General features: G+C 67.9%; 105 protein-coding genes, 1 other RNA gene and 1 pseudogene (2 of these 107 only partly in view). 65 read left to right on the top strand and 42 right to left on the bottom strand.

The features are described 5' to 3' along the window. Together AB0876_RS24565 and AB0876_RS24560 are read left to right on the top strand one after the other, a co-directional pair. Positions 1-1,317, top strand: partial view of an FAD-dependent oxidoreductase gene (locus tag AB0876_RS24565; protein WP_491840541.1) — the 3' portion only. It extends 237 nt beyond the left edge of the window; the window shows 1,317 of its 1,554 coding nt (coding positions 238-1,554); its start codon lies beyond the left edge, outside the window; its stop codon occupies positions 1,315-1,317. Positions 1,318-1,353: 36 nt separating this feature from the next. Next, positions 1,354-2,643, top strand: a complete 1,290-nt coding sequence (locus AB0876_RS24560; protein ID WP_526043149.1) for an HNH endonuclease — start codon at positions 1,354-1,356, stop codon at positions 2,641-2,643. A 10-nt stretch (positions 2,644-2,653) separates the two neighbouring features. Here the strand turns inward: AB0876_RS24560 and AB0876_RS24555 are convergent, their stop codons facing one another. Both AB0876_RS24555 and AB0876_RS24550 read right to left on the bottom strand, forming a co-directional pair. After that, positions 2,654-3,073 carry a VOC family protein gene (locus AB0876_RS24555; RefSeq protein ID WP_491840543.1) on the bottom strand — a complete coding sequence of 140 codons (420 nt, stop codon included), beginning with the start codon at positions 3,071-3,073 and terminating at the stop codon, positions 2,654-2,656. Between the two features lie 9 nt (positions 3,074-3,082). Then, entirely contained in the window at positions 3,083-3,535 is a 453-nt protein-coding gene (locus tag AB0876_RS24550) for a helix-turn-helix transcriptional regulator (RefSeq protein ID WP_526043148.1), read from the bottom strand. 29 nt (positions 3,536-3,564) lie between these two features. Between AB0876_RS24550 and rnpB the strand changes: the two genes are divergently transcribed. After that, positions 3,565-3,967, top strand: an RNA gene (gene rnpB, locus AB0876_RS24545) — RNase P RNA component class A. Positions 3,968-3,978: 11 nt separating this feature from the next. On the opposite strand, the gene AB0876_RS24540 is transcribed toward rnpB, so the two are convergent. Beyond that, a complete protein-coding gene (locus tag AB0876_RS24540) occupies positions 3,979-5,469 on the bottom strand; it encodes a CYTH and CHAD domain-containing protein (protein WP_526043147.1) in 1,491 nt (496 codons plus the stop codon). A gap of 162 nt (positions 5,470-5,631) precedes the next feature. Here AB0876_RS24540 and AB0876_RS24535 point away from each other — a divergent pair, with 162 nt between their 5' ends. Next, positions 5,632-6,330, top strand: coding sequence for a TetR/AcrR family transcriptional regulator (locus AB0876_RS24535; protein ID WP_526043146.1), 699 nt, complete (start codon positions 5,632-5,634; stop codon positions 6,328-6,330). 10 nt (positions 6,331-6,340) lie between these two features. After that, a complete protein-coding gene (locus tag AB0876_RS24530; protein WP_526043145.1) occupies positions 6,341-7,126 on the top strand; it encodes an enoyl-CoA hydratase/isomerase family protein in 786 nt (261 codons plus the stop codon). 19 nt (positions 7,127-7,145) lie between these two features. On the opposite strand, the gene AB0876_RS24525 is transcribed toward AB0876_RS24530, so the two are convergent. Further along, complete coding sequence (locus tag AB0876_RS24525) at positions 7,146-8,975, bottom strand: BamB-related PQQ repeat family beta-propellar protein (RefSeq protein WP_526043144.1); 1,830 nt, start codon at positions 8,973-8,975, stop codon at positions 7,146-7,148. 100 nt (positions 8,976-9,075) lie between these two features. Then, on the bottom strand, positions 9,076-9,921 hold the full coding sequence (gene panB / locus AB0876_RS24520; protein ID WP_055115148.1) for a 3-methyl-2-oxobutanoate hydroxymethyltransferase: 846 nt from the start codon (positions 9,919-9,921) through the stop codon (positions 9,076-9,078). Positions 9,922-9,935: 14 nt separating this feature from the next. On the opposite strand from panB, the gene AB0876_RS24515 reads away from it, so the two are divergent. The 7 genes from AB0876_RS24515 to AB0876_RS24485 all read left to right on the top strand — a co-directional run bounded on the left by AB0876_RS24515 (position 9,936) and on the right by AB0876_RS24485 (position 20,642). Further along, complete coding sequence (locus AB0876_RS24515) at positions 9,936-11,471, top strand: WS/DGAT/MGAT family O-acyltransferase (protein WP_526043281.1); 1,536 nt, start codon at positions 9,936-9,938, stop codon at positions 11,469-11,471. Positions 11,472-11,536: 65 nt separating this feature from the next. After that, a complete protein-coding gene (locus AB0876_RS24510) occupies positions 11,537-13,054 on the top strand; it encodes an alpha/beta hydrolase (RefSeq protein WP_491840549.1) in 1,518 nt (505 codons plus the stop codon). A gap of 88 nt (positions 13,055-13,142) precedes the next feature. Beyond that, on the top strand, positions 13,143-14,669 hold the full coding sequence (locus AB0876_RS24505; protein WP_526043143.1) for an alpha/beta fold hydrolase: 1,527 nt from the start codon (positions 13,143-13,145) through the stop codon (positions 14,667-14,669). Between the two features lie 52 nt (positions 14,670-14,721). After that, complete coding sequence (glnA, locus tag AB0876_RS24500; protein WP_526043142.1) at positions 14,722-16,062, top strand: type I glutamate--ammonia ligase; 1,341 nt, start codon at positions 14,722-14,724, stop codon at positions 16,060-16,062. A 9-nt stretch (positions 16,063-16,071) separates the two neighbouring features. Beyond that, entirely contained in the window at positions 16,072-19,071 is a 3,000-nt protein-coding gene (locus AB0876_RS24495; protein ID WP_526043141.1) for a bifunctional [glutamine synthetase] adenylyltransferase/[glutamine synthetase]-adenylyl-L-tyrosine phosphorylase, read from the top strand. An 87-nt stretch (positions 19,072-19,158) separates the two neighbouring features. After that, the gene (locus AB0876_RS24490; RefSeq protein WP_491840552.1) at positions 19,159-19,788 is read left to right on the top strand and encodes a PaaI family thioesterase; all 630 of its coding nucleotides are present in this window, start codon (positions 19,159-19,161) and stop codon (positions 19,786-19,788) included. After that, positions 19,785-20,642, top strand: a complete 858-nt coding sequence (locus tag AB0876_RS24485) for a TIGR03619 family F420-dependent LLM class oxidoreductase (protein WP_526043140.1) — start codon at positions 19,785-19,787, stop codon at positions 20,640-20,642. The genes AB0876_RS24490 and AB0876_RS24485 overlap by 4 nt, the downstream gene beginning before the upstream one ends. On the opposite strand, the gene AB0876_RS24480 is transcribed toward AB0876_RS24485, so the two are convergent. From AB0876_RS24480 to glnA (AB0876_RS24470), 3 genes are all read right to left on the bottom strand, one after another. Next, positions 20,639-21,058 (bottom strand): DoxX family protein, encoded by a 420-nt coding sequence (locus AB0876_RS24480; protein ID WP_491840554.1) that lies wholly within the window; start codon positions 21,056-21,058, stop codon positions 20,639-20,641. The two genes, AB0876_RS24485 and AB0876_RS24480, sit on opposite strands and share 4 nt — an antisense overlap. A 32-nt stretch (positions 21,059-21,090) precedes the next feature. Further along, positions 21,091-21,522, bottom strand: coding sequence for a D-aminoacyl-tRNA deacylase (gene dtd, locus AB0876_RS24475; protein ID WP_491840555.1), 432 nt, complete (start codon positions 21,520-21,522; stop codon positions 21,091-21,093). 218 nt (positions 21,523-21,740) lie between these two features. Beyond that, on the bottom strand, positions 21,741-23,177 hold the full coding sequence (gene glnA / locus AB0876_RS24470) for a type I glutamate--ammonia ligase (RefSeq protein WP_491840556.1): 1,437 nt from the start codon (positions 23,175-23,177) through the stop codon (positions 21,741-21,743). A gap of 156 nt (positions 23,178-23,333) precedes the next feature. Between glnA (AB0876_RS24470) and AB0876_RS24465 the strand changes: the two genes are divergently transcribed. Continuing rightward, entirely contained in the window at positions 23,334-23,810 is a 477-nt protein-coding gene (locus AB0876_RS24465) for an RDD family protein (protein ID WP_491840557.1), read from the top strand. Between the two features lie 2 nt (positions 23,811-23,812). Here AB0876_RS24465 and AB0876_RS24460 read toward each other — a convergent pair whose 3' ends face one another. The 3 genes from AB0876_RS24460 to lipB are packed head-to-tail and all read right to left on the bottom strand — an operon-like array spanning position 23,813 to position 26,196. Next, positions 23,813-24,565, bottom strand: coding sequence for a DUF4191 domain-containing protein (locus AB0876_RS24460; RefSeq protein WP_491840558.1), 753 nt, complete (start codon positions 24,563-24,565; stop codon positions 23,813-23,815). Positions 24,566-24,569: 4 nt separating this feature from the next. Beyond that, positions 24,570-25,514 (bottom strand): lipoyl synthase, encoded by a 945-nt coding sequence (gene lipA / locus AB0876_RS24455; RefSeq protein ID WP_526043139.1) that lies wholly within the window; start codon positions 25,512-25,514, stop codon positions 24,570-24,572. 4 nt (positions 25,515-25,518) lie between these two features. Further along, positions 25,519-26,196: a lipoyl(octanoyl) transferase LipB gene (lipB, locus tag AB0876_RS24450; protein ID WP_491840560.1), complete on the bottom strand. Its 678-nt coding sequence runs from the start codon at positions 26,194-26,196 to the stop codon at positions 25,519-25,521. A 69-nt stretch (positions 26,197-26,265) separates the two neighbouring features. Between lipB and AB0876_RS24445 the strand changes: the two genes are divergently transcribed. Further along, the gene (locus tag AB0876_RS24445; RefSeq protein WP_491840561.1) at positions 26,266-26,757 is read left to right on the top strand and encodes an STM3941 family protein; all 492 of its coding nucleotides are present in this window, start codon (positions 26,266-26,268) and stop codon (positions 26,755-26,757) included. On the opposite strand, the gene AB0876_RS24440 is transcribed toward AB0876_RS24445, so the two are convergent. Together AB0876_RS24440 and sucB are read right to left on the bottom strand one after the other, a co-directional pair. Next, a complete protein-coding gene (locus tag AB0876_RS24440; RefSeq protein ID WP_491840562.1) occupies positions 26,754-27,659 on the bottom strand; it encodes a TIGR01777 family oxidoreductase in 906 nt (301 codons plus the stop codon). The two genes, AB0876_RS24445 and AB0876_RS24440, sit on opposite strands and share 4 nt — an antisense overlap. Positions 27,660-27,684: 25 nt before the next feature. Next, on the bottom strand, positions 27,685-29,454 hold the full coding sequence (gene sucB / locus AB0876_RS24435; protein ID WP_526043138.1) for a 2-oxoglutarate dehydrogenase, E2 component, dihydrolipoamide succinyltransferase: 1,770 nt from the start codon (positions 29,452-29,454) through the stop codon (positions 27,685-27,687). A gap of 213 nt (positions 29,455-29,667) precedes the next feature. Here sucB and AB0876_RS24430 point away from each other — a divergent pair, with 213 nt between their 5' ends. Together AB0876_RS24430 and AB0876_RS24425 are read left to right on the top strand one after the other, a co-directional pair. Continuing rightward, positions 29,668-30,021 (top strand): oxidoreductase, encoded by a 354-nt coding sequence (locus tag AB0876_RS24430; protein ID WP_526043137.1) that lies wholly within the window; start codon positions 29,668-29,670, stop codon positions 30,019-30,021. A gap of 67 nt (positions 30,022-30,088) precedes the next feature. Continuing rightward, positions 30,089-31,825 carry an SDR family oxidoreductase gene (locus tag AB0876_RS24425; protein ID WP_526043136.1) on the top strand — a complete coding sequence of 579 codons (1,737 nt, stop codon included), beginning with the start codon at positions 30,089-30,091 and terminating at the stop codon, positions 31,823-31,825. 4 nt (positions 31,826-31,829) lie between these two features. Here AB0876_RS24425 and AB0876_RS24420 read toward each other — a convergent pair whose 3' ends face one another. From AB0876_RS24420 to AB0876_RS24410, 3 genes are read right to left on the bottom strand one after another with little or no spacing between them, the layout of a single operon-like run. Continuing rightward, positions 31,830-32,747 carry a lytic transglycosylase domain-containing protein gene (locus tag AB0876_RS24420; RefSeq protein ID WP_491840566.1) on the bottom strand — a complete coding sequence of 306 codons (918 nt, stop codon included), beginning with the start codon at positions 32,745-32,747 and terminating at the stop codon, positions 31,830-31,832. A gap of 25 nt (positions 32,748-32,772) precedes the next feature. Next, complete coding sequence (locus AB0876_RS24415) at positions 32,773-34,296, bottom strand: leucyl aminopeptidase (RefSeq protein WP_526043135.1); 1,524 nt, start codon at positions 34,294-34,296, stop codon at positions 32,773-32,775. Next, positions 34,293-35,384: an adenylate/guanylate cyclase domain-containing protein gene (locus AB0876_RS24410; protein WP_526043134.1), complete on the bottom strand. Its 1,092-nt coding sequence runs from the start codon at positions 35,382-35,384 to the stop codon at positions 34,293-34,295. Before AB0876_RS24410 ends, AB0876_RS24415 begins: the two co-directional genes overlap by 4 nt. A 54-nt stretch (positions 35,385-35,438) precedes the next feature. Here AB0876_RS24410 and gcvT point away from each other — a divergent pair, with 54 nt between their 5' ends. Next, on the top strand, positions 35,439-36,536 hold the full coding sequence (gene gcvT, locus AB0876_RS24405; protein ID WP_526043133.1) for a glycine cleavage system aminomethyltransferase GcvT: 1,098 nt from the start codon (positions 35,439-35,441) through the stop codon (positions 36,534-36,536). Between the two features lie 22 nt (positions 36,537-36,558). Continuing rightward, positions 36,559-37,665 carry a branched-chain amino acid aminotransferase gene (locus AB0876_RS24400; protein WP_491840570.1) on the top strand — a complete coding sequence of 369 codons (1,107 nt, stop codon included), beginning with the start codon at positions 36,559-36,561 and terminating at the stop codon, positions 37,663-37,665. Here the strand turns inward: AB0876_RS24400 and AB0876_RS24395 are convergent. The 4 genes from AB0876_RS24395 to AB0876_RS24380 are packed head-to-tail and all read right to left on the bottom strand — an operon-like array spanning position 37,662 to position 40,712. Continuing rightward, entirely contained in the window at positions 37,662-38,387 is a 726-nt protein-coding gene (locus AB0876_RS24395) for an adenosylcobinamide-GDP ribazoletransferase (RefSeq protein ID WP_491840571.1), read from the bottom strand. The genes AB0876_RS24400 and AB0876_RS24395 overlap by 4 nt on opposite strands. Then, positions 38,384-39,454 carry a nicotinate-nucleotide--dimethylbenzimidazole phosphoribosyltransferase gene (cobT, locus tag AB0876_RS24390; protein ID WP_526043132.1) on the bottom strand — a complete coding sequence of 357 codons (1,071 nt, stop codon included), beginning with the start codon at positions 39,452-39,454 and terminating at the stop codon, positions 38,384-38,386. Before cobT ends, AB0876_RS24395 begins: the two co-directional genes overlap by 4 nt. After that, positions 39,451-39,993, bottom strand: a complete 543-nt coding sequence (locus tag AB0876_RS24385) for a bifunctional adenosylcobinamide kinase/adenosylcobinamide-phosphate guanylyltransferase (protein ID WP_526043131.1) — start codon at positions 39,991-39,993, stop codon at positions 39,451-39,453. The genes cobT and AB0876_RS24385 overlap by 4 nt, the downstream gene beginning before the upstream one ends. A 23-nt stretch (positions 39,994-40,016) precedes the next feature. Further along, positions 40,017-40,712 carry a DUF3043 domain-containing protein gene (locus AB0876_RS24380; protein WP_491840574.1) on the bottom strand — a complete coding sequence of 232 codons (696 nt, stop codon included), beginning with the start codon at positions 40,710-40,712 and terminating at the stop codon, positions 40,017-40,019. A gap of 154 nt (positions 40,713-40,866) precedes the next feature. Here AB0876_RS24380 and AB0876_RS24375 point away from each other — a divergent pair, with 154 nt between their 5' ends. Then, positions 40,867-41,223 (top strand): HesB/IscA family protein, encoded by a 357-nt coding sequence (locus AB0876_RS24375; RefSeq protein ID WP_055115090.1) that lies wholly within the window; start codon positions 40,867-40,869, stop codon positions 41,221-41,223. Positions 41,224-41,243: 20 nt separating this feature from the next. Here the strand turns inward: AB0876_RS24375 and AB0876_RS24370 are convergent, their stop codons facing one another. Continuing rightward, complete coding sequence (locus AB0876_RS24370; RefSeq protein ID WP_491840575.1) at positions 41,244-41,870, bottom strand: Rv0361 family membrane protein; 627 nt, start codon at positions 41,868-41,870, stop codon at positions 41,244-41,246. Positions 41,871-42,043: 173 nt separating this feature from the next. Between AB0876_RS24370 and AB0876_RS24365 the strand changes: the two genes are divergently transcribed. Next, entirely contained in the window at positions 42,044-43,021 is a 978-nt protein-coding gene (locus AB0876_RS24365) for a carbohydrate kinase family protein (RefSeq protein ID WP_491840576.1), read from the top strand. A gap of 35 nt (positions 43,022-43,056) precedes the next feature. Here the strand turns inward: AB0876_RS24365 and asnB are convergent, their stop codons facing one another. Beyond that, positions 43,057-45,024 (bottom strand): asparagine synthase (glutamine-hydrolyzing), encoded by a 1,968-nt coding sequence (gene asnB / locus AB0876_RS24360; protein ID WP_491840577.1) that lies wholly within the window; start codon positions 45,022-45,024, stop codon positions 43,057-43,059. Positions 45,025-45,214: 190 nt separating this feature from the next. On the opposite strand from asnB, the gene ctaC reads away from it, so the two are divergent. From ctaC to AB0876_RS24330, 6 genes are all read left to right on the top strand, one after another. Then, entirely contained in the window at positions 45,215-46,252 is a 1,038-nt protein-coding gene (gene ctaC, locus AB0876_RS24355) for an aa3-type cytochrome oxidase subunit II (RefSeq protein ID WP_491840578.1), read from the top strand. 12 nt (positions 46,253-46,264) lie between these two features. Further along, the gene (gene ctaF / locus AB0876_RS24350) at positions 46,265-46,684 is read left to right on the top strand and encodes a cytochrome c oxidase subunit 4 (RefSeq protein ID WP_491840579.1); all 420 of its coding nucleotides are present in this window, start codon (positions 46,265-46,267) and stop codon (positions 46,682-46,684) included. Between the two features lie 183 nt (positions 46,685-46,867). After that, complete coding sequence (locus tag AB0876_RS24345) at positions 46,868-47,749, top strand: MmpS family transport accessory protein (RefSeq protein ID WP_526043130.1); 882 nt, start codon at positions 46,868-46,870, stop codon at positions 47,747-47,749. After that, complete coding sequence (locus AB0876_RS24340; protein WP_526043129.1) at positions 47,749-48,327, top strand: DUF2561 family protein; 579 nt, start codon at positions 47,749-47,751, stop codon at positions 48,325-48,327. The genes AB0876_RS24345 and AB0876_RS24340 overlap by 1 nt, the downstream gene beginning before the upstream one ends. A gap of 114 nt (positions 48,328-48,441) precedes the next feature. Continuing rightward, a complete protein-coding gene (gene lpqN, locus AB0876_RS24335) occupies positions 48,442-49,119 on the top strand; it encodes an envelope biogenesis lipoprotein LpqN (protein WP_491840582.1) in 678 nt (225 codons plus the stop codon). Positions 49,120-49,132: 13 nt separating this feature from the next. Next, positions 49,133-49,462, top strand: a complete 330-nt coding sequence (locus AB0876_RS24330) for a hypothetical protein (protein ID WP_131812934.1) — start codon at positions 49,133-49,135, stop codon at positions 49,460-49,462. A gap of 94 nt (positions 49,463-49,556) precedes the next feature. On the opposite strand, the gene qcrB is transcribed toward AB0876_RS24330, so the two are convergent. From qcrB to ctaE, 4 genes are read right to left on the bottom strand one after another with little or no spacing between them, the layout of a single operon-like run. Then, positions 49,557-51,194 (bottom strand): cytochrome bc1 complex cytochrome b subunit, encoded by a 1,638-nt coding sequence (gene qcrB, locus AB0876_RS24325; protein WP_044523629.1) that lies wholly within the window; start codon positions 51,192-51,194, stop codon positions 49,557-49,559. Next, the gene (qcrA, locus tag AB0876_RS24320; RefSeq protein WP_491840583.1) at positions 51,191-52,357 is read right to left on the bottom strand and encodes a cytochrome bc1 complex Rieske iron-sulfur subunit; all 1,167 of its coding nucleotides are present in this window, start codon (positions 52,355-52,357) and stop codon (positions 51,191-51,193) included. The genes qcrB and qcrA overlap by 4 nt, the downstream gene beginning before the upstream one ends. Continuing rightward, on the bottom strand, positions 52,354-53,187 hold the full coding sequence (gene qcrC / locus AB0876_RS24315; protein ID WP_064883137.1) for a cytochrome bc1 complex diheme cytochrome c subunit: 834 nt from the start codon (positions 53,185-53,187) through the stop codon (positions 52,354-52,356). The genes qcrA and qcrC overlap by 4 nt, the downstream gene beginning before the upstream one ends. A gap of 11 nt (positions 53,188-53,198) precedes the next feature. Continuing rightward, complete coding sequence (ctaE, locus tag AB0876_RS24310; protein ID WP_003885537.1) at positions 53,199-53,810, bottom strand: aa3-type cytochrome oxidase subunit III; 612 nt, start codon at positions 53,808-53,810, stop codon at positions 53,199-53,201. A gap of 124 nt (positions 53,811-53,934) precedes the next feature. Here ctaE and trpD point away from each other — a divergent pair, with 124 nt between their 5' ends. Then, on the top strand, positions 53,935-55,029 hold the full coding sequence (gene trpD / locus AB0876_RS24305; RefSeq protein WP_491840584.1) for an anthranilate phosphoribosyltransferase: 1,095 nt from the start codon (positions 53,935-53,937) through the stop codon (positions 55,027-55,029). Here trpD and AB0876_RS24300 read toward each other — a convergent pair. After that, positions 54,967-56,718, bottom strand: a pseudogene (locus AB0876_RS24300) (DEDD exonuclease domain-containing protein); the annotation flags it as partial. The gene trpD and the pseudogene AB0876_RS24300 sit on opposite strands and share 63 nt — an antisense overlap. Before the next feature lie 194 nt (positions 56,719-56,912). Between AB0876_RS24300 and AB0876_RS24295 the strand changes: the two are divergent. The 4 genes from AB0876_RS24295 (at position 56,913) to pimB (ending at position 60,494) form a co-directional block, all read left to right on the top strand. Further along, entirely contained in the window at positions 56,913-57,179 is a 267-nt protein-coding gene (locus tag AB0876_RS24295) for a hypothetical protein (protein WP_491840585.1), read from the top strand. Between the two features lie 152 nt (positions 57,180-57,331). Further along, positions 57,332-58,468, top strand: a complete 1,137-nt coding sequence (ripC, locus tag AB0876_RS24290) for a peptidoglycan hydrolase RipC (RefSeq protein WP_526043128.1) — start codon at positions 57,332-57,334, stop codon at positions 58,466-58,468. Then, positions 58,437-59,321: a peptidase gene (locus AB0876_RS24285; protein ID WP_526043127.1), complete on the top strand. Its 885-nt coding sequence runs from the start codon at positions 58,437-58,439 to the stop codon at positions 59,319-59,321. The genes ripC and AB0876_RS24285 overlap by 32 nt, the downstream gene beginning before the upstream one ends. Before the next feature lie 39 nt (positions 59,322-59,360). Then, positions 59,361-60,494: a GDP-mannose-dependent alpha-(1-6)-phosphatidylinositol monomannoside mannosyltransferase gene (pimB, locus tag AB0876_RS24280; RefSeq protein ID WP_526043126.1), complete on the top strand. Its 1,134-nt coding sequence runs from the start codon at positions 59,361-59,363 to the stop codon at positions 60,492-60,494. Positions 60,495-60,517: 23 nt separating this feature from the next. On the opposite strand, the gene AB0876_RS24275 is transcribed toward pimB, so the two are convergent. Continuing rightward, positions 60,518-62,314: an AMP-dependent synthetase/ligase gene (locus tag AB0876_RS24275; protein ID WP_526043280.1), complete on the bottom strand. Its 1,797-nt coding sequence runs from the start codon at positions 62,312-62,314 to the stop codon at positions 60,518-60,520. Between the two features lie 106 nt (positions 62,315-62,420). Between AB0876_RS24275 and AB0876_RS24270 the strand changes: the two genes are divergently transcribed. From AB0876_RS24270 to AB0876_RS24250, 5 genes are all read left to right on the top strand, one after another. Beyond that, entirely contained in the window at positions 62,421-62,810 is a 390-nt protein-coding gene (locus AB0876_RS24270; RefSeq protein WP_055115060.1) for a polyketide cyclase / dehydrase and lipid transport, read from the top strand. A gap of 120 nt (positions 62,811-62,930) precedes the next feature. Next, positions 62,931-63,368: an SRPBCC family protein gene (locus AB0876_RS24265; protein WP_064883117.1), complete on the top strand. Its 438-nt coding sequence runs from the start codon at positions 62,931-62,933 to the stop codon at positions 63,366-63,368. Next, entirely contained in the window at positions 63,365-64,639 is a 1,275-nt protein-coding gene (locus AB0876_RS24260; RefSeq protein ID WP_491840589.1) for an ArsA family ATPase, read from the top strand. Before AB0876_RS24265 ends, AB0876_RS24260 begins: the two co-directional genes overlap by 4 nt. Beyond that, positions 64,636-65,028, top strand: coding sequence for a hypothetical protein (locus AB0876_RS24255; RefSeq protein ID WP_526043125.1), 393 nt, complete (start codon positions 64,636-64,638; stop codon positions 65,026-65,028). The genes AB0876_RS24260 and AB0876_RS24255 overlap by 4 nt, the downstream gene beginning before the upstream one ends. 117 nt (positions 65,029-65,145) lie before the next feature. Further along, on the top strand, positions 65,146-65,889 hold the full coding sequence (locus AB0876_RS24250; protein ID WP_491840591.1) for a lysophospholipid acyltransferase family protein: 744 nt from the start codon (positions 65,146-65,148) through the stop codon (positions 65,887-65,889). Here the strand turns inward: AB0876_RS24250 and AB0876_RS24245 are convergent. Then, positions 65,886-67,199 (bottom strand): glycosyltransferase 87 family protein, encoded by a 1,314-nt coding sequence (locus AB0876_RS24245; protein ID WP_526043124.1) that lies wholly within the window; start codon positions 67,197-67,199, stop codon positions 65,886-65,888. The two genes, AB0876_RS24250 and AB0876_RS24245, sit on opposite strands and share 4 nt — an antisense overlap. A gap of 83 nt (positions 67,200-67,282) precedes the next feature. Between AB0876_RS24245 and AB0876_RS24240 the strand changes: the two genes are divergently transcribed. From AB0876_RS24240 to AB0876_RS24230, 3 genes are read left to right on the top strand one after another with little or no spacing between them, the layout of a single operon-like run. Further along, positions 67,283-68,170 carry a hypothetical protein gene (locus tag AB0876_RS24240; protein ID WP_491840593.1) on the top strand — a complete coding sequence of 296 codons (888 nt, stop codon included), beginning with the start codon at positions 67,283-67,285 and terminating at the stop codon, positions 68,168-68,170. Then, on the top strand, positions 68,170-68,676 hold the full coding sequence (locus AB0876_RS24235; RefSeq protein WP_055115050.1) for a polyadenylate-specific 3'-exoribonuclease AS: 507 nt from the start codon (positions 68,170-68,172) through the stop codon (positions 68,674-68,676). Before AB0876_RS24240 ends, AB0876_RS24235 begins: the two co-directional genes overlap by 1 nt. A 44-nt stretch (positions 68,677-68,720) precedes the next feature. Beyond that, complete coding sequence (locus AB0876_RS24230; RefSeq protein WP_491840594.1) at positions 68,721-70,118, top strand: class II 3-deoxy-7-phosphoheptulonate synthase; 1,398 nt, start codon at positions 68,721-68,723, stop codon at positions 70,116-70,118. Between the two features lie 9 nt (positions 70,119-70,127). On the opposite strand, the gene AB0876_RS24225 is transcribed toward AB0876_RS24230, so the two are convergent. Beyond that, a complete protein-coding gene (locus AB0876_RS24225) occupies positions 70,128-71,405 on the bottom strand; it encodes a protein kinase domain-containing protein (RefSeq protein ID WP_526043123.1) in 1,278 nt (425 codons plus the stop codon). A 36-nt stretch (positions 71,406-71,441) separates the two neighbouring features. Between AB0876_RS24225 and AB0876_RS24220 the strand changes: the two genes are divergently transcribed. Next, entirely contained in the window at positions 71,442-71,846 is a 405-nt protein-coding gene (locus AB0876_RS24220; RefSeq protein WP_491840596.1) for an Rv2175c family DNA-binding protein, read from the top strand. On the opposite strand, the gene AB0876_RS24215 is transcribed toward AB0876_RS24220, so the two are convergent. The 4 genes from AB0876_RS24215 to AB0876_RS24200 form a co-directional block, all read right to left on the bottom strand. Continuing rightward, on the bottom strand, positions 71,835-73,373 hold the full coding sequence (locus AB0876_RS24215; RefSeq protein WP_491840597.1) for an alpha-(1->6)-mannopyranosyltransferase A: 1,539 nt from the start codon (positions 73,371-73,373) through the stop codon (positions 71,835-71,837). The two genes, AB0876_RS24220 and AB0876_RS24215, sit on opposite strands and share 12 nt — an antisense overlap. 31 nt (positions 73,374-73,404) lie before the next feature. Beyond that, positions 73,405-74,493 (bottom strand): bifunctional (2E,6E)-farnesyl/geranyl diphosphate synthase, encoded by a 1,089-nt coding sequence (idsA2, locus tag AB0876_RS24210; RefSeq protein ID WP_491840598.1) that lies wholly within the window; start codon positions 74,491-74,493, stop codon positions 73,405-73,407. 121 nt (positions 74,494-74,614) lie between these two features. Continuing rightward, entirely contained in the window at positions 74,615-75,331 is a 717-nt protein-coding gene (locus tag AB0876_RS24205; protein ID WP_491840599.1) for an LppM family (lipo)protein, read from the bottom strand. Between the two features lie 11 nt (positions 75,332-75,342). Then, a complete protein-coding gene (locus AB0876_RS24200; RefSeq protein WP_526043122.1) occupies positions 75,343-75,936 on the bottom strand; it encodes a GNAT family N-acetyltransferase in 594 nt (197 codons plus the stop codon). Positions 75,937-76,165: 229 nt separating this feature from the next. On the opposite strand from AB0876_RS24200, the gene AB0876_RS24195 reads away from it, so the two are divergent. The 20 genes from AB0876_RS24195 to AB0876_RS24100 all read left to right on the top strand — a co-directional run bounded on the left by AB0876_RS24195 (position 76,166) and on the right by AB0876_RS24100 (position 98,358). After that, the gene (locus AB0876_RS24195; RefSeq protein WP_055120335.1) at positions 76,166-76,570 is read left to right on the top strand and encodes an SCO2097 family morphological protein; all 405 of its coding nucleotides are present in this window, start codon (positions 76,166-76,168) and stop codon (positions 76,568-76,570) included. A gap of 443 nt (positions 76,571-77,013) precedes the next feature. Then, positions 77,014-77,442 (top strand): division/cell wall cluster transcriptional repressor MraZ, encoded by a 429-nt coding sequence (gene mraZ, locus AB0876_RS24190; protein ID WP_055115035.1) that lies wholly within the window; start codon positions 77,014-77,016, stop codon positions 77,440-77,442. A gap of 37 nt (positions 77,443-77,479) precedes the next feature. Beyond that, positions 77,480-78,607, top strand: coding sequence for a 16S rRNA (cytosine(1402)-N(4))-methyltransferase RsmH (gene rsmH, locus AB0876_RS24185; RefSeq protein ID WP_526043279.1), 1,128 nt, complete (start codon positions 77,480-77,482; stop codon positions 78,605-78,607). Beyond that, positions 78,604-79,764, top strand: a complete 1,161-nt coding sequence (gene ftsL / locus AB0876_RS24180; protein ID WP_526043121.1) for a cell division protein FtsL — start codon at positions 78,604-78,606, stop codon at positions 79,762-79,764. The genes rsmH and ftsL overlap by 4 nt, the downstream gene beginning before the upstream one ends. After that, positions 79,761-81,689, top strand: coding sequence for a peptidoglycan D,D-transpeptidase FtsI family protein (locus tag AB0876_RS24175; RefSeq protein WP_491840602.1), 1,929 nt, complete (start codon positions 79,761-79,763; stop codon positions 81,687-81,689). Before ftsL ends, AB0876_RS24175 begins: the two co-directional genes overlap by 4 nt. A 52-nt stretch (positions 81,690-81,741) precedes the next feature. After that, positions 81,742-83,316: a UDP-N-acetylmuramoyl-L-alanyl-D-glutamate--2,6-diaminopimelate ligase gene (locus AB0876_RS24170; protein WP_526043120.1), complete on the top strand. Its 1,575-nt coding sequence runs from the start codon at positions 81,742-81,744 to the stop codon at positions 83,314-83,316. Further along, entirely contained in the window at positions 83,313-84,875 is a 1,563-nt protein-coding gene (locus AB0876_RS24165; RefSeq protein ID WP_526043119.1) for a UDP-N-acetylmuramoyl-tripeptide--D-alanyl-D-alanine ligase, read from the top strand. The genes AB0876_RS24170 and AB0876_RS24165 overlap by 4 nt, the downstream gene beginning before the upstream one ends. Then, positions 84,872-85,951, top strand: a complete 1,080-nt coding sequence (gene mraY / locus AB0876_RS24160; RefSeq protein WP_491840605.1) for a phospho-N-acetylmuramoyl-pentapeptide-transferase — start codon at positions 84,872-84,874, stop codon at positions 85,949-85,951. Before AB0876_RS24165 ends, mraY begins: the two co-directional genes overlap by 4 nt. Further along, on the top strand, positions 85,951-87,444 hold the full coding sequence (murD, locus tag AB0876_RS24155; protein WP_526043278.1) for a UDP-N-acetylmuramoyl-L-alanine--D-glutamate ligase: 1,494 nt from the start codon (positions 85,951-85,953) through the stop codon (positions 87,442-87,444). Before mraY ends, murD begins: the two co-directional genes overlap by 1 nt. A gap of 4 nt (positions 87,445-87,448) precedes the next feature. Next, on the top strand, positions 87,449-89,116 hold the full coding sequence (ftsW, locus tag AB0876_RS24150; protein WP_526043118.1) for a putative lipid II flippase FtsW: 1,668 nt from the start codon (positions 87,449-87,451) through the stop codon (positions 89,114-89,116). A 23-nt stretch (positions 89,117-89,139) separates the two neighbouring features. Next, positions 89,140-90,342: an undecaprenyldiphospho-muramoylpentapeptide beta-N-acetylglucosaminyltransferase gene (gene murG / locus AB0876_RS24145; protein WP_526043277.1), complete on the top strand. Its 1,203-nt coding sequence runs from the start codon at positions 89,140-89,142 to the stop codon at positions 90,340-90,342. Between the two features lie 38 nt (positions 90,343-90,380). Next, positions 90,381-91,799 (top strand): UDP-N-acetylmuramate--L-alanine ligase, encoded by a 1,419-nt coding sequence (gene murC / locus AB0876_RS24140; protein ID WP_526043276.1) that lies wholly within the window; start codon positions 90,381-90,383, stop codon positions 91,797-91,799. After that, a complete protein-coding gene (locus AB0876_RS24135) occupies positions 91,796-92,806 on the top strand; it encodes a cell division protein FtsQ/DivIB (protein ID WP_526043117.1) in 1,011 nt (336 codons plus the stop codon). Before murC ends, AB0876_RS24135 begins: the two co-directional genes overlap by 4 nt. A 189-nt stretch (positions 92,807-92,995) precedes the next feature. Next, positions 92,996-94,156, top strand: a complete 1,161-nt coding sequence (gene ftsZ, locus AB0876_RS24130) for a cell division protein FtsZ (RefSeq protein ID WP_055115017.1) — start codon at positions 92,996-92,998, stop codon at positions 94,154-94,156. A 34-nt stretch (positions 94,157-94,190) separates the two neighbouring features. Further along, positions 94,191-94,904 (top strand): peptidoglycan editing factor PgeF, encoded by a 714-nt coding sequence (pgeF, locus tag AB0876_RS24125; protein ID WP_491840609.1) that lies wholly within the window; start codon positions 94,191-94,193, stop codon positions 94,902-94,904. Positions 94,905-94,945: 41 nt separating this feature from the next. Further along, complete coding sequence (locus AB0876_RS24120) at positions 94,946-95,779, top strand: YggS family pyridoxal phosphate-dependent enzyme (RefSeq protein WP_526043116.1); 834 nt, start codon at positions 94,946-94,948, stop codon at positions 95,777-95,779. Further along, on the top strand, positions 95,776-96,414 hold the full coding sequence (locus tag AB0876_RS24115; protein ID WP_491840611.1) for a cell division protein SepF: 639 nt from the start codon (positions 95,776-95,778) through the stop codon (positions 96,412-96,414). Before AB0876_RS24120 ends, AB0876_RS24115 begins: the two co-directional genes overlap by 4 nt. Before the next feature lie 178 nt (positions 96,415-96,592). Then, positions 96,593-96,883, top strand: coding sequence for a YggT family protein (locus tag AB0876_RS24110; RefSeq protein WP_055115011.1), 291 nt, complete (start codon positions 96,593-96,595; stop codon positions 96,881-96,883). Positions 96,884-97,090: 207 nt separating this feature from the next. Then, positions 97,091-97,915, top strand: coding sequence for a DivIVA-like cell division protein Wag31 (wag31, locus tag AB0876_RS24105; RefSeq protein ID WP_064932637.1), 825 nt, complete (start codon positions 97,091-97,093; stop codon positions 97,913-97,915). Positions 97,916-97,986: 71 nt separating this feature from the next. After that, on the top strand, positions 97,987-98,358 hold the full coding sequence (locus tag AB0876_RS24100) for a hypothetical protein (protein ID WP_526043115.1): 372 nt from the start codon (positions 97,987-97,989) through the stop codon (positions 98,356-98,358). Here the strand turns inward: AB0876_RS24100 and AB0876_RS24095 are convergent. The 5 genes from AB0876_RS24095 to AB0876_RS24075 all read right to left on the bottom strand — a co-directional run bounded on the left by AB0876_RS24095 (position 98,355) and on the right by AB0876_RS24075 (position 103,370). After that, entirely contained in the window at positions 98,355-99,035 is a 681-nt protein-coding gene (locus AB0876_RS24095) for a phosphoribosyltransferase (RefSeq protein ID WP_526043275.1), read from the bottom strand. The genes AB0876_RS24100 and AB0876_RS24095 overlap by 4 nt on opposite strands. A 47-nt stretch (positions 99,036-99,082) precedes the next feature. After that, a complete protein-coding gene (locus tag AB0876_RS24090; RefSeq protein ID WP_526043114.1) occupies positions 99,083-99,805 on the bottom strand; it encodes a type 1 glutamine amidotransferase in 723 nt (240 codons plus the stop codon). A gap of 49 nt (positions 99,806-99,854) precedes the next feature. After that, positions 99,855-101,063 (bottom strand): cytochrome P450, encoded by a 1,209-nt coding sequence (locus AB0876_RS24085; RefSeq protein ID WP_526043113.1) that lies wholly within the window; start codon positions 101,061-101,063, stop codon positions 99,855-99,857. Positions 101,064-101,149: 86 nt separating this feature from the next. Next, positions 101,150-101,800 carry a response regulator gene (locus tag AB0876_RS24080; RefSeq protein ID WP_526043112.1) on the bottom strand — a complete coding sequence of 217 codons (651 nt, stop codon included), beginning with the start codon at positions 101,798-101,800 and terminating at the stop codon, positions 101,150-101,152. Then, positions 101,793-103,370, bottom strand: coding sequence for a sensor histidine kinase (locus AB0876_RS24075; RefSeq protein ID WP_526043111.1), 1,578 nt, complete (start codon positions 103,368-103,370; stop codon positions 101,793-101,795). Before AB0876_RS24075 ends, AB0876_RS24080 begins: the two co-directional genes overlap by 8 nt. 112 nt (positions 103,371-103,482) lie before the next feature. Here AB0876_RS24075 and AB0876_RS24070 point away from each other — a divergent pair, with 112 nt between their 5' ends. The 5 genes from AB0876_RS24070 (at position 103,483) to AB0876_RS24050 (ending at position 111,060) form a co-directional block, all read left to right on the top strand. Then, positions 103,483-104,466 (top strand): Bug family tripartite tricarboxylate transporter substrate binding protein, encoded by a 984-nt coding sequence (locus tag AB0876_RS24070; RefSeq protein WP_491840617.1) that lies wholly within the window; start codon positions 103,483-103,485, stop codon positions 104,464-104,466. After that, the gene (locus AB0876_RS24065; RefSeq protein WP_526043110.1) at positions 104,463-104,948 is read left to right on the top strand and encodes a tripartite tricarboxylate transporter TctB family protein; all 486 of its coding nucleotides are present in this window, start codon (positions 104,463-104,465) and stop codon (positions 104,946-104,948) included. The genes AB0876_RS24070 and AB0876_RS24065 overlap by 4 nt, the downstream gene beginning before the upstream one ends. After that, complete coding sequence (locus AB0876_RS24060; RefSeq protein WP_491840619.1) at positions 104,949-106,490, top strand: tripartite tricarboxylate transporter permease; 1,542 nt, start codon at positions 104,949-104,951, stop codon at positions 106,488-106,490. Beyond that, positions 106,487-106,879: a universal stress protein gene (locus AB0876_RS24055; protein ID WP_526043109.1), complete on the top strand. Its 393-nt coding sequence runs from the start codon at positions 106,487-106,489 to the stop codon at positions 106,877-106,879. The genes AB0876_RS24060 and AB0876_RS24055 overlap by 4 nt, the downstream gene beginning before the upstream one ends. Positions 106,880-106,998: 119 nt before the next feature. Further along, positions 106,999-111,060, top strand: coding sequence for a bifunctional nitrate reductase/sulfite reductase flavoprotein subunit alpha (locus tag AB0876_RS24050; protein ID WP_526043108.1), 4,062 nt, complete (start codon positions 106,999-107,001; stop codon positions 111,058-111,060). A 20-nt stretch (positions 111,061-111,080) separates the two neighbouring features. Here AB0876_RS24050 and AB0876_RS24045 read toward each other — a convergent pair whose 3' ends face one another. The 3 genes from AB0876_RS24045 to AB0876_RS24035 all read right to left on the bottom strand — a co-directional run. Beyond that, entirely contained in the window at positions 111,081-113,681 is a 2,601-nt protein-coding gene (locus AB0876_RS24045; protein WP_526043107.1) for a LuxR C-terminal-related transcriptional regulator, read from the bottom strand. 122 nt (positions 113,682-113,803) lie between these two features. Then, positions 113,804-114,919 (bottom strand): catalase family protein, encoded by a 1,116-nt coding sequence (locus AB0876_RS24040; protein ID WP_491840763.1) that lies wholly within the window; start codon positions 114,917-114,919, stop codon positions 113,804-113,806. Positions 114,920-114,927: 8 nt separating this feature from the next. Next, on the bottom strand, positions 114,928-115,343 hold the end of the coding sequence (locus AB0876_RS24035) for a peroxidase family protein (RefSeq protein WP_491840623.1). 1,447 nt of this gene lie beyond the right edge of the window; only the last 416 of its 1,863 coding nucleotides appear in the window; its start codon lies off the right edge, out of view; its stop codon occupies positions 114,928-114,930.

Raw genomic sequence — 115,343 nt, 5'->3', positions numbered from 1 at the left:
GAAGTCGTACGTGGTGAGCCCGGATTCGCCCTCGAGCTGGCCGACGGAACCCGCGAGCAGGCGAGGACGATGCTGTTGGCCACCGGCATGGAGTACCGCGCGCCGAACATCGCGGGGCTCGAAGGCCTCTGGGGCGGCTCGGTTTTCCACTGCCCGTTCTGCCACGGCTGGGAGATGCGCGACGCGCCGGTCGCCGTGATTGCCCAGGGCGACCGTGCGGTGCACTCGGCGCTGATGATGCGCGGCTGGACCGAGGATCTGGTCGTATTGACGAACGGGGACAGTGGGCTGGACGACGCACAGGTCAAGCAGCTGGACGCGGCCGGAATCAGTGTCGACGACCGTTCGATCGCCGGCTTCGTCGCCCGCGACGGTGAACTCGAAGCGGTCGAATTCGCCGATGGCACCCGGCTGGCCAGGCGCGGTGCGCTCGTCGCCGCCACACTGCACCAGCGCTCGCCGCTGGCCGCGCAACTCGGGGCGGTCTCGGCGCCCGGGCCGATCGCCGCCGATGCGCTGCTCGTTGACGGGTTCGCACGCACCTCGGTGCCGGGCTTGTTCGCCGCGGGTGACCTGAGTGCCCAGATGCCCCAGGTGGCCGCGGCTGTCGCATCGGGCAGCCAGGCCGGCGCCGCCGTCGTGCAGCACCTGCTCGGCGAAGACGTCGGACTGCCGGTGCCGCCGTGGCCCGCGCAGACGGCCGTCACTGCCCAGTACTGGGAACGGCATTACGGGCAGCGCGGCCGCATCTGGAGCGGCCGGGTCAATGCTCAGCTGGCGAAGATCGCCGAGGGCCTGCCCGCGGGCCGGGCTCTCGATCTGGGCTGCGGTGAGGGGGGCGACGCCGTCTGGCTGGCCGAACACGGCTGGGAGGTCACGGGAGTCGACGTCTCCGAAACCGCGCTCGCCCGGGCCGCGGCCGAGGCGCGGGAACGTGGTGTGGCGGAACGGATCACGTTCGAACGCCACGACCTGTCCGAGAGCCTTCCGGACGGTCGCTTCGACCTCGTCTCCGCCCAGTTCCTGCAGTCGCCGATCGGCATGGACCGTGCCGCGATGCTGCGTCGCGCCGCCGGTACTGTGGCCGACGGCGGCCTGCTGGTCGTTGTCGATCACGGGGCTGCGCCGCCCTGGGCTCCCGAGCATGTCCGGAAATTTCCGTTCCCCAGCGCCGACGAGGTGGTCGACTCGCTGAGCCTCGACGACGCGCAATGGGAACGGGTTCGGGTGGGTGCCGACGAGCGGGAGGCGACCGGTCCCGATGGGCAACCCGGCACCTTGATCGACAACGTGATGGTGTTGCGTCGTTTGGGCTGAATCGACTTGTCGTACCCGTGTGGCATAGTCGAATGTATGTTCGATATTGCGGGTTTGGCGCAGGTCAACCCACATGCCGATGAGGCCGAGTTGCATCGGCGCATCGAGGAACTCGAACGGGCCAAGTCGGCTGCGGCCGCCGGCCAGGCCCGGTGCGCGGCCTTGTTGGACGAGAAGCGCCGGGCCGACGAGGCGGCGGCGCGGGTGCCGAGGGCCAAACGAGGTCGTGGGGTGGCCTCGGAGATCGCGCTGGCCCGCCATGATTCGCCGACGTGTGGCAGTCGGCATCTCGGGTTCGCCAAGGCGTTGGTGTACGAGATGCCGCACACGTTGGCGGCGCTGGAGTCCGGTGTGCTGTCGGAATGGCGGGCGACTTTGATCGTGCGGGAGTCGGCATGCCTGACGGTCGAGGATCGCCGGGCGCTGGATGCCGAGATGTGTGGCGATGTCACCAAGCTTGACGGTCTGGGAAACGGGCGGATCGAGGCGGAAGCCAGGAAGATCGCCTACCGGCTGGATCCTCAGGCATTCGTCGACCGGATGGCGAAGGCAGCGGAGGATCGAGATGTCTGGATCCGGCCCGCGCCGGACTGCATGGCGCGGCTGACGGTGTTGTTGCCGGTGCAGAAGGGCGTGGGCGTGTATGCGGCGCTCAAACGCAGCGCTGATACGACGTTCGACGGCCGGACGCGCGGCCAGGTGATGGCCGACACCGTGGCGGAGCGGGTGACCGGCCGCCCCGCCACGGTGCCCGAGCCGGTGGCGGTGAATCTGTTGCTCTCCGACCAGACTCTGGTCGGGGAAGACGAGAATCCGGCCGTGGTCGAGGGATACGGACCGGTGCCGGCGTCGGTGGCCCGTTCCCTCGTGAGTGACGCGGTGGCCGACGAGCGGTCGCGGGCCACCCTGCGGCGGCTCTACCGACACCCGAAATCCGGGGCGCTGGTGGCGATGGAGTCACGGTCGCGGCTGTTTCCCAAGGCGCTGGCCCAATTCATCGGATTGCGGGACCAGACCTGCAGAACCCCCTACTGCGACGCCCCGATCCGCCATTACGACCACGCCCAGCCGCATGCCCGGGGTGGTCCCACCAGTGCACGCAACGCTCTCGGCGAGTGTGAACGGTGCAACTACGTCAAAGAATCACCCGGGTGGAGAGTGACGACCAGTGACGAGAACGGTGTGCACACAGCCGAATTCGTCACCCCGACCGGCGCGGTCTACCGGTCCACCGCCCCGCCGCCACCCGGGCCCATCGAGAGGTACGACAGCGTGACCGAGCTGCGGGTCGCGATCGAGTTCGCGCGCTGCGCGCCCGCGGCTTAGTCACTGCGGTTCAGTCCGTGCGTTGGGTCAGTCGGATGCTGTTGCCCGACGGGTCACGGAATCCGGAGTCGATGCCGTAGGGCATCTGATTGGGCGGCTCGGTGAACTCGACGCCGCGGGCAGTGAGCTCCTCGTAGCTCTTCTGGCAGTCGTCGGTGGTCAGAAACACCGTGCCGGCGAAGCCCTTTGCGGTCAGCTCCTGGACTTGCTTGCGGGTCGTTTCATCCATCACGGGCTCGCCGGGCACAGCCATCAGCACGATGCCGACGTCCTCCTGTCCCGGCGGGCCGACCGTGACCCACCGGAAGTTGCCCATCTCCTCCGGAAACGAAACATCTTCGCGCACTTCCATTCCCACCTTCTCGGTCCAGAACTTCAACGCGACTTCCTGATCGTGAACCCACAGATGCGTGTAAGCGATTTTCATCATGAGCAGACGCTACGTCCGCTCCGGCCCGGCCGTCTTCTCCGTTTGTGCTGTCTTGGCCCGTCCGGTGTGCGCGCGCCGGGTATCGCGCGCCAGAATGCAACTGGGCACCGGGGCGCGCAGCATCGCAGGCGGCAGGCCGGCGCGATAGGCCGCCGGAGGCTTGCCGTACACGCGAGCGAAACTTGTGGTGAACGACCCCACGCTGTGCAGGCCGACCATCACGCAGATGTCCGCCACCGAGCGGTCGGTGTTGCGCAGCAGTGCCGCAGCCCGCTCCAGGCGCCGGCTCTGCAGATGGGCGCGCGGAGACTCGCCGAAGGTGCGGGTGAACATGCGGCTGAAATGCGCACGGGACAAGCCGGCCGCCGCGGCAAGGTCGTCGACGGTGATCGGATCCGCGTAGCGGGCGTCCGCCAGATCCTTCGCGCGGAGCAAATATCGTGCCGGTGGCACCTGAGCCATGATTTTGAGGGTAGTCTGACCAGCGCGAACGAGTTGGCTGGGCGGCCGCGGCACCTTCGGGTGTCGAGGAAAGTCCGGACTTCACAGAGCAGGGTGATTGCTAACGGCAATCCGAGGCGACTCGCGGGAAAGTGCCACAGAAAACAGACCGCCACCTGAGCCCTTGCGGCCAGGGGTAAGGGTGAAACGGTGCGGTAAGAGCGCACCAGCACCCCGGGTGACCGGGGTGGCTAGGCAAACCCCACCCGAAGCAAGGCCAAGAAGGCCGCAACCTGGTTGCGGCCGCGCAGGCGTTCGAGGGCTGCTCGCCCGAGCCTGCGGGTAGGCCGCTCGAGGCACCCGGCAACGGTGTGTCCAGATGGATGGTCGCCACTGACCCTCCTGGCAACGGGAGGGCCAGCACAGAATCCGGCTTACAGGCCAACTCGTTCGCCCCCAGCCCCCTAGTGGGCCTTGCGCACCGCCTTGGCCAGCTTCTTCAGCGCGTCGTCCAACAACGCCCGGGACTGCTGGGCGGCGTCGTGCTCCTGTTGATAGAGCAGCCCGTAGGTGAAGGTGTCCTCACCGGCGGCATGTGCGGCATCGGCTTGGGTGCTCAGATGTGCCTTGCTCACCACGCTGTCCTGGTGGTCGCCCAGCAGGGTCTGGATGCTCTTCGCCCGATCGGACACCTTGTCCGCCCCGGTCGCAGCCGCGGTGTAACGAAGCCGCTTGGCGCCCTTGCGGATCCGGTGTAGCGCCTCATCCTTCTCCTCAGCGCTGGCATCTTCGGCAGCCACCGCCGCAGCGGTCTTGGCCGCCTTGCGTACCCGCTTGTACGCGGCGTCGATACTCACCGAAGACTTTGCAGAGTCCGCGGATTCCGCCTGCTCGGCACTGACCAACTCTTCCAGTGAGTCCAGCAGCCGGAAGTAGCGCTGCGACCGCATCGCCAACAGGGAACGTCGCCAGCCGGCGGTGTAGCGGCGGTTGGCACCCTCGACCAGACGCTGGCGCACCGGGCCGCGGACCAGCTCGGCGGGCATCTCGTCCAGCGCGCGCTGATAGCGCTCGCCCAGCACCTCGGCATCACGGGCCACACCCAGGACGGCGGCCAGCGCCCGCAGCTCGTCGAGCACCCAGCCGTCGTCATCGAGTCCGAAGGAGTCCTTGGACTCCTGCAGCAGACTGCGGATCTTGCGGGTCGTCACCCGCATCTGATGCACCGAGTCGTAGGCGTCCGCACGTACCGCGCGGTCCCACTCCAGCAGTGCGTCGATCTGCTCCGCGATGGCCCGGTGTACCGGATCGGCCGGGGGAGTCGGGGCCGGGACCTGGTCGGTACCGAGGACTTTGGCCAGCTTCGAACCGTGCCCGGCCGGTTCCGCGCCGGCATCCGCCAGCCGGTTCGACAGCCGATCCATCAGGTCGTCGGGCACATCGGCGGTGAGCAGCTCCAGCTCCCACTCCCGCCAGCTCTGTTCTTCGCCCTCAACGGCCGAAGCGGTCACCCGGTCATCACAGAATTCGACGAGTGCGACGCCGTCCGTCCCGTGCAGTACCTCGACGCTGCGTTCGGTGCTGATCCGGGCCACCGGGGCCAGCGGACGATCCCGGACGATCGCCAGCACGATGTCGCGCAGATCCTCGGGCACCGTGTCGGTCCCCGCGCCCAGCGGGGTGCGGACCTCGGTGCGGGTGTCGACCCCGGCCGGGAGCTTCAGGTGCCAGCCCGCGTCGCTGCCGCCGGTGCGGCGCCGCAACGTGATGCGGTGCGCGGCCAGGTCGCGATCGGGGGTGTCGAAGTACACCGCATCCAGATGTTGGGTCGGGGTGTGCTCCACCTCGGTCACGGCCGACAAACCCTCGAACGAGGGCGAGACGGTGTCCTCGGTGACGGCGAACTTCCGCTCGATTTCGGTGTATCTCGCGGTCTTGGATTTGCCGGGAGCCATAGTCACCTTCGCTGTGCACCGGAGGCGGGAGATCGGATGGCACCAGCGTGCCATATCTGGGTGGGTGCCACGACCGGTGTCCGGTCACAGCAACATCAAGACTTGGCGCTGTCCCGACCGCGCTGTCGGTCAGGTCCGCAGACGTCTCTTACTGTTGCTGGCATGGGGGCTGAGACGACACCGGCGAACGCCAGTGCCGGGCGCGGACGCCCGCGGCTGGAGCGGCCGCGGCGACCGGGCACGACTGCCCGCGAACAGATCCTCGACGCCGCCGCCGAGCTGTTCACCAACCACGGCTACGCCAGCACGTCGACCCGGCGGATCGCCGACGAGGTCGGGGTGCGACAGGCCTCGCTGTACCACCATTTCGCCACCAAGGACGACATCCTCGACGCCCTGCTGGCAGGCACCGTCGACGAGGCCTTGCGCCTGGGTGCCGAACTGCTCGACGGCGCAGGTACGGCGACACAACGCCTGCACATCCTCGCCGTCGCCGATGCACGCCAGTTGTGTGCGGGACGGTGGAATCTGGGTGCCCTCTATCTGCTTCCCGAGCTCCGGACCGACCGGTTCGCGCCGTTCCGGCAACGGCGCGCCGAGCTTCGCGAGGTGTATCGCAGGTTGTCAGAGGCGGTGATCGCCGAGTGCGAGGGTCCACCCGCGGCCGCCGACCTGCCGTTCCGGTTGGTCGAATCGGTCGTCAACACCCGCTCCGACGAGGTCGAGGGCACGCCCGCGCAGCCCTGGGTGATTGCGGAGGCGGCGCTTCGGATCCTCGGGTTCGACGGCGACTTCAGTCCGCTGGTGACTGCCACCGCGGCCCGACTGGGGGTGCGACCGCCGCAAACCCCGGCCCGCTAGAGTTCGGGCCGTGACCGAGCCCACCTATGAAGCCATCTCGTTCGAACAGTCCGGAGCCGTCGCGTACATCACGCTGAACCGCCCGGACGCCGCGAATGGCATGAACGACACCATGACTCGCGAACTGGCCGACGCCGCGCGGCGCTGCGACACGCCCGCCACCAAGGTCGTGGTGCTGACCGGTGCGGGCCGGTTCTTCTGCGCGGGTGGCGACCTCAAATCGTTCGCCACCGCGCCCGACCGGGGCCGCTTCATCAAGGGCGTCGCCGACGACCTGCACCAGGCCATCTCATCGTTCGCCCGGATGGATGCCGTGCTGATCACCGCGGTCAACGGCACCGCGGCCGGCGCCGGGTTCAGCCTCGCGGTGACCGGCGACCTGGTCCTGGCCGCCGAATCCGCCACCTTCACCATGGCCTACACGAAGGTGGGCCTGAGCCCCGACGGCAGCGCGTCCTATCACCTGCCGCGGCTCGTCGGCCTGCGCCGGGCACAGGAACTCATCCTCACCAACCGCACGCTCACGGCCGCCGAGGCACAGGAGTGGGGACTGGTCACCGAGGTGGTCGCGGGCGACGAACTGGCCGCGCGTGCCGCCAAACTTGCCGAGCAGGTGGCCGCCGGGTCCGGCGGATCCAACGGTGCGGTCAAGTCGCTGCTGGTGTCCTCGTTCAAGAACAGCCTCGAAGAGCAGATGGCTGCTGAAGGGCGCTTCATCGCCGAGCGGGCCAACTCCGCCGACGGCCGCGAGGGCGTCGACGCGTTCCTGGCCAAGCGCAAGCCCGACTTCGCCTAGAAGCTCTGGCCGTGAAAGCTCAGGCGTAGCCCTCGATCACCACGGTCTCCATGTCGGGAACGTCCTGGCGTAGTGCCAACAAGACGCCGGGCGCGGCCACCAGTCCGAGGATCGCGTCGAAGGGGACTTCGGACACCGGCTGACACGTTGTGTTGCTGAACATCCGCAAGAACGAATGTTCGTCGTACCTGAAGTCCGGGCCGTAGTCGTAGACCACGAAGCCATCGCGCAACGCCACATAGCCCACGTCGGTCTGCCGGCGGTCCGGCAGTAGCGAGCCCGCGGCTTCTAGCGGGGTCGTAGTGGTGCATTTCGGTGTTCCGTCGCTGCCGTACACCGACAGCACGTCCCATGTGCGTTTGTATGCGAGGTGACTGACCAGAAAGTCCTCAGCCGGAGCCGGTGTCGGTTGTGCCGCCAGAGGCGGTTGCAGCGGCACGATGAGTTTCCTGCCCGGATCGACGTAGAAATCGTTAGCGCGGTGTGGGTCGTTCGCATCGACCCTTAGGTAGAGCCCAGCCGAGCCGGTCGGGTACGGGTACACCGAATAGTCGCGCCAGGAATCGTCATCGAGGGATACGTCTGGCAAGTACGTGTGCTCCCAGAACTTCTCACCGTTCTGCGGATCGACCGCGAGGATTTTCTGGTCCACCACGCGATGGCCGTCCTTCTCGCGCTCGCACCACAGCAGTGAGGCGAGCCGGTTGCCGGTATCGGCCGTGCGTTGCTCCTTACAGTCGCCACTGGGATTGGCCACTGACCACATTGGTCGACTGGTGCGGGCATCGAACCGGGTCCAGGTCTCTTCGGTGCGGTAGATGAGGAACGGACTGGGGTCATACAGTCCCGATTTGCTGAGGAATGCCGACGTCAATCGCGCATTTCGTCGCGTCCACAGGCGGTGCCCGGTGGTCGCGTCGAGGCCCACGAGAACGTATTCGGGATGTCGGGAGTCAGACGGTGCTGCACCGAGATCCGCGACCACTACGGTGGCGCCCTCGTCGTAGATTCGCGCCGACATGGCAGCTGGCCCCGGGCCGGTTCGGCGGTAATGCCAACGCTCTTGGCCGTCTGCACCGTACGCGGTGACGGCTCCGGCGTGAGTGAGCACGAAACCCGCTCCCGCAGGCCAGATTTGGTACTGGGGTGCAGCGGAGGTGCTGAGCGCCCCAGGTAATTTCACGCTGAATCTGTGCTGACCGAGCGCGGTCGGGTACGGCGGAATGTCGACTCGATCCGCTGTGGTCGCGTCGATGAATCTGGAGTCGTTACCGGCGAACCCCGCGGCGACGGTCACCGCGCCGGACAGCACGACCGCGACGACGACACCGACCACCAGCGCCGACTTCACGCGTCGAGTCCACCAGGGCAGCCCGAAGCCCGCGAACACCGTGGCGACTGCACCGGCGATGGCAAGCACCCAGGCGCCCACCGCCGCCGGCAGCGCCACCGTGATGGGGCCTTCACTCATGACATCGCGGAAGTGGCCAGGCACGCCGGTGCTGAACGCGGCGAGGAACACGAGCGCGCAGATCGCCACCACACCCACGGAACCCCAACGGGGTGGCGTGGCGGCTGTCCGCGGCCGCAGAGTGCGCTGGAGCGGGATCAGAAGCACTACGGCGACGACGGCTGCCGACACAGAAAGGAATGTGGCCGAGTTCCACGGATGCTCGTCGACGCCCGAAGGGGGCGCGGCATCGCCGACTACACCGAACTTGGCGTCGAGGCGACTCCAGACTGCCAGTGCAATCGCCGACAACAGCAGGACAATGGCGGCGCCGGCGGAGAATGACGCAATTCGACTCGGTGCGGTCCGGTCAGAGGGCTTGTCCTGGTCGCTGTTCACACACCCAATCGTCACACGGATCAACGCACCGCCAGATCAACAAAAACGTCGCTGAATCCGTTCTCCAGCGACGCTTTCGTTGATCTCGGCGGGGGAGAGATCAGTAAGAGTGCTCTTCGGCCGGGAACACCCCGGACGCCACGTCGTGGGCGTACTGCGTTGCGGCCCGGTGCAGTTCGCCGCCTACGTCACCGAAGCGCTTCACGAACTTGGCGGTCTTGCCACTGGTGAGCCCGGCCATGTCCTGCCAGACGAGCACCTGGGCATCGCAGTTGGGGCCGGCCCCGATGCCGACGGTGGGGATGGTCAACTTGCCGGTGATCTGCGTGGCCAACTCGGCGGGCACCATCTCCAGCACGACCGCGATGGCACCGGCTTCCTGCACGGCGATCGCGTCGTGAATGGTCTGCTCGGCGGCGTCGCCGCGACCCTGCACGCGGAACCCGCCCAGCCCGTTGACACTCTGCGGCGTGAAGCCGATGTGCGCGACCACCGGGATGCCCGCGGCGGACAGAGTTGCGATCTGATCGGCCATCCGCTCACCACCCTCGAGCTTGATGGCCTGCGCGCCGGTCTCCTTCATGAAGCGGGTGGCGGTCGCCAGGGCCTGGGTGGGGCTGCTCTCGTAGCTGCCGAACGGCAGGTCGGCGATCACCAGGGCGTGCGGGGCGCCCTTGACGACCGCGCGGGCCAACGGGATCAGCTCATCGATCGAGATCGGCACGGTGGTGTCGTAGCCGTAGACCACGTTTGCGGCGGAGTCGCCGACCAGCAGTACCGGAATCTCGGCCTCGTCGAATACCCGTGCGCTGGAGTAGTCGTAACACGTGAGCATCGCCCACTTGTGGCCTTCGGACTTCCACTTCTGCAGTGTGAGCGTGCGGACCTTGGTGCGCGGCTTGGCTTCGACAGAATCGGAAGCACCATAAACAGACTGTTCAGACATCGTCGTCCCTTGTGATGGTCGGTTCGATCCTCGAGGCCGCTCTGCGGTCCCCGGGTTCGGCTGACAAATGCAAGTCTGCCACTGCACGTAATGAAGGCCAAAGCGACGTTCGAGTGGATTTCCTCACAGTTTGTGCGCGGAGCCCTAACATCAGCGGCATGCAACGGCTCAGCGGACTCGACGCCAGCTTCCTGTACCTCGAAACTGCCGCGCAGCCCATGCACGTGTGCTCGGTGCTCGAACTCGACAGCTCGACCATGCCGGGCGGCTACACCTTCGACCGGATGCGTGACGCGCTTTCCCTCACGATCAAGGCGATGCCGCAATTCCGGGAGAAGCTGGCCGACAGCCGGTTCAATCTCGACCACCCGGTGCGGGTGGAAGACAAGGACTTTGACGTCAACCGGCACCTGCACCGGATCGGCCTGCCCGGGCCCGGTGGGCGGGCCGAGCTGTCCGAGATCTGCGGACACATCGCGTCGCTTCCGTTGGACCGGACCCGGCCATTGTGGGAGATGTGGGTGATCGAGAACGTCGCGGGCACCGACGCCCAGGCCGGAGGCCGATTGGCGCTGATGACGAAGGTGCATCACTCCGGCGTCGACGGGGTGACCGGCGCCAACCTGATGTCGCAGCTGTGCACCACCGTGGCGGACGCACCGCCTCCGGATCCGGTCGACGGCGTAGGCGACGCCACTGGCGCCGAGATCGCCATCAGCGGTGCACTCAGGTTTGTGACCCGGCCACTGAAGCTGGCCAACGTGCTGCCCACCACCGCGAGCACGGTCATCGACACGGTGCGCCGGGCAATCAACGGGCAGGCGATGGCGGCCCCGTTCAACGCGCCGAAGACCGCGTTCAACACCAACATCACCGGTCAGCGCAGCGTGGCGTTCGCCCAGTTGGACCTTGAGGACATCAAGACCGTCAAGAACCACTTCGACGTCAAGGTCAACGACGTCGTGATGGCGCTGGTGTCCGGCGTGCTGCGCACCTTCCTGCACGACCGCGGTGAACTGCCGGAAAGCTCGCTGGTCGCGATGGTGCCGGTATCGGTGCACGACCGCTCCGACCGGCCCGGCCGCAATCAGGTGTCGGGGATGTTCTCCAAACTCGAAACCAACATCGAGGATCCGGCTGAGCGGCTGCGCGCCATCTCGGCATCGAATTCGGTTGCCAAGCAACACAGTTCCGCGATCGGCGCGACGCTGCTCCAGGACTGGACCCAGTTCGCGGCACCGGCGGTGTTCGGTGCCGCGATGCGGGTGTACGCGGCCAGCCGGCTGTCGGGAGCCAAACCCGTCCACAACCTCGTCATCTCGAACGTGCCCGGGCCGCAGGACCCGCTTTACCTACTGGGGTGTGAGGTCAAGGCCATGTACCCGCTGGGCCCGATCTTCCACGGATCCGGTCTCAACATCACCGTGATGTCGCTGACCGGCAAGCTCGACGTCGGCATCATGTCCTGCCCGGATCTGCTGCCTGACCTGTGGGATATGGCCGACGACTTCCACGTCGCGCTCGACGAACTCCTTGCCGCTACCCGATAGCGTCGGGGCACCTCGTGACCAGGCCCGGCCTGCGGCGATGTCGTGTCATGGCAGCATGGTCAGCCATGAAGTTCAGGATGAGGTTCGGCGCGCTGCTGGCGATGACGGCGGTGGCCGCGGCGGGCTGCACCCAGGTGGTCGACGGCCAGGCCAAGATCGCCGTTCCGCGGCCCGGCACGCCGGTGCAATGGCTGCCGTGCAACGCCGGCTCCGGGGACCACGTGCAGATCCCCGACAACGCCGAATGCGGGATGCTGTCGGTGCCGGTCGACTATTCGAAACCTGACGGCGACGTCGCCCGCCTGGCGATGATCCGATTCCCTGCCGCGGGCCAGAAGATCGGCTCGCTGGTGATCAACCCCGGCGGCCCTGGCGAATCCGGCGTGGAATCGGCCGTCTCCCTGCTGTCGGGCCTGCCGCAGTCGGTCAAGGACCGCTTCGACATCGTCGGGTTCGATCCGCGCGGTGTCGGATCCTCCACACCTGCGGTGTGGTGCAACTCCGACGAGGACAACGACCGGTTGCGTGCCGATCCGACGGTGGAATACACCCCCGAGGGCGTCGAGCACCTGGAGAACGAGACCAAGAAGTTCGTTCAGCGCTGCGTCGACAAGATGGGCAAGGAGTTCCTGGAGAACGTCGGCACCGAGAACGTCGCCAAGGATCTGGATGCCATCCGCGCGGCCCTCGGTGACGACAAGCTGACCTACCTCGGCTACTCGTACGGCACCCGCATCGGCGCCACCTACGCCGAGCAGTTCCCGCAGAAGGTCCGCGCGATGATCCTCGACGGTGCCGTCGACCCCAATGCCGATCCGGTGGAAGAGGACATCCGCCAGGCCGCGGCGTTCCAGAAGGCCTTCGACAACTACGCCACGGACTGCACCACCAAGAACCCCGACTGCCCGCTGGGCACCGATCCGGCCAAGGCCGTCGAGGTGTACAAGAGCCTGATCGACCCGCTGGTGGAGCACCCCGCCAAGACCCGCGATCAGCGCGGGCTGGGCTACAGCGACGCCACCGTCGGCACCATCCTGCCGCTGTACTCGCCGAATCTGTGGCGGCACCTCACCGAGGGCCTGACCGGACTCAAGAACGGCAACGGGGATGTCATGCTGGCGTTGGCAGACCTCTACATGGGTCGAGATGCCAAGGGCCACTACAACAATTCGACCGACGTCCGCGTCGCGGTCAACTGCGTGGACAAGCCCGCGATCACCGACCGGGCCACCGTCGTCGAAGAGGACCGGCGGGCCCGTGAGGTGGCCCCGTTCATGAGCTATGGCGAGTTCACCGGACATGCGCCCATGGGCACCTGCGCGTTCTGGCCGGTACCGCCTACCAGCAAGCCGCACGAGATCTCGGTGAAGGGCCTGCCTCCGACCCTGGTGGTTTCGACCACCAACGACCCGGCGACGCCATACCAGGCGGGCGTCGACCTGGCCCGCCAACTCGGCGGCACCCTGGTGACCTTCGAGGGCACCCAGCACACGGTGGTGTTCCAGGGCAACAAGTGCATCGACGACATCGCCGCGACCTACCTCGTCGACGTGACGGTGCCCCCGCCCGGAACCCGTTGCTGACCGGTCCGACCGTCAAGGTCACCGGTTGGTCTCCGGCCGATCTCTGGTCGGCCTCAGGCGCAGACCCGGCGGTGGCCGCCGTGCGACCATGACTGCCGTGTGGTGGGCGGGCAGGCGGGCGGCGAGAGCTCTTGCGGTGACTCTGCTCAGCGCATCCGCGGTGGTGTGCCCGGTCGCCGTCCCCGTCGCGGCTGCTGCGCCGGAATCCGGGCCGGAGTGGGGAAGTTGCGCTCAATGGGTGCAAGATCCGGCACGGATTCCGATGGCGCAGTGCAGCACGGTCGCTGTTCCGATCGATTGGAATTCCCCGGACCCCCAAGGCGCACAAGCACAATTGGCCGTCATCCGGATTCCGGCCAGTGGTGAGCGGATCGGCTCCCTGTTCATCAACCCGGGCGGCCCCGGAGCCTCGGCGGTGGACACCGTCGCCGGCATGGGTGCCGCGCTGGCCGGCTCCCCACTCACCGATCATTTCGATCTGGTCGGCTTCGATCCGCGCGGCGTCGGGCATTCCACCCCGGAACTGCGCTGCCGAACCGACTCCGAGATCGACGCCTACCGCCGCGAGCCGATGGCCGATTACAGCCCGGCCGGGGTCGCCCACATCGAAGACGTCTACCGCCAGTTCGCGCAGCAATGCCTCGACCGCATGGGCGCACCGTTCCTGGCCAATGTCGGCACCGCCTCCGCCGTGCGGGACATGGATGCGGTGCGGGCCGCGCTGGGGGAGGAACAGATCAACTATCTGGGCTTCTCCTACGGCACCGAACTGGGCGGCGCGTACGCCGAACAGTTCGGGAACCGGGTGCGCACGATGGTGCTCGACGGCGCGATCGACCCGAGCCTGGATCCGATCACCAAGAACGTCCGCCAGCTCGCCGGCTTCCAGAAGGCGTTCGACACCTACGCTGCGGAATGCGCGACGTCAGCCGACTGTCCTCTGGGCACCGACCCTGCCCAGTTCGTCAGCCGGTACCAACGGCTCGTGGATCCACTGGTGACGACGCCACACCCCACCGCGGACCCGCGTGGACTCGGCTACGCCGACACGATCACCGGCACCGGCAACGCCCTGTACTCGGCGCGATACTGGCCGTACCTGACGAGCGGGCTGCTCGGATTGACGCGCGGCACCGACGCCGGTGACCTGCTGCTGCTCGCCGACGACTACTGGCGCCGCGACGAAGCCGGGCACTACCAGAACATGCAGGACGCATTCACCGCGATCCGGTGCGTCGACACGCCGTTCCCCACCGACCCGGCCGTGTGGGCCGACGCGGATCAACGGACCCGTGCTGCCGCCCCGTTCATGTCCTACGGCCAGTTCACCGGATACGCGCCGCGCGACATCTGCGCGCTGTGGCCGGTGCCCGCGACGTCGTCACCGCACCCGGTCACCGGGCCCGGACCGGGCAAGGTCGTGGTGGTGTCCACCACCGGCGACCCGGCCACGCCGTATCAGGCCGGGGTGGAACTGGCCCGGCAAATGGACGCGGCGCTCATCACGTTCACGGGCACCCAACACACCGTGGTGTTCAACGGGAACGCGTGCGTCGACACCGCGGTACTGAACTTCTTCGTCACCCAGGGCTCTCCCGGCGACCTCTCCTGCTAACTCCTTGCAGGCCCGTAACACAGAATTAACAGCCGATGCCTACGCTGCGCTCATGGACCGCCAGAAGGAATTCGTGCTGCGCACCCTGGAGGAACGCGATATCCGGTTCGTTCGGTTGTGGTTCACCGACGTCCTCGGCTACCTCAAATCGGTAGCGATCGCGCCCGCCGAACTCGAAGGTGCCTTCGAAGAGGGCATCGGTTTCGACGGCTCTTCGATCGAGGGCTTCGCCCGTGTCTCGGAGTCCGACACCGTGGCACGGCCTGATCCGTCCACCTTCCAGGTACTGCCCTGGACCACCAGCGCCGGCAAGCACTACTCGGCGCGCATGTTCTGCGACATCACCATGCCGGACGGCTCACCGTCGTGGGCAGACTCGCGGCACGTGCTGCGCCGGCAGCTCGCCAAGGCCAGCGACCTAGGCTTCACCTGCTACGTACACCCCGAGATCGAGTTCTTCCTGCTGCAACCCGGCCCGGACGACGGGTCAGTGCCGGTGCCGGCCGACAACAGCGGCTACTTCGACCAGGCCGTGCACGATTCGGCCCCCAACTTCCGCCGCCACGCCATCGAGGCGCTGGAGCAGATGGGCATCTCGGTGGAGTTCAGCCACCACGAGGGCGCGCCCGGCCAGCAGGAGATCGACCTGCGCTACGCCGACGCGTTGTCCATGGCCGACAACGTGATGACCTTCCGCTACCTGGTCAAGGAGGTCGCCCTGGCCGACGGCGTGCGGGCGTCGTTCATGCCGAAGCCGTTCGGCGAGCACCCCGGCTCGGCGATGCACACACACATGAGCCTGTTCGAAGGCGACACCAACGCCTTCCACAGCCCCGACGACCCGCTGCAGCTGTCCGACGTGGCCAAGTCCTTCATCGCAGGCATCCTTGAGCACGCCAGCGAGATCAGCGCCGTCACCAACCAGTGGGTGAACTCCTACAAGCGCCTGGTTCACGGCGGTGAAGCCCCGACCGCGGCCTCGTGGGGCGCGGCCAACCGCTCAGCGCTGGTGCGCGTTCCGATGTACACCCCGCGCAAGGCGTCGTCGCGGCGCATCGAGGTCCGCAGCCCGGACTCGGCATGCAACCCGTACCTGACGTTCGCGGTCCTGCTCGCCGCCGGTCTGCGCGGTGTGGAGAAGGGGTACGTGCTGGGCCCGCAGGCCGAGGACAACGTCTGGAGCCTGACACCCGAAGAACGGCGCGCCATGGGCTACCGCGAGCTGCCGTCCAGCCTGGGCAACGCGCTGGAGGCCATGGAGAACTCCGAGCTCGTCGCGGAAGCGTTGGGGGAGCACGTATTCGACTACTTCCTGCGCAACAAGCGCGCAGAGTGGGAGAACTACCGCAGCCATGTCACGCCCTACGAGCTGAAGAACTACCTGTCGCTGTAACGTCGGGGGATGGCCAAGCCTGCAACCGATCGCCCGAAACTGCCCAGCGTCGGTCGGCTCGGTCTGGTGCATCCCCAGGCAGCGGCCCACTTGGAACAGCTCGGCTGGAACACCGAGTCGCACGTCGAACTGCTGTGGTCGCTGTCGCGTGCACCGGACGCCGACGTCGCGCTGCTGTCAATGATCCGGTTGACCGATGCGCTCGGCGCCGACGCCGACGAACTCAACCGCCGGCTCCTGACCGACAAGGCGCTGCGGGGCCGGCTGTTCGGGGTACTCGGCTCCTCGCTGGCTCTCGGTGATCACCTCGTCGCCCATCCGCAATCGTGGCGGTTGTTGGCCGGTGCGGTCGACCTCCCCGGTGCCGATGAGTTGCACAGCGTGTTCACCGCTGCGGCCAGGTCAGCCGAGATCGACAGGGGCACAAGCAGTGCCGTGCCCGCGCTGCGGGATCTCTACCGGGACCGGTTGCTGGTCCTGGGTGCGCTCGACGTCGCCTCTACCGTCGAGAACGAGCCGGTGCTGCCCTTCGTCGAGGTGGCCGCCCACCTGTCCGACCTGGCCGATGCCGCGCTGAGCGCCGCGCTGACGGTGGCCACCCGCGTCGTGTGCGAAGACGGCGTGCAGCCCCGGCTGGCGGTCGTCGCCATGGGCAAATGCGGAGCGCGCGAACTGAATTACGTCAGTGACGTCGACGTCATCTTCGTCGGGGAATCGGTCGCGGACGGCGACGGCGACGACAACCTGGCCACCGCGACCCGGGTGGCCGGCGAGATGATGCAGTTCGCCGCCGATGCGTTCTTCGAGGTCGACGCCGCGTTGCGCCCCGAAGGTAAACGCGGACAACTGGTCCGCACGCTGGAATCCCATGTCGCCTACTACCAGCGCTGGGCGAAAACCTGGGAATTCCAGGCCCTGCTCAAGGCGCGTCCCGCCGCAGGCGACGCCGAACTGGGCAAGGCCTACATCGAGGCACTGATGCCGATGGTGTGGACCGCGTGCGAGCGTGAGGATTTCGTTCCCGAGGTCCAGGCCATGCGCCGCCGCGTCGAGGAGCTCGTCCCGGCCGGAGTGCGGGCCCGCGAGATCAAGCTCGGCACCGGCGGCCTGCGCGACGTCGAATTCGCCGTCCAGCTCCTGCAATTGGTGCACGGCCGCACTGACGACTCACTGCATGTGGCGTCCACCGTCGACGCGCTGGCGGCGCTCGGCGAGGGCGGTTACATCGGCCGCGACGACACCGCCAACATGACTGCCTCCTACGAATTTCTGCGGCTGCTCGAGCACCGGCTGCAGCTGCAGCGGCTCAAACGCACCCACATGCTGCCCGACGACAGCGACGTAGAGGCGTACCGATGGCTGGCCCGTGCGGCGCACGTGCGCCCCGACGGCCGGCACGACGCCCAGGGCGTGCTGCGCGAGGAACTCAAGCGGCAGAGCATGCGGGTGTCGCGACTGCACGCCAAGCTCTTCTACCAGCCTCTGCTCGAAACAGTGGGCCAGCCGGCGTTGGGCATCGGTGCCGGCATGAGCACCGAGGCGGCCGAACGTCAGCTTGCCGCACTGGGTTACGAGGGGCCGCAGAGTGCATTGACCCACCTGGCCGCGCTCACCGGCCAGAACGGGCGTCGGGGCACAGTGCAGCAGGTGCTGCTGCCGACCCTGTTGGACTGGCTGTCGGACACCCCCGACCCGGACGCGGGCCTGCTGGCCTACCGCCGCATCAGCGAGGAACTGTCCGAGCAGCGCTGGTACCTGTCGACCCTGCGCGACGAGGGCGCGGTGGCCAAGCGGTTGATGCGGGTGCTGGGCACCTCGGCCTACATCCCCGAACTGCTGATGCGCGCCCCCGAGGTGATCCAGTTGTACGCCGACGGGCCCAACGGGCCCAAACTGCTCGACGGCGATCCCGACAGCGTGGCCCGCGCCCTGGTGGCCTCGGCCGGCCGGCACCCTGACCCGGTACGCGGCATCGCCGCCGCCCGCACCCTGCGCCGTCGCGAACTGGCCCGGATCGCCTCCGCGGACGTGCTGGGCCTGCTCGACGTGACCGACGTGTGCAAGGCCCTGACTTCGGTATGGGTCGCCGTGTTGCAGGCCGCACTCGACGCGGTGATCCGGGCCAACACACCCGAATCCGGCGCGCCCGCACGCATCGCCGTGATCGGGATGGGCCGCCTCGGTGGCGGCGAACTCGGATACGGTTCCGACGCCGACGTGATGTTCGTGTGCGATCCGAACACCGGCGTCGAAGACTCAGCGGCGGTGCGCTGGTCGGTGAGCATCGCCGAACAGGTCAGGGCACTGCTGGGGACACCGAGTGCGGACCCGCCGTTGGAGGTCGACACCGGGCTGCGCCCGGAGGGCCGTAACGGGCCCCTCGTGCGCACGCTGGCGTCATACGCGACCTATTACGAGCAGTGGGCGCAGGCGTGGGAGATCCAGGCCCTGCTGCGCGCTCACCGGGTGGCCGGTGATCTGGAGCTCGGCGAACGTTTTCTGCTCATCGCCGACAAGACGCGTTACCCCGCCGGTGGGGTGTCGGCCGAAGCCGTCCAGGAGATCCGCCGGATCAAGGCGCGCGTGGACGCCGAACGGCTGCCCCGCGGCGCGGACCCCAACACCCACACCAAGCTGGGCCGTGGCGGACTGGCCGACATCGAGTGGACCGTGCAGCTGCTTCAGCTGCGTTACGCCCACAACCTGCCTGCGCTGCACAACACTTCGACCCTGCAGACCCTCGATGCGATCGGTGCGGCCGAACTGGTCGCCGAGAGTGACGTCGAGCTGTTGCGCGAGGCCTGGCTGACGGCCACGCGGGCGCGCAACGCCCTGGTCTTGGTGCGCGGCAAGCCCACCGATCAGCTGCCCGGGCCGGGCCGTCAGCTCAACGCGGTCGCGTTGGCGGCGGGGTGGGGCAGCGACGACGGCGGGGAGTTCCTGGACAACTATCTGAGGGTGACGCGGCGGGCGAAGGGTGTGGTCCGCAAAATTTTCGGCGGGGAGTAGCCGCCAGGGCTTAACTGGCCCCCGCGTGCAGGACGTCCCAGTGGCTGGTGTTAATAAGGGCGTATAACCAATTCACTGGGAGTCCGGATGAAGCACACGTTCGACGTCATCAGCGCGGCCGAGCACGAACGGCTCGAAGCGCTCTACGAACCCTTTGCCCGGGCGATGCGCGAACTCGTCGACGCCGGCGTGCGCACCCAAGTGGACCCGCAATCCATCACCGAGGCCACCGCGGCCGTCGAGGCCGTCACCGCCTCGCTGCGCCGCGAACAGCGCGACGGGCCACACGCCTTGCTTCATGCCGAGACCAACCGCCCGGTGGTGTGGGCCAACCCGGTCGTCGGACTGCGCAACGCACTGGCCCCGCCGCTCGTGATCGAGCATGCCGAGGACGGCAGCTGCTGGAGTGAATTCGTGCTGGGCGCCGCCTATGAGGGGCCGCTGGGCTGGGTACACGGCGGCATCTGTGCGCTGGTGCTCGACCACATTCTCGGCGAGGTGGCCAGTGGGGGACTGAACGAGCCGCGCTACACGGGCACCATCACGTGCCGGTACAACCGCGGCACTCCGCTGGGGCCGCTGCGCGCCGAGGCCTACATCGACCGGACCGAAGGTGTCAAAACCTTTGCGCGGGGCCACATCAGCGATGGTGACGGGATCACCGTCGAGGCGGAAGGCATCTTCATCACGCCGGCGTGGGCACGGGACGCCGGATGAAGTTCTACGTAAGCATGGCCTTCATGGACACCCGGGAGGCCGTCGAAGTGGCCAGGGCCGCAGACGATCTCGGGTACGACGGCATGGGTATCCCGGATCACGTGGTGAACCTGGAGACGCTGTCCACACCGTATCCGTACACCAAGGACGGCAAGCGGCGCTGGGAGGCGTTCACCGACTGGCCGGACCCATGGGTGATGATCGGGGCGCTGGCGCTCGTCACCACCAGGTGCAAGTTCGTCACCACCGTCTACCTGCCCGCGATGCGTGACCCGTACTCCGCCGCGAAAGCCATCGGCACCGCGGCCTATCTGGCCGACGGGCGGCTGGAACTCGGCATCGGCGTCGGCTGGTGCGAGGAGGAATTCGAGCTGCTGGGCCAGCAGTTCGCACGACGCGGCAAGCGCACCGACGAGATGCTCGAGCTGATGAAGAAGCTGTGGCAGCCCGGCTGGACTGAGTTCGACGGCGAGTTCTATTCCACACCACGTCTCGAGATGGAGCCCACGCCGCCGCGGATCCCGATCTACGTCGGCGGTCTGTCCGACATCGCGCTGCGCCGGGCAGCGCGCCACGACGGCTGGATCGGCGATCTGATCTCCACCGATGACGCCCTGCAGCGGGTCGATCGGTTGCGCGAGGTGCGCGCCGAAAAGGGTTTGACGATGGATGATTTCACCATCATCACACCGCTGACCGACGCATTCACCCCCGAGCACTACGCGCGTGCGGAGGCCGGTGGGATTCAGGGCATCATCACCATGCCGTGGATGTTCTACTCCGGGCCTTCGGCGACCCTGGCCGAGAAGATCGACGGGATGAAGCGGTTCCGCAAGGACCTCGCGCTGGACTAGGCGGCAAGCCGCTTGCGGCGCGTGGCGTCCAACGCGTAAGCGCCACCACCGATCGCGGCGAGCAGCAGGAAGCCGAAGCAGTACAGCACGGCGAGTTCGCCGCCGTTCTCGATCGGCCACAGGCCGTTGGGCTGATGCTGGGTGAAGTAGGCGAACGCCATCTCGCCGGAGGCGATGAAGGCCGCGATGCGGGTGAACAAGCCCGCCATGATCATCAGGCCGAGCACCAGCTCGATGACGCCGGCGTACCAGTACGGCCAGGTGCCGACCGGGGTGGCGCCACTACCGGAATCGACTGGCCAGGCAAATAGTTTCGATGCCCCGTGGATGGTGTAGAGGAGGCCGAACACGACACGGAACAAACTGATGACGGCGGGCGAAAGCGAGCCGAGTCGGGTGTCCAGATTGGTCGTCATAGGCAGACAATACGCTTACCAGGACAGGAAACTCACAGCTCGAGCAGCACCGTTACCGGTCCGTCATTGACTAGTTCCACCTTCATATGAGCCCCGAAAACTCCTGTTTGCACAACCGCACCCAACTTCTTGAGTGCGTCCGCGAATTCCGCCACCAGAGGTTCAGCAACGGCACCGGGTGCGGCCGCGTTCCAGGACGGGCGCCTGCCTTTGTCGGTGTTGGCGTACAGCGTGAACTGGCTGATCACCAGGATGGGTGCGGCAACGTCCGCCGCGGACTTCTCACCGTCGAGAATCCGCAATTGCCAGAGCTTTTCGGCCATCCGCCGGGCCTTGGTGGCGTCATCGTCATGGGTCGCCCCGACCAGGGCGACCAGCCCCTGCGGGTTCGGCGCGATCGAGCCGACGATTTCGCCGTCGACCGCAACACTCGCCGATGTCACCCGCTGCACCAGAACCCGCATCGGTCCATTGTGCGGGCAGGGACCGCTGTTTCTACGCCTGGGTCGTGCTCATCGAACATCGACGACCCGGGAGTGGAAATCGACGTGACTGATCACGGTCTGTGGATACGGAAAGGCCGGGCGACACCCGAATCGGATGTGCCCGGCCTGGCCGTTCTACTGCGACTTACACGTCGCGTCGGCGGTGCCGACTTACACGTCGCGTCGGCGGTGCCGACTTACACGTCGTAGTAGAGCGAGAACTCGTAGGGGTGAGGCCGGATCTGGATCGGCATGATCTCGTTCTCCCGCTTGTAGGAGATCCAGGTCTCGATCAGGTCCTCGGTGAACACGCCGCCCTCGGTGAGGTACTCGTGATCTTCTTCGAGCCTGTCGATGACCGCGGCCAGCGAGGTCGGGGCCTGCGGGATGTTGGCGGCCTCGTCCGGCGGCAGCTCGTAGAGGTCCTTGTCGACCGGGGCCAGCGGCTCCATCTTCTTCTTGATGCCGTCGATGCCGGCCATCAGCATGGCTGCGAATGCCAGGTACGGGTTACCCGAGCTGTCCGGGCAGCGGAACTCGAGGCGCTTGGCCTTCGGGTTGTTGCCGGTGATCGGGATACGGACGCAGGCCGAGCGGTTGCGCTGGCTGTAGACCAGGTTGATCGGAGCCTCGTAGCCCGGCACCAGACGCTTGTAGGAGTTGACCGTCGGGTTGGTGAACGCCAGCAGCGACGGGGCATGGTGCAGGATGCCGCCGATGTAGTGGCGGGCCAGGTCGGACAGCCCCGCGTAGCCGGACTCGTCGTGGAACAGCGGCTTGCCGTCTTTCCACAGCGACTGGTGGGCGTGCATGCCGGAACCGTTGTCACCGAACAGCGGCTTGGGCATGAATGTGACGGTCTTGCCGTTCTGCCACGCGGTGTTCTTGATGATGTACTTGAACAGCTGCACGTCGTCGGCCGCGTGAAGCAGCGTGTTGAACTTGTAGTTGATCTCGGCCTGACCGGCGGTACCCACCTCGTGGTGGCCGCGCTCCAGGGTGAACCCGGCGTTGATCAGGTTGGTCGACATCTCGTCGCGCAGGTCGACGTAGTGGTCGTACGGCGCCACGGGGAAGTAGCCACCCTTGGGGCGGACCTTGTAACCGAGGTTGGGACGGCCGTCGGCCTCGGAGGGCTCGCCGGTGTTCCACCATGCCGACTCGGAATCCACCTCGTAGAAGGTGCCGTTCATGCGGGAGTCGAAGCTCACCGAGTCGAAGATGTAGAACTCGGCCTCGGCACCGAAGAAACAGGTATCGGCGATACCCGTGCTGGCCAGGTAGTTCTCCGCCTTGCGGGCCACGTTGCGCGGGTCACGCGAGTAGGCCTCGCGGGTGAACGGGTCGTGCACGAAGAAGCTCAGGTTCAGCGTCTTGGCGGCGCGGAAGGGATCGATGCGGGCGGTGTCGGGGTCCGGCAGCAGCATCATGTCGGATTCGTGGATCGACTGGAATCCGCGGACCGACGAGCCGTCGAACGCGAGGCCGTCCTCGAATACGCTCTCGTCGAACGCCGACGCCGGGATCGAGAAGTGCTGGACGACGCCTGGCAGATCGCAGAAGCGAATGTCGACGTACTCGACGTTCTCGTCCTTGATCAGCTTGAAGATGTCGTCGGACGTCTTTTCTGCCACTTCAGTGTTCTCCTTTACTGGTAACCCGCGGGTTGACGCTAAGGACACGATGTTGCGCAGTCGTCAACCATATGTTGCGCGCAAGTTACGCGATGACCGTTCTCTGTGACATGAGCTACTCGCCGCAACGAAACCGGCCACGCCTATTCTGGCCCTATGGCGCGCACGATGGGAACTTGGCTGTCCGGACCTTCCTCCGAACCCGCCAGTGGATATCCGGGCGAGCGGCTCGGACTGCCCCAGCAGGGGTCCGGGTCGATCGCCCGATTCGGCCGGCGCGTCGGTGCCATTCTGGCCGACTGGCTGATCTCGCTGGGCCTGACGGCGGTGCTGGCAGTGTCCTTCGGGCTGATGAGTCGCGACGAACTGCTGTACTCGATGGATTTCCGGAACATCGCACTGCTGGTGTGGTTGGTGATCGGGGTCGCCGCCGTGCGCTTGTTCGGCTTCACCCCGGGCCAGTACCTGCTGGGTCTGGCGGTGATCCCGCTCGACGGTCGCGACCACGTCGGGTTGGGCCGGGCGCTCACCCGCAACCTGTTGATCGTGCTGGTCATCCCGGCGCTGTTCACCGACGAGGACCATCGAGGTCTCCACGACCTGGCATCGAAGACCGCGGTGGTGCGGCGCTGAACCTAGCGCCGACGCACCGTGCGCTGCACGCCACGCATCTTCGCGCCGGCGGGCATCGGACCCTTGGGCATGCCGGCCGGACCGGCCTTGGTGCCCAGTGCAGCGAGCCGGGACTCGATCGAGTCCATCTGTTTGACGGTGATGTTGGCCGGCAGCTTGTTCAGGTGGCGCTCCAGCTTGGATAGCGGCACCTCGCCCTCACCGTTGCCGACCACGATGTCGTAGATCGGGATCTCGCCGACCAGGCGGGCGGTGCGCTTCTTCTCCTGCGCCAGCAGCGGCTTGACCCGGGTGGCCGAACCCTCACCGACGAAGATCACACCCGGACGACCGATCACCCGGTGCACTGCGTCGAAGTGACCCGTCGCGGCGACACCCGGGGTGACCCGCCACTTGCCACGCAGGTTGTCGAGCGCCCAGGCCGCGGCACCCGTCTGGCCCTCGGCCTTCTTGTACACCGACTTCTGGGCCCGGCGGCCGAAGATGATGAACGCGACGAGCGCGCCCAGCACCACACCGAGCGGCACCATCGTGTACATGGTGAACCCGCCGATGAGCAGGCCGGCGACCACAGCGGCGGCCACGATCAGCACGAACGCGCCGATCATGTACGGCAGCAGGCGCTTGTCCTCTTTGCGCTGGATCTGGAATGCCTGCCACAGCTGACTGCGCCGCTGTTTCGAGGCCGCCTTACGGGCAGCCTTCGCCTCGGCCTTTGCCGCCTTCGTTTCTGCGGCAGTGCGGGTTTTCGCCATTACTTCAGGATACGGGGGGTCGATCCGCGAACCGAACCCGCGCGGCCTGGGCATAGAGCCGGCCCGCGCGGTAGGACGAACGGACCAGTGGTCCGGCCAGCACACCGGCGAATCCCAGGCCCTCGGCATAGCTCGACAACTCGACGAACTCGTCGGGGTGGACCCAGCGTTCGACCGGATGGTGACGCGGTGACGGCCGCAGGTACTGGGTGATGGTGACGATGTCGCAGCCCGCATCGTGCAGGTCGTTAAGGGCCTCGCGCACTTCCTCGGAGGTCTCGCCCATCCCGAGGATCAGGTTCGATTTGGTGACCAGACCGAAGTCGCGGGCGGAGGTGATGACCGCAAGGCTGCGGTCGTAGCGGAACGCCGGCCGAATGCGCTTGAAGATGCGCGGCACCGTTTCGACGTTGTGCGCGAACACTTCTGGGCGCGACTCGAAAACTTCCTGAAGCTGTGCGGGCTCACCGTTGAAGTCCGGGGCCAACAACTCCACGCCGGTGTTCGGGTTCAGCGCATGGATCTGACGGACCGTCTCCGCGTACAGCCAGGCCCCGCCGTCGGGCAGGTCATCGCGGGCCACCCCGGTCACCGTGGAGTACTTCAGCCCCATCGCCTGCACACTCTCGGCGACCCGGCGCGGCTCGTCGCGGTCCAGCTCGGCCGGCTTGCCGGTATCGATCTGGCAGAAGTCACAGCGGCGGGTGCACTGCTCGCCGCCGATCAGGAACGTGGCTTCCCGGTCCTCCCAGCATTCGAAGATGTTGGGGCAGCCGGCCTCCTCGCACACCGTGTGCAGGCCTTCGCGGCGAACCAGGCCCTTGAGCTCGGTGTACTCCGGACCCATCTTGGCCCTGGTCTTGATCCACGGTGGCTTGCGTTCGATGGGCGTCTGCGCGTTCCGCACTTCCAGACGCAGCAGCTTCCGACCTTCAGGCACCACAGTCACTGGTTCATCCTACGTTCAGCGCTACTTCCAGGCGTCCGTCGAGCGCGTCGGACACGGCCGCGGCGACGCGGCCGGTGACGTCCTCGACGGTGATGCGACGGCCGAGTTCCGCCGTCAGCGATGTCACGCCGGCATCCGCGATCCCGCACGGCACGATCGACGAGAACGCCGACAGATCGCAGTCACAGTTCAGCGCGAACCCGTGCAGCGTCGTGGCCCGGGACACCCGGATGCCGATCGCGCCGACCTTGCGGGCCGGCCGCAGCCCATCGCCGGGAACCCACACCCCGGACCGTCCCTCGACCCGGCCCGCCTGCAGACCGAGATCCGCGCACACGCTGATGAGTGCTTCCTCAAGGCGCCGAACGAAATTCACGACGTCGAGCGGCTCGGTCAGGCCGATGATGGGGTAGCCCACCAACTGTCCGGGCCCGTGCCAGGTGATCTTGCCACCGCGGTCCGTGTCGACGACGGGAGTGCCGTCCACCGGGCGTTCGTGCGGCTCGGTCCGCTTGCCGGCGGTGTAGACCGCAGGGTGCTGCAGCAGCAGCAGAGTGTCGGGCCCACCGGCCACCCTGGCATCGGCGATCTCGCGCTGTAGTTCCCAGGCGGCTTCGTAATCGACCGTCCCCAGCTGCCGCACCGCCACCGGTGTCGGCGCCGAGCGGATGGATGCTGCCATGATCGTCCACGCTACTCGCGCGCAAAATTGCTGACCGGCGCAGGGGTTTGCGCCCGATATCGTCGGACGGTGCCGACCTTTTCCGCTCGCTTCTCGCCGTGGCGACTGGTGCTGCTGCTGTTGTTCACGCCGCTTTTCGCCGCGATATCGGCCTCGATGACCTTGAACGCTGAGCTCTCGCTGCTGTACCGGGCACTCGGTGGGGCCAGTTGCCTGATTTCCCTGAGCCTGGTGGTCATCGCGGTGATCGGGCTGTTGGACCGCAGCGAGCAGGTCCGGGTGGCGCCCGACGGCATCTACTACAAGCGGTGGTCGGAGACGGTCATCCCGTGGGACGAGATCGTCGATGTGACGGTGTTCAAGGACCGCTATCAGAACTTCATCATGCTGCGCCTGGCGGACCCGCAACGGTTTCCGTCGACGACGCTGGTGGGTCGATTGGGCCGGGCCAATCGGCGGCTGGCCGGCGGTGACGTCGCAATATCGCTGACCTATATGGACCGTTCGTTCGACGATGCCATGACGGTGATCGAGGACTACCGGGCTACGTCAGCTCGCTAGTCCTTGGGCGCGGTGGCGTACGCCAGCGCCTCGCCGACGGTGTTGTGGTGGAAGCTGAATCCGGCCCGTTCCAGGGCAGCGGGGATCGCGCGCTGGCCGATGAGCAGTCCTTCGTCGGCGATCTCACCGAGCAGCGTGCGCAGCGCGAATCCCGGAACCATCACCGGGGTGGGACGGTTGAGCGCCCGGCCCAGTGCCGCGGTGAACTCGGCGTTGGTCACCGGGGCCGGCCCGGTGAGATTGACGGGGCCGGACAGGCTTTCGGTCGCCATCGCGAACAGCACCGCGCGGATCTCGTCCTCCAGGCTGATCCACGGGATGTACTGCCTGCCGTTGCCCAGCCTGGCGCCCAGGCCGAGAGAGAACAGCGGCTTGAGCCGGTTCACCATGCCGCCCGACGGGGACATGACCAGCCCGGTGCGCAGCAGCACCACTCGCGTCCCGGCGGCGACGGCCGGCGCGGTCGCCGCTTCCCAGTCCGCGCACAGCCCGGCAAGGAAACCGCGCCCTTCGGGCGCGGACTCGTCGGTCACCCGGTCCCGGGTGTCGCCGTAGTAGCCGACCGCGCTCGCATTGATCAGCACCGGCACCCCGGCATCGGCGACCGCCCCGGCCAGCACCTCGGTGGGGCCGATCCGGCTGTCGCGCAGGCTCTGTTTGAAGGCGCCCGACCACCGTTTGTCGCCGACGCCGACGCCGCAGAGGTTCACCACCGCGTCCACGCCCTGAAGCGCCCCGGCGTCGAACTCGCCGGTGTCGGGGTTCCAGAACAGCTCGTCGCCGTTCGATGGTGCCCTGCGTACGATCCGGAGCACCCGGCGATCGGCAGCGCGCAGCGCTGTTACCAGCGCCGAACCGATCAGACCGGATGATCCCGCTATCGCGATGACGGCGTCCGCCACAGTGGGGAGCCCCTCCTAACGGCGTTTACAGCCCGAGGTCGGCCTCGAAAGCACCTTCTTCGAGCCTGCGCTTGATGGTGGTCACGAACCGGCCGGCGTCTGCGCCGTCGATCAGCCGGTGGTCGTAGGTCAGCGGCAGGTAGCACACCGAGCGCACACCGATCGACTCATTGCCGTACTCATCGGAGATCACCCGCGGTCGCTTGACGATCGCCCCGGTGCCCAGCATCGCCGCCTGCGGCGGCACCAGGATCGGGGTGTCGAACAGCGCGCCCTGGCTGCCTATGTTGGTGATGGTGAACGTGCCGCCGGACAACTCGTCGGGCTTGAGGTTGCCCGACCGGGCCCGGGCCGCGATATCGGAGATGGCGCGCGCCAACCCGCCCAGCGACAGGTCGCCGGCGTTGTGGATCACCGGGGAGAGCAGACCCTGGTCGGTATCGACCGCGAAGCCGAGGTGCTCGGCGTCGTAGTAGGTGATCTCCTTGGTGTCCTCGTTGTAGCTGGCGTTGATGTTCGGGTGGATCTTCAACGCATCGATGACGGCGCGGGCGATGAACGGCAGGTAGGTGAGGTTGACACCCTCGCGCTCGGCGAAATCTGCCTTCGCCCGGGCGCGCAACGCCACGATCTTGGTCATGTCGACCTCGTGGGTCTGGGTCAACTGCGCAGTCGCCTGCAACGATTCCCGCGTCTTCTTCGCGGTGATCTGGCGAATCCGGTTGGCCTTCTGCGTCGTTCCGCGCAGGTGCGCCAGCGCCGGGGACGGGGCCGCCGAGGAGGCGGCAGGTGCGGCCGCGGCAGGGGCCGCCGGTGCGGCCGGAGCCGAGGGAGCCTTTTTGGCCTCGGCCGCGGCGAGCACATCCTGCTTGCGGACGCGGCCACCGACACCGGTGCCCTTCACCGATGCGAGGTCGACACCGTTCTCAGCGGCCAACTTTCGCACCAACGGGGTGACGTACGGCGAGCCGTCTCCGGCTGCTGCCGGAGCCGCGGGAGTCGGTGCGGGGGCGGGGGCAGCCGGGGCCGGAGCAGCGGGGGCCGGCTCGGCCTTGGATTCCGGCGTGGGCTCGGGCTTGGGTTCCGGCTTGGGCTCGGGAGCAGGTGCCGGAGCGGGGGCCGCCGGGGCCGGAGCAGCGGCCGGCGCCGCGGAGGCGTCACCGATCTTCGCCAGCTCGCCGCCGACGGCTACGGTGTCGTCCTCTTCGGCGGTGATCTCCAGCAGGGTGCCGGCCACCGGCGACGGGATCTCGGTGTCGACCTTGTCTGTGGACACCTCGACGAGTGGCTCGTCGAGGCCGACCGAGTCGCCGACCTTCTTGAGCCAGCGGGTGACGGTGCCCTCGGTGACCGACTCACCCAACTCGGGCATCACGACGGTGGTGGCCGACCCGGAGGCGGCGGGAGCCGGGGCGGACGGCGCCGGCTGTGCCGGGGCCGCGGGCTCCGGGGCAGCAGTCTCGGCCGGCGCGGCCGAGGGCGCGGTGGCCTCGGGCTGCGGCTCGGGTTCGGGTTTGACTTCCGGCTCCGAGGCCGGTGCTGCGGACGCTTGTTCGCCGGCGTCGCCGATGACGGCGAGCTCGCCACCGATCTCGACGGTGTCGTCCTCCTGGGCGACGATCTTCGTCAGCACACCCGCGGCGGGCGACGGGATCTCGGTGTCGACCTTGTCCGTGGACACCTCCAGCAGAGGCTCGTCGAGTTCGACGGTGTCGCCCTCTTGTTTCAGCCAGCGGGTGACGGTCCCCTCGGTGACGCTCTCACCTAGCGCGGGCATCTGGACGGAGATGGCCATGTATTGACTCCTCGGACGGTCACTTGTGACGACTCGAACTCTGGCTTACCACAGCTAGGTGCACTGGGTACGGCACCTAGGTGGATTGTCGGAACCATCCTGTCACTGCAGCAACATTCGCACTCACTCAGGGTTGCCGATCCTCTGGCACTATCGAGTGAGGGTTTGCAGGGCGGTTCGTCGAACTTCCCCAGAGCTGAGGAGATCCGTCCGTTGGGCCTGTTCGATACGTTTCGCCGAAACCGGTCGGCGCGCGGATCCGGCAGCGACCAGGCCGGAGACCTGCAGTATCTGCAACGTTGGGTGGCCGAGCATGTCGGGGTCGAGGCATTCGTCGAACCCCGCACCACCGTCACGGAGGTGACCGTGGTGCTCGTTGCTGCGGACGGGGAATGGACGCGGCGCCGCACGGGTGGCGAGGCGGGCGCGCGCAGGCTCAGCGAGCGTTTGCAGATCCCCGTGTACGACGTGCAGAAGGTGGGATATCCGCAACGGATGCGGGACTACGACGCGCGTCGACGCATCGAACGGCAGCGCGCCGTGTACCGCGAACTCGACGACCGTTAGAGTCAAGGCAACCGGTACCTCCGGTATTGGATACTGTTCGTCACAGGTACCTCGTGGAGGGTGGACTATGCAGCGCTTCGTCGACAGCTCGGACGGAACCCGTATCGCGGTTTACGAACAAGGGGACCGGCAGCGCCCCACGCTGGTGATGGCCCATGGCTGGCCGGACTCCCACGTGCTGTGGAACGGTGTCACGGGCGAACTCGGGGACCGCTTCCACATCGTGCGGTACGACAACCGCGGCGCCGGGGCCTCGGATGTTCCCAAGGCCGTCGCCGCCTATCGCATGGATCGCTTCGCCGATGACCTGTCCGCGGTGATCGACGCCGTGAGTCCCGGCCGCCCTGTGCACGTGCTGGCCCACGACTGGGGGTCGGTCGGCGTATGGGAGTACCTGAGCCGGCCCGAGGCCTCCGAGCGGATGGCGTCCTTCACGTCGGTGTCGGGACCCAGCACCGACCACTACGGATCCTTCGTGCGCGGCCGCCTGGCCCGCCCGTACCGGCCCATCCGGTTCGCCAAGGCGGTGAACCTGGCCTCGCGGTTCAGCTACTGGATCCCGTTCTCGGTCCCCGTCGTCGCGCCGGCCCTGATGCGGCGCGGTGCCGCGCGTCGACTGCAGGCCATCGACACCGCCGGCCCCAAGTTCCAGTCCGAGACGCTCGACACCGATGCTGCCAACGGGCTGAAGATCTACCGCGCCAACGCGATTCGCTCGTTCACGACGCTGCGGAGCGACCACTATGTGACGGTGCCCGTGCAGTTGATCTGCAACGACCACGATCCCGTGGTGCGCGGGCACGGCTATGACGAGTCGTCCAAGTGGGTGCCGCTGTTGTGGCGCCGCGACCTGAAAGCCGGCCACTGGGCGCCGTTCTCACACTGGCGGGCCATCGCCAACGCGACAGCCGAACTGATCGATCACATCGAGGGTGCCCCGGCCTCCCGGGCACTGCGGCGTGCCCAGGTCGGCCGCTCGCGTGACCCCTTCAGCGACACACTGGTTTCGGTGACCGGTGCAGGCAGCGGCATCGGCCGTGCCACCGCTCTCGCCTTCGCCGCGCAGGGCGCTGAACTGGTGGTCAGCGATATCGACGAGGCTTCGGCCAAGGCCACCGCCAACGAGATCGCCGCGCGCGGCGGAGTAGCGCACGCCTATGGGCTCGACGTGTCCGACGCCGAGGCGGTGGAAAGTTTCGTCGAACAGGTCTGCAGCGCACACGGGGTGCCCGACGTGGTGGTCAACAACGCCGGAATCGGCCACGGCGGCAAGTTCCTCGACACCCCGGCCGAGCAGTTCGACCGGGTGCTCGATGTGAACCTCGGGGGAGTCGTCAACTGCTGCAGGTCATTCGCCCGCCGCCTCGTCGACCGCGGTACCGGCGGCCACATCGTCAACGTGGCCTCGATGGCCGCCTATTCGCCGTCGGCTTCGATGAACGCCTACTCGACCAGTAAGGCCGCAGTGTTCATGTTCTCCGACTGCCTGCGCGCCGAATTGGAGGCGGCGGGAGTCGGTTTGACCACGATCTGCCCGGGCATGATCGACACCAACATCATCGACACCACCCGCTTCGACGTCCCTGCCGAAAAGCAGGATCAGGTGGAGCAGTTGCGCGCGGCGACGAAGAAGGCCTTCGCCGCGCGGCGCTACGGGCCGGACAAGGTGGCCAAGGCCATCGTCGCCGCGGTCCGCAAGGACAAGGCGATCCGTCCCGTCACCCCGGAGGCCTATGCCGCCTACGGCGTGGCACGGCTGGTGCCCTCGGCGCTGCGCCGGGTGGCGCGGTCGGGCTCCCTGTAGACCGCTACTGCGGGTGGGCCGTCAGGTACTCGCCGACGGGTATCCGCGACTCCGCGGCGTACCCGATGGGCAGTAGTACGTCACCCGCGGTGGATACGTAGTACACATCCCAGCGGTAGAACGCGCCGAACGCCGCGGGATCGGCGGCCATCGCGGCGGCATAGTCGGTGACCGCTCGCACGTACTCGTCGGCGTTGTTGTACCGGAACAGGGCGTTGTCGGGGTCGTGCGCAAAACCGTTGGCGGCCAGGTAATTTCCGGCGGCCATGATGCTGTCCCGGGGTGAGTGGATGTCGCCGCCCAGGCCGTACGCGGCAAATGTGGATGGCATGAACTGCATCGGCCCCTGCGCGCCGGCCGAGCTGTCGCCGGTGACGCTGCCGAAGTGCGTCTCGATCAGGTTGATCGCCGCAAGGTAATTCCAGCTCACACCGGAGGCCGCCTCGGCCTCGCGGTACGCGTCCAGGAGCACCTGAGGCGGAGCCGGCGGGTTGATCCGCCACGCGGGCAGGCTGTCCCTGGGCTCGGCCAGCGTGGCGAGTTGCCGCCGCGCATCGACATTGTGGTCGTAGAACGCGACCAGTTCCGCGGGGATGCGGGGCCGGATGATCGCGTCCCATTCGGGGTGGCGGCCGATGGCCCGGTAGGCGACCTGCTGACGCCGGGCCGCCTGTATCAGCGCCGTCTCCGGTGTCGACGGATCGCGCAGGGCGCGCTCGTCGGCGACCAGATCCTGCGCCAGCCGACCCGGGTCCGCCGCCAGGAGCGGCTGCGCACCGGCGGGGGAGGTCTGCGTGGTGACAGGCGGCCGCGGTGTCGTGGTCTGGGTGCCCGGGCTCGGGGTTTCCGACGTTCCGGAACAGCCGGAAAGCACTGAGCCCAACGCGAACAAGATGGCGAGACTGCGAGCGATTCTCGGCATCTTGTTCACGTCGGCTCTGGCCCGATCAGCCGTTGTCGGCGATATCCTCCAGGACCGCGAACATCGTGCGCGTCGGCACTCCGGTGCCGCCCTTGGGCGTGTAACCCCAAGGCCCTCCGGTGTTGTAAGCCGGGGCGGCGACGTCGATGTGCGACCACTGGACCCCGTCGGCGACGAACTCGCGCAGATAGGTGCCCGCCACCAGCATCCCGGCGTAGCGGGACCCGCTGACGTTGGCCAGGTCCGCCACCGTCGACTTCAGGTCGTCCTTCAGTTCCTCGGGTAACGGCATGGCCCAGCCGTTCTCGCCGACGGACTGAGACAGCGTCGCCACCCGGTCACGGAACTCGTCGCTACCCATCACGCCCGGCGTGCGGGAACCCAGGGCCACGGTCTGCGCGCCGGTCAGGGTAGATGTCTCGATCAGATAATCCGGCTCGTCCTCGCACGCCCGCACGATCGCGTCGGCCAGGATCAGACGACCTTCGGCGTCGGTGTTGAGCACCTCGACGGTGATCCCGCCGTACTGGGTCAGCACATCGCCCGGGCGCTGCGCGGTCGACGACGGCATGTTCTCGGCCATCGGCACGGTCGCGATCACCTCGATCGGAAGGTTCTGCCTGGCGGCCAGCACCACTGTCGCGATGACCGCGGCGGCACCACCCATGTCCGAGGTCATGTGATGCATGTTGGCGGCCGGCTTGATCGAGATGCCGCCGGTGTCGAACGTGATGCCCTTCCCGACGAGCGCGACCCGCTTGGCCTTCTTGCCCTTGGCGCCCCGGTGGATCAACCGCACCAGGCGCGGCGGGCGCGATGACCCCTTGCCGACACCCACGATGCCGCCGTATCCGGCCTTCGCCAGAGCTTTGTCGTCGAGCACCTCGACCTCAAGCCCGGCGTCCTCACCCAAAGCCTTTGCGCGCTTGGCGAATTCGTCCGGAAAAAGGTGGCTGGGCGGGGTGTTGACGAAATCCCGGGCCGTCGCGACTGCCGAAGCGATGTCCACCGCGCGCTGCGCTTCCGCCTTGGTAGCGGCCTTGGTATCGGCGGCCAGGGCGACGATCTCGGTGAGGCCGGCGTCTTTGGGCGCGGTCTTGGCGCTGCGGAAGTCGTTGAAGCGGTAGGAGCCCAGGATCAGGCCCTCGACGGCGGCTTCCAGATCGATGTCGGACAGCGTGGTGACGACCGTCTCGGTCCCGTTCAACGACCGCGCGGCCGTGCCTGCGGCCCGGCGGATCGCATCGGCGGACCACTCGTCGCGCGGCTTGCCCAGGCCGACGGCCAGCACACTGGCAGCCGCGACGCCACTCACCACCACCCTGGTGACCTGGTCGGTGCCCCCCTTCGCGCCGAGCGCGGCGAGCGCGACGTCGATCTCACCGACCGCCTCGGCGTCGAGGAATGGGTTGCCGACGACGGTCGCGGTCGCGTCGTCATCCGGCCCGCTGACCACGGGAACGATCAGTACAGCGTCGCTCTTGCGTTTGGGCATCGAGGCGCTGACGGTGACGTTGGGAACCTGGTAACCGGGATTTGCGGGGCTCACCCCGCCCAGCCTAGACGCAGCGGGTAGGCGGCGACCGGCTTGGCGAAGCCCTTCAGCGTCAGAGAGCGAGGCGGCGCGAACGCCTGCCCGTCGAGGAGTTCGCGCAGCGGCTCGGACGCCAGGACCTGGCTGGGCTCGGCGGCCGCGACGAGGCGAGCCGCCCGATTCACCGGATTGCCGAAGTAGTCGCCGCCGATGGCCAGCATTTCGCCGAAATCGAGTCCGGCGCGCACCTGTAGATGGGTCTCGGCGGCTCGGGGGTGGGTCACCAGGTTTACGGCGACCTGGAGTAGCTCGGCGGGTTCGGAGCCGACCCACATGATGGCGTCCCCGAGGAACTTGACGACGCGGCAGCCGGCGGCGTGCACAACTTCGGTGCTGGTGGCACTGAACTCGTTGAGCAGTGCTGACAGCTCGGCGGACGTCAACATCTGGGTGAGCGTGGTGAACCCGGACAGGTCGGCAAAACCGATGCCGCACAACACATTCGAAGAGTCGTCGTGAACGACGTGCTCGAAATAGCTGCGCGCACTCATCACATGGTGGCGGTGCACGGCATCGATCATCGAGCCGATCCGGGGGATGAACCCGGCGGCCGTCCGGTAGGCCTTGGCGGTGATGAGCTCATCGTGGGACACGTTGAGCTGGACGTCGGGCGTGCTGGCTCGGCTCATCGCCGACAGCGCTTCGGCCAGGCGAGCCATACCCGAACCGATCACGCGCAGCAGGCCGGTGGCCTCGACGTCGCCGACCAGCAACCGCAACTCCGCCCAGGTGCGCAAGGTCTCCAGATCGGCCCTGCTCAGCGTCTTCACCTCGCAGCCGGCCACGGTCAGGCCCAGCGCGGCCCACGCCCGCTGCACATCTTCCAGCGGGACGTCGAGCTCGGCGGCCACATCGGCCAGACAGAATTCCGGCGGACCCGACCACTGCAGGACATCCCCGGCCAGCCCGAACAGCCGACCCCGGGACTCGGCCTCGATCATCTGCTCGGCGGTGAAACCCAGCCCGTCGAGGTACTCGATGAGCGGGGCACGGTCCCGCGCATCGGTAATCCCGGCGGCGGCCAGTGCATCGAAATCGACCACCCGACCAGTGTGCAATCCGTCGGCCCGATCCGGCAGGCAGTTTAGGGTGAACTCGTGAGTGACGACCTGCTGCACGGACCGTTGGAAGACCGCCACCGCGAACTGGGGGCCAGTTTCGCCGAGTTCGGCGGATGGCTGATGCCGGTGTCCTACGCCGGTACCGTCTCCGAGCACAACGCCACGCGTGAATCCGTCGGCCTGTTCGACGTCAGCCACCTCGGCAAGGCACTGGTCAAAGGACCGGGTGCGGCGGCCTACGTGAACTCTGCCCTGACCAACGACCTGAACCGCATCGGAGCGGGCAAGGCGCAGTACACCCTGTGCTGCACCGAGTCGGGCGGCGTGATTGACGACCTGATCGCCTACTACGTCTCCGACGACGAGATCTTCCTCGTGCCCAACGCCGCGAACACCGCGGCTGTCGTCGCCGAACTGCGCAAGAACGCCCCCGACGGGCTGACCATCACCGACGAACACCGCTCCTACGCCGTACTGGCCGTGCAGGGGCCGAAGTCCGCCGAGGTGCTCGGCGCGCTCGGGCTGCCTACCGACATGGACTACATGGGCTACGCCGATGCCGAATACGACGGCGTGTTCGTCCGGGTGTGCCGCACCGGCTACACCGGCGAGCAGGGCTACGAACTGCTGCCGGCCTGGGACCGCGCCGGCGTGGTATTCGACGCCCTCGTCACGGCTGTGCGCGCGGCCGGCGGCGAGCCCGCGGGCCTGGGCGCCCGCGACACCCTGCGCACCGAGATGGGCTACCCGCTGCACGGACACGAGCTGTCGCTGGACATCTCGCCGCTGCAGGCCCGCTGCGGCTGGGCGATCGGATGGAAGAAGGACGCGTTCTGGGGGCGCGACGCGCTGCTCGCCGAGAAGGAAGCCGGACCGGCCCGGGTGCTGCGCGGCCTCAAAGCCGTCGGCCGCGGAGTGCTGCGCGCCGATCTCGCGGTGCTCGACGGGGACACCCGGATCGGGACCACGACCTCGGGAACGTTCTCGCCGTCACTGAAAGTCGGTATCGCGCTGGCGCTCATCGACACCGCCAACGACATCGCCGACGGGCAGCGGGTGAACGTCGACGTGCGTGGCCGCGCCGTCGAATGCGAAGTGGTCAAGCCACCGTTCGTGGCCCCGAAAACACGTTAGCCTCGGGCGATACAATCGCTGCATGACTAGCGGCCATCTCGAGTTCTCGGTTTCAGCCAACGCGAATCCGGCGACCGATGCGGTACGCGACTCGATCCTGGCCAACCCCGGCTTCGGCAAGTACCACACCGACCACATGGTGGCCATCGACTACACCGCCGGACAGGGCTGGCACGACCCGCGGGTGGTCCCGTACGGGCCGATCGAGCTCGATCCCTCGGCCATCGTGCTGCACTACGCACAGGAAGTGTTCGAAGGGCTCAAGGCCTACCGCTGGGCGGACGGCTCGATCGTGTCCTTCCGGCCGGAATCCAACGCCGCGCGGCTGCAGACCTCGTCGCGGCGGCTGGCCATCCCGGAACTTCCCGAGGACGTGTTCATCGAATCGCTGCGTCAACTCATCGCGGTCGACGAGGCGTGGGTGCCCGCGGCCGGCGGTGAGGAGTCGCTGTACCTGCGGCCGTTCGTGATCGCCACCGAACCGGGCCTGGGCGTGCGACCGGCCAACGAGTACCGCTACCTGGTGATCGGCTCGCCGGCCGGGGCGTACTTCAAGGGCGGCATCAAACCGGTCAGCGTGTGGCTGTCGCACGAGTACGTGCGCGCGTCACCCGGCGGCACCGGTGCGGCCAAGTTCGGCGGCAACTACGCGGCCTCGCTGCTCGCGCAGGCGCAGGCCGCCGACAACGGGTGCGACCAGGTGGTGTGGCTGGACGCGATCGAGCGCCGCTACGTCGAAGAGATGGGCGGGATGAACCTGTTCTTCGTCTTCGGCAGTGGTGGTTCGGCCAGGCTCGTCACCCCGGAGCTGTCCGGCTCATTGTTGCCGGGCATCACGCGAGACTCGTTGCTGCAGTTGGCAACCGACGCCGGATTCGCGGTCGAGGAACGCAAGATCGATGTCGACGAGTGGCAGAAGAAGGCCGCCGCCGGTGAGATCACCGAGGTGTTCGCCTGCGGTACGGCGGCGGTGATCACCCCGGTGTCCCACGTCAAGCACGCCGACGGTGAGTTCACCATCGCCGACGGGCAACCGGGCGAGATCACCATGGCCCTGCGCGACACCCTGACCGGGATCCAGCGCGGCACCTTCGCCGATACACACGGCTGGATGGCCCGGCTGAACTAGCCGATCGCCAGCCCGAGCGCGGTCAGCGTCGTCGTCACCTCGACGGCGGCGCCCAGCACGTCGCCGGTGATGCCGCCGAACCGTCGCACGCAGTGGGCGACCAACAGCGCCGAACAGCCCACGGCCACCAGCACCACGGCCGGGCCCTGCCACATCCGCGGACCTGCCCATGCGGCCAGGACGGCAACGGCGCCCACCCAGGCCGCCACGACGGCCACCGGCTGGGTGCCCGCCACCGCACCACCCAGTGAGCTTCCCGCTGCGGCGGGCACCGACCGCCGGCAGGCGACGACCGCCGCGACGCGTCCGGTGGTGACGGCGACGACGACGGCCACCGCGCTGAGTTGAGTGAATGCCATTGCCTGACAACCGATCACCACGATCACCGCGGCGACACCGAACGGCCCCGCCGAGCCGTCACGCATGACCGCCAGTGCCCGCTCCGGCGGGCCGTAACAGCCAAGACCGTCGACGGTGTCGCAGAAACCGTCGATGTGCAGTCCGCGGGTGGCCAGCAGCAGCACTGCCACCGCCAGGAGGCCGGGCAGGGCAGCACCGGTGCCGAAGGCCCACTGGCCACCGGCCACCACCGCGGCCGCGAGTGCCCCGAGCATCAGGCCGGCCACGGGCAGCGCGGTGAGCGCGCCCCGACCGATACCGGCCGAAGTTCGCACCGGCAGGACCGTGCCGAACGCGAACGCCCCGCCGAGCGCGGAAATCACGGTGTCTCTTCGGAGATTCCGGCTACTGCGGCCTCCTCGAAGGTGGCCATCGAGGCCAGGGTGGCGATCGCGGCCCGCACGATCGGCAGCGCCACCGCGGCGCCGGTACCTTCGCCCAGGCGCATGCCGAGGTCGACGATCGGCTCCAGTCCCAGCTGTGACAGCGCCAGGGTGTGGGCCGGTTCGGTCGACCGATGGCCGGCCTGCCACCACGCCTGCGCACCCGGTGCCAGCTTCTCGGCCACCAGGGCCGCGGCCGTCACCACCATGCCGTCCAACAGCACCGGGGTGCGCCGCACCGCGGCCTGGGCCAGGAACCCGGCCATCGCGGCCAGGTCGGCACCGCCGCACACCCGCAACAGACCCACCGGATCGCTGGTCACCGACCGGGCCCGGTACAGCGCGTCGCGTACCGCGCCGGTCTTGCGCATCCAGCCTTGGTCGTCGATGCCGGTGCCGCGGCCCACCGCCACGACAGGTTCGGTTCCCGTCAGTGCCGCCACCAGAGTTGTTGCTGCCGTGGTGTTTCCGATGCCCATATCGCCGGCGATCAGCAGATCGGCCCCGGCGTCGATCTCTTCGTCGGCGATCTGGCGCCCTGCCGAGATCGCCGCGACCGCTTCCTCTTCGCCGAGGGCGTCCTCGACCGCGATGTTGCCCGAGCTTCGGCGGATCTTGTGGGCGCCGATCGCGGGGGACAGGGGCTCGTCACAGTCGACGGCGATGTCGGCGACGCGCACCGTGGCGCCGGCCACCTCGGCCAGCACGTTGATCGCGGCACCGCCCGCGTCGAAGTTGGCCACCATCTGGCCGGTCACCGCGGACGGAAAAGCCGAAACGCCTGCGGCGGTGACCCCGTGGTCGGCCGCGAAGACCACCACGCGTGCCCGGTTGAGCGCCCGCGGCGGGCACACACCCTGACACGAGGCCGCCCAGACCGCGAGGTCTTCCAGCCGACCGAGGGAGCCGGGCGGTTTGGTGAGCCGGGCCTGGCGGGCTCGCGCCGCCGCGGCCGCCTCGGCATCTGGTGCAGAGACCGCGGCGAAGGCCTCGTCCAATTCCGTCATGACGGCTCCTTCACCGTGAGCGGTTGGCCGGCCACCACGAGCACCACGCGGTCGCACACCGTGGCCAGACGCTGGTTGACCGTGCCCAGTTCGTCGGCGAACCGGCGTCCCGCCTCGGTGGCAGGCACCACCGTGAGCCCGACCTCGGGGCTGACCAGGACCAGGGGAGCGGTGAACGCGTCCACCGCCTGCACGAGGACATCGACTTCGCTGTCGACGGGTGCTCCGGTCCAGGCGCCGAGGCGGTCCATCGTCGCGGTCAGCCAGCCGCCGATGTCGTCGACAAGCGTTGCGGTGCCCGGACTCTCGCCGGCGCCGGAGTTCAGCGCCCCGGACAGATCACAGGTCTCCACGGTGTGCCAGTGCGCGGGCCGACGCACCTGGTGTGCGCTCACGCGGTCGGCCCAGGCCGGATCGCCGTCGCCGCCGGGCCCGGTGGCCAGGTAGCGCACGGGCGCCTCCCCGGCAGCGCGGGCGATCGCGGTCTCGGCCCACTGCGATTTACCCGAGCGGATACCGCCGAGCACCAGGGTGCGCACTCCTCAGGCCGCCTGGAATGGCATCAAGAGATCTTGTCGCCGCGTTCGACCGCCGGCCGCGGCGCGCGCATGCGGCGCAGCTGCGACGCCCGGCTGGCTGCGTAAAGTCCGAGCTTCCAACCGCTTTCGGTGTTGTCGGGGAACTTCTCGTCCACCATGTGATTCACCTTGCGGCCCACGATGAACCCGTCGATCAGCATGATGACGACCAGGATCAGCATCGCGTACGACAGGATCTGCTGGAACTTCAGCGACGGCAGCGCAAGCATGAAGAAGATCATCGCCAGGGCGGCGGGCATGAACAGGCCCAGCACATTGCGGCGGGAGTCGACGATGTTGCGGACATAGCGGCGAACCGGGCCCTTGTCGCGGGGCAGCAGGTAGGACTCCTCGCCGGCCATCATCTTCTCGCGGCGGTCGGACATGTCGGCCCGGCGGGTGAGCCGCTCGATCTTGCGTTCTTCCTTGGACAGCTTGGGTCCGCGCAGCTCCTTGCGGCGCTGCCGTGCCTCGGCGGAGGTCTGCGGTGCCGGTGCGACCGGGCCACGACGCTTGGCGGCCTCGTTGCGTTTTGGTGTCGGCCTGCCCTTGGGGGCGGTGCCTGAGGTCGCACCGCCGGCCGTAGATTCGGCGGCGGTCGATCCGGCCGACCCGTCGACGACCTGGTCGGTCCCGGCGGATTCGCCTTCGTTGTCCTTCTTGCGGCCCAGCAGCTTCACGACTGCCAGGTTACTGCCCGCCGCAGGTGGCCCGGCCACATGCCCCGGCCTGTGGATAAGTCGGGAATAGCGCCGGAACAAGGTACCGTTGAGGTAGTAGACGCGTGGTACGTCCTCGCGTTTCCTTGATGCCCAGGGATGTTTAGGGAGAGCTATGACTGTTCAGGACGCCACCTCCACCGAAACCCACGGTGTGACCCTGTCCGACGCTGCGGCGACGAAGGCGAAGGCGCTGCTGGACCAGGAAGGCCGCGACGACCTCGCGCTGCGTATCGCGGTTCAGCCGGGCGGCTGCGCCGGACTGCGCTACAACCTGTTCTTCGACGACCGCACCCTCGACGGTGACCTCAATGCCGAGTTCGGCGGCGTGAAGCTGGTCGTCGACCGGATGAGCGCGCCGTACGTTCAGGGCGCCACCATCGACTTCGTCGACTCCATCGAGAAGCAGGGCTTCACGATCGACAACCCGAACGCCACCGGCTCCTGCGCCTGCGGCGACTCCTTCAACTGACGTGAGCTGACGCCCAGCGGTCAGTACTGACCGCTGGTGCGCAGTACATACGAGCACACCAGAACGTGCTCGTTCTTCCCGTCTTTCTGCACCAGTAGCTGTGCCACGCCCTGCTGTTCCTGGGCGGTGGAGCTTTGGCCTCGTATCGACCCGCTGGCCGGTGCGACCTGCATGGTGAACAGCACCTGAGCCTGCGTGGTGGACCACGGCACGTTCGCGTCGATGCCCGTCACCTCGACGTGGCTGAATTGCTTCTGAAATGCGTCACTGGCCAGTCCGGCCACTGCGAGGTCCGCCTTGCGGTCCTTGACCCCGTCGTACAGCCCGCACAGCGTGTGCCGCGCAATGGTTTCGTCATCCCCGTCGAGCAGCGCGTCGAGGTACTCCTGGATCGCGGCCTGCGCCCGCGCATCGGAGACCACCACCGGTGCCGCGGTCCCGGGCCGGCCCGCGACCAGCACGGCCGTCAGCACCCCTCCCAACGCCGCCACCACCAGCAGCGCCGCCAGAATCTTGGGCCAGCGCCGCCGCGTGGGGTAGGCCACCGGCGGCGGGAGCGTCCCGGGGTATGCCGACGGTTCGGTCGGCACCGGCTCGGGATAGGGCTGGGGCGGAATGTGCTCGGGGTACTGGTAAGAACCAGTCATCAAATGACGCTCCCCGCGTGATCTGGAGGTGGGTCAGCCGTCTACGGTGACCGGGAATACGGTTATACGCAGGTTAGCGCAACCCGCGAGGTGCGACTCTGCGCGCAGATCGCCGGAAGGCCCACGCGGGTACTGTTATGTAGCCGACTTAACGAAATGAGGGGTGACACTACGTGACCATCGCAGTTACCGGATCCATCGCGACCGACCACCTGATGCGGTTCCCGGGCAAATTCTCCGAGCAACTGCTGGCCGACCACCTGCAGAAGGTGTCGCTGAGCTTCCTGGTCGACGATCTGGTGATCCACCGTGGGGGAGTCGCGGGCAACATGGCCTTCGCGATCGGTGCCCTCGGCGGCGATGTCGCGCTGGTGGGTGCCGCCGGACAGGATTTCGCCGAGTACCGGACCTGGCTGGAAGGCGCCAACGTCGACTGCGGCAACGTGTTGATCTCCGACAGCGCCTACACCGCCCGCTTCGTCTGCACCACCGACGAGGACATGGCCCAGATCGCCTCGTTCTACCCCGGTGCGATGTCGGAGGCGCGCAACATCTCCCTGGCCGATCTGGTGAACCGCGTCGGCAAGCCCGAGCTGGTGATCGTCGGTGCCAACGACCCCGAGGCGATGTTCCTGCACACCGAGGAGTGCCGCAAGCTCGGCCTGGCCTTCGCCGCCGACCCCTCCCAGCAGCTGGCCCGGCTCTCCGGTGACGAGATCCGCAAGCTCATCAACGGCGCCACCTACCTGTTCACCAACGATTACGAGTGGGACCTGCTGCTTCAGAAATCGGGCTGGAGCGAGGCGCAGGTGATGAGCCAGATCGGCATGCGCGTCACCACCCTCGGTGCCAAGGGCGTCGATCTGGTCAGCTCCGACGGCACGTTCGTGCACGTCGGCGTCGTGCCGGAGAAGCATCAGGCCGACCCCACCGGTATCGGCGACGCCTTCCGGGCCGGCTTCCTGACCGGGCGCAGCGCCGGATTGGGTCTGGAGCGCTCCGCGCAGCTGGCCTCCCTGGTCGCGGTGCTCGTGCTCGAGGCGACCGGCCCCCAGGAGTGGACCTGGGATGCGGCCGAGGCCGTGCAGCGCCTCACCGACGCCTACGGTGCCGAGGCCGGTGCCGAGATCGGCAAGGCGCTCGGCAACTAGCCTGCCGGCTCTGGGCCCGCTGGGCCCAGAGCCGCCTAGAGCTGTACCGGGTAGTGCGGTTCGGAGATCTGCGGGGTCACGCTGTGCTCGACGAAGATGGCGTGCCACAGCATGAAGATCAGCACGGTCCACAGCCGGCGGCTGTGATCACTGACGCCGCTGCGGTGCTCGTCGAGCATGGTGCGCACGGCGGCGAGGTCGACATACTGCCCCGCTCCCGACGAGGCCGTCATCGCGTAGGCCCAGTCCATCAGCTCTCCGGCGCGAAGCCAGTGCCGGATCGGGACCGGGAAGCCCAGCTTGGGCCGATTGAGCACATGGGCCGGAATGATTGGCTCCAGTGCCCGGCGCAGCGCGTACTTGGTGGTCGAGCGGGTGATCTTCTGATCGACGGGCAGCCGGGACGCCACCGCGAACACCTCGGGGTCCAGGAACGGCACCCGCAGCTCCAGTGAGTTGGCCATGGTGATCTTGTCCGCCTTGACCAGGATGTCGCCGCGCAGCCAGGTGAACAGATCGATGTGCTGCATGCGGGCCACCGGATCCCAACCCCGCGACTCGGCGTAGATCGGGGCAGTGACGTCGGTGTGCGTCCACTCCGGCCGGAAACCCGGAAGCACCGCCCGCAGCTGCTCATCGGAGAAGCTGCGGGCATTGCCGTAATAGCGCTCCTCGAGCGTCAGCGAACCGCGGTGCAGCAGGCTCTTGCCGCGCATGCCCTCGGGCAGTGGCTTGGACGCCTTGCCCAGCGACTTGCGCACCGGACGCGGCAGATAGTCGAAAGGCCGCAGCGACAACGGTTCCCGGTAGATCGTGTAGCCACCGAACAACTCGTCGGCGCCCTCGCCGGACAGCACCACCTTCACGTGCTTGCGGGCCTCGCGGGCAATGAAGAACAACGGCACCAGAGCCGGGTCGGCCACCGGCTCGTCCAGGTACCAGACGATCTCGGGCAGCGCCTCGACGAACTCAGCCTGGCTGACCACCTTGGTGACATGCCGGGCGCCGATGGCCTCGGCGGACGCGACGGCCACGTCCACCTCGGAGAAGCCCTCCCGCTCGAATCCGGTCGTGAAGGTGATCAACCGGGGGTTGTGTCGCATCGCCAGCGCCGCGGTGGCCGTCGAATCGATGCCGCCGGACAGGAACGCGCCGACGGTCACGTCGGCGCGCATGTGCTTGGCGACCGAATCCTCCAGGGCGGCGGTGATCTCGTCGTAGCGGGACTGCTCGGCGCCCTTGACGAAAGGCACCGCGTTGAACTTCGGGAAGAAGTAGCGCGTCACCTCGGGACGACCGCCGGGCTTCAGGCGCGCGTAGCTGCCCGACTCCAGCCGGCGGATGCCGCGGTGCAGCGTCTCGGGTTCGGGTACGTACTGCAGCACGGTGTAGTGCTGCACCGCCCGCTCGTCGATGGTCAGGTCCAGCCCGAGAATGTCGGCCAGGCCCAGCAGGCACTTCTTCTCGCTGCCCACCGCGGTGCCCCCGGGCCCGGTGGCCATGAACAGCGGTTTGATGCCGAACGGATCCCTGGCGCAGAACAATTCACGCTCGACGGTGTCCCAGACCGCGAACGCGAACATGCCGCGCAGTCGATTCAGCGCGTCTGCGCCCCAGTGGTGGTACGCGGCCACGATGGCCTCGCCGTCGCCGTCGGTGTGAAATACGGCACCGAACTCGGTGCGCAACTGCTCACGCAGCTCCAGGTAGTTGTAGATCTCACCGTTGAAGACGAGTGCGTAGCGGTCCGGCGCGTCGGCGGGTCCCCAGCGCAACGGCTGGTGACTGTGCGCGATGTCGATGATCGACAGCCGGTTGAAACCGAGCACCACAGTGGCGTCGCCGCTGGTGTCGGCCCACGTGCCGGGCTCGTCGGGGCCGCGGTGACGCATCAGGTGGGAGGCGCCCGCCACCGCGTCGACCAGCCGCGATCCGGCGTCGGGGGAGGCGTCACCCTGGGTGGATTGGGCTGGGTCAGTTACCAAGGCGAGCAGTCCACACACCGCGTCAGTATGCCTAATCCGGCGGCTTCCCGAGACCACCACCCGCGCGGTCGCGCCGGTCCCTCCGCTCGCGTTGCGATCCCATTCCCGAGTCGCTTCGCTCCCGTGGACCGGCGTGGTCTACGCTGCGTAGTATTCGCAAAACAACGACCGGTCGCGGTCGCGAAATACCGATCTAGGAGGCGCCAACGTGACACCTCGCGGGCTTAAGAAGGTGGCCCGAGCGGCGTTGTTGACCATTGTCCTGGGTGGCTCAGCGCTCTTGCTGAGCGGCTGCAGCTGGCAGGACGCACTCGCGCTCGGTTGGCCGACCGGAATCACTCCGGAGGGCAAACTCAACCGAGAGCTGTGGATCGGCTCCGTGATTGCGTCCTTCGTTGTGGGCGCCATCGTGTGGGCTCTGATCTTCTGGTCGAGCGCGTTCCACCGGAAGAAGAAGGGCGACACCGAGCTGCCGCGCCAGTTCGGCTACAACATGCCGCTGGAGCTGGTGCTGACGGTCATCCCGTTCCTCATCATCTCGGTGCTCTTCTACTTCACCGTGGTGGTCCAGGAGCGCATGCTGCACAAGGACCCGAACCCCGAGGTCGTCATCGACGTGACCGCCTTCCAGTGGAACTGGAAGTTCGGTTACCAGAAGATCGACTACGCCGACGGCACGTTCGATTACGACGGTGTCGACCCCGAGCGCAAGGCCGCGATGACGTCCAAGCCCGAGGGCAAGGATGCGCACGGCCAGGAGAAGGTCGGCGCGGTGCACGGTCTCAACCCTGAGGACCGCACCTACCTGAACTTCGACAAGATCGAGACCCTGGGTACCTCCACCGAGATTCCGGTGCTGGTCCTCCCGGTGGGCAAGCGCATCGAGTTCCAGCTCAACTCCGCGGACGTGATCCACGGTTTCTGGGTGCCGGAATTCCTCTTCAAGCGCGACGTGATGCCCGACCCGGTGGCCAACCACTCGGACCACATCTTCCAGGTCAGCAAGATCGAGCAGACCGGCGCGTTCGTCGGGCGTTGCACCGAGATGTGCGGCACCTACCACTCGATGATGAACTTCGAGGTCCGGGTCGTCGAACCCAATGACTTCAAGGCCTACATCGACCAGCGCAACGCGGGCAAGACCAATGCCGAGGCGTTGACGGCGATCAACCAGCCGCCGCTGGCCACCACCACGCACCCGTTCGATACCCGACGCGGTGAGCAGGCACCGCAGGCGAGCAAGTAGGGGCTACACGCAATGCATATTGAAGCTCGACTGTTCGAGATCCTCACGGCGTTCTTCGCCTTGTCGGCGGTGGTCTACGGCGTGTTGACGGCGATGTTCGCCACCGGTGGCGTGGAGTGGGCCGGTACCACCGCGCTCGCCCTCACCACCGGCCTGACCTTGATCACCGGCACCTTCTTCCGCTTCGTGGCGCGGCGTCTCGACACCCGCCCCGAGGACTACGAAGATGCCGAGATCAGTGACGGCGCAGGGGAACTCGGCTTCTACTCGCCGCACAGCTGGTGGCCGATCCTGATCGCGCTGTCCTTCTCGGTCGCCGCGGTCGGTACCGCCCTGTGGCTGCCCTGGTTGATGGTCGCCGGCATCTGCTTCGTGCTGATGGCGGTCAGTGGCCTGGTCTTCGAGTACTACTGGGGTCCTGAGAAGCACTGACCCCGTCCGGACGTGCCGATTGTGGCCTGCTCAGGTCACAATCGGGCCGTCACTTCATCCGCCACCGGCAGCGCCGGACTCGCCGGCTTCACCTCGTTGGGTAATGTTGCCGGGGCACTGTCACCAGCGAACGGTTTCGTTCGTTCCGCGTGGCAGTGAAGTTGTCGAGAAGGATAGGCGTAGATGAGCGGGCCGAATCCCCCGGAACCGGGTGCCTCCGGTTCTGATTTGCCGGATCAACCCGGAAAACACTCCGCACCCGAGGATCGGACTCCGGTGGCGGGCGCTGACGCGGATGGCGGCGAGACCGAGTTCTACTCGCAGGCCTACTCCGCGCCCGAGTCGGAGCAGTTCACCAGTGGGCCCTACGTGCCCGCCGACGTGGCGCTCTACGACTACGACGACTACGACCCGGCGACCGAACTCGTCGACACGGCCCCACCGCCGCGCTGGCCGTGGGTGGTCGGTGTCACCGCCATCATCGCCGCGGTCGCCCTGGTGGCCTCGGTGGCCGTCCTGGTCACCCGGGATGAGGACACCGCCAACCTGGCCACCCCGAAGCCGAGCACCACTACGTCGGCGCCGCCGGTGCAGGACGAGATCACCACGACGACTCCGCCTCCGCCGCCGCCTCCGCCGCCACCTCCCACGTCCGAGGAGCCCCCGCCCCCGCCGCCTCCGGAGACCGTGACGGTGACCGAGCCGCCCCCGCCGGCGCCTGCGCCGACCGGCGAGGCACCTCCGCCTGCCCCGGGTACGTCGGCCCCGCCGACCACCACCACGACGCATGCCGGACCGCGTCAGGTGACCTATTCGGTGACGGGCACCAAGGCGCCGGGTGACATCATCACGATCACCTACGTCGACGGGAACGGAAACCGGCGCACCCTGCGCAACGTCTACATCCCGTGGACCTTCACGATGACCCCGATCTCGAACTCGGATGTCGGCTCGGTCGAGGCGTCCAGCCTGTTCCTGGTCAGCAGACTGAACTGCTCCATCACGGCGAGTGACGGCACGGTGCTTTCGTCCAACGCCAACAACTCCGCACAGACTGCCTGCTGATGTCCGCGCCCATCAGCGAACTCGAGACCACCGACCGGGTTTTGCTGGGCGCCTGCGCCGCGGTGTGGCTCGCGGCGCTGGGCGCCGGAGTGGCGGCCGTCGTCGCCCTGGTGGACCTGGGTCGTAGCCATCCGCAGGGCTCCGAGAACGCCGACGTTCCCTGGGTGCTGTACACCGTGATCGGCCTGTCGGTGTTGGTGATCGCCGGGGCGGTGCCGCTGCTGCTGCGGGCCCGAGCCCAGGCCGACAACCGCCAGCCCGGACGCAGGCCTCAGCCGCCGGCCCGCTCACCACGCCCGATCGGGGGCAGCTACCGGGCCGCGCCGGTCGAGATGAGCCGCTACGCCGCGGGCAACGGCGGCGCCGCCGCGGCCGAGGCGCTGTGGCTGCGCTGCATCCTGGCGCTCGTCTGCGCCATCGGGTTGGGCGCAGCAGTCATCGGGCTGGCCACCTATCTGATGGCGACGGGCAGTGAGGTGGCGGCCTGGTGCCTCTATGGCCTGGCCGGTGTGGTCATTGTCGGCATCGTCGCGCTGCCGATCGTGGCGGTGCGCCAGTTCGACGCGTTGCCCTCCTGAACTCGCGCGAGGCCCAGCGCATCTCGGGTTTTGCTGCGAAACGTGCCGGCTGGTGCGTAGCCTCGGTGTCCAGGTGCGGACAAGGGGCCAACGACACGGAAGGCGAGGCCGCGCATGAGAAAGCTCTTGGCGGGCTTGGTAGCGGCCGGCGTGGGCATTTCGCTTGTCGGTTGCGGGACTGACACCAAGACCGAGCCCACAACCTCCTCCGGTGCCACCTCGGCGACGACGACCACGAGTGCCGCCGCAGAGCGGCCGAACATCACCGGTCCGAACAAGACGATCAACGACTACATCACCGAGAACAAGATCGCCGAGACGCCGTTCAAGCCCGACGAGCCCGGCACGCCGGATTTCGACTTCCCGTTCCCTCCGGGCTGGAGCAGTGCAGGTGACAAGACACCCGACTGGGCCTACGGCGCCATCGTCTACGACAAGCCGGTGGATCCCGCCGATCCACCGGCCATCATCGCCATCGCATCGAAGCTGACCGGCAACGTGGACGCGGCCGAGGTCCTGAAGCACGCGCCGGGGATGTCGCAGAACCTGCCGGACTACAAGTCGGTGATGGATCCCGAGAAGGCCACGCTGGGTGGCTTCGAGGCGGTCCGGTCAGCCGGCACCTACACCCACAACGGCGAAGCGCGCGTGATCGCCCAGAAGACCGTGGTCATCCCCGGCAACGACGCCCTGTTCGTGCTGCAGCTCAACGCCGAGGCCCCGGAAGGGCAGAAGGATGTGGTGATCGACGCAGCCAAGGTCATCGACGAGCAGACCAAGATCACCCCGTAGCGGAGACCATGACATGTTGATCAGAACCAGGGCACCCGAGCTCCTGTTGGCGACTCTGTGCAGCACGATGCTGGCCTCCGCGGTTCTGGCGGCGGCTCCGTCGGCGACGTCGGCGCCCTGTCCGGGAGGCAGCACTCTGGACCCGACCACCGGCATCTGTTGGTCGGAGAACAGCCCGAGCAACAGCTTGGGCGGCTCCGGCAACATCCCTTGCCTCCCTGGGCGTCTGGGCCTGTGCCTCGGTGCGCTGCAGAACACCCCGGTTCCAGGGGCGGCACTGCAGACGACGCACCCGCCTGCCGGGCCGGCGCCGCGGTCAGGGCCCAAGGGCACCTGGCCGTAGCACTCGTCGTCGCCGGCTCCGTACCCCCGCACATAAAACAATCGCCGCAACCTCTTTCGAGAGGCTGCGGCGATTGTTCGGGGTAGGGGAGTGGTCAGTGGTGACCGTTGGTCTCCCCGTTGCCATTTCGCTCCTGCTGTTCGCGCAGGGCGGTCAGGGCCTTGTGCTCGGAGGCATGGGCAGCCTCGGTGAGCGCATCGTGCTCGACCGCCGGATCGGCGAACAGGAAACTGCCGGTGCCGGGTGAACCAGCCGAACCGAGCTTGTTCATCCGCTTCGGCAGGGCAGCGCCCTGGTACTCCAGCGGGATCGGGTGGCCGTGGTCGTCCACCGGTCCCAGCGGCTGGTGCAGCTCGACGTAGGCACCGTGCGGCAGGCGCTTGATGATGCCGGTCTCGATGCCGTGCTCCAGCACCGCACGGTCGCTGCGCTGCAACGAGATGGCCCAGCGGTAGGCGATGAAGTACACGATCCCCGGCAGCACCACCATGCCGATACGGCCGATCCAGGTGGTCGCGTTCAGCGAGATGTGGAACTTGAGCGCGATGATGTCGTTCATCGCGGCCAGGGTCAGCACCATGTAGAACGCGATCGCCATGGCACCGATCGCGGTACGCACCGGCACGTCACGCGGACGCTGCAGCAGGTTGTGGTGGGCGTCGTCGCCGGTGACCTTCCGCTCGATGAAGGGGTAGGCGATCAACAGACCGAAGACACCGCCCATGATCAAGGCAACCCAGACCACCGCGGGGATGGTGTGACCGAACGGGTAGAACTCCCAGGCCGGCCAGATACGCGCCAGGCCTTCGGTCCACATCATGTAGAAGTCGGGCTGGCTACCCGCCGAGATCTGAGACGGCTTGTAGGGCCCCAGATTCCAGATCGGGTTGATCGTCAGCAGACCGCCCATGAGGCCGAGCACGCCGGTGATCATCGCGAAGAACGCACCCGACTTCACCGCGAACACCGGCATGACGCGCACGCCGACCACGTTGTGCTCGGTGCGGCCGGGGCCGGGGAACTGGGTGTGCTTCTGGAACCAGACCAGCGCCATGTGCGCGCCGATCAGGGCCAGGATGATGCCCGGGATCAACAGGATGTGCAGTGCGTACAGGCGCGGGATCAGGATCTCGCCGGGGAAGTCCCCGCCGAACAGCGCCCAGTGCAGCCAGGTTCCGATGATCGGCATGCCCAGGGTGATCGACGACAGCGCGGCGCGCAGACCGATACCGGACAGCAGGTCGTCGGGCAGCGAGTAACCGAAGTAGCCCTCGAACATCGCCAGGATCAGCAGCAGTGAGCCGATCACCCAGTTGGCCTCACGCGGGCGGCGGAACGCACCGGTGAAGAAGATGCGTGCCATGTGCACCATGATCGATGCGGCGAACATCAGTGCGGCCCAGTGGTGGATCTGGCGGACGAACAGACCGCCGCGCACCTCGAAGCTGATGTCGAGTGCGGACTCGTAGGCCCGCGACATCTGAACGCCCCGCAGCGGTTGGTACACGCCGTCGTAGGTGACGTGTGCCATCGACGGATCGAAGAACAGCGTCAGCCAGACACCGGTGATCAGCAGCACGATGAAGCTGTACAGCGCGATCTCACCCAGCAGGAAGGACCAGTGGGTGGGGAACACCTTGTTCAGCTGCCGGCGCACCGCCGCCGAGGGGTGGTAACGGGAATCGATCGCATCGCCCTGTGCGGCAGCGATCTTGGCAAGGTCAGGGCTCATGATTTGCGCTCCCAGAATGCCGGTCCGACGGGCTCGACGAAGTCGCCGTTGGCGACCAGGTAGCCGTCTTTGTCGATGGTGATGGGCAGCTGCGCCAACGCGCGCGCAGCCGGACCGAATATGGGCTTGGCGAAGTGCAACGCGTCGAACTGCGACTGGTGGCACGGGCACAGGATGCGGTAGGTCTGCTGCTCGTACAGCGACGAGGGGCAGCCCAGGTGCGAGCAGACCTTGGTGTAGGCGAACAGCTCACCAAAGTTGAAGCTCTCCTGGCCTTTTCGCTTGACCACGCGGGGCATGTCGGCCGGCTTGATGCGGATCAACATGACCGGATTACGCACACCCATCGAGATCTCGGTGAGGTGGTGCTCGGACTCGACGGTGGTGCCGTCGCCGTCAGACTCGCGCCAGGGGAAGACCGTCTCCATGCCACCGGCGTCGAGATCCTCGGGCCGCATCTTGACGAACGGCGACGAACCGGGACGTCCGGTCGCGCGAGCCAGGTAGATGGTCTCGCCGTGGAATCGGGGCGTCCACCCCGAGGTCCACAACACGGCCTTCTTGCCTTCCGCGGTGGGCACCACGGGCTTCCACGGGTTCTTGATCAGACCGCCGATGAAGGCCACCAGGGTGCCGGCCCCGAATGCGCCGAGGCCGATGCCCAGCGACAAACCGATCAGCTTGCGACGCTTGACGGTCGAGCCCTCGAGGGCGTCGGTCAGGTTGGCCGCGATGGTCTTGCGGGCGATCTCGGGGGAACGCCCGTCGTGGCGGTCCTGGACCGAGATCTCCTCGGGGATGAACTTCTTCTGGAACAGCACCGCGCCGATGCCGATCGCCAGGATCGACAGGCCGAAGGTCAGGCCGTACAGCGGGGTGGCCAATGAGTAGAGGAACTCGCCCTCCGAGCCGAAGGGCTGGTACTCCCACGGCCAGAACAGGAAGACCAGCAGCAGCGCCAGGCCCGAAAGCCCGCCGAGCAGAAGCCAGTACGCCACCAGCCGCTCGGTGCGCTTCTCCGCCTTGGTGCCGGGGACCGGCCAGCGCGGCTCCTTGAAGATGGTCTCGACACCGTCGATCTTGCCGCCGAGCTCGACGAGCTCCTCACGCGACATCTCAGCCAGTTCGGCGTCGGACGGGATCTTCGGGGTGTTGTCGGTCATGCTCGTGCCCCGATCCACATTGCCACGCCGATAGCGGCGACCATTCCGATAATCCACATCGCCATGCCCTCGGGAGCGGGGCCGAAGCCGCCGAGCCCGTATCCGCCGTAGCTGGGCGTCTGAGCCGACTCACGGACGTAGGCGACGATGTCGCGCTTCTCTTCCGGCGACAGCTGCCGGTCGGAGAACTTGGGCATGTTCTGCGGCCCGGTCTGCATCGCGGTGTAGATCTGTGCCGGCTCGGTCTCGCCGAGGTCCGGCGCGTACTTACCGGAGGACAGCGCGCCACCCTTGCCGGTGAAGTTGTGGCAGGACGCGCAGTTCAGCCGGAACAGGTCGCCGCCGCGGGCCACGTCGGACCCGATCAGCGATTCCTGGGCCACGCCGCCGTGCTCGTCGCGGATCACGGTCGGGCCGCCGCCGTTGGCCTGAACAAAGGCGCCGAGAGCGTCGATCTGGTTCTCGTCGAAGTGCTCGGGCTTGGACGGTGCCTGGGCCTCACCGCGCATCGCGGGCATGCGACCGGTCGACACCTGGAAGTACACCGCGGCCTCGCCGGTGCCGATCAGGCTGGGCCCACGATCGGGCACACCCTGCAGGTTGGCGCCGTGGCACGAAACGCACGACGTGTCGAACAGTTGCTTACCGGTGCGCAGCAGCGCCGACTGAGACTCGTCGGCGACTGCGACCTGCGGTGTGGGTGTCAGCGTGGCCGCAACACCACCTGCGACTGACAGGCCGACCAACAGCAGGAGACCTGCTGACAGTCGTCGGCGCAGTCGTCGGCGCGACTTGCTGGTCATCGAACCCCTTCTCATCGAATCGAACATCGGCCGGCCGATCAGCGGACGAAGTAGATGGTGGCGAACAGCGCAATCCAGACGATGTCGACGAAGTGCCAGTAGTACGAGACGACGATCGCCGCGGTGGCCTGCGCGGGCGTGAACTTACTCATCTTTGTGCGGGCCAGCAGCAAGATGAACGCAACAAGTCCGCCGATGACGTGCAGGCCGTGGAAACCGGTCGCGAGATAGAAGACCGATCCGTAGGCACTGCCCGGGATGGTGGTGCCGTGCTCGACCAGGTGGATGTACTCGTATCCCTGGCCCAGTACGAAGAACAGGCCCATCAGGAACGTGATCACATACCACCGGCGCAGCCCGAACACGTCGCCGCGCTCGGCGGCGAACACGCCCATCTGGCAGGTGAAGGATGACGCGATCAGAACCAGCGTCACCGGAACAGCAAGGGCCAAATTGAGTTCGGTCGGCTCGGGCGGCCAGTCGCCACCGGCTTGCGCGCGCGCGGTGAAATACATCGCGAAGAGTCCAGCAAAGAACATGAGTTCACTGGAAAGCCACACGATGGTGCCGACACTGACCATGTTCGGTCTGTTCAGCGAATGAACGCGCGACGTTATTGCCGTTCCCGAGGTACCTACAGCGCTCGTCACATCCGCAAGTATGACGCTTTGTAGTTGTCGAACTCCACCCGGGTCGAGCAATTGGTCGGATTCGTGTCGCGTTGGGTTCCCCGCGCCCCGGAGACGAGTCCCGCCCGGGCGATAGCATTCGGCGGTGGCTCCTGCATCTTCATCGCTATCCGCATCGTCGTCCGGCTCTGTGGCGGCACCGTCGTGGCCCCTCATTCTCGGGCGCCTGACCACCGAGCAGAGCCTGCCCAACGGTTATGCGGGTTGGGCCATGGACCAGATCATGACCGGAGTTGCGACGCCGGCTCAGATCGCCGGCTTCGCCGTGGCGATGAAGATGAAGCGACCGACCTCGGCGGAGGTCGGGGAGTTGGCCGACATCATGCTGTCGCACGCGCGTCGGGTACCGACGGATCGGATCGGTCACGAGACCGTCGACATCGTGGGGACCGGTGGCGACGGTGCCAACACGGTGAACCTGTCGACCATGGCGGCCATCGTGGTGGCGGCCTGTGGCGTTCCGGTGATCAAACATGGCAACCGGGCGGCGTCCTCGCTGTCGGGTGGCGCGGACACCCTGGAGGCCCTCGGGGTGCGGATCGACCTGGGCCCCGATGAGGTGGCGCGCAGTGTCGCGGAGGTGGGGATCGGGTTCGCCTTCGCGCCGCAGTTCCACCCGTCGTATCGGCACGCCTCGGTGGTGCGCCGGGAGATCGGGGTTCCCACGGTCTTCAATCTGCTTGGGCCGCTCACCAATCCGGCCGGGCCGCGGGCGGGGCTGATCGGCTGTGCCTTCGACGACCTGGCCGAGGTGATGGCCGGGGTCTACGCGGCCCGTGGTTCCAGCGTGCTGGTGGTGCACGGCGACGACGGTCTCGACGAGCTCACCACGACGACCACCAGCACCATCTGGCGCGTCCAGGCCGGGACGGTGGACCGGCTGAAGTTCGACCCGGCGGCCTTCGGATTCAAGCGCGCGGACATCAGGGAGTTGGTCGGCGGTGACGCCACGGCCAACGCCGCCGAGGCGCGGGCCGTGCTGGGCGGCGCCAAGGGCCCGGTGCGTGACGCGGTGGTGCTCAATGCGGCGGGCGCCATGGTCGCCCATGCCGGGCTAGCCAGCGACGCCAAGTGGGTGCCGGCGTGGGAGGCCGGTCTGGAGCGGGCCGTCGAGGCGATCGACTCGGGTGCGGCCGAACAACTGCTCGCGCGTTGGGTGCGGTTCAGCCTGCAGTTCTGAGTTCTGCTGCTGGGCCGCGGCCAGGCGGGCCGAGCGGGCGGTGGCGGCCCACGTCGCGTAGCGACCCGCCGCCCCGATCGGTGTCGCGTAGCCGGTGTCGGTCCGCACGATGCGGACCCCGGGTGCGGCCAGCCAGCGGGCGATGAGCGCGGTCTCCTCCACGAGCGCGCCACCCAAAGGTGTTGCGGTGGGCAGGATCACCTGCGCGGCAGCGCAGATCGCGTCGACCACCGGCATCGGCGGAACCCCGCGCCCGGCTGTGCCTGCCCCGGCCAGTTGGCCATGGCGGATCACCGCGAAATGCCAGCCACCGTGGCCGTCGGCGCGGGCGGCCACGAGTTCGGGGAGATCGGCCAGGGCGCGCAACCGCTGCCCCCGCCACAGCGCCTCGATGGCGACCGCGGCGTGATCGCGCAGCCGCGCCGCGGTCTCGTACCGCCGGGCTGTCGCGATCTCGCCGATATGGGTGAGCGTGGCCGCCAGCGCACTGTGGTCGGTGCCGTCGATCAGTGCGGTGGCACGTTGCACCGCCCCCGCGTACTGCGCGGCCCCGGTGTCCTGCGGTGCCGGGCACGGGGACAGCTCGACCTCGGGACAGCGGTGCACGGCTGCCGCGCCGAAGCGGGCCGTGCAGGTGCGCACCCCGGTGAACCGGGCCAGCAGCGCCGCCGATCCGATGGCGTCGGATCGGGCCGAGAACGGTCCGAAAGCGGTGCGGTGCCCCGGGTTTCGCACCGCCGACAGTCGTGGGAAGGCCTCGTCGGTGAGAACCACCCACCACCACCGCTGCGGGTACTTGGAGCGCCGGTTGTACGGCGGCGCGTGCGCTGCGAGCAATCGGAGCTCGCGGACCCCGGCCTCCAGATCGTGGGCGCATTCGACGTGGTCGACGGCGCGCGCCAGCGAGGCCATCTCCTTCATCCGGGTCCGCGGGTCGGCGCCGGTGAAGTACTGGCGGACCCGGCGGCGCAGATCGACTGCGGTGCCCACGTAGAGCACCTCGTCGGAGGGGCCGCGGAACAGGTACACGCCGGGACGGTTGGGCAGCCGGTCGGCCAGTGAGCGGTTGCGTCGCTGAGCCGGTGTGACGTCGGGCAGATAGTTCTTCAGGTCGGCGAAGGTGTGGATGCCCTGGTTGCCGACCCGCTCGATCAGCCCGTGCAGGACGTCGACGGTGGCACGGGCATCGTCGAGGGCGCGGTGGGTGGGTGTTGTGGACGCCCCGAACAGGCGGGCCAGGGCCGACAGTTTCACGCTCGGCGCCTCGTCGCGGGTGAGTACGCGGCGGGCGAGTTTGACCGTGCACAGCACCGGAGGCCGCGGCCAGCCGAGCTCCGCCCGTTGGGCTGCCGCCCGCAGGAAGCCGATGTCGAAGCCGGCGTTGTGGGCGACCAGCACCGCACCTCGGGAGAACTCCAGGAACGCGGGAAGTACCGACTCGATGCGCGGCGCATCGCGCACCATCGCCGTGGTGATCCCGGTGAGCTCGACGATCTGCGGTGGGATGGCCCGGCCGGGGTCGACGAGCGTCGCCAACTCGCCGATCACCTCGCCGCCGCGGATCTTGACCGCGCCGATCTCGGTGATGGCGTCGTAGCCGTCGCCCGGTGTCTTCGCGGTGGCCCGGCCCCCGGTGGTCTCCAGATCCACCACCACGAAGGTGGTGTCGGCAAGCGAGAGGGCGTCCATGGCGCCGTCCGAGCCAAAGCCGAAGGCCAGCTGCTCGGCATCGGCGATCTTGCGCTGGCCCATGCCGATGACGGTAGGCACTGCCCCCGACAATCTGAGGCCGGCTGTCCGCGTGTCGCGCCGGATCGGCGCGCCGCTACTTGTCGGTCCGTCCCGATAGCGTGCGCCCAACACCGATCGAGAGGACGGTCAAGATGAGCGGAGTACGCCAGGACAACTGGTTCTACGCCGACGAGCCCCACCCCCATGAGCCCGACACCGGCAGCGTGACCATCGACTGCGACGATTGCGCGGTACGCGGGCCCGGCTGCCAGGACTGCGTCGTCAGTGTTCTGCTCGGGGCTCCCGAAACTTTGCTGGATGACGAGCGTCAGGCACTGGAAGTGCTCGCTGACGTGGGCCTTGCGCCACGGCTGCGGCTCGTGCCCATTCACCGGAACGGCAGATCTGGCGTCGCCTGACGACACGCAGCGCTTCGTGCACAGGAAAATATTCCGGGTGAGCTGTTAAATTTGCAGCTTCTGTTGGACAAGGCCGATGCCGTTTCGTAACCTATCTGAGACCTAAGAGCAGTTCGAGGCGGCTCGCCATCGCCAGTTGTGAGGACAAAAACTTGAGGCACGAGCGCGCGCACCGGCCCACAAGTCGTTTCAAGCGACCCGTTGCAGGTGCAATAGCGAGCTTGACCTTGATATCCGGATTCTTGGCCGCGAGTTCGCAGGCCGATCCCGCCGACGATGCGATGGCAAAGCTCAATGAGTTGTCCCGGCAGGCCGAGCAGACCACCGAGGCCATGCACTCGGCGCAGCTCGACCTGAACAACAAGGTTGCCGCCCAAGAGACTGCGGAGCGTAAGCACGCCGAGGACACCGCGACGGTCGATGAGGCCAAGTCACAGCTGGCAACCTTTCAAACTTCGGTCAACAAGGTAGCTGCGGCCCAGTACATGGGCGGTCGCACCTCCGGCGTCGATGCCATCCTGACGGCCGGCTCACCGCAGCAGCTGATCGAGCAGCTCGCCGTGCAGCGGGTGATGGCGACCGAGATGTCGGCGCAGATGAAGAACTTCCGTTCGGTGGGCGAGAAGGCCGCTGTGGCCGAGCGTGAGTCGGCGAAATCGGCCGCCGACGCCAAGACCGCCGCCGAGCAGGCTGCCGCGGTGCGCGCCGAGCTGCAATCCAAGCAAAGCCAGCTGCAGGTGCAGATCGCGATCGTGAAGTCGCAGTACCAGGCCCTGAGCCCGGCCCAGCGGGAAGCGATGAACGCCCTGCCGCCGACCCCGCCGGTGCCTGCCCCCGAGGCGTTGCCGCCGGCGCAGGATCCCGCCGTGTTGGCCGACCCGCCGAACGGCATTCCGCCCGGTGACGTCGCCCCACCGGAAGGCGCACTCCCAGGTGGGGGCGACGGACATTCCGGCACCGTCATCCAGGCCGCGCTGAGCCGCATCGGCTCGCCGTACTCCTGGGGCGCGGCCGGTCCCAGCTCCTTCGACTGCTCCGGCCTGGTGATGTGGGCGTTCCAGCACGCCGGGATTTCCCTGCCGCATTCCAGCCAGGCCATGGCCCGCGGCGGTCAGCCCGTCTCGTCAGATTCGATGCAGCCCGGTGACGTGGTGACCTATTACTCCGACGCCTCCCACGTCGGCATCTACATCGGCGACGGAATGATGGTGCACGCGTCGACCTACGGCACCCCGGTGAGGGTCGCCCCGGTCAACAATGCGCCGATCTACAACGTTCGTCGTTACTGAGTCATCCGACAGCGGCTCTGATCTGAGCACCCGCAGGCGGCTGCTGGTCGCGGTATTGCTGGTGGAATTGGCGTTGGCGACCGCGCTGCTCTGGCGGTCCGCCTCACCCTCGCCGTCGCTGCCGGCTGCGCCGCCGCAAGTCACCTCGTCTCCTGCCGTCTCGGCACCGCCGGAGCCCGTCACCTCGATGGTGTTACCCGACGGGCGCACCGCCCTGCTGCTGGCCCTCGGCGGGCCGCAATCTTCGGCCCTGCTGGACCGTCTCGGCCCCGAACTCGGCGCGGCTGCCGCTGCGGTGACGGCGTTCTGGGGCCCGGACTGGCCGCGCGACATCGAGATCGCAGTCGCAGGCTCCGATGAACAGTTCCGGGTGCTGGCCGGCGGAGCCGCCGACATCGCCGCTACCACCACCAGGCAGCGGATCATGTTCGCCCCCGGGGCTGCCGGCATGAGCCCGGCTGCGTTACGAATCGTGTTGCGCCATGAACTTTTTCATTATGCGGCGCGCTCGCGGACCGCGGCCGACGCGCCCCGCTGGCTCACCGAGGGAGTGGCCGACTACGTCGGCAGGCCACCCGCGCCGGTCCCCGGTCCGTCCCGGGCCGGCGAGCTGGCCCAGTTGCCCACCGATGCCGATCTCGACACACCCGGCGCCGCCCGCAGTCTGGCCTACGACCGGGCATGGTGGTTCAGCCGTTATGTCGCCGATGCGTACGGCATCGGCACGCTGCGTGAGCTGTACCTGCGCGCCTGCGAACCCGGGCACCCGGATGTGGCCACTGCGCTCCGGGAAACCCTGGGCGCCGACCTCGATGCCGTAGTTGCCGGTTGGCACCGTTGGTTGACCGGATAGCCTGTCGCCGATGGACGGCAAACGGGCGGGGACAGCGCGATGACGCGGGTTTTGTTGGTCACCAACGACTTTCCACCGCGTCGCGGCGGGATCCAGTCATACCTGGAGGCCTTCGTCGGGGAGTTGATCCGAGACGGCTCGCACCAGCTCACGGTGTATGCGCCGAAGTGGAAGGGCAGCGCCGATTACGACGCGGCCGCCGGCTACCAGGTGGTGAGGCACCCGACCACGCTGATGATCCCGGAGCCGATGGTGGCGACGCGCATGCAGAGGTTGATCGCCGAGCACGACATCGAGACGGTGTGGTTCGGGGCGGCCGCCCCGTTGGCGCTGCTGGGCCCGCTGGCCCGACGCGCCGGAGCCACCCGCGTGGTGGCCAGCACCCACGGCCACGAGGTCGGCTGGTCGATGCTGCCGGTGGCGCGGAGCGCCCTGCGCCGCATCGGAGATGACGCCGACGTCGTGACGTTCATCAGTCGCTACACCCGCGGCAGGTTCGCCTCGGCGTTCGGTCCCCACGCGGCGTTGGAACGTCTGTCGCCCGGCGTCGACACCGACCGATTCGTGCCCGACCCGGTGGCCCGGGCCGAGCTGCGCGCACGGTACGGGCTGGGACAGCGCCCGGTGGTGGTCTGCCTGTCCCGCCTGGTGCCGCGCAAGGGCCAGGACATGCTCGTCCGCGCCTGGCCCGCGATCCGGCGTCGCATCCCCGACGCGGCCCTGGTCATCGTCGGTGGGGGACCGTATCTGCCGACCCTCAAGCAACTCGTGCACACGCACGATGCGGCCGCCGACGTCGTTTTCACCGGTGCGGTGCCGGGTGCGGAGCTGCCCGCGCACCACGCGATGGCCGACGTCTTCGCCATGCCGTGCCGTACTCGTGGAGCGGGGCTGGACGTCGAGGGACTCGGCATCGTCTACCTGGAGGCCTCGGCCTGCGGCGTGCCGGTGGTCGCCGGAACCTCCGGCGGGGCACCGGAAACAGTGCTGGACGGTCAGACCGGCACCGTCGTGGACGGCACCGACGTGGCCGCGGTGGCGACGGCAGTGGGCGATCTACTGGCCGATCCGGGCCGCGCCGCCGCGATGGGTGTGGCGGGGCGGCACTGGGCCGTCGACAACTGGCAGTGGCGCTCGCAGGGCGCCCGGCTGACCGGGTTGCTGTCGGGCTGAACCCGGTTCAGCCGTAGCCGGCCTCAGCCGTACAGCGCCGCGATGTCGGTGGCGAACTTCTCGGCCACCACCTTGCGCTTGACCTTCAGCGTCGGGGTCAGCTCGCCGGTGTCCTCGGTGAAGTCGACGGGCAGGATCCGGAACTTGCGGATCGACTCGGCATGCGACACCGCCTGATTGGCGTCCTTGACCGCCAGGTCGATCTCGGCCAGCAGGTCCGGGTCGTCGGCGAGATCGCCGACCGAGGCGCCGGTGTCCTTGCCGTTGCGCTGCTTCCAACCCGGGAATGCCTCAGGGTCGATGGTGATGAGTGCGGCGATGAACGGCTGTTGATCGCCGACGGCCATGGCCTGGCTGATCAACGGATGGGCCCGCAGCCGGTCCTCGAGCAGCGCGGGGGCGACGTTCTTGCCGCCGGCGGTGACGATGATTTCCTTCTTGCGCCCGACGATGGTCAGGAAACCGTCGTCATCGATGGCGCCGAGGTCGCCGGTGTGGAACCAGCCGTCAGAGAACACCGCGTTGGTCTCGGACTCGTTGCCCCAGTAACCGCTGAACACCACGCCGCCCTTGACCAGCAGCTCACCGTCCTCGGCGATACGCATGCTGTTTCCGGGCATCAGCTTGCCGACCGAGCCGACCTTGAGGTCGTTGACCCGGTTCACGGTGATGGCCGCGCTGGTCTCGGTGAGGCCGTAGCCCTCGTAGATGCTCAGGCCCACACCGCGATAGAAGTGGCCCAGCCGGGCACCCAGCGGTGCGCCACCGGAGATGGCCGCCCGGCATTCACCGCCGAGGGCTGCCCGCAGCTTGCCGTAGACCAGCTTGTCGAACAGGGCGTGCTTGGCGCGCAGCAGCAGACCGGCGCCCCCGGTGTCCTGCGCCTTACTCCACTCGATCGCGGTATCGGCTGCGATCAAGAAGATCTTGCCCTTGCCGTCGTTGCGGGCGTTCTGCTCGGCGGTGTTGTAGACCTTCTCGAACACGCGGGGCACCGAGACCACGAGCGTCGGCTTGAACACGCCGAAGGTCGGGACCAGGTTCTTGATGTCGCTGGTGAAGCCGAGGGTGACCTTGTTGGTGAAGGCCGCGATGGTGATGGCCCGGGCCAGCACGTGGGCCAGCGGCAGGAACACGAGCATCCGCTCGCCCGGGGCCAGCTCGGTGGGGAAGCACGCCTTGGCTCCCCGGATCTCGTAGAGCAGGTTCGAGTGGGTCAGCTGGCAACCCTTGGGCTGGCCCGTGGTTCCCGACGTGTAGATCAGGGTGGCCGGATCGGCCGAGCGGATGCCGGCCAGGCGCTTGTCGAGTTCGGCGGGGTCGGCCGACTTACCGGCCTCGGCCATGGCCTCCAGCGCGGGGGTGCCGGTGCCGTCGATCCGCAGCACCTTGCGCAGCTCGGGCAGCTGGCCGCGGAGTTGTTCGACAGTCTGCGCGTGCCCGTCGGTCTCGGCGAAGATGATCTTCGCCGCAGAGTTGTCCAGGACGAACCGCACCTGCTCGGCCGAGGAGGTCTCGTAGATCGGCACGGTGACCGCGCCGACCGACAGGATCGCGAAGTCGATGATCGGCCACTCGTAACGGGTGGCCGAGATGATCGCCACGCGGTCGCCGGGCTGGATTCCCTCGGCGATCAGCCCCAGGGCGACCGAACGAATCTGGTCGGCCGCTTCGGCGCAGGTCACGTCGGTCCAGGCCCCGTCGACCAGGCGCCGGAAGATGACGTGGTCAGGGCTGTCGGCCGCGTGCGCGGATACCGAGCTGACGACGCTGTCGTGCTCGTCGACGGCAAAGGACGCGGGCACGTTGTACTCCCGCATTGACTCACGCACGATCTTGCCCTCCAGGCTTGTGATGGTGGCTTTGCGCGTCAGCCTAGTCGGCCGCGGTAGGCAGGTGATCGCGCATATGTGAAGCTTGTCCGCGATGAACAGCATTCAGATCGCCGACGAGACATTCGTCTGCGCCGATCCGGTCGCCGTGGGCGCCGCGGTTGCCGACCCCGCCAGCTGGCGGCGGTGGTGGCCCGACCTGGTGCTCAAGGTCGTCGAGGACCGCGCCGAGAAGGGCCATCGCTGGAATGTGACCGGTGCGTTGACCGGCACCATGGAGGTCTGGCTGGAGGAGGTGATGGACGGTGTGGTGCTGCATTACTTCCTGCACGCCGAACCGTCCGGTGCCACGGCAAAGCAGTTGGCCGACATGGATCTGGCAAAGATGAACCACCAGCGGCGCGTGGCGGGCAAGGCGATGTCCTTCGGGATCAAGCAGCGGTTGGAGTCGGCGCGCCCGGTCGGGGTGTCCCGACTGGCCTGACGTCTGGCGCGTTTGACCGGGTCTATCTGCGGGAGGGTAGATTTCTCGGCGAGAGCCAGAGCACCCCCGCGGGGCGGGGGAAGTAGGGGAACCCCGCGTGCGGGGAGATAGGGCGATGCGGTGGCCGACAAGACGACACAGACCATCTACATCGACGCCGATCCGGTGACGGTGATGGACGTCATCGCCGATATCGGCTCGTATCCGCAATGGGTCGCCGAGTACAAGGAAGCCGAGGTCCTGGAGACCGACGCACAGGGCAACCCCAAGACGGCCAGATTGGTGCTCGACGCCGCGGTGCTCAAGGACACGATGGTGCTGGCCTACGTGTGGCCTGCTGATCGCACCTCGGTGACCTGGTCCTTGGTGTCCAGTTCGTTGCTGCGGTCGCTCGAGGGGGCATACCGCTTGGCGCCCAAGGGATCCGGCACGGAGGTCACCTACGAGTTGTCGGTCGACCTCATCATCCCGATGATCGGGTTGCTCAAGCGCAAGGCTGAGCGCAGGCTCACCGACACGGCTCTGAAGGACCTCAAGAAACGAGCCGAGGCTGAGTGACTTCGCCGGATGGGAGCACACCTTCTCCTGCGAGGATCAGCCTTTTCGTCGGCAAGGGCGGCGTAGGTAAGTCGACGCTGGCGACCGCCACCGCGGTGCGCGACGCCGCTGCCGGCCGGCGGGTGCTGATCGTGTCCACCGATCAGGCGCATTCCACCGGCGATGTCCTCGGGATCGCGCTGGCTCCAACCGGGCAGCGGGCGCCCACCCGCGTGCTCAGTGATCTCGACACGGAACTGACCGGCACGGGCGGGGTCCTGGATGCCCTCGCGTTGGACACGCTGGCCCTGCTGGGTGCGCGGTGGGTCTCCACGGCCGGCCCGTTGGCAGCCCGGTTCCCCGAGTCGGATCTGGGAGACGTTGCCCCAGAAGAACTTTCGGCGCTTCCGGGGATCCAGGAAGTGCTCGGTCTGCACGAGGTGGGTGAGCTCGCCGATTCCGGTCGCTGGGATCACGTCGTGGTGGACTGCGCCTCGACCGCCGATGCGCTGAGAATGCTGACGCTGCCGGAGACCTTCGGTCTGTATCTGGAGCGGGCCTGGCCCCGGCACCGCAGACTGTCGGGCTCACCGGATGCGGTCAGTGCGGCCATCGTCGCGCTGATCGAACAGGTGGATGCCGGTATCCGCCGGCTCGGCACCTTGCTGACCGACGGCTCACGGGTGAGCGCGCATCTGGTGCTCACGCCGGAGCGGGTGGTGGCCGCCGAGGCCTCGCGGACCCTGGGATCGCTTGCCCTGATGGGCGTCGAGGTGGGCGAGATCATCGTCAATCAGATTTTGGTACAAGATGATTCGTTCGAGTATCAGAACCTGCCGGCGCACCCCGCCTTCGACTGGTACAGCGAGCGGATCGCCGAGCAGCAGACCGTGCTCGACGAACTCGACGCCACGATCGGAGACGTGCAGCTGGTGCTCGTACCGCACGTGCCGGGCGAACCGATCGGTCCCAAGGCGCTGGGGGAGCTGATCGACAGTGCCCGGCGGCGCGACGGATCGCCGCCGCCGGGACCGCTGCGGCCCATCGTCGATCGGGAGTCGGGGTCTGGACTCGAAGCGGTGTACCGATTGCGGCTAGAGTTGCCGCAGATCGATTCGGCCGGCCTCACGCTGGGCCGCGTCGATGACGACTTGATCATCGGCGTCGCAGGCATGCGCCGCCGCGTGCGGTTGGCCTCGGTCCTGCGTCGGTGCATCGTGACGGATGCCCAACTGCGCGGTGGCGAGCTGACCGTACGTTTTCGTCCGAACCCGGAGGTGTGGCCGGCATGACGGGGTCTCATCCCGAGCTGGGTTCGGAGCTGCGGCAATTGGCGCAGGAAATCCTCGACCGGCTGGATCCGGCGGTGCGGTTGGCGGCGGCCAACTTCGCGGCGTCGGCCGACAGCGCGCCGGGCAAGTGCCAGCAGGTGTGGTGCCCGGTGTGTGCGCTCGCGGCGGTCGTCAACGGTGAGCAGCATCCGCTCCTGTCGGTCGTCGCCGAGCACAGCGTGGCTCTGCTGACGGTGATCCGAGCGGTCCTGGACGACGACGGGGATAGCGGTCCCGAGGGAGGTAGCCCGTCACCCGACGGGGGACCGGACGCACCGTCGCCCGACGATTATCCGCCTCCGCCCCCTCCTGGTCGCTACCAGCACATCCCGGTCACCTTCGAAGACTGAGCGGGCTGAGGCGCGGCTGAGACACAGCGGGCATTCAGGCCTTGATGTGGTAGCCACAACATGGCCTGGGTACAGTTGTCGCAGAGCATTGCGCGGTGCGCACAAGGTGGAGGGTCCATGTGGTATTGGCTGTTCAAGTACATCCTGTTGGGCCCCTTGCTGGCCGTCCTCGGTCGGCCGAAAATCACTGGGCTGGAACATGTTCCGACCGACGGTCCGGCCATCCTGGCCAGTAACCACCTGGCGGTGATGGACAGCTTCTACCTGCCGCTGGTGGTCAGCCGCCGCATCACGTTCCTGGCCAAGCAGGAGTACTTCACCGGCACCGGGATCAAAGGCCGGTTCCTGGCCTGGTTCTACACCGTCGTCGGCCAGGTGCCGATCGACCGCACCGACGCGGATTCGGCGCAGGCCGCCCTGACCACCGGCGCGCGGATCCTCGGCGAGGGCAAGCTGCTCGGCATGTATCCCGAAGGCACCCGCTCACCCGATGGTCGCCTGTACAAGGGCAAGACCGGACTGGCCAGGCTGGCCCTTGAGACCGGGGTCCCGGTGATCCCCGTGGCGATGGTCGGCACCGACGTGGTCAACCCGCCGGGATCGAAGGGGCTGCGGTTCGGCCGGGTCGAGGTCAGGTTCGGCAAGCCCATGGACTTCAGCCGGTTCGACGGCCTGGCCGGCAACCGCTTCATCGAGCGCGCCGTGATCGACGAGGTCATGTACGACCTGATGGACCTCTCCGGTCAGGAGTATGTCGACATCTACGCCGCCGCCATCAAGGAGAGCGCGCAGCAGACCAACGGTCAACCGGTCGACACCACCAAGCCGGCGTCGCGCCTTCCGCACGCCGCGGCGGGTTAGGCCGCTTCGCCCCCGGTCAACCGGACCAGTGGGGCGGCGGGCTCAGCGGTGGTCTGACCCGCCCGCGCGGCGGACACGAACCCGATGACCGCGATGACCGCGAGCGCCCACCACAGGTAGGCGTCACCGGCCAGCTGCCGCATCAGCGACGCGGCGGTCTCCTGGTGGGGGGTCAACAGTGCGATGGGCGTCCACACCATCAGGGCGAGTCCGATCAGCGTCACCAGGGCCAGCGACAGCGCGGCCAGGGAAGTCTTGCGCATCCGGTAGGCGAGCACGCCGGTCACCAACAGGGTCGGCAGAGTCCAGACCCAATGATGTGACCACGACACCGGTGACACCACCAGTCCGAACATGGCCACGCAGATCAGTGCGAGCACCGGGCCCTCATCGGCGCCTGAGCGGAGGATCCGTCGGGCCGCCCACACCGTCAGTGCCAGCACGGCGAAGCAGGCCACGACCCACAAGGCGAACCGCGGTCCCTCGGACAGGCCGAGGCGGGCCAGCGTGCCTGCGATGTTCTGGTTGGTGTTGAGAGTGGCCGTACCGATCCGGTCGGTGTTGCGCACCGTCTCGGTCCAGTATTCGATCGAGTCCGTCCAGGCCAGGACAAACCCGGCCAGCGTCGCCACCACCGCGGCCGCGGCGGTCCGCAGCAGCGTGCGGATGTCGCGGCGCAACAGGAAGTACAGCAGGAACACCGCGGGGGTGAGTTTGAGCGCGATCGCCAAACCCAGCAGCACGCCGCGCGGCCACGGCGTGCGGCGCGGAACGCAGTCGGCGACTACGAGCGTCATCAGCACCACGTTGATCTGCCCGAACTCGAAGTTCGACCGGATCGGTTCCAGCCAGATGACCGCGGGCGCTACGAGGGCGGCGGCCAGCCAGCAGCGCCGCAGCCAGGCCGGCTCGGAGGTGACGGTCGTGTCGGGCCAGACGTTCAGCCGGGTCAGCACGATCACCATCGAGACGATCAGCAGCACCAGTGTGGTGGCCGTGATCGCCACGCTCGCCGCCGGTAACGAGAGCCAGGCGAACGGGGCGAACATGATCGCCGCGAGCGGGGGATAGGTGAACGGCAGGTCGAGACCGCCCTGCGTGTGGAAAATGGCGCCGTCGGCGTACAGCGGCTGGTTGTCCAGCCACGCCCGCCCGCCCATCCGATATACGTCGATGTCGATGCGATAGGGCACGTGCCCCAGAAGCTTCCAGCCGACCAGGATCAACCCGGCCGCTGTGAGCAACTGGAAAAGCCGCCACCCGATCGTCGGTGCCCAACCAGCCCCGCCGGGCGACTGCCGCTTACTCATGTCCTCAACAGACTATCGGGGGCAACTCGCAGAGGGCGCATCCGCACTCGCGACGCGCGCAGGTCGGCGTAAGTTCTCTGTCCGTGCACGCGACCGTCCACCTCGATTTCCTCACCCGCGATCGCCTGCCGCTGCTGTGCTGCCTGGTGGCGTTCATTCTCACGTTCTTCGTGACCCGCATCGTGGTGCGTTACATCCGCCGCAATGCCGGCAGCGAACGGCCGCCCAGGTGGTGGCAGCCCCGCAACATGGGACACGGTTCCGTACACATCCACCACATGGTGATCGGTGTGGTGCTGGTGCTCGTGTCGGGCGTGACGATGGTGACGCTCGCGGTCAACGGCGGTGTACCGGAGTTCACGGTGGCTGCGGTGTTCTTCGGAATCGGCGCGGCCCTGGTGCTCGACGAGTTCGCGCTGATCCTGCATCTGTCGGACGTGTACTGGGCCGAGGACGGCCGGACGTCGGTGGATGCGGTGTTCGCCGCGGTCGCGGTGGCGGGGTTGTTGATCCTGGGTTTCAATCCGCTGTCATTCTTTGATATCGGTATCTGGCGCGAGGACCAGTCGGCGGCCATGCGCGCGCTCGTGGTCGGGGTGGCGGTGCTGACCCTGCTGCTGGCGGTGGTGGTTCTGCTCAAAGGCAAGGTGTGGACTGGATTGGTGGGCATGTTCATTACCCCGTTGTTGTTCGTCGGGGCGGTTCGGCTGTCGCGGCCGCATGCTCCGTGGGCGCGCTGGCGCTACACCGGCCATCCGCGCAAGATGCACCGTGCACTGGAGCGGGAGCGCTGGCTGCGCCGGCCCGTGGTGCAGGCCAAACTGTGGTTGCAGGACGCGATCACCGGGATGCCGAAGTTCCCCGACGACGCCACTGTCGATGCGCAACTGGATCGCGAGATCCACGCGGCCCCCGCACCGGTGTCGACGGCGGCGGCGAAGACGGACGAGCGGGCAGGACGGATTGGTTGATGCGCTACTTCTACGACACCGAGTTCATCGACGACGGTCACACCATCGACCTGATCTCGATCGGCGTGGCCGCCGAGGACGGACGCGAGTACTACGCGATCTCGACGGAATTCAATCCGGACCGGGCCGGTCGGTGGGTGCGCAAACACGTACTGCCCAAGCTGCCGTCGCCGTCGTCGAAGCTGTGGCGGTCCCGGCGGCAGATCCGGTCGGAGCTGGAGGATTTCTTCGACATCGACGGTGACGAACCGATCGAGCTGTGGGCCTGGGTGGGCGCCTATGACCACGTGGTGCTATGTCAGCTGTGGGGGCCGATGACCGACCTGCCTCCGGCGATGCCGCGGTTCACCCGCGAGCTGCGCCAGTTCTGGGAGGAGCGCGGTTCGCCGCGGATGCCGGCGCGACCGACCGATGCGCACGATGCGCTCGTCGACGCACGGCACAATCTGCACCGGTTCCAGCTGATGACGGGTGAGGGGCTCAGGCCGGCGCGGCAACCCGGGTGACAAAGCCCTGAAAACGGCCGTTCACCGGCGGCTACCATGAACGGGTGAACTGGACCGTCGACATCCCCATCGACCAGCTGCCGCCACTGCCTCCGCTGACCGACGAGCTGCGTCAACGGCTCGATGCGGCGCTGGCCAAGCCGGCGGTACAGCAGCCCAGCTGGGACCCGGACGCGGCCAAGGCCATGCGTACCGTGCTGGAGAGCGTGCCTCCGGTCACCGTGCCGTCGGAGATCGAGAAGCTCAAGGGCCTGCTCGCCGACGTCGCCCGCGGCGAGGCCTTCCTGCTGCAGGGTGGCGACTGCGCCGAGACGTTCGTCGACAACACCGAGCCGCACATCCGGGCCAACATCCGCACCCTGTTGCAGATGGCGGTGGTGCTGACCTACGGCGCCAGCATGCCGGTGGTCAAGGTGGCCCGAATCGCCGGCCAGTACGCCAAGCCGCGGTCGGCGGATCTGGACGCGCTCGGCCTGAGGTCCTACCGCGGTGACATGATCAACGGCTTCGCGCCGGATGCTGCGGTGCGCGAGCATGATCCGTCGCGGTTGGTGCGGGCCTACGCCAATGCCAGCGCCGCGATGAACCTCGTGCGCGCGCTGACCTCGTCCGGGCTGGCGTCGCTGCACCTCGTGCACAACTGGAACCGAGAGTTCGTCCGGACCTCGCCCGCCGGTGCCCGGTACGAGGCGTTGGCGGGGGAGATCGACCGGGGCCTGAAGTTCATGTCCGCCTGCGGGGTGGCGGACCGTAATCTGCAGACCGCCGACATCTTCGCCAGCCACGAGGCGCTGGTGATCGACTACGAGCGCGCGATGCTGCGGCTGGCCGATCCCGCGGAGAACCCGGACGGGCCGCCCAAGCTGTACAACCAGTCCGCGCACTACCTGTGGATCGGTGAGCGCACGCGTCAGCTCGACGGTGCCCATGTGGCACTGGCCGAGGTGATCGCCAACCCGATCGGGATCAAGCTGGGGCCGACCACGACGCCGGAGATGGCCGTCGAGTACGTCGAGCGGCTGGATCCGAACAACGAGCCCGGCCGGCTGACCCTGGTGACGCGGATGGGCAACAACAAGGTGCGCGATCTGCTGCCGCCCATCATCGAGAAGGTCCAGGCCACGGGCCACCAGGTGATCTGGCAGTGCGATCCGATGCACGGCAACACCCACGAGTCGTCGACCGGCTACAAGACCCGCCACTTCGACCGCATCGTCGACGAGGTGCAGGGGTTCTTCGAGGTGCACCACACCCTCGGCACCCACCCCGGCGGCATCCACGTCGAGATCACCGGTGAGAACGTCACCGAGTGCCTCGGTGGGGCGCAGGACATCTCGGATTCGGATCTGGCCGGTCGCTACGAGACCGCGTGCGATCCGCGGCTCAACACCCAGCAGAGTCTGGAGTTGGCGTTCCTCGTCGCGGAGATGCTGCGCGGCTAGCACTGTGGGCTAGAGCAGCGCCGCGACGTGGCTGCCCAGCGTCCATGCTGCGGCGGCGACGAGGCCCGTCAGGGTGAGAACCGCGATCACCCAGAACGCCAGCGCCCGTTTGGCGCGCTGCCGGGCCCAGTAGAACTCGCTCATCTCGATGCCGGCGAATTGCCCTGCCTCGAAAGAGTATTCGGCGTCTTCGGGGCCGGCCGGGATCGGTGCCCAGTCGTGCTGGTCGCGGGTGATCTCGCGGGTCGGCTGGCGCGGTGCGGGGGGGACCGGTGGCGCGATCGGCGGGGGCGGCGGGGCGGCCGTCACGACGGTGGCGCTCTCCGCCCGGCGGCCGTCGGCGGCACCGAGATCATGCACGCGGGTAGCGGCCAGGTGCTGCGCCGAATGTTGCGGTGCGGGCACCCGGAATGCCGGCAGCCCGAGGTCGTCGACGATCTCGGTCAGTTCCGCCCGCATCTCGTCGGCGTCGGCGAAGCGCTGCCCCGGATCGCGTGCCGTGGCGCGGCGTACGAACTGGTCGAATTGCGTTGGCACCCCTGCGATTACCCCGCTCGGCGCCGGCACATCGTTGTCCATGCGCTGGTATGCGACGGTGAGCGCCGAGTCCCCGGTGAACGGGGTGACTCCCGTGAGCAGTTCGTAGGTGAGGATCCCGACGGCGTACACGTCACTGCGCGGATCGGCGTCACCGGTACTGACCTGCTCGGGGGACAGGTAGGCCGCGGTACCCAGGATCACGCTGGTCGAGGTGATCTTGGCCTCGGCGACGGCGCGCACCAGACCGAAATCGGCGATCTTGACCTCGCTGTCGTCGGAGATCAGGACGTTCTCGGGCTTGATGTCGCGGTGCACGAGGCCGGCGCGGTGTGCGACTGCGAGCCCGCCGAGTACCGGTGCCAGCACCGCGGCGACCGCGTGCGGGGGCATCGGGCCGCGTTCGGCCAGCAGCTCGCGGAGCGTGCCACCCTCGATGAGTTCCATCACCAGGAAAGGTGGTTGGTGGGATGGTCCGGAGCCTCCGCCGCCCTGGTCGTAGACCGCGACCAGCCCAGGATCCTTCAACCGGGCCACGGCCTTGGCCTCGCGTCCGAACCTGGTCAGGAAGTGGCTGTCGCCGCTGTAGCGGGAGTCCATCACCTTCAGCGCCACGGGGCGGTCCAGGCGGACGTCGAGGCCGCGGTAGACCGTGGACATGCCACCGGTGGCGATGGTGGTGTCCACGCGATAGCGCCCGTCGAGCATGGTGCCGACGAGTGGATCCGATTGCTGCTCCACCGGACACATGTTACGAGTTGCGGCCGTGGTCCTAGAATCAGTGCGGTGAGCAGCATTCCGGTCGCCGATGATGTCTTGGACCCCGACGAGCCCGTCTACGATCTGCCGACGGTGTCGGGTTTGCTCGGCATCCCGGTCACCAAGGTGCATCAGCAGTTGCGCGACGGCCAGTTGATCGCCGTGCGCCGCGACCGCGTCATGGTGGTGCCGCAGGTCTTCTTCGATGACAAGGGCCACGTGGTCAAGCACCTGCCCGGCCTGCTGGTCGTGCTGCGTGACGGCGGCTACCGCGACACCGAGATCGTGCGCTGGTTGTTCACCCCGGACGAGTCGCTGACGATCACCGCCGACGGACGCACCGAGCAGGTGCCCAATGCCCGCCCGATCGACGCCCTGCATTCCCACCAGGCACGTGAGGTTCTGCGCCGCGCGCAGGCGCTAGGTTACTGACGGCTGGTTTTCGGCCGCCGGCTCAGCCGCGGGCCGCTCGGGTGCGCGGTACAGCGAGTACCACGCCACCACTGCGCATGCCGTGGTCAGCAGGACGTGCGCCCACGAATACATGCCGTGGGCCCCATCGGGTTTCCACATCACCATGATCCAGGTGGATAGCCCGGCCACCACCGCGATGGCGGGCCGGGTCTGGATCAGGGCGGCCGCCACGGCCAGCGGCCAGGTGTAGTACCAGGGCAGCGCGGCGGGGACGAACAACACGACCACCGCCATGACCAGGGCGGTGCCGGTGAGGGCTTCGCGGTCGGTGTGCCGGTAGCGCCACCACAACAGCGGCAGGGCGATCACGATCGTCAGGATGCCGATGATGCGGGTGACCTCGAGCACGGCGTAGAAGTTGACCGGGAAGATCAGGCCGCCGATGGCGTTGATCAGGTTGGCGGCGGCCGTGGGCACGGTGAGCCAGTTGATGATCTTGACGTTGCCGGCAGCTAGGGCCGAGAGCCAGCCGAGGCCGACGCCCGCGAGCCACGACATCACCGCGAACACGGCGGCGAGGATCGCCATGGAGGCAACGGTGGCCACGACGAATGCCCGCACCGGCGGTTGGTCGCGGCGGTCGCGCAGTTGCCGCGCCCACACCCACACGATGAACGGAAGTGCAAGTCCCGCGGTCGCTTTGACTGCGACGGCCATGGCGATCAGGCCGACACCCCAGACCGGGTGCCGTCGGAACGTCAGTGCGATGCCGGCCATCATGAGCCCGACCATCAGCATCTCGTTGTGCACGCCGCCCATCAGGTGGATGATCACCAGCGGGTTGAGCACGCAGACCCACAGGGCGGTGGCCGGACTCGCGCCGATGTGCCGCGCGACGCGCTGGGTCGCCCAGATCAGCAAGACCAGTCCGGGCAGCATGCACAGCCGCAGCAACATGGTGCCGGCCACGACGTCGTCGCGCACCAGCATCGTGACGAACTTCGCGACCAGGATGAAGGCCGGTCCGTAGGGTGCGGTGGTCGTCGTCCAGATCGGGCTCACGTTGTCCAGCAGGACGTTCGGATTCTCCACCGGCCCGACCACATAGGGATCGAGGCCGTCGCGCAGCAGCGCGCCCTGGGCGAGGTATGAGTAGGTGTCGCGGCTGAACAGCGGGACGCTCAACAGTAGTGGCGCGAGCCAGAAACCGGTCGTGGCCACCATGGTGTACTCGCTGGCGGTGCGGTCGATCACGCGCCGGCCCAGCCACAGCCAGGCGATCAGCATCATGGCGACGCCGACCCACAGCAGGATCGAGGACAGCACGAGGCCGTGCCCGAATCGCAGCCAGGACAGGTGCAGTGACTCCAGGAGCGGGTCGTGTATTCGGGTGCTGCCCGCGCCCAGTCCGCCGATGGTCAGTACGGCCGCGCCGAGGAAACCCAGCCGGGCCGGGCGGGCATCGGCGGACATCGCAAATGCGGCCAGGCGTGAGATATGTTGCGCGACCCCGGTTCTCGGGGTCTCGGTCGGCATAGTTGTCATGAGGGAGTCGTCATGTCGTTGTGACGTGCTCCTACGCCGACCGGTTCGCCGCGAACCGGGCGATCTCGGCCAGACCGGTCTTTGCCTGGGGGTGGATGGGAGCGGCGGCCAGGGTGTCCAGGGCGCGGTTGGTCAGCAGCTCGATGTGCGCCTCGACGGCGGCCAGGGCGCCCACCGATTCGATGGCCCGGCACAGGTCGCCCACCTTGGCGTCGGACAGTTCGGTGCCCACCGAGGTGCGCAGCAGCTCTGCGGCCGCGGGGTCGGACTTGTCGGCGAGCTCGAGAGCCTCGGCCAGCAGTACCGTGCGCTTGCCGGATCGCAGGTCGTCACCGGAGGGTTTTCCGGTCACCGCCGGGTCGCCGAACACCCCGAGCACGTCGTCGCGGAGCTGGAAGGCGACCCCCAGATCGTTGCCGACCTGGTGGAAGATCTGCTGCACGTCGGGCCGGTCGGCGGCCGCGGCGGCGCCCAGCTGAAGCGGACGGGCCACAGTGTAGGACGCGGTCTTGAAGGTGTTGACGTTCATCGCCGAGGCCACCGATTCGGCGCGGCTGGCCTCCGCGACGATGTCGAGGTACTGGCCGCCGAGGACTTCGGTGCGGATGTGACGCCAGACCTGCTGGACGCGCTGCTGCGCGTCGGCGGGGATCGGGGCGGAGGCGACGATGTCGTCGGCCCAGGACAGCGCCAGGTCGCCGGCCAGGATGGCCGCCGACAACCCGAACTGTCGCGACGAGCCGTGCCAATTGCGCTCGCGGTGCCGGTCGGCGAACACCCGGTGCACGGTGGGCAGGCCACGGCGGGTGGCCGAATCGTCGATGACGTCGTCGTGCACCAGAGCACAGGCCTGCAGCAGCTCCAGTGCGGCGAACAACCTCAGCACATCGGGATCGGCGGGGCGGTCGGCCGGGTCGATCACCGCGCGCCAGCCCCAGTAGGCGAAGGCGGGGCGCATCCGTTTGCCGCCGCGCAGCACGAATTCTTCGAGGGCCTCGGTCAGCTCGGCGTAGTCGGTCCCGATGTACTCGCAGTCGCGGCGGCGCTCACGGAGGTAGTCGCGCAGTTGGTCGGTGACGGCTGCGGCCAGCTCGACGGTTGACGGAGCCGATGTTTGCACGCTCAGCGCCCGCCCCTTTCTGTGTTCAACGGTGTGTCCGGAGAGTGCACTCAGCGTAGAGCGTGTCACGCGTTTTGTACCAAGTGAGGGCCGCCCGGCAATTGCTGGGCGAGGTCGGTGGTCAGTCGCCGCCGGTGACCGGGTCACCCGGTTTCGGGGAGGTGTCCCGGCTGATCCAGGCCAGGCTTCCGATCACGCCGGCCACCAGGAGTGCGCCGACGATGAGCCAGATGGTCGCGGTGGTGAAGGACCGGGCACTGGGATCGGTGTAGCGGGCCTGGGCGCTCATGGTGCTGACGATGCCCGGCCGCAGTTTCCATTCCACGATCGAGGAACTCACCTGATCGCCGTTGGTCGAGGTCACTTCGCCGGGGAACGACACCGTCAGCAGAACGTCGGCCTGCGGATCGTTGAGCGAGGTGAGGTCCACCCGGCCTTCCAGGATCACCAGGTCACCCGCGCGGCGCAGGGAGATGTCGACGCCGGCGGCATCCCGGCTCATGCCGGCGAGCTGGGGCAGTTCGGCGAACGTGAGGTCGGAGAAGACGGCCTGGGAACCGACGTAGTCGTCGCGGCTGTACTCCGAGACGGCGACCTTCGTGGCGAACGGAAGGTTGTTCAGCAGCTGCGGGCCCTTGTCGTCGGCGTCGCGCGGCTTGGCGGCGGCGATGATCTGACCGGACACCCTGTCGTCGGGGGAGACCGTGATCGACGTGCGGACCCGGACGCAGCCCACCGCCATGGGCAGGATCAGCAACAACATCACCAACGTGAGCAGGCGGGTCCGTCGGCTACGTCTGGGAAGGCGGCTGGGTGGTCGGACATGCACGCTGGTCATCGTGCCAGATCTCACAACGGCAGTGGGCGACCGAGGATGGCGAACGGCCGGGGGTCGCCGGCGAAGTGGTATCCGCGGATGACGTCGGTGAAGCCCAGCCGCCGGTACAACCGCCACGCCCGGTTGGCCTCGCCGTTGATCTCAGGGGTCGACAACAGCACGTGCGATTCATCCCGACCGGCCAACAGTCGCCTGGTCAGAGCCTCGCCGAGGCCCTGACCCTGGGCGCGTGGCTCGATGTGCAGCTCGGTGAGTTCGAAGTAGCTGGCCATCAGGTCGGCGATGTGTACCGGGTTGGTGCCCATCCGCTGGAGGCCGGAGATGACCTGTTGCTGCCACCACTGATCCGGCGCGCCGCTGTAGCCGTATGCGATCCCCTGCAGGGGAGCGTCGAGCAGATCCGTGCTGTCGGGCCTGGTGGTTTCGGGGGCCTCGACGGCGGCCACGCATTTCCAGCCTGCGCGGCGCGTGTGTTCGAGCCACAGCGCGGCGCGCTGTTCCTCGGTTCCGCGTGGGTAGCGCATGGCGTCGACGTACACGCGCAGAGCCTCGGGAAGCCGGCGCTTCATATCGTCCGGCGACAGATCGATGAGATACGTCGCCAATGCTTTCGCCTTTCGCCCGCCCGGTGTCCTGCCTAACTCATTATCTTCAGCATTATCCGGTTGACAGACGGTCGGTCCCGTCGACCCGAGCTATCTCATGACGACCTACAATCGACGGCGAACAAGGTGGTACGGCTCGGATCGACCTCGTATCATTAGGGTTAGGTGCCCGTGATTGCGGGCACGTGAAATCTTGAAAAGCGACGGCGGCGTCGGCAAGGAGGGACGAATGCCACTCTCCGATCATGAGCAGCGCATGCTCGACCAGATCGAGAGCGCGCTTTATGCCGAGGATCCCAAGTTCGCCTCGAGCGTTCGTGGTGGGACCTTGCGTGCGCCATCGGCTCGGCGCAGGCTTCAGGGCGCGTTGTTGTTCGTCCTCGGCCTGGCGTTGTTGGTAGTCGGTGTCGCGGTGAAATCGCTGTGGCTCGGTGGTTTCCCGGTGCTGTCGGTGTTCGGCTTCGTCGCGATGTTCGCCGGCGTGGTGTTCGCCGTCACCGGCCCGCGCGTGACCGGCGGTCCCGGGCGGGCAGCCCAGGGTTCCGGCAATGCACCGCGGCAGCGTCGTCAGCGCGGCGGCGGCTCTTTCACCACTCGGATGGAAGACCGGTTCCGGCGCCGGTTCGACGACTGAACCGTCTGACTGAGTCAGGGGGCAGCCCGTAACGGGTTGCCCTCTTTTTTTGTGCGCTTTTCCTGCCTGCCCGGCCGGTGCCGAGGGCGGCCCAGCGACACGCCGGAGTAGGTGCCCCGCTCCCGGCTGTGGGGCGATGTGGGGGAGCGCAGCAGATTCTCAGGGAATTTCTCCCCACAACCCCCCACCTTCTCGCCGCAGGCCTTCACCTGCGGTTTTTCTGTTTCCGTGGGCGTCGGTGGGGCGCTGAGGTGTCGTCAGGGGGCAATTGTGGGCGGTTCGGGTGGGGAGAACGCCCAAACTGGACCAACTAAATGGAGCAAAGTGGGGGATCGTGGGGTAAAGTGGCGGCCAACGGGGAAACAGAACCCCGTGCGGAGGGCACAAGGCCTGGATCTCACAAGCGACTCGGGATCCGAACTCCGGCGGCGGGAGGTGTCCAGATGTTTCTGGGTACCTACACGCCCAAGCTCGACGACAAGGGGCGGCTCACACTGCCCGCCAAGTTCCGCGACGTACTGGCAGGAGGGTTGATGGTCACGAAGAGTCAAGATCACAGCCTGGCCGTGTACCCGCGGGATGAGTTCGAGGAACGTGCACGCAAAGCGGTGGAAGAGGCCAAGGCGCATCCGGAGCGTCGCGCGCAGTTGCGGGTTTTCGCCGCGGCCGCAGACGAGCAGCGTCCGGACGGCCAGGGGCGGATCACCCTGTCGGCGGATCACCGTCGCTACGCAAACCTGTCCAAGGAATGTGTGGTGATCGGATCGGTCGACTACCTGGAGATCTGGGACGCCGACGCGTGGCAGGAGTACCAGCAGACCCACGAAGAAAACTTCTCCGCGGCCACTGATGACACTCGCGACGTTCTGTGATGGTGCCGCTGATACAGCCGGTCAACCGGCGGCCGGTCTGGAGTTAGCCCGTGCAACGAGGCCTCTGCCCGAATTGGCCCTGGCGTACTTCCCCAACGCCAGGTCCGTGAATTCGGACAGAGACCCCGGTGCAGGGGCCATTCCGAGCGGAGGTGTTTCAGCGGTGCCAGATTCCCCAGATCAGTCCGACTCCGAGGGCCACGGTCACATCCCGGTTCTGCTCGACCGCTGCGTCGAGCTGCTGGCCCCCGCGCTCACCCGTCACCACGACGACGGCACGGGCGCTGTGCTGGTGGACGCCACGCTCGGCGCAGGCGGCCACTCCGAGCGCTTTCTCACCGACTTTCCGGGCCTGCAGGTGATCGGCCTGGACCGTGATCCTAACGCGCTCGGCATCGCCGGTGCCCGACTGGCTCCGTTCGGTGACCGGATGCGGCCGGTGCGGACCCGCTATGACGGAATCGCCGGGGCGATCACGGATTCCGGCTTCACCCGGATCGACGGCGTGCTGTTCGACCTCGGTGTGTCCTCCATGCAACTCGATCAGACCGAACGCGGCTTTTCCTACTCCGCGGATGCGCCGCTGGACATGCGGATGGATCCCGACGCTCCGCTGACGGCCGCGGACATCCTCAACACCTACGACGCCAAGTCGATCGCACGTATTCTGCGCGACTTCGGTGAGGAGCGCTTCGCCGGCCGGATAGCCGACAAGGTCGTCAAACGCCGGGCTCAGCAACCATTTTCGACGACCGGTGAACTGGTCGAGCTGCTCTACGAAGCGATCCCGGCACCGGCTCGTCGTACCGGAGGGCATCCTGGTAAGCGCACCTTCCAGGCGCTGCGGGTGGCGGTCAACGGAGAACTGGATTCGCTGCGCGCCGCCCTGCCTGCGGCGCTCGCCGCGCTGACCGACGGCGGACGGATCGTGGTGATGTCCTATCAGTCGCTCGAGGACCGGATCGTCAAGCAGGCGTTTGCCGCGGCCACCGCCTCGCGGACCCCTCCCGGCCTGCCCATCGAATTACCCGGCCATGAACCCGAATTCGTCACGCTGACCCGCGGCGCCGAGAAGGCCCGCCAAGTCGAGATCGATCGCAATCCGCGTAGCGCTCCGGTGCGCCTGCGGGCACTGGAGAAGGTTGGGGAAGGGGGCAACTCATGAAGGTCAAGCGACCCGAGCAGCTGCGCGAGGCAGACCGCAGGCGTCCGGTGCGTCAACCCGCCCGGGGTGGCGGGCGGCGCACCGAGCAGGCCCCGCCGCGCAAGCGCCGGCCGGGTTCCGAACAGCGGCCCGCGCGTCCCGCGTCGAGTGCCGGCCCGATTCAGCGGCCGGGTACCCGTCCGGCCCGGCCCAAGAGCACCAGCCAGGCCAAGGCCCGGGCGAAGGCGCGTAAAGCCAAGGCTCCCAAGGTTGTCCGTCCGCCACTGCGAGTCCGCCTGCGGGAACGTCTGCTGGTCCGGCTGGCCTCGATCGAGCTGAATCCACGGGTCCTGATCTCCCGGGTCCCGTTCGTCGTGCTGGTGATCGCGGCGCTGGGTCTGGGGCTGGCGGTGACGCTGTGGCTGTCGACCGGTTCGGCTGAGCGGTCCTACCAGTTGGGCCACGCCCGCCAGGTCAATCAGGGTCTGATGCAACAGAAAGAGGCGCTGGAGCGTGACGTGCTCGAGGCGCAGGCGGCTCCGGCGCTGGCCGAGTCGGCCCGCAATCTAGGCATGATCCCATCGCGCGATACCGCACACCTTGTGCAGGATGCCGCTGGCAACTGGACCGTCGTCGGCACCCCCAAGCCTGCCGAAGGCGTGCCGCCGCCCCCGCTGAACACGCCGCTGCCCGAGGAGGCCCCGCCGGCTCCGCCCGCGCCCCCGGCCCCGCGGGTCGTCGATCCGCGCGAGCTGACGGTGCGGGCACCGCGTCCGGGTGCTCTTGGCGTACCGGGCATTCCGGTCCCTCAGGCCGATGCGCCCCACGGGGCGCCCGGAGCGGTACCGCCGGCCCCCGGGCCGGTACCGGCTGCCGGTCCCGCACCCGACGTGCTCGCAGCTCCGGCACCTGCCCCGTTGGCCGCGCCCGTGCCGGTTGACCCCGCGCAGATCGCCCCGCAACAGGTCCCCGATCCGACGCACGTGCCCGGTGTGCCGACCGCACCCGGACCGGCCGTGCCTGCACTGGCCGCGCCGGTGCCGGCCGCTCCCGCGCCCGTCGCGCAGGCGCTGGCAGCTCCGGGCCCGGTCACCCCGGTGGAGCAGTTCAGCCCACCGGTGGCGCCGGCGGCACACGTCCCGGCTGCTGCCGTGAACGCCCAGGCACCGGCCGCATGAGCCGCGGCCCGGGCCGCGGCGGCCAGACGCCCAAGCCGCAGCGGGCCAAGAAGGCCTCGCCTGGACCCGGGCACGAGGCGGGGGTTCGCCGCACCAGGGTTGCCGCTCCCGAAACAGGTTTGCGCAGCTCGTCTTTCGTGTTCCGGCACCGGGCCGGGAACCTGGTGATGCTGGCGGTGCTGGTGGTCGCCGCGGTGCAGTTGTTCACGCTCCAGGTTCCAAGGGCGGCGGGTCTGCGTGCCGAGGCGGCCAGTCAGCTCAAGGTCACCGATGTGAATCCCGCGATGCGGGGCAGCATCGTCGACCGCAACGACGACAAGCTGGCGTTCACCATCGAGGCCAAGGCCCTGACGTTCCAGCCGGTCCGGGTCCGCAAGCAGCTCGCCGAGGCCAAGGCCAAATCCAGTGAGGCGCCGGATCCGGATCGTCGGCTGTCCGACATCGCCAAGGAGATCGCCGCCCGGCTCGACAACCGGCCCGATTTCAAAACCGTGCTCAAGAAGCTGCGGAGCAACGAGACCTTCGTCTACCTGGCCCGCGCGGTCGACCCCGCGATCGCGAGCGCGATCATGGACAAGTTCCCCGAGGTCGGCGCCGAGCGTCAGGACCTTCGCCAGTACCCGGGTGGGTCGCTGGCGGCCAACATCGTCGGCGGCATCGACTGGGACGGCCACGGCCTACTGGGACTCGAGGATTCGCTCGACGCGGTGCTGGCGGGTTCCGACGGTTCGGTCACCTACGACCGCGGCTCGGACGGCGTGGTGATCCCGGGCAGCTACCGTAACCGCCACGACGCGGTGAACGGGTCCACGGTGCAGCTGACCCTCGATGACGACATCCAGTACTACGTCCAGCAGCAGGTGCAGCAGGCCAAGGACGCCTCGGGTGCCAAGAATGTCTCGGCTGTCGTGCTGGACGCGAAATCCGGTGAGGTACTGGCGATGTCGAACGACAACACGTTCGACCCGAGCCAGGACCTGGGGCGGCAGGACAGCCGCCAGATGGGCAACCTTCCGGTGTCCTCGCCGTTCGAGCCCGGTTCGGTGAACAAGATCATCACCGCCTCGGCGGCGATCGAGTACGGCCTGGCCAACCCAGACGAGGTGCTGCAGGTGCCCGGCTCGATCGACATGGGCGGGGTCACGGTCCGCGACGCGTGGAACCACGGCGTGATGCCGTACACCATGACCGGTGTGTTCGGGAAGTCGTCGAACGTCGGCACCCTGATGCTGGCCCAGCGCGTGGGTCCGGATCGGTTCTACGACATGGTGCGCCGGTTCGGGCTGGGGCAGCGCACCGGCGTCGGCCTGCCGGGCGAGAGCTCGGGGCTGGTCCCGCCCATCGATCAGTGGTCGGGCAGTTCGTTCTCCAACCTGCCTATCGGACAGGGTCTTTCGATGACACTGCTGCAGATGGCGGGGATGTATCAGACGATCGCCAACGACGGGGTGCGGATGCCGCCGCGGATCATCAAGTCCACGATTGCGCCGGATGGCTCCCGGACCGATGAGCCACGGCCCGAAGGGGTTCGGGTGGTGACGCCGGAGACCGCCCGCACGGTCCGCAACATGTTCCGTGCCATCGTGCAGCGCGATCCGATGGGTGCGCAGCAGGGGACCGGTCCGCAGGCCGCGGTCGAGGGCTACCAGATCGCGGGGAAGACCGGTACGGCGCAGCAGATCAACCCGGCGTGCGGTTGCTACTACGACGATGTCTACTGGATCACCTTCGCCGGCATGGCGCCCGCGGACGATCCTCGCTACGTCGTCGGCATCATGATGGACGCCCCGCACCGCGCTGCGGACGGCTCACCGGGATCCTCGGCGGCGCCGCTGTTCCACAACATCGCCTCGTGGCTGCTGCAGCGTCACAACGTCCCATTGTCGGCCGATCCGGGTCCGCGGTTGACCCTGCAGGCGACCTGACCGCGATAGTCGTGGGTGGTGCGGTCGGCGGACCGCAGATGGGTACTGTGGCATGGCCATGAAGCTGCGTCCCAGCCGTCCCGCCGGCCAATACCTCGTGCCGCTCGCCGAACAGGTCCAGGCGGTATCCGCCACCGGAAATCCGTTGCCCGAACTTCGGGTCACCGGAGTGACCCTGCGTGGCCAGGACGCCCGGCCCGGTGACCTGTTCGCGGCGCTGCCGGGTTCGGCGGTGCACGGCGCGCGCTATGCGGCCGACGCGGTTGCCGCCGGCGCGGTGGCAGTGCTCACCGACGCCGCCGGGGCGGCCGAACTGGACGCGCTCGAGGTCCCGATCCTGGTTCATCCCGACCCTCGTTCGGTGCTCGGCGAGGTGGCCGCCGAGGTGTACGGGCGTCCGTCGGAGCGGCTGACCGTCATCGGGGTGACCGGCACCTCCGGCAAGACCACCACGACGTATCTGGCCGAGGCCGGCCTGCGGGCCGCCGGGCGGGTGGCCGGGCTGATCGGCACGGTGGGGGTGCGCATCGCCGGCCGCGATCTGCCGAGCGCGCTCACCACGCCCGAGGCGCCGGATCTGCAGGCGCTGCTGGCCCTGATGGTCGAAAGCGGGGTCGACACCGTGGTGATGGAGGTGTCGAGCCATGCGCTGACGCTGGGCCGCGTCGACGGAATCGTCTTCGCGCTCGGCGGGTTCACCAACCTGTCGCGCGACCACCTGGATTTCCATCCGACGATGCAGGACTACTTCGAGGCCAAGGCCGGCCTGTTCGACCCCGGGTCGCCCAACCACGCCCGCGCGGCAGTGGTCTGCGTCGACGACGATGCGGGTGTGGCGATGGCCCGTCGGGCCGAGAAGGTGACGACCGTCAGCGCCGCGGGTGCGCCTGCGGACTGGCGGGTGCGCGACGTCTCGGCCGTCGGCGTCGGGTCCCAGGAGTTCACCCTGGTCGATCCGGCCGGGGTGGCCCACCAGATGCGGATCGGGCTGACCGGTGCCTACAACGTCGCCAATGCGGCTCTGGCGGTCGCGCTTCTGCACGGGGCCGGCGTGACACCCGAGCAGGCTGCGCCGGGGCTGCGTGCGGCGACCGTGCCGGGGCGGCTGCAGCCGATCGACCGTGGACAGGAGTTCCTGGCGCTGGTCGATTACGCGCACAAGCCCGGTGCGCTGCGCGCGGTCCTGGAGACGTTGAGGGCGAGCGCAGCGACGGGCGATCAGGCAGCGCGGGCGTCGGGGCCGGGCCGCATCGGGGTGGTGTTCGGGGCGGGCGGCAACCGCGATACCGGCAAGCGTGCGCCGATGGGCCGAGTGGCGGCCGAACTGGCCGACCTCGTCGTCGTCACCGATGACAATCCACGCGACGAAGACCCCGCGTTGATCCGGGCGGCGATCATGGCCGGCGCCGCCGAGGCGCAGACGCACGCGGAGGTCGTGGAGGTCGCCGACCGGCGAGCGGCGATCGAGCGTGCGGTGGCCTGGGCCGGGCCCGGCGACACCGTGCTGATCGCCGGTAAGGGCCACGAGAGCGGCCAGACCGGAGGCGGCCACACCAGGCCGTTCGACGATCGTGACGAGTTGGCGGCGGCGTTGGACGCACTCAAGACAGGGGAGTCGGGCACGTGATCGAGATGACCGTTGCCAGGATCGCCGAGATCGTCGGCGGTGAGTTGGCCGACATCACCGCCGAAGAGGCGGCCGCCACCACGGTCACCGGCACCGTCGAGTTCGACTCCCGCGCGGTGGCTCCCGGTGGGTTGTTCCTGGCGTTGCCCGGTGCCCGCTCCGACGGCCATGACTTCGCGGCGGGGGCGGTGGCGGCCGGGGCCGTGGCTGTGCTGGCCGCGCGCCCGGTCGGGGTGCCCGCCATCGTCGTGAAGCCCGAGCCTGGGGCTGCCGACGCCGCTTCTGGCGCTTTGGAATTCGACACCGACGGCTCCGGCGCGGCGGTGCTGGCCGCCCTGGCCAAACTCGCGGCGGCGGTGGCGGCCGAGCTCGTCGCCGGTGGGCTGACGATCATCGGGGTGACGGGATCCTCGGGCAAGACCTCGACCAAGGATCTGCTGGCCGCGGTGTTGGACCCGCTGGGGCAGGTCATCGCGCCGCCGGGCTCGTTCAACAACGAGCTGGGCCATCCCTGGACGGTGTTGCGCGCCACGCCCGAGACCGATTACCTGATCCTGGAGATGTCGGCCCGACACCCGGGCAACATCGCCGCCCTGGCCGCGATCGCCCCGCCGCAGATCGCGGTGGTGCTCAACGTCGGCACCGCCCACCTCGGCGAGTTCGGTTCGCGCGAGGCCATCGCCAACACGAAAGCCGAGTTGCCGCAAGCTGTTCCGGCCTCAGGCGTGGTGATCCTCAACATCGACGACACCGCGGTGGCGGCCATGGCAGGCAAGACCGCGGCCCGCGTGGTGCGGGTCTCGCGTGAGCCCGGTTCCGAGGTGGACGTGTGGGCCGGTCCGGTCGCCCTCGATGGTCTGGCCCGGCCCCGGTTCACGCTGCATGCGGGCGGCGGCGAGATCGAGGTGGCGCTCGCGGTGCACGGCGATCACCAGGTGGGCAACGCGTTGTGCGCGGCCGCGGTCGCGCTGCAGTGCGGCGCGGGCCTGGATCAGGTGGCGACGGCGTTGGCAGGCGCCGGCCCCGTCTCGCGCAACCGGATGCAGGTCGGTACCCGGGCCGACGGTGTGACGGTGATCAACGACGCCTACAACGCCAATCCGGACTCGATGCGCGCCGGGCTGAAGGCGCTGGCCTGGATGGCCCGTGAGGGCTCGGGTGAACCGGCCGTTGACCACGCGGGTGAACCCGCCTTTGACCTGCGCGGAAAGCGCCGCAGCTGGGCGGTGCTGGGTGAGATGGCCGAACTCGGTGACGACGCGATAACCGAGCACGACGCCATCGGACGGTTCGCGGTGCGCTTAGATGTGTCTCGGTTAATCGTCGTCGGAACCGGGAGGACTATGAACGCCATGCACCACGGCGCGGTGATGGAGGGTTCGTGGGGATCGGAGTCCACGATGGTCGACGACGCCGATGCTGCGCTGGCCTTGCTGCAGGCTGAGCTGCAGCCCGGGGATGTGGTGCTGGTGAAGGCATCCAACTCGGTGGGGCTGGGTGCGCTGGCCGATGCGCTGGTTGCCGCTGAGGACGCAGACGATCGGAACGCCGACCGATGAAGCTCATCCTGATCGCCGTCGGTATCGCCCTGACGGTTTCGATCCTGCTCACCCCGGCACTGATCCGGCTGTTCACCAAGCGTGGGCTGGGACACGAGATCCGTGAGGACGGCCCGGCCAGCCACGCCAAGAAGCGCGGGACGCCATCCATGGGCGGCGTGGCGATCGTGGCCGGCATCTGGGCGGGCTACCTGGGCACCCATCTGGTCGGGGTGGCCCTGGGCGGTAACGGTCCGTCGGCCTCGGGGCTGCTGGTGCTGGGGCTGGCCACGATGCTCGGCCTCGTCGGCTTCGTCGACGACCTGATCAAGCTGCGGCGCTCGCGCAACCTTGGCCTGAACAAGACCGCCAAGACCGTCGGCCAGCTGACCGCCGCGGTGCTGTTCGGCGTGCTGGCCCTGCAGTTCCGCAACGGTGACGGCCTGACCCCGGGCAGCCCTGAACTCTCCTATGTCCGCGAGATCGCCACGGTGACGCTGGCGGGCTGGGTGTTCGTGTTGTTCTGCGTCGTGATCGTCAGCGCCTGGTCCAACGCGGTGAACTTCACCGACGGCCTGGACGGGTTGGCGGCAGGCGCAATGGCGATGGTGACCGCGGCCTACGTCCTGATCACGTTCTGGCAGTACCGCAATGCCTGCGCCACGGCGCCCGGCCTGGGCTGCTACAACGTGCGCGACCCGCTGGACCTGGCGATCATCGCCGCTGCGACCGCCGGCGCGTGTATCGGCTTCCTGTGGTGGAACGCCGCACCGGCAAAGATCTTCATGGGCGACACCGGCTCGCTGGCCCTTGGCGGCATCATCGCCGGGCTATCGGTGACCAGCCGCACCGAGATCCTCGCGGTCGTTCTGGGTGCGCTGTTCGTGGCCGAGGTGACCTCGGTGGTGGTGCAGATCCTGGCGTTCCGTACGACGGGCCGCCGCGTGTTCCGGATGGCGCCGTTCCACCACCATTTCGAGTTGGTGGGCTGGGCTGAGACCACGGTCATCATCCGGTTCTGGCTGCTGACGGCGATCGCCTGTGGTCTGGGTGTGGCCCTGTTCTACAGCGAGTGGCTCACCGCAGTCGGGGCCTGATGGAGGCGGATCCATCCGGCGGGCGCGGCGGTGACGACGATCTGTCGCTGCTGACCCCGGGTGCCCCGGTGCTGGTGACCGGTGCGGGGGTGACCGGACGTGCCGTGCTGACGGCGTTGGCGCCGCTGAACGTGGCTGCGACGCTGTGCGACGACAACGCCGAGGCGCTTCGTGTTCTCGCGGAGCAGGGCACCGCCGTGATCGATCCGGCCGGCGCCATCGCGTCCATCGCCGACTACGCGCTGGTGGTGACCAGCCCGGGATTCCCACCCACGGCGCCCGTGCTGGCTGCTGCCGCCGGGGCCGGGGTACCGATCTGGGGCGACGTGGAGCTGGCCTGGCGGCTGGACGCTGCGGGGCATTACGGTCCGCCGCGGCGCTGGTTGGTGGTCACCGGTACCAACGGCAAGACCACCACCACCTCGATGCTGCACGAGATGCTGCTGGCCGATGGACGCCGAAGCCTGTTGTGCGGCAACATCGGTGACCCGGTCCTGGCGGTACTGGACCAGCCGGCGGAGTTGCTGGCGGTCGAGCTCTCCAGTTTTCAGCTGCACTGGGCGCCCTCGCTGCGCCCGGACGCCGGTGTGGTGCTCAACGTGGCCGAGGATCACCTCGACTGGCACGGTTCGATGGCCGGCTATGCCGCCGACAAGGCCAGGGCACTGTCCGGGCGGGTGGCCGTGGTGGGTCTCGACGATCCGGTGGCCGCCGGTCTGCTGCCGGCCGCCGGTGCGCCCGTGCGGGTCGGGTTCCGGCTGGGCGAACCGGCCGCCGGTGAGCTCGGGGTCCGGGACGGCAAGCTCGTCGACCGTGCGTTCGGCGACGACGTCGAGTTGGCTGATGCCGCGACGATCAGGGTGGCGGGGCCGGTCGGTGTGCTCGATGCGCTGGCGGCCGCGGCCCTGGCGCGTGCGGTCGAGGTGGCGCCGGCTTCGATTGCCACCGCCTTGGCGTCGTTCCAGGTCGGCAGGCATCGTGCCGAGCTGGTGGGCGAGGCCGACGGGGTGCGCTATGTCGACGATTCCAAGGCCACCAACCCGCATGCCGCGCAGGCCTCGATCACCGCGTTCGATCGGGTCGTGTGGATCGCCGGGGGCTTGCTGAAAGGCGCTTCGGTCGACGATTTGGTGCGTCACGTGGCGAATCGCCTGGTTGCTGTGGTGCTGATCGGGCGGGATCGGCGAATGGTTGCCGATGCGTTATCGCGACACGCCCCGGATGTCCCCGTCGTCGAGGTTGTGGCGGGGGAGGATTCTGGGGTGCTTGAGACAAATGAGTCTATTGGTGATCATGTGACTCGTGTGATCGATGTCGGGGACCGTCCGGTCTCCGATGCGGTCATGGCGGCGGTCGTGGATGCCGCCCGCGGGTTGGCCGGCGCGGGGGACACCGTGTTGCTGGCCCCGGCAGGCGCGTCCTTCGATCAGTTCAGCGGCTACGGCCAGCGTGGCGATGCATTCGCCGGCGCCGTCCGCGCCGCGATCGGGTAGGGCGGTGGCCGGCATCCTGGCCCGGCTGCGCCGCCGTGACGGTGCCGCAGCCGGCGAAACCGCCGATTCAGCCGCCGGAACTTCCGAGGCTGCACCCAGCTCGAACGCCGCGGCTGGATCGTCGGCGGCTCCGCGAACCCGGTTCGGCGCCTGGCTGGGCCGTCCGATGACCTCGTTCCATCTGATCATCGCGGTCACCGCGCTGCTGACGACGCTCGGTCTGATCATGGTGCTCTCGGCGTCGGGCGTGTACTCCTATGACTTCGACGGGTCGCCCTGGGCGGTGTTCGGGCGCCAGGTCATGTGGACGGGCGTCGGGCTGATCGCGTTCTACATCGCCCTGCGGATGCCGGTCCGCACCCTGCGCCGGATAGCCTTCCCCGGCTTCGCCTTCACGATCCTGTTGCTGATCCTGGTGCTCATCCCCGGAATCGGCAAGGTGGCCAACGGCTCTCGCGGCTGGTTCGTGGTCGCCGGGTTCTCGATGCAGCCTTCGGAGCTGGCCAAGATCGCCTTCGCGATCTGGGGCGCGCACCTGCTGGCGGCCCGGCGCATGGAGCGGGCCTCGTTGCGCGAGATGCTGGTCCCGCTGGTGCCTGCCGCGGTGATCGCGCTGGCATTGATCGTCGCCCAGCCCGACCTCGGGCAGACCGTCTCGCTGAGCATCATCCTGCTCGGTCTGCTGTGGTACGCCGGTCTGCCGCTGCGGGTGTTCCTGTCCTCGCTGCTTGCCGCGGTCGTGGCGGCCGCGGTGCTGGCAGTCTCCGCGGGCTACCGGTCCGACCGGGTGCAGTCCTGGCTCGACCCGGCCGCCGACGGCCAGGGCATCGGCTATCAGTCCCGCCAGGCCCGGTTCGCCCTGGCCAACGGAGGTATCTTCGGTGACGGCCTGGGCCAGGGCACGGCGAAGTGGAACTACCTGCCCAATGCCCACAACGACTTCATATTCGCCATCATCGGCGAGGAGTTGGGCTTCGTCGGCGCGCTGGGCCTGCTGGCCCTGTTCGGTCTGTTCGCCTACACCGGGATGCGCATCGCCCGCCGTTCGGCCGATCCGTTCCTGCGCCTGCTGACGGCCACCACCACGCTGTGGGTGGTCGGTCAGATGTTCATCAACGTCGGCTACGTGGTGGGCCTGCTGCCGGTCACCGGGCTGCAGCTGCCGCTGATATCGGCCGGTGGATCATCGCAAGCCACAACACTTCTGATGATGGGCCTGGTCACCAATGCGGCCCGGCACGAGCCGGAGGCCGTCGCGGCGCTGCGGGCCGGCCGCGATGACCGGGTGACCCGGCTGTTGCGGCTGCCGTTGCCCGAGCCCTATATCCCCACCCGCCTGGAGGTCGCCCGCAACCGGCTGCACGATCGTCGGAAGTCGCCCTCACGCGGTGCGGGCAAGCCGGCAGGCAAGGCCGGCGCCAAGCCCGCAGGCAAGGCGGGTGCCAAGACCTCCGGCAAGCAGACGGGCAAGCAATCCAGGACCAGTCAGGCGAACGCCAGACAGGCGGCGCCGCGCCGCACGTCGCGGAGCGGGGACCGGCCGGTGCGCCGGTCCGGGCGCGCTGCTGGTCAGCAGCCGGCGGGGGGCGGTAAGTCCTCGGTCCGATATCCTGCAGGCCAGCGGAAACAGGGTCATCGGGCCCGGACTTTGGAAGGTCAGCGTTACGGGTGAGTGAGGGTAAGACGGGCCGGCGGATATCTGGTCCTCGGGGGCAGGAGCGAAGCGAGCGCGGGATATCTGATCCTCGGGGGCAGGAGCGAAGCGACCGGGGGATATCGGTCGTTCTGGCCGGTGGTGGCACGGCAGGTCACGTCGAACCGGCGATGGCGGTGGCGGATGCGCTGCGGGAACTCGATCCGCAGGTCCGGATCACGGCCCTCGGAACCGCCCGCGGTCTGGAAACCCGCCTGGTGCCGCAGCGCGGTTATGACCTCGAGCTGATCACGCCGGTGCCGCTGCCGCGCAAGCCGTCGGGAGACCTGGTGCGGTTGCCGCTGCGCGTGCGGACCGCGATCCGTCAGACCCGTTCGGTGCTGGCCGGCGTGGAGGCCGACGTGGTGATCGGGTTCGGCGGCTATGTCGCGCTGCCGGCCTACCTCGCGGCCCGCGGTGGCTTCGGTGTGCACGGGCGTCGGCGCGCCGTTCCGGTGGTGGTCCACGAGGCCAATGCCAGTGCCGGCCTGGCCAACCGGGTCGGCGCGGTCTCGGCCCGCCGGGTGCTCTCGGCGGTGCCCGAACCGGGGCTGCGCAAGGTCGAGGTGGTGGGCGTACCGGTGCGCGCGTCGATCACGTCACTGGACCGCGCGGCGCTGCGCGCCGAGGCCAGGGCGTTCTTCGGTTTCGCGCCGGATGCCAAGGTGCTGTTGGTGTTCGGTGGTTCGCAGGGCGCGCAGTCGCTCAACCGCGCGGTGTCCGCGGCGGCCGAAGCTCTTGGTGCTGCCGGTGTTTCGGTGCTGCATGCGCACGGGCCGAAGAACAGCCTCGACCTGCCGCCGGCCGCGGCGGGGGCGCCGCCGTACGTCGCGGTGCCGTATCTGGACCGGATGGACCTGGCCTATGCCGCAGCCGATCTGGCGATCTGCCGGTCGGGGGCGATGACGGTTGCCGAGGTGACCGCAGTGGGCCTGCCCGCGGTGTACGTCCCGTTGCCGATCGGCAACGGCGAGCAGCGGCTCAACGCACTGCCGGTGGTTTCGGCCGGTGGCGGCATCGTCGTCGACGATGCCCAACTCGACGGGGGATTCGTGGCGGATACGGTCGCCGGCCTGATGACCGACGACGCCCGGTTGGCCTCGATGACGGCCGCCGCCTCGTTGTCGGGCCACCCCGACGCCGCTCGGCGGGTGGCGCAGGTCGCCCTGGATGTCGCTCGCGACCGACGAAAGAGGCTGCAGTGAACGCTAATTCACTTCCGGCTGAACTGCAGCGAGTGCACATGGTCGGGATCGGGGGCGCCGGGATGTCGGGCGTGGCCCGGATTCTGCTGGACCGCGGTGGCCTGGTGTCCGGATCGGACGCCAAGGAGTCGCGCGGTATCGTGGCCCTGCGGGCCCGCGGCGCCGAGGTCAGAATCGGTCACGACGCGTCGTCGCTGGATCTGTTGCCCGGTGGGCCGACCGCGGTGGTGACCACCCACGCCGCGATCCCCAAGACCAATCCGGAACTGGTCGAGGCCCGGCGCCGCGGAATCCCGGTCATCCTGCGGCCGGTGGTGCTGGCCAAGCTGATGGCCGGCTACACCACGCTCATGGTGACGGGCACCCACGGCAAGACCACCACCACCTCGATGCTCATCGTGGCCTTGCAGCACAGCGGTTTCGACCCGTCGTTCGCGGTGGGCGGGGAACTGGGCGAGGCGGGCACCAACGCCCATCACGGCAGCGGGAAGTGCTTTGTCGCCGAGGCCGACGAGAGTGACGGCTCACTGCTGGAGTACACCCCGAACGTCGCGGTGGTCACCAACATCGAAGCCGACCACCTGGATTTCTTCGGTAGTGAGCAGGCCTACACCGCGGTGTTCTCCGCATTCGTCGACCGCATCGCGCCGGGTGGCGCGCTCGTGGTGTGTACCGATGACCCGGGGGCGGCTGCGCTCGCCGAACACACCGACTCACTGGGCATCCGGGTGCTGCGGTACGGCAGCACGCCCGCCGGCGATCTGGCCGGCACCCTGCTGAGCTGGGAACAGCAGGGGACCGGGGCGGTCGCCCACATCCAGCTCGCCGGTGAGCCGCATCCGCGCGCGATCCGGCTCGCGGTGCCCGGCCGGCACATGGCGCTCAACGCACTCGCTGCGCTGCTGGCTGCCATCGAGGTGGGTGCGCCGGCCGAGGCCGTGCTCGACGGACTGGCCGGATTCGAGGGGGTGCGACGGCGTTTCGAGCTGGTCGGGTCACTGAACGGCGTCCGGGTCTTCGACGACTATGCGCACCATCCCACCGAGGTCCGGGCCACTCTTGAGGCGGCCCGCACGGTCGTGGATCAGACCGGTGGCCGGGTCATCGTCGCGTTCCAACCGCACTTGTACTCGCGCACAGCGACTTTCGCTACGGAGTTCGGGTCCGCCCTCAGCGCGGCCGACGAGGTCTTCGTGCTCGACGTGTACGGCGCGCGGGAGCAGCCGCTGCCCGGTATCAGCGGCGCCACGGTCGCCGAACATGTCAGCGTGCCGGTCACCTATGTTCCCGACTTCTCGGCGGTCGCCGCGGCAGTCGCCGCCGCGGCCCAGGCGGGTGACGTGGTGCTCACCATGGGTGCCGGTGACGTGACCATGCTGGGCAAGGAGATCGTGACCGAGCTCGGGATCAAGGCGAATCGCACCGCGCCGGGCCGATCATCGACGGAATCGCCGTGACCGAGACGGGTCCCGGCGGTCCCGACGAGGTGACCGAGGAAACCGCTCCGGTGGAATCCGGCCCGGTTCACGAGGAATCCGGCCCCGGCGAGCCCGGCGACCCGCCCACGGGTGAGTCCGCCCAGCCCGCGGCGGGGTCGGATGTGCCACCCGCAGCAGAGCCCGATGTGCCGACCGCGGCAGAACCCGACTATGAGGGCCCCCGCCGCCGCGCCCGCCGCGAGCGCGAGGAGCGCCGGGCCGCGCGCGACCGGGCAGTGGCGATCGAGCATGCCCGCCGCGAGGCCAAACGCAAGGTGAACGGGCAGCCTTCGGACAGCCCGAACACGGTGGCCCGTAGCACTATTCGTGGTCTGAAGGTGCTGCTGTGGTCGGCGTTGGTCAGCGTGGTCGCGGTGGCGTTGGGCCTGGTTCTCTACTTCACGCCGGCAATGGCGGCGCGCAATGTGGTGGTCAACGGTGCCGCGGCAATCCCGCAGGAGCAGGTGCTGGCCGCCGCTGCGGTGGCGCCCGGTACGCCGTTGCTGCAGATCAACACGGATGCGGTCGCCGAACGGGTGGCCACGATCCGTCGGGTCGCCACCGCCCGGGTGCAGCGTGAGTATCCGTCGACCCTGCGGATCACGGTGGTCGAGCGGGTGCCGGTGGTGGTCAAGGACTATCCCGACGGCCCCCATCTGTTCGACCGCGACGGAGTCGATTTCGCCACGGAACCGCCACCGCCGACATTGCCGTATCTGGACACCGACCATCCCGGTCCGGCGGATCCGGCCACCAAGGCTGCGCTCGAGGTGATGTTGGCCCTGCCACCGGATGTGGTCGCACAGGTGGGCCGGATCGCCGCCCCGTCGGTGGCCTCGATCGCGCTGACGCTGGCCGACGGCCGGGTTGTGGTGTGGGGGACCAACGATCGGACCGACGAGAAGGCACTGAAGCTGGCCGCCCTGCTGACCCAGCCGGGCCATACCTACGACGTCTCCAGCCCAGATCTCCCGACTGTCAAGTAGTTCGAGCCAAAATTGCCGCGCGGCGCGTCGGCGCGCCTGCCGCGATCACCGGCGTTGGCCCCCTACCGTTCTGTTTGCGCGGAACTACTTGACATAACTCTAAGCCTATGGTTGAGGTTGAGAGTTTGCCCCAAGAAGGATTCGGCGTCAGAAGCACTGTGAACACCCAACCTGGGAGGAAGACGATCCATGACCCCCCCGCATAACTACCTAGCGGTAATCAAGGTGGTTGGTATCGGCGGCGGCGGTGTCAACGCCGTCAACCGGATGATCGAACAGGGCCTCAAGGGCGTCGAGTTCATCGCCATCAATACCGACGCACAGGCACTGCTGATGAGCGACGCCGACGTCAAGCTCGACGTCGGCCGCGACTCCACCCGTGGGCTCGGCGCAGGTGCGGACCCCGAAGTGGGCCGCAAGGCTGCCGAGGATGCCAAGGACGACATCGAGGAGCTGCTGCGCGGCGCCGACATGGTGTTCGTCACCGCCGGTGAGGGCGGCGGCACCGGAACCGGTGGCGCACCCGTCGTCGCGTCGATCGCGCGCAAGCTCGGTGCGCTCACCGTCGGCGTCGTCACCCGGCCGTTCTCGTTCGAGGGCAAGCGCCGAAGCAACCAGGCCGAGAACGGCATTCAGACGCTGCGCGAGAGCTGCGACACCCTGATCGTCATCCCCAACGACAGGCTGCTGCAGATGGGCGACGCCGCGGTGTCGTTGATGGACGCGTTCCGCAGCGCGGACGAGGTGCTGCTCAACGGCGTCCAGGGCATCACCGACCTGATCACCACGCCCGGTCTGATCAACGTCGACTTCGCCGACGTCAAGGGTGTGATGAGCGGCGCGGGCACGGCGTTGATGGGCATCGGCTCGGCGCGCGGCGACGGCCGGGCGCTCAAGGCCGCCGAGATCGCGATCAACTCGCCGCTGCTGGAAGCCTCGATGGAAGGCGCGCAGGGCGTGCTCCTGTCGGTGGCCGGCGGCAGTGATCTGGGCCTGTTCGAGATCAACGAGGCCGCCTCGCTCGTGCAGGACGCCGCCCATCCCGAAGCCAACATCATCTTCGGCACGGTGATCGACGACTCGCTCGGTGACGAGGTGCGGGTCACGGTCATCGCGGCCGGCTTCGATATGGCCGGGCCCAGTCGCAAGCCTGTGGTCAGCCCGAGCTCGGCGCCGACCCAGCCGATCGCCTCGGCGCGTTCCGGCAAGGTGACCACGTCACTGTTCGAACCGACGGATGCGGTCAGCGTCCCGGCACACACCAATGGCGCCACCGTGAGTGTCGGTGGCGACGGAGACGGCGGGATAGCCGACGACGATGTCGACGTCCCACCGTTCATGCGGCACTGAGCGGGGCCCGGCGGCGGGTCCGGATACTGGGATCGTGAGTGTTCGTATTCGGCGGGTGACGACCACCCGCGCCGGCGGGGTCTCGGCACCGCCCTTCGATTCGTTCAATCTCGGCGACCATGTCGGCGACAACCCGGCCGCGGTGGCCCAGAACCGGCGTCGCCTGGCGGCCGCCGTCGGGGCCGACGCGCTGGTCTGGATGAATCAGGTGCACAGTGATCATGTCGTCACGGTGGACGGGCCGCGCGACACCGCGGTCGATAATGCCGACGCATTGGTGACGACGACCCCGCGTTTGGCATTGGCTGTGGTGACCGCCGATTGTGTCCCGGTATTAATGGGCGATGCCCGCGCCGGCGTGATCGCCGCCGTCCATGCCGGACGGGTCGGCGCGCAGAACGGCATCGTGGTCCGGACCGTGGAGACGATGCTGGCCGCCGGAGCCCGGGTCGGGGACATCTCGGTGCTGCTCGGTCCTGCGGTCAGCGGCGCCAATTACGAGGTGCCCGAAGCGATGGCGGCCGAGGTCGAAGAGGTCTTGCCCGGTGCTCGGACGACAACCTCGCGCGGCACGCCCGGTTTGGACCTGCGGGCCGGAATCGCCCGGCAGTTAACGGGTTTGGGCGTCACCGCGATCGACGTGGACCCGCGGTGCACGGTCGCCGACCGGGCACTGTTCAGTCACCGCCGGGACGCGCCGACCGGACGGCTGGCGAGTGTGGTGTGGATGGAGCAGCAGCCCGGATGAAGCCTGGAACCGGCCCCGAATGAGCCTGGAGTGAGAGTGAGATGAGCACCGTGCAGCGCGGGCGTGACGCCGATCGGACGGCCCAGTTGACCGCCGCACTCGGTGCCGCGCGGGCGCGTCTGGCGCGGGCCGCAGAATCGGTCGGGCGAAATGTAAATGAAATTGAATTGCTTCCGATCACGAAATACTTTCCGGCCTCCGATGTCATTATTCTCAATCAATTAGGGTGCCTCGCATTTGGTGAATCCCGCGAACAAGAGGCCACCGATAAAGTCGATTCTGTTCGCGCGGAATTAACGGATGTTCCGATTCGCTGGCACATGGTGGGACGCATCCAGCGGAAGAAGGCGCGGGCCGTCGCGGGCTGGGCGCACACCGCGCACTCGGTCGACAGCATCCGTCTGCTGACCGCACTGGACCGGGCTGTGGGCGAGGCGCTGGCCGCGGGTGCGCGGACCGATCCGCTGCGCGTGTACATCCAGATCAGTCTCGACGGGGACACCGAACGCGGCGGTGTCGATGTCGATGCCGCCGATATCGTCGACGAAATCTGTGGGTCAGCGAACTCCGCCGAGGCGTTGGAGTTCGTTGGTCTGATGGGAATTCCGCCACTCGCGTGGGATCCCGACGACGCTTTTGCGCGGCTGGCCGCCGAGCGGGACCGGGTGCAGCGCGACTACCAGCACCGGCTCGAGCTGTCGGCGGGAATGTCCGGGGATCTCGAAAGCGCCGTCAAACACGGATCGACGTGTGTGCGTGTCGGAACCGCGCTGATGGGGCAACGCCCGCTAACGTCACCGGAAGTAGTCACACCAGTCACATCTTCATCACAGACACCACCACCCCCATCGTCAGCAGAAGGGTCGCCGAGATGAGCACACTGCACAAGGTCAAGGCCTACTTCGGCATGGCGCCGATGGAGGACTATGACGACGAGTACTACGAGGACGACGATCGCGGTGCGGCCCGTAGCTACGCCCGGCGTCCCCGTGACGAGCGGTTCGAAGAGGACAGCTACGGCTACGAGGCTCCCGAGTACGACGAGGGCCCGGCCTACCGGGGCGGGTACCCCGGCGGTTTCGCCGACGAGCCGCGGTTCGATGCCCGGATGCGCGCCCCCCGCGAATTCGACCGTGCCGCACCGCGTCTGGGTGCACTGTCCGGATCCACCCGGGGTGCGCTGGCGATGGATCCCCGCCGGATGGCGGAGCTGTTCGAAGCAGGCAGCCCGCTGGCGAAGATCACCACCCTGCGGCCCAAGGACTACAGCGAGGCACGCACCATCGGCGAGCGGTTCCGGGACGGCACCCCGGTGATCATGGACCTGGTGTCGATGGACAACGCCGACGCAAAGCGCCTGGTCGACTTCGCCGCCGGGCTGGCGTTCGCGCTGCGCGGATCGTTCGACAAGGTGGCGACGAAGGTGTTCCTGCTGTCGCCGGCCGACGTCGACGTCAGCGCCGAGCAGCGGCGCAGGATCGCCGAGGCCGGCTTCTACGCCTATCAGTAGAGCCGCGACGTGAGTCGCGGAGTTGTGGCGCCGCCGCGCATGTCTGAGGTCTCAGAAGGGCCCGGGTAGGCTGGCGGCGTCGCACTATCGGCTGACCACGTCATCTGTGTGAGATGTGTCCGGCCTACGGCGACCTGTATCCAATGTCACACATCCTGCTGTAGTGAGGTCGGCTCAGTTGTCGCTGTTCTTCGAAATTCTCGGTTTCGCGCTGTTCGTGTTCTGGCTGCTGCTCATCGCGCGCGTCGTCGTCGAGTTCATCCGGTCCTTCAGTCGCGACTGGCATCCCAAGGGGCTGACCGTCGTGATCCTGGAGCTCATCATGACCGTGACCGATCCGCCGGTGAAACTTCTGCGGCGGCTCATTCCCCAGCTCACGATAGGCGCCGTGCGCTTCGACCTGTCGATCATGGTGCTGCTTCTCGCGGCGTTCATCGGGATGCAATTGGCGTTCAATGCGTCGATGTAGAACGTCCGCGCGAGTGGGTGGGAGAGACCCGCTCTCGGCGTTTGCCGAATGGTCCACAAATGCGTAAGAAGATTGAAATTCGTTCTTAAAAATAGGCCTCCACTGCAACCGCCGGGTCTGGTGTGACAGGATGGACTCCAGTTGCGATCAAGCAAGGCTTTACACTTTGAGATCGGTTGACGGTCCAAGACTTCAAGGGGGCAGACAATGCCGCTCACACCAGCGGACGTCCATAACGTCGCGTTCAGCAAGCCGCCCATCGGCAAACGTGGCTACAACGAGGACGAGGTCGATGCCTTTCTCGATCTGGTTGAGAACGAGCTGACTCGGCTCATCGAGGAGAACGCCGATCTTCGGCAGCGCGTGTCCGAGCTCGATTCTGAGCTGGCATCGGCGCGGTCGGGAGCGGGCGGCGCTCAGTCCACCCAGTCCATCCCGCTCTACGAGCCGGAGCCCGAGCCCACTCCGCCGCCCCAGCCGGTCTACGAGGCCCCGGTGGCGCCGGTCGCCCCTCCCGCTCCGCAGAGCGAGGACACCGCCGTGCGTGCCGCCCGGGTGCTCAGCCTGGCGCAGGACACCGCCGACCGCCTGACCTCCACGGCCAAGGCCGAGTCGGAGAAGCTGCTCTCGGACGCGCGCGCCCAGGCCGACGCCATGGTCAGCGATGCGCGTAAGACTGCCGAGACCACCGTCTCGGAGGCCCGGACCCGTGCCGACGCGATGCTGGCCGATGCACAGACCCGCTCGGAGACCCAGCTGCGCCAGGCTCAGGAGAAGGCCGACGCGCTGCAGGCCGACGCCGAGCGCAAGCACTCCGAGATCATGGGCACGATCAATCAGCAGCGCACGGTCCTGGAGGGCCGCCTGGAGCAGCTGCGCACGTTCGAGCGTGAGTACCGGACCCGTCTGAAGACCTACCTGGAGTCTCAGCTGGAAGAGCTGGGCCAGCGCGGTTCGGCCGCTCCGGTGGACTCCAGCGCCAACAACGACTCGGCGGGTGGTTTCAGCCAGTTCAACCGCGGCAACAACTGACCGGTAAGCCCGACTTCCTCACACTGTCGTGAACCGGCCCGATCACGGGCCACCACACTTAGGGTTGAACGATGTTGATCATTGCGCTCGTGCTTGCCGTCATCGGCCTGGCCGCGCTGGTGACCGCGGTGGTCACCAGCAATGAATTGATCGCCTGGGTCTGTATCGGCGCCAGCGTGATCGGCGTGCTGCTGCTGATCGTCGACGCACTGCGGGAACGCTCGCGCGGAGCGAAGACCGGTGCCGCCGAAGACGCTGACACGGCGGCGGCCGACGAGGCCAACGCCACCGAGACGACCGAGACCTTCGACGCGGTCGACGCGCCCGTGGACTATCCCGACGAGCTGGTCGCCGAGCCGGAGTCGGATGTCGCCGTGGAGTCCGAGGCCGCTGATGCGGACGTCGAGGTCGACGATTCGGCCGAGAAGTACAACAAGAGCTAACGCGCGCCGGGCTGTGTGGTGGGTGCTGCCAGTAGGCGGCGTACCTCGTCGTCACTGACCTGGTGGAAGTCGGCGAACGCCTGGCCTACCGCTTCGAACCGGGGTGGGGTGCTGGTGCACACCACCACGTCGGCCTCCGCCATGAGCTGACCGCTCACCGTCGGTGGTCCGACCGGGACTGCCACCACGACCCGTCGCGCCGCGCGTATCGCACGGACCGCGGCCAGCATCGTGGCGCCGGTGGCGATACCGTCGTCCACCAGGATCACCGTCCGGCCGGTGAGGTCGGGAGGTGGTGCACCCCCGCGGTAGGCCTGCTCCCGACGCTCGATCTCGGCGGTCTCGTGCCGGATCGTCTCGGCGATGGTGTCGTCGTCGATGCCGAGGCGGTTCACCAGCTCATCGTTGAGGACCAGCCCTCCGCTCGAGGCCACCGCACCCATGGCGAGTTCCTGCCACTGCGGCACGCCCAGCTTGCGTACCACGAACACATCCAGCGGCGCATGCAGGTACGAGGCGACTTCCCAGGCGATCGGCACTCCGCCCCGGGCCAGGCCGAGAACGAGTACCTCGGGTCGGTCGCGGTAGGACACCAGCTGCTCGGCCAGGACCCGGCCCGCCTCGTGGCGGTCCTGGTAGGTGCGGTCCCTGCTCGCTCGAAGACTCCAGGTGTTCATCGGCACTGTGCCGACGCTGATGGAGAATTCCGCCGGCTCATGTCAGCCTACGTCGATGGTCGGTCCCGGACCACCCGGCTGAGGAAGCCCCGGACCAGGATGCGTAGCCGGGATGCCGCGTCGTCGATGAATTCCGTTGTTTGCAAGCGCAATTCGTCAGGACTACGGCCGATCTCGGCCACCGATCCGTCGCGGTCGTGGGCCAGCCAGACTTCCAACAGCCCGGAATCGAGCTCAGGGTGGAACTGCAAGGCCAGCGCTGTGCCCAGCACGAAGGCCTGTGAGGCGGCGGGCGTGCGGGCGATCTCGGTGGCGTCCGGCGGCAGTGTCCAGCGGTCGAAATGCCACTGGAACCATCGGCCGCCGGGAACCAACTGCTCGTCGTCGGTGGTCACGTCGTACCAGCCGACCTCGGGTGCCGGCGACCTGCTGACCGATCCGCCGAGGGCCTGGGCGACGAGCTGTCCGCCGAAGCACACCCCGAGCACCCCGACCCCGGCCTCGACAGCCGCGCGCACCATGGCCATCTCGGCTCCGACCCAGCTGTCGAGCAGGGTCTCGTCGTAGACCGCCCAGCGGGCGCCCAGCGGAACGATCACGTCGTAGTCGGTCGGATCGGGGAAGATCACCTCGCCTGCGGGGGTGTCCTCCCGCTCGGGCGCAACCACCTGGAACGTGTCGATGTCGAACCCGCATTCGGCGAAGACATCGGCCAGCATGGCCTCGGTGGCCGTGTGGTCGTTTCGCAGGAACAGAACCTTCGGTGTCACGCCGCCATTATGCGATGCCCGGCGACGTTCAGGTCTAATTATTAGACCTTCAGGCTGCCTCGAAGTTCAGCGGCAGTGACGCGGGACCGGTGATTCCTGTCATCGGTTTCCAGGGCGCCCGTCCCTCGCACCGGGGGTTGCGCAGCTTCCGGGTGAGTACACGCAGTGCCTCGGTGAGCTCGACCCTGGCCAGATGGACACCCAGGCAGTAGTGCAAACCGCCCCCGAACGTCATCATCGCCGGGGGTCCGATGCGGTTGACGTCGAATCGCTCGGGCTCGCCGTACACCTGGGGATCCCGGTTCGCCGCAGCGAAGTTCACCACCACCTGGGTTCCGGCGGGGAAAGTGAGGCCGCCCAGTTCGGCATCCTGCAAGGCGATCCGCACACTGCTCAGTGCGATCGGCGTGTGGCGCAGCAGTTCATCGACGAAAAGTGGTGCCATATCAGGGGTCTCGGCCAGCATCAGCCACTGGTCGGGGTAGTCGCACAGCACCTGGACGGCCGCCGCGAGTTGATTGCGGGTGGTATCGGTGCCCGCCAGTATGACGCCGCCGGCCAGCATCAGCAGCTCGGAATGTGTGAGGCGGTCACCGTCGACCTCCGCCCGGACCAGATCCGAGAGCAGATCATCGGTCAGGCTGGAGTTCCGACGCTCCACCATGGCATCGACGTAATCGTCGAGCTGCAGCCAGGCCGCCTCGACCGTGTCGGCGTGCTCGCCGAGGTTCCAGCTGAACATCTTGAAGATGTCATCGGCCCACTGGGAGAACAGGTGCCAGTCCTGGCGCGGGGCGCCGAGCAGCGCGCAGATCACCGGGATCGGATACTGCACGGCGATGTCGGCAACCATGTCGCAGTGCCCCTCGGGCAGGTAGGGGTCCGTGAGTTCGGTGACGATGTCGACGCAGGTTTCGCGAAGCCGGTCGGCGCTGCGGGGTGCGAACGCCTTGGCGACGAGTCGACGCAACCGGGTGTGCGATTCGGTATCGACACCCAGCAGGCTGCTGTTCGCGCGGTCCCACAGCGGGCCGGACGTGATGCCCTGCGCGGCCAGGAACACGCCTTTCGGGATCCCGAAGCGCGCATCGCGCAGGGTCGTGCGGACCAGGTCGTAGCTCAACAGCTCCGGACCGTGGGGTCCCATCGCGATCGGGGAGTGGGCGCGGGCCTGCGCGATCAGCCGGTGCGCCGCCTCGGGATCGGTCTCGTGCTCGTAGTCGAGCGGGGGGAGGTCGGCATCGGTTACCAGCGTCATGACGGCCTCCGCGTGATCGGGCCAAGAAACCTGCTGATAGTGATGCTGGTCTTTGCGACGCCGCGAGTCGTGAGTAGCGGGCTACCTCACTTGGCCCGATAACGCCGTTCGGGCCTACCCGTTCCGTATTGCAACCGCAGTTCCAAAGCCCCGGTGCTGAGATAGTGCTCCAGATAGCGCCGGGCGCTGACGCGCGAAATTCCCACCAGTTCAGCGCATTCCATGGCTGAGACCTCACCGGCGGTGCGTACCGCGGCCATGACGAGGCGACCGGTTTCGGCGCCGAGTCCTTTGGGCAGGACCACCGCCGAGCCGCCGAACAGCGCGTCGATGGTCGACTGATCGGCGCCTCCGGCCCCCGCGAGTGCCTCGGCGCGGGTGGCGAACGCCGCCAACTTCGTCTGCAACTGATCGAAGTCGAACGGCTTGACCAGGTAATCGGCGGCGCCGCCGTCCAACGCGCCTCGGACCGTGTCGAGTTCGCGGGCCGCGGTGACCATGATGACGCCCACCTGGTTGCCCTCGGCGCGCAACCGCCGGAGCACCTCAAGCCCGGTCATGTCGGGCAGGTAGACGTCGAGCAGGATCAGGTCGGGACGCAGCTCGGCTGCCGCCGCCAGCGCGTCGGCCCCGGTGCGGACCACGCCGACCGGGCGGAATCCGTCGACGCGTTCGACGAAGCGGCGGTGGATCTCGGCCACCATGAAATCGTCGTCGACCACCAGTACGTCACGCATGCAGTCTCACCACGAACAGGGCGCCGCCACCCGGCGCGTCGGTAACCTCGACGGCACCCCCGTGCTGGGCCGTGACCAACCGGACCAGGGCCAGGCCGATGCCTCTCCCGCCGGGCACCTCGGCCTTGGAGGTGACACCGCGGGAGAAGATGGACTCCCGACGGTGTTCGGGCACGCCGGGTCCGGAGTCCGAGACCGCCAGTACCAGGCCGGCCGCATCGTCGATGCGCACGTCCACCCGTGCGGCCGCCGAGCCCACCGACACGTCGACGGCGTTGTCGATCAGATTGCCGAGCAATGTGATCACGTCGGTGGCCAGAGCCGGGTCGAGTGCGTCGAGGTGGCTGTCGTCGGTCAGGCCGAGGGTGACCCCGCTCTCGGCGGCCAGTGACGTCTTGGCGATCAGGAGCGCGGCCACCGCCGGATCTGAAACATGTTGGGTGACAGCCTCGTTGATCTCGGCTCTGCGCCGGGTCAGGGTACCGACCAGAGCGCGGACCGCGTCGAACTCGCCCAACTGGGTCAAACCGGAGATGGTGTGCAGCTGATTCGAGAACTCGTGGGTCTGGGCCCGCAGCGTGTCGGTCACGCTGCGGTGTGAGGACAGCTGAGCCTGCAGTGCGGCGAGCTCGGTGCTGTCACGCATGGTGGTCACCGTACCGATCCTCCTGCCCTGACTGCGGGCGGCGCGTCGGTTGAATGCCAGCACCCGGGTCTGCGTGGTGATCACCACGTCGGATTCCTCGGCGTGAGTTCCCTCGCCGGACAACAGGAATGCCACGACCGCCGGTTCCAGGCCTACCGCATCGACGCGGCGGCCCACCGCGTCGGCTCCGATTCCCAGCAGTTCGGACGCGCTGTCGTTGATCAGGGTGATGACCCCGTCGTTGCTCACTGCCACCACACCCTCACGGATGCTGTGCAGCAGGGCTTCTCGGTGATCGGCCAAGGTGGCGATCTCCGCGATGTCCAGGCCACGGGTGTGACGGTTGATTCGCCGCGACAACAACCACGAGGCCAGCATCCCGAGCGCCGCACCCAGCCCGAGGTAGATCAGCAGGCGTTCACCGGCCCCGCCCAACAACTCCCACAGCGACGGATAGCGCTCGCTGACCGACACGATCGCCAGCACCGCGCCGTCGGCGGCCAGAATGGGGACCTGTCCGACCAGGCGGTGCGAGCCGTCGGAATCGCTGTCGCCGGACCAGGCTCGGCCCTCGTCGGCCCGGCTACTGCTCAGGTCGAGTCGTCGGCCGATGCGGTCCGGATCCGACGACACCCGCACAGTCCCGGCGGGATCGGTGATCTCGGCCCGCTCGGCGCCGGACAGGGCCACCGCACGTTCGACCTCGGGCGCCAGCACCGAAGCAGCGAACGGGTCGGCGTAACGATCCCGGACGACGGGTGTCGACGCCACATTCTCGGCGACCGCGATCATCCGCTGCCCGCGGACATCACGGAACTCCCGCGTGGACTGCGCCACCGACACCGCGGCCACCGCGACCAGCACCACCGCGACCACCAGAAGCTGGAACACCAGAAAGCGTGCGGCCAGGCTGCCATTGGGCAAGAACCGGGTCCGTGACCGTGGTGTCCGCGGGGCTGGTGAACTCAACGAACAAAACTTCCTTTGCGTCCGAATGGGTGACCTGCGTCACGTCATGGGTCCAGTATTGCTGACCATGAGGTTTCGACGACTAGGTGCCGGGCTGATGGTGGCCGTGGTCGCGCTGATGCTGGTCACAGCCTGCGGGGTTACCCGCGGCGACGAATCCAGGGGTCTGCATCGGCTGCGCATGATGGTGCCGAACAGCCCAGGTGGCGGTTACGACCTGACTGCCCGTACCGCGGTGAAGGTCATGGAGGACACCGACATCACGGGCCGTATCGAGGTGTTCAACGTCATCGGCGCCGGCGGCACCGTGGCGATGGCCCGGCTGATGAACGAGAAGGGCAACGACGACCTCATGATGATGATGGGGCTCGGCGTGGTGGGTGCCGTCTACACCAACGGCTCCTCTGCGCGCGCCTCGGACGCCACCGCGCTGGCCAAGATGGTCGAGGAGCAGGAAGGCATTCTCGTGCCGGGGGATTCGCCGTTCCGCACCATCGGTGATCTCGTGGCGGCGTGGAGGGCCGACCCCGCCAAGGTCACGATCGGCGGCGGATCCTCACCGGGTGGGCCCGACCACCTGTTCCCCATGGAGACCGCACGGGCGGTCGGAGTCGACCCGCGCAAGGTCAACTACATCACCTACGACGGCGGCGGTGATCTGCTGACGGCCCTGCTGGGCAAGAAGATCGCGGCGGGTACCACCGGCCTCGGCGAGTTCGTCGACCAGATCGAGGCGGGGCAGGTCCGGGTGCTGGCGGTCTCGGGTGCCAAGCGGGTCGAGGGGATCGACGCGCCGACCCTGAGCGAGGCCGGCATCGACCTGACGTTCACCAACTGGCGCGGAATACTGGCGCCGCCAGGCATTTCAGGTGAGGCCAAGGATGCGATGGTGCGGGCGCTGACCGACCTGCACGGCACCGAGCAGTGGCGCGACGCGCTGGTCAAGAACGGCTGGAGTGACGCGTTCAGCACGGGAGCCGACTTCGAACAGTTCCTGCGTGATCAGGACAACCGCGTCTCGACGACGCTGAGCGAATTGGGGTTGTTGTGAAGGTCGACAAGGCCCAGTATCTGGTCTGCGTGGTCCTGGTGGCCGTCGGCGCATTCCTGATCTACGACGCGCTCACGCTGACCGGTGGATTCGCCAAGGTCGATCCCGTTGGGCCGCGCGCCTTTCCGCTGGGGATCGGGATCATCCTGATCGCGCTCGCACTGGTCCTGGCGGTCGCGATCCCGCGCGGATCGGTGGGCGAGGCCGATGCCGGCGAGGATGTCGACCCGAACATGCCGGGGGACTGGCGCACGGTGGGGCTGCTGGTCGGACTGTTCGTGTTGGTGATCGTCCTGGTCAAACCGCTGGGCTGGGCCATCACGGGAGCACTGCTGTTCGCCGGGGCGGCAACGATTCTCGGTAATCGCCATTACCTCCGCAATCTTGCGATCGGCACGGTGCTCTCGGTGGGGAGCTTCTACGCGTTCTACTCCGGGCTCGGAATCCCGCTGCCCGCAGGCATTCTGGACGGGATTCTGTAGATGAACAACTTCGAATGGTTGCTTCAGGGTTTCGCCGAGGCAGCGACCCCGATGAACCTGCTGTACGCCGTGATCGGGGTGCTGCTGGGCACCGCCGTCGGCGTGCTCCCGGGCATCGGCCCGGCCATGACAGTGGCCCTGCTGCTGCCGGTGACCTACAACGTCAGCCCGAGCGCGGCTTTCATCATGTTCGCCGGGATCTTCTACGGCGGGATGTACGGCGGATCGACCACCTCGATTCTGCTGAACACCCCCGGTGAATCCTCGTCGGTGATCACCGCGATCGAGGGCAACAAGATGGCCAAGGCCGGCCGGGCCGCCCAGGCCCTGGCCACCGCCGCCATCGGCTCGTTCGTCGCCGGCGCCATCGGCACCGCGCTGCTGGCGGCGTTCGCGCCGCCCATCTCGCGGTTCGCGGTGACCCTCGGCGCCCCCTCGTACCTGGCGATCATGCTGTTCGCACTGGTCGCGGTCACCGCGGTGCTGGGTTCGTCCAAGCTGCGCGGCGCGATCTCGCTGTTCCTCGGCCTGGCGATCGGCGTCGTCGGCATCGACTTCCTGACCGGCCAGCCTCGTGCCACCTTCGGCCTGCCGCAGCTGTCCGACGGCATCGACATCGTGGTGATCGCGGTGGCGATCTTCGCTCTCGGCGAGGCACTCTGGGTGGCCGCGCACCTGCGCCGCCGGCCGGCGGACGTGATCCCGGTGGGGCGGCCGTGGATGAGCCGCCAGGACTTCGCCCGCTCGTGGAAACCGTGGCTGCGCGGCACCGCCTACGGATTCCCGTTCGGCGCGCTGCCCGCCGGTGGCGCCGAGCTGCCGACGTTCCTGTCCTACATCACCGAGAAACGACTCTCGAAACATCCCGAGGAGTTCGGCAAGGGTGCCATCGAGGGCGTCGCCGGTCCGGAGGCGGCCAACAACGCCTCGGCCGCGGGCACCCTGGTGCCGATGCTGTCGTTGGGCCTGCCCACCAATGCCACCGCCGCGGTGATGCTGACCGCATTCGTGTCCTACGGAATTCAGCCCGGGCCAACGCTTTTCGAGAAGGAACCGCTGCTGATCTGGACATTGATCGCCAGCCTGTTCATCGGCAACTTCCTGCTGCTCGTGCTCAACCTGCCGCTGGCGCCGCTGTGGGCCAAGCTGCTGCGCACCCCACGGCCCTACCTGTACGCCGGCATCCTGTTCTTCGCCACGCTGGGCGCGCTCGCGGTCAACGTGCAACCGCTGGACCTGGCGCTGCTGCTGGTGTTCGGGCTGTTGGGTTTGATGATGCGCAGGTTCGGGTTGCCGGTGCTGCCGTTGATCATCGGGGTGATCCTGGGCCCGCGCATCGAACGGCAACTGCGCCAGAGCCTGCAACTCGGCGGCGGTGACTGGACCAGCCTGTTCACCGAGCCGGTCGCGATCGTCACCTATGTGCTCATGGCGGTCCTGCTGTTGATGCCGTTGGTGCTCAAGCTGATGCACCGCAGTGAGGAGACGTTGTTGATCGTCGAGGATGACGCGGATCAGCAGCAGAAGGCGGCCCGGCAATGATTGTCATCGGCTACACCGCGGACGCCTTCGGCATCGCCGCCCTCGAGCACGGCATCGCCGAAGCCCGGTTGCGCGGCACCGGCGTGCTGGTGATCAACGCGACCTCGGGCGAGGCCTATGTGGATTCCCGGTTCGCCCGTTCGGGTCAGGTCCACGACGTCGAGGAACGGCTGCGGGAGAGCGGCGTGCCGTTCGAGTTGCGCCAGCCGGTGGGCGTGGACGCGGTCACCGAACTGCCCGATGCGATGGACGCCGACGACGCCGAGTTGCTGGTGATCGGCATCCGGCACCGCAGTCCGGTGGGCAAGCTGTTGCTGGGCAGCGTGTCGCAACAACTGCTGCTGGAATGCCCCAAACCGGTTCTCGCGGTCAAACCGGAGCGCCACTAACACACCCTGAACTGGGATTATTTCCCTCACAGGCGGCATCTTCACGCGGTGAGGATCAGTTTTCGTGGGGATAACGTCGCCGGAAAGATCCGACAACACCCTCACCGCACGATGGGGGCATGGCGGACGACGCGGGACCGGGTTCCATCCCGGGCAAGACGCAGCGGACTGCGTGTTCGTACTGTGGCGTCGGCTGCGGTATCGAGGTCACCACCAGGGTCGATGACGGCCGAACGGTGATCGCCCGGGTCAGTGGCGACAAGCTGCACCCGACGAATTTCGGGCGGCTGTGCACCAAGGGGGCGATGCACGCCGAGCTGATTGCCGCCGACGACGATCGGCTCACGTCCGCTTTGCTGCGGCCCACCCGCGCGGATGAACTGCTGCCGACACCGGTGGACGACGCGGTAGCCGAGGCCGGACGCCGGCTGCGGGCCGTCGTCGATGAGCACGGTCCCGACGCCGTCGCCCTCTATGTGTCGGGCCAGATGACGCTGGAAGCCCAGTACCTCGCCACCAAGCTCGCCAAGGGCTTCCTGCGCACCGTGCACATCGAATCGAATTCCAGGTTGTGCATGGCCAGCGCGGGCACCGGATTCAAACAATCGCTCGGCTCCGACGGGCCGCCTGGTTCCTACACCGACTTCGATCGGACCGACCTGTTCTTCGTCACCGGCGCGAATGTGGCCGACTGTCATCCGATTCTGTTCCTGCGCATGGCCGATCGGCTCAAGGCCGGCGCCAAGCTGATCGTGGTGGACCCCCGCCGGAACGCGACCGCCGAACGTGCCGACCTGTTCCTGCAGATCAACCCGGGAACCGATCTGGCCCTGCTCAACGGCCTGCTGCACCTGCTGGTGGAGCGCGGCGACATCGACCAGGAGTTCATCGCCGAACACACCCAAGGATGGGAGGCGATGCCGGAATTCCTGGCCGACTACCCACCGGAGCGGGTCGCCGCGATCACCGGGATCCCCGAAGCCGACATCCGCACCGCCGCGGCGATGATCGCCGAGGCCAGGGAGTGGATGAGTTGCTGGACCATGGGCCTCAACCAGAGCACGCACGGAACCTGGAACACCAACGCCATCTGCAACCTGCACCTGGCCACCGGCGCGATCTGCCGCCCCGGCAGCGGCCCGATGTCACTGACCGGTCAGCCCAACGCCATGGGCGGCCGGGAAATGGGTTACATGGGACCGGGTCTGCCCGGGCAGCGCTCGGTGCTCGCCGCCGATGACAGGACGTTCGTCGAGACGCAGTGGGGCGTCGAACCCGGCACCATCCGTTCCGAGGTGGGCCCGGGCACCATCGGAATGTTCGAGCAGATGGAGCAGGGCTTGATCAAGGCCTGCTGGATCATCTGCACGAATCCCGTTGCCAGCGTGGCCAACCGGAAGACGGTGATCAACGGTTTGGAGGCCGCGGAGCTGGTCGTGGTTCAGGATGCCTACCGGTCCACGGCCACCAATCACTACGCCGACATCCTGCTGCCCGCGGCGTTGTGGGCGGAATCCGAAGGCGTGATGGTCAACTCGGAACGCAACCTCACCCTGCTGTCCCCGTCGGTCGCCCCGCTGGGGCAGGCCCGGCCGGACTGGCAGCTGATCTGCCAGGTGGCTGCGCACCTTGGTTTTGCCGAAGACTTCGATTACCAGTCGGCAGAACAGATCTTCGCCGAGATCCGCGGTTTCGCGAACCCGAAGACCGGATACGACCTGCGGGGCGCCGGCTACGAGAGGCTGCGCCAGACCCCGCTGCAGTGGCCGGTTCCTCCGGTCGACGGGCCCGGTGGGGCGGAGGACCGGCACCCGATCCGCTACCTCAACGACGGCGTGAGCCAGGAACTGTTCGTCGACGCCGACGGTCACCGGCCTCGGCTGGCCTTTGCGACACCGTCGCGGCGGGCCGTCTTTCACGCCCGGCCGCACATGGATGCCGCGGAACTACCCGATGACGACTATCCGATGGTGCTCAACACCGGCCGGCTGCAACATCAATGGCACACCATGACCAAGACCGGCAAGGTGGACAAGCTGAACAAGCTCAATCCCGCGCCGTTCGTCGAAATCCACCCACTGGACGCCTTGGAACTCGACATCGTGGAGGGGCAACCGGTCGAATTGACGTCCCGGCGTGGCCGGGCGGTACTCCCCGCGGTGCTGTCGGACCGGGTGCGGCCGGGCAACTGCTTCGCACCGTTTCACTGGAACGACGAACACGGCGAGTACCTGACGGTGAACGCCGTCACCAACGACGCCGTCGACCCCGATTCGCTACAGCCGGAGTTCAAGGTGTGCGCGGTCAGCCTGCGCCCGGTCCGGTCGATCGACGGCACCCCGGCAGTGCATCCGCTCGCCGCGGAGATGGGCTTGAGCGCAGCGCACAAACCGGCCCTCAGTCAGGACGAAAAGATCTACCTGGCAGGGTTTTTCACCGGGCTGCCGGACGCCCCGGTCGGCGTCCCGGTGCTTCCGGCCGCGGCGCCGCTGAGCGTCAGGGTGCGGCTGTGGGTGGACGGCGTGCTGGCCGGGCGCTACTCACGAGCCGGAGACGGTGCGCCGATCGAGCGGTCGGCACCCGGTGGGCCGCTGGTGTTGTGGGCCTCGCAGACCGGCACCGCCGAGGAATTCGCAGCCGGGCTGGCGGGCCGTATCGACGGGGCGTCGTTGGTCAACATGGACGACCTCGCACTGGCCGACCTGGCCGCCGCTCGCGACATCCTGGTGGTCACCAGTACATTCGGTGACGGTGGCCCACCGGACAACGGTGCCGACTTCTGGAGCCGGCTACAGGCCCCGGATGCGCCGCAGTTGCACGGGGTTCGCTATGCAGTGCTCGGCATCGGCGACAAGGCCTACGACAACTTCTGCGGACACGCCAAATCGCTCGACCGGCGGCTCGCCGATCTGGGTGCCACCAAGCTGCTCGAGCGCGCCGATTGCGAGTCCTACGATGACGAGCCGATGCGGCGCTGGGCCGATTCGGTCACCACGGCGCTCACCGGTGCGACGCCCGCCCCGGCGGTCGTCGGCGGCGGCATCCGCACCGTCATCCCCACCGAGCCGGACGAATTCACCAGGGCCAAACCGATTCTGGCTGCCCTGGCGCGCAACCAGCTGTTGACGACGCCGAGCGCGGCCAAAGAGGTGCGCCAGTTCGGCTTCGACATCTCCGAGTACGACGTGAGTTATTCGGTCGGTGACTCCCTGGGTGTCTACGCCAGTAACGATCCGGCCGTGGTCGACTCCTGGCTGGCGGCCACCGCGCTGAACCCCCACTCGGAGATCGAGGTCGACGGTGTCGAGCAGTCACTGCGGGATGCCCTCATCTCGTCGTACGACATCTGCCGCGTGACGCCGGACCTGTTGCGCTTCGTCGCCGATACCTGCCCAGATCGCAGCGCGGCCAAGGTTCTGCGCAATTCCGGTGAGCGGCGCAGTAACTGGCTGCGCAACCGCAACGGTCTCGACATCGTGACCGAGTTCGCGGTGCACGCCGAACCCGAACAGTGGCAAGAGGTTCTGGTCCGGCTGACCCCGCGAAACTACTCGATCTCGTCGAGCCCGTTGGTGAGTCCGCACGAGGTGCAGTTGACCGTGTCGATGGTGCGTTACCGCGGGCCGGGCGGCGCTGCCCGCGGTGGGGTGTGTTCCACCTTTCTCGCCGACCGGGCGGCTGCGGCGCCGGTGTTCCTGCAGCGCTCACCGCATTTCCGGCCACCCGAGGACGCGGACACGCCGATGATCATGGTCGGCCCGGGTACCGGAGTGGCGCCGTTCCGGGGCTTTCTGCAGGAGCGCCGGGCCCTGGGGCACGGTGGTCGCAACTGGTTGTTCTTCGGCGATCAGCACCGCAGGGAGAACTTCTACTATCGGGATGACCTGGAGGACATGGTCAGTGATGGCTTCTTGAGCCGGCTGGACCTGGCGTTCTCCCGCGATCAGGCCGACCGGGTCTACGTCCAGCACAAGATGCTGGACCGCGGGGCCGAGGTGTGGCGGTGGCTGGACGACGGCGCCCACTTCTACGTCTGCGGTGACGCCGCCCGGATGGCCAGGGACGTCGACGCCACGCTGACGACGATCCTGCGCACCCACGGCGGGATGTCCGAAGATGCCGCGCGCGACTACAAGCGGGAACTGGTTGCCCAGAAGCGGTATGTGCGCGACGTCTACTGAGATCGACTACTGCGCTGGTCTCATCTACCTAGGTCGTTCCACACGATCTTGGCGAGCTCGTCGCGGTCGGCCACCCCGAGCTTGATGCAGGCGCGGTAGATGTGGCCCTCCACGGTGCGGACCGAGACGGTCAGTCGTTCGGCGATGTCGCGGTTCGACATTCCCTGGGCGACCAGACCGGCCACCTCGCGTTCGCGTCCGGTCACCGGCAGGGGCCGGGCTGCCGATCGAATCGCGGGGGTGGCCGCGCCGCCGCACTTGGATGCCAATTGCAATGCGTGCGCTGCAGATTCGGTGCTGTTGCGGCGGTGTCCGGCCTTGTCGTGCAGGGGTACCGCCTGGGCGGCGGCATCCGCCGCCGACAGCAGCAGACCGGCCTCCTCGAACGCGGCGGCCACCTTGTCCAGCTCGGCGGCGTCGGCGGCGGCCACCGCGGCGGCATGCCGCGCGTAGAGGGCGGGCAGCGGGCCGTCGACCCGGTCCACGAGATCCTGCAGGCGGCGGGTCACACTGCGGTCACCGAAGCGTGCCGCGCTGTGCAAGGCCTCGGCCTCGACCGCGAACTGGCCGGAGGAATGCGCCGCATCGGCGGCAGCCCGGGCCAGGTCGATCGCCGAGCGGTGCCCGCCCTTGGCGGCGGCCAGCCAGGCCTTGGCAATCATCCGGAGCGGCTCGTGCAGCGCCATGAACTCGCCCGAGTGTTCCTTGGCGTCGTCGAGTACCCGTTCGGCGTCGGCGGGGTTACCCACCCCGGCGTAGGCGCGGGCCAGCAGTAGTCGGCCGGGCAGCTGCCAGGGCAGGGAGCTCTCGGCGTTGAGCGCGGCCAGGGCCTGCTCGATGGCCCGGATCGCGTCGCGGAACCGGCCGCTGTGGGTCGCGGCCACGCCGTCCATGATCTTGGCGATGGCCCAGCCGGCGAACTGGCCGGCCGAGGAGAACTCGGTGTACTCGGTGGCGCGTTGCTGGGCGAGTTCGAGCTGACCGGTGTAGGCCAGGGCCAGCACCTCGCCGTAGAACACCATGATCCGGACCATGCCGTCGGTGGTCTTGCGTTGAGCGCGGCACCGCGACGCGATGGGCAGGAAATCGTTGCCCCGGCCCACCAGCGGCATCGACAGGCCTGCAGCGAACGCCGCGAAATCCACGGCCTGTCGGGGTGCTTCGGGGTTCGCCAGGACCCGTTCGGCGATCTCGAGACCTTCGGGAATCTTGTTCTGGTGCACGGCCATACCGGCGCCGGTGGCGTCGACGATCAGTCGCAGGGTCGGATGGGTGACCCGCTCCTGCAGGAGGGCCTGCACCTGAGCGGCGCGCGTCACGTCGCCCAGGGACCAGAACAGGTTGGACACCCGCGGAATGCCCCACTGCACAAGTTCCATCTCGTTGAGGTCTGCGGGCGAGAACTGCTCGAGGATGCTGTCGGCCTGTGCCGGATGGCCCTGCCACAACAACGCGCGGGACAGCAGTGCGGCCGCGCCGAGTCCACCGCCGTGGTCGAAGGCGGCCCGGGCCAGTTTCTCTCCGAGTGGGAGGTTGGACAGGAAGACCGCGTCCTTGGCGGCGGTGATCAGCAGTTCGATGTCGGTACCCTGGTCACTCTCGATGGCCAACTCTGCCAACTTGATTCGGCTCGCAGGGGAGTCGAGGTTGCGCTCGTGCAGGATCTTGGCGATGCGGCCCCGCAGCTTCCGGGCGGACGCGGTGCCGACCCGGCGGCGCACCGCCTCGCCGAACAACGGGTGGCTGAAGCGTACGTTGATCTGGCCGTCGTCGGCGACGATCCGGATCAGGCCGCGCATCTCGGCCGCGTCCACCGCGTCCTCGCCGGCCAGTTCTGCCAGTGCATCGATGTCGAGTGGCTCGCACAGTGACAGCAGCTTCAGCGCGTGCAGGACATCCTCGCCGGCATGCGCCAGGCGTTCGTCGAGCAGTTCGACGAGTCCGGAGGGAATGACGGTGGGGCCGCGGAACTGCCACACCCCGTTGACCTTCGTCAGCGTGCCGGCGTCGACCGCACCCTCGACCATGTTGCGCAGGAACAGCGGGTTGCCACCCGAGGTCTCCCACATCACGTCGGCGCTGAGCCCTTCCAACGTTCCGCCGAGGACGGTCTCGATGAGCGAGATGCTCTGCTGCTTGGTGAACGGGTTGAGTTCGAAGCGCTGGAGGTAGCCGTCCTTCCACAGCGAGGTGACGGCATCGGGCACCGGCTCACCGCTGCGCACGGTGGCCACCACGTGGCCCGAGCGCTCCACGGCGATCTGGTGCAACAGTGTCGCCGACAACTGGTCGAGCAGATGCGCGTCGTCGATCCCCACGATGGTGTCGCCGTCGGCCACAAGTGATTCGCGTGCCGAGCCGATGAGGGCGATGGGGTCGCGTGACCCCGACGACGACACCCAGTGGGCGAACGCGCCGAGCGGGATGCTGCGAGACGACTCGGTGCATGCGGTCCAGTGCACTTTCCGGCTCAACGATGCGGTGACGGTGCGCGCCAAGGTGGTCTTGCCGACACCCGCAGCTCCGACGAGCACGACTCCGCAGCTGTCCGTCCCGCTGAGGGCGGCCCGAATGGCCTCGTGCTCGGCGGGCCGGTCCAAAAGCTGCCACTGACCAGGCATGAATCCTGAGTCTAGGGGTACCAGGCCCGGATCGCTGCCGAACAGAGGGTCGACAGGGCGTCGGGTGTCGGCCGTAGGGGCGAATGTTCTTCCCATTGCAAGTATTTCCCGTTCGCTGGGGCTCAGTCCGGCAGTTCGGCAATGTCGAAGGGCTCGTGTCGGTCGATGTGATTCATCTTGTGCCTGAAGTCGCTCGACGCCTCATACACCTTGCGCTTCAGCCGATTGATGGATCCCAGTGGGCGATGTGCCTCAAGGCCGCGCCACGAGTTGAACGAGAGCACGTCGTCGCCGTAGGCGCGGCGCAGCGCGCTGTACGGGTTCTGTTGGGGAAACACCACCTTGGCCACCGGAAGGTACGGGGATTTCCAGGGTTTCGTGGCGTCCTCGATCGGCATCTGTTTCGCGTCCAGACACAGTTGCACGCTGAACGTGTACTCGGCGGAGTGCTTTTCGAAGAACGCCATGATCAGATCGCGGTGCTCGTCCTGTCCGGGATTACGCGGAAGGGTCTGGTCGGCAAGCGCTTTCACCTCCGGTGAGGTCGGCTCGTACTTGAAACGTGCCACATAGTCGCCGTACCGGATCGGGGCGGAGGAGTAGAAGGTCTCGCCCAGGATGGGACGGTTCGGGGCGATGAACACGGCCAGATTCGGCGGTATCGGCAGGCCGATCTTGTTGAGCGCGCTGAGCAGTTCGCTGCCTGCCCACAGCGCGCCGTCAGACAACCGGGCGAGCAGGGTGGCGCTCAGCATTCCCAGCCTGCGGTAAGCGTGTGCATCGGCGAACAGGAATTCCTCGTGGGTGACGAGCACGAAGTCCTGCGTGACATTCGATTCGTCGGTCGGGTCCTTCATGGCGCGCTCCCCGTGCACGCCGATGGCCTTGATTCCGAGTCCACGCACGCCGCGGTTGCGGTCGCTGCGCAGTACGCCGGAGGTGGTGGAGATACGGGCGATCACCGGGTAGCTGCGCGCTTCGGCGAACATGCCCTGGGCGAGCACCTCCGGTAGATCCGGGTTGACGATGAGTTCGCCGCGCAGGATGGCGTGGCTCTTGGCGTGTGCGTCACGCAGCCCGTGCTTGAACTTCTTGTAGGCCCGTTCGTTGTTCTTGTGCAGAGACCCGATGATCTTCTCGATGTCCTCGGCCTCGTCCGCCCTGGGCTGCTCGAGATTCTCGCGGTAGGGAACCGGGCTCAGGCTTTCGACGATGCGACGTACGTCGGCGGCGGTCATGGCAGCGGTCATGCGGAGGCCTTTCTGATGGGGGAGACAGGGGACCAGGGGGCGAACGGGTTGGCCACACCGGATAGGGCGGGAGCCAGTTCGGGGAAGTGGCGTAACAACACCGAGCGCATGTCGTTGTCCCGCACCCACTTCATGCCGGCGACGGTGTAGGTCTCTTCGCGGAAGTCGGTGGTGAAGAAGCGGTCGCTTTCCAGGCGGCGGGTGGCCATCAGGATGAAGACCCGGAATGCGGTGTCGCTGAAGCCGAATCCGGATGGTTTGGGCTCGGCGTACAGGCCGATCACCAGGTCCACGAGGTCCACGTCGTCGTCGTAGATCTCGCGCAGTTCGGCCGCCAGCGCGGTGTCACCGGTCAGCTCCTCGAACGTCCTCACCGGCTTGAGCCGGAACAGCTTCCGGAACTCGTTGTACC

The sequence above is a fragment of the Mycobacterium sp. NPDC049093 genome, assembly GCF_040704635.1.
Lineage (GTDB): Bacteria > Actinomycetota > Actinomycetes > Mycobacteriales > Mycobacteriaceae > Mycobacterium.
Note: the sequence above shows the minus strand (reverse complement) of the source record. Positions and strands in the feature narration are given on the sequence as shown.

Bases quoted from the DNA above. Each gene is read 5' to 3' on its own strand.
- AB0876_RS24560 (WP_526043149.1), top strand. From the start codon at position 1,354: ATGTTCGATATTGCGGGTTTGGCGCAGGTCAACCCACATGCCGATGAG.
- AB0876_RS24555 (WP_491840543.1), bottom strand. From the start codon at position 3,073: ATGATGAAAATCGCTTACACGCATCTGTGGGTTCACGATCAGGAAGTC.
- AB0876_RS24550 (WP_526043148.1), bottom strand. From the start codon at position 3,535: ATGGCTCAGGTGCCACCGGCACGATATTTGCTCCGCGCGAAGGATCTG.
- AB0876_RS24540 (WP_526043147.1), bottom strand. From the start codon at position 5,469: ATGGCTCCCGGCAAATCCAAGACCGCGAGATACACCGAAATCGAGCGG.
- AB0876_RS24535 (WP_526043146.1), top strand. From the start codon at position 5,632: ATGGGGGCTGAGACGACACCGGCGAACGCCAGTGCCGGGCGCGGACGC.
- panB (WP_055115148.1), bottom strand. From the start codon at position 9,921: ATGTCTGAACAGTCTGTTTATGGTGCTTCCGATTCTGTCGAAGCCAAG.
- AB0876_RS24515 (WP_526043281.1), top strand. From the start codon at position 9,936: ATGGTCGGTTCGATCCTCGAGGCCGCTCTGCGGTCCCCGGGTTCGGCT.
- AB0876_RS24510 (WP_491840549.1), top strand. From the start codon at position 11,537: ATGAAGTTCAGGATGAGGTTCGGCGCGCTGCTGGCGATGACGGCGGTG.
- AB0876_RS24505 (WP_526043143.1), top strand. From the start codon at position 13,143: ATGACTGCCGTGTGGTGGGCGGGCAGGCGGGCGGCGAGAGCTCTTGCG.
- glnA (WP_526043142.1), top strand. From the start codon at position 14,722: ATGGACCGCCAGAAGGAATTCGTGCTGCGCACCCTGGAGGAACGCGAT.
- AB0876_RS24495 (WP_526043141.1), top strand. From the start codon at position 16,072: ATGGCCAAGCCTGCAACCGATCGCCCGAAACTGCCCAGCGTCGGTCGG.
- AB0876_RS24490 (WP_491840552.1), top strand. From the start codon at position 19,159: ATGAAGCACACGTTCGACGTCATCAGCGCGGCCGAGCACGAACGGCTC.
- AB0876_RS24485 (WP_526043140.1), top strand. From the start codon at position 19,785: ATGAAGTTCTACGTAAGCATGGCCTTCATGGACACCCGGGAGGCCGTC.
- AB0876_RS24480 (WP_491840554.1), bottom strand. From the start codon at position 21,058: ATGACGACCAATCTGGACACCCGACTCGGCTCGCTTTCGCCCGCCGTC.
- dtd (WP_491840555.1), bottom strand. From the start codon at position 21,522: ATGCGGGTTCTGGTGCAGCGGGTGACATCGGCGAGTGTTGCGGTCGAC.
- AB0876_RS24465 (WP_491840557.1), top strand. From the start codon at position 23,334: ATGGCGCGCACGATGGGAACTTGGCTGTCCGGACCTTCCTCCGAACCC.
- AB0876_RS24460 (WP_491840558.1), bottom strand. From the start codon at position 24,565: ATGGCGAAAACCCGCACTGCCGCAGAAACGAAGGCGGCAAAGGCCGAG.
- lipB (WP_491840560.1), bottom strand. From the start codon at position 26,196: ATGGCAGCATCCATCCGCTCGGCGCCGACACCGGTGGCGGTGCGGCAG.
- sucB (WP_526043138.1), bottom strand. From the start codon at position 29,454: ATGGCCATCTCCGTCCAGATGCCCGCGCTAGGTGAGAGCGTCACCGAG.
- AB0876_RS24425 (WP_526043136.1), top strand. From the start codon at position 30,089: ATGCAGCGCTTCGTCGACAGCTCGGACGGAACCCGTATCGCGGTTTAC.
- AB0876_RS24420 (WP_491840566.1), bottom strand. From the start codon at position 32,747: ATGCCGAGAATCGCTCGCAGTCTCGCCATCTTGTTCGCGTTGGGCTCA.
- AB0876_RS24400 (WP_491840570.1), top strand. From the start codon at position 36,559: ATGACTAGCGGCCATCTCGAGTTCTCGGTTTCAGCCAACGCGAATCCG.
- cobT (WP_526043132.1), bottom strand. From the start codon at position 39,454: ATGACGGAATTGGACGAGGCCTTCGCCGCGGTCTCTGCACCAGATGCC.
- AB0876_RS24375 (WP_055115090.1), top strand. From the start codon at position 40,867: ATGACTGTTCAGGACGCCACCTCCACCGAAACCCACGGTGTGACCCTG.
- AB0876_RS24370 (WP_491840575.1), bottom strand. From the start codon at position 41,870: ATGACTGGTTCTTACCAGTACCCCGAGCACATTCCGCCCCAGCCCTAT.
- ctaF (WP_491840579.1), top strand. From the start codon at position 46,265: ATGCATATTGAAGCTCGACTGTTCGAGATCCTCACGGCGTTCTTCGCC.
- AB0876_RS24345 (WP_526043130.1), top strand. From the start codon at position 46,868: ATGAGCGGGCCGAATCCCCCGGAACCGGGTGCCTCCGGTTCTGATTTG.
- AB0876_RS24340 (WP_526043129.1), top strand. From the start codon at position 47,749: ATGTCCGCGCCCATCAGCGAACTCGAGACCACCGACCGGGTTTTGCTG.
- lpqN (WP_491840582.1), top strand. From the start codon at position 48,442: ATGAGAAAGCTCTTGGCGGGCTTGGTAGCGGCCGGCGTGGGCATTTCG.
- AB0876_RS24330 (WP_131812934.1), top strand. From the start codon at position 49,133: ATGTTGATCAGAACCAGGGCACCCGAGCTCCTGTTGGCGACTCTGTGC.
- qcrB (WP_044523629.1), bottom strand. From the start codon at position 51,194: ATGAGCCCTGACCTTGCCAAGATCGCTGCCGCACAGGGCGATGCGATC.
- qcrA (WP_491840583.1), bottom strand. From the start codon at position 52,357: ATGACCGACAACACCCCGAAGATCCCGTCCGACGCCGAACTGGCTGAG.
- qcrC (WP_064883137.1), bottom strand. From the start codon at position 53,187: ATGTTCGATTCGATGAGAAGGGGTTCGATGACCAGCAAGTCGCGCCGA.
- AB0876_RS24295 (WP_491840585.1), top strand. From the start codon at position 56,913: ATGAGCGGAGTACGCCAGGACAACTGGTTCTACGCCGACGAGCCCCAC.
- AB0876_RS24285 (WP_526043127.1), top strand. From the start codon at position 58,437: ATGCGCCGATCTACAACGTTCGTCGTTACTGAGTCATCCGACAGCGGC.
- pimB (WP_526043126.1), top strand. From the start codon at position 59,361: ATGACGCGGGTTTTGTTGGTCACCAACGACTTTCCACCGCGTCGCGGC.
- AB0876_RS24275 (WP_526043280.1), bottom strand. From the start codon at position 62,314: ATGCGGGAGTACAACGTGCCCGCGTCCTTTGCCGTCGACGAGCACGAC.
- AB0876_RS24270 (WP_055115060.1), top strand. From the start codon at position 62,421: ATGAACAGCATTCAGATCGCCGACGAGACATTCGTCTGCGCCGATCCG.
- AB0876_RS24255 (WP_526043125.1), top strand. From the start codon at position 64,636: ATGACGGGGTCTCATCCCGAGCTGGGTTCGGAGCTGCGGCAATTGGCG.
- AB0876_RS24250 (WP_491840591.1), top strand. From the start codon at position 65,146: ATGTGGTATTGGCTGTTCAAGTACATCCTGTTGGGCCCCTTGCTGGCC.
- AB0876_RS24245 (WP_526043124.1), bottom strand. From the start codon at position 67,199: ATGAGTAAGCGGCAGTCGCCCGGCGGGGCTGGTTGGGCACCGACGATC.
- AB0876_RS24235 (WP_055115050.1), top strand. From the start codon at position 68,170: ATGCGCTACTTCTACGACACCGAGTTCATCGACGACGGTCACACCATC.
- AB0876_RS24225 (WP_526043123.1), bottom strand. From the start codon at position 71,405: ATGTGTCCGGTGGAGCAGCAATCGGATCCACTCGTCGGCACCATGCTC.
- AB0876_RS24215 (WP_491840597.1), bottom strand. From the start codon at position 73,373: ATGACAACTATGCCGACCGAGACCCCGAGAACCGGGGTCGCGCAACAT.
- AB0876_RS24205 (WP_491840599.1), bottom strand. From the start codon at position 75,331: ATGACCAGCGTGCATGTCCGACCACCCAGCCGCCTTCCCAGACGTAGC.
- AB0876_RS24195 (WP_055120335.1), top strand. From the start codon at position 76,166: ATGCCACTCTCCGATCATGAGCAGCGCATGCTCGACCAGATCGAGAGC.
- mraZ (WP_055115035.1), top strand. From the start codon at position 77,014: ATGTTTCTGGGTACCTACACGCCCAAGCTCGACGACAAGGGGCGGCTC.
- ftsL (WP_526043121.1), top strand. From the start codon at position 78,604: ATGAAGGTCAAGCGACCCGAGCAGCTGCGCGAGGCAGACCGCAGGCGT.
- AB0876_RS24175 (WP_491840602.1), top strand. From the start codon at position 79,761: ATGAGCCGCGGCCCGGGCCGCGGCGGCCAGACGCCCAAGCCGCAGCGG.
- AB0876_RS24170 (WP_526043120.1), top strand. From the start codon at position 81,742: ATGGCCATGAAGCTGCGTCCCAGCCGTCCCGCCGGCCAATACCTCGTG.
- mraY (WP_491840605.1), top strand. From the start codon at position 84,872: ATGAAGCTCATCCTGATCGCCGTCGGTATCGCCCTGACGGTTTCGATC.
- murD (WP_526043278.1), top strand. From the start codon at position 85,951: ATGGAGGCGGATCCATCCGGCGGGCGCGGCGGTGACGACGATCTGTCG.
- murC (WP_526043276.1), top strand. From the start codon at position 90,381: ATGGTCGGGATCGGGGGCGCCGGGATGTCGGGCGTGGCCCGGATTCTG.
- ftsZ (WP_055115017.1), top strand. From the start codon at position 92,996: ATGACCCCCCCGCATAACTACCTAGCGGTAATCAAGGTGGTTGGTATC.
- AB0876_RS24120 (WP_526043116.1), top strand. From the start codon at position 94,946: ATGAGCACCGTGCAGCGCGGGCGTGACGCCGATCGGACGGCCCAGTTG.
- AB0876_RS24115 (WP_491840611.1), top strand. From the start codon at position 95,776: ATGAGCACACTGCACAAGGTCAAGGCCTACTTCGGCATGGCGCCGATG.
- wag31 (WP_064932637.1), top strand. From the start codon at position 97,091: ATGCCGCTCACACCAGCGGACGTCCATAACGTCGCGTTCAGCAAGCCG.
- AB0876_RS24100 (WP_526043115.1), top strand. From the start codon at position 97,987: ATGTTGATCATTGCGCTCGTGCTTGCCGTCATCGGCCTGGCCGCGCTG.
- AB0876_RS24095 (WP_526043275.1), bottom strand. From the start codon at position 99,035: ATGAACACCTGGAGTCTTCGAGCGAGCAGGGACCGCACCTACCAGGAC.
- AB0876_RS24085 (WP_526043113.1), bottom strand. From the start codon at position 101,063: ATGACGCTGGTAACCGATGCCGACCTCCCCCCGCTCGACTACGAGCAC.
- AB0876_RS24080 (WP_526043112.1), bottom strand. From the start codon at position 101,800: ATGCGTGACGTACTGGTGGTCGACGACGATTTCATGGTGGCCGAGATC.
- AB0876_RS24070 (WP_491840617.1), top strand. From the start codon at position 103,483: ATGAGGTTTCGACGACTAGGTGCCGGGCTGATGGTGGCCGTGGTCGCG.
- AB0876_RS24060 (WP_491840619.1), top strand. From the start codon at position 104,949: ATGAACAACTTCGAATGGTTGCTTCAGGGTTTCGCCGAGGCAGCGACC.
- AB0876_RS24055 (WP_526043109.1), top strand. From the start codon at position 106,487: ATGATTGTCATCGGCTACACCGCGGACGCCTTCGGCATCGCCGCCCTC.
- AB0876_RS24050 (WP_526043108.1), top strand. From the start codon at position 106,999: ATGGCGGACGACGCGGGACCGGGTTCCATCCCGGGCAAGACGCAGCGG.
- AB0876_RS24045 (WP_526043107.1), bottom strand. From the start codon at position 113,681: ATGCCTGGTCAGTGGCAGCTTTTGGACCGGCCCGCCGAGCACGAGGCC.
- AB0876_RS24040 (WP_491840763.1), bottom strand. From the start codon at position 114,919: ATGACCGCCGCCGACGTACGTCGCATCGTCGAAAGCCTGAGCCCGGTT.